The 114537-nt window shown below is 57.4% G+C and carries 101 protein-coding genes, 1 tRNA gene and 6 pseudogenes (2 of these 108 cut by a window edge); 65 read left to right on the top strand and 43 right to left on the bottom strand.

Annotated features, from left to right (window positions below; all coding sequences use genetic code 11):
- The 3 genes in view from tamA to LLF79_RS17600 are tightly spaced (at most 2 nt apart) and all read left to right on the top strand, a layout consistent with a single transcriptional unit that may run on beyond the window.
- Positions 1–941, top strand: the 3' portion of a protein-coding gene (gene tamA / locus LLF79_RS17610) for an autotransporter assembly complex protein TamA (RefSeq protein WP_008501426.1). It extends 793 nt beyond the left edge of the window; only the last 941 of its 1734 coding nucleotides appear in the window; its start codon lies beyond the left edge, outside the window; it ends in the stop codon at positions 939–941.
- Positions 938–4714 carry an autotransporter assembly complex protein TamB gene (tamB, locus tag LLF79_RS17605; protein ID WP_227880046.1) on the top strand — a complete coding sequence of 1259 codons (3777 nt, stop codon included), beginning with the start codon at positions 938–940 and terminating at the stop codon, positions 4712–4714. The genes tamA and tamB overlap by 4 nt, the downstream gene beginning before the upstream one ends.
- 2 nt (positions 4715–4716) lie before the next feature.
- A complete protein-coding gene (locus LLF79_RS17600) occupies positions 4717–5061 on the top strand; it encodes a gamma-glutamylcyclotransferase (protein WP_008501424.1) in 345 nt (114 codons plus the stop codon).
- 54 nt (positions 5062–5115) lie between these two features.
- Here LLF79_RS17600 and ppa read toward each other — a convergent pair whose 3' ends face one another.
- Entirely contained in the window at positions 5116–5646 is a 531-nt protein-coding gene (ppa, locus tag LLF79_RS17595; protein ID WP_008501423.1) for an inorganic diphosphatase, read from the bottom strand.
- A 309-nt stretch (positions 5647–5955) separates the two neighbouring features.
- On the opposite strand from ppa, the gene ytfQ reads away from it, so the two are divergent.
- From ytfQ to LLF79_RS17570, 5 genes are all read left to right on the top strand, one after another.
- A complete protein-coding gene (gene ytfQ, locus LLF79_RS17590; protein WP_227880040.1) occupies positions 5956–6912 on the top strand; it encodes a galactofuranose ABC transporter substrate-binding protein YtfQ in 957 nt (318 codons plus the stop codon).
- A 105-nt stretch (positions 6913–7017) separates the two neighbouring features.
- Complete coding sequence (ytfR, locus tag LLF79_RS17585; protein ID WP_008501421.1) at positions 7018–8520, top strand: galactofuranose ABC transporter, ATP-binding protein YtfR; 1503 nt, start codon at positions 7018–7020, stop codon at positions 8518–8520.
- A gap of 10 nt (positions 8521–8530) precedes the next feature.
- Positions 8531–9556, top strand: coding sequence for a galactofuranose ABC transporter, ATP-binding protein YtfT (gene ytfT / locus LLF79_RS17580; protein WP_227880036.1), 1026 nt, complete (start codon positions 8531–8533; stop codon positions 9554–9556).
- Positions 9543–10544 (top strand): galactofuranose ABC transporter, permease protein YjfF, encoded by a 1002-nt coding sequence (yjfF, locus tag LLF79_RS17575; protein ID WP_032675830.1) that lies wholly within the window; start codon positions 9543–9545, stop codon positions 10542–10544. The genes ytfT and yjfF overlap by 14 nt, the downstream gene beginning before the upstream one ends.
- Before the next feature lie 84 nt (positions 10545–10628).
- Positions 10629–12200 (top strand): methyl-accepting chemotaxis protein, encoded by a 1572-nt coding sequence (locus tag LLF79_RS17570; protein ID WP_021240693.1) that lies wholly within the window; start codon positions 10629–10631, stop codon positions 12198–12200.
- On the opposite strand, the gene LLF79_RS17565 is transcribed toward LLF79_RS17570, so the two are convergent.
- Together LLF79_RS17565 and fbp are read right to left on the bottom strand one after the other, a co-directional pair.
- The gene (locus tag LLF79_RS17565; protein ID WP_008501417.1) at positions 12172–12528 is read right to left on the bottom strand and encodes a LysR family transcriptional regulator; all 357 of its coding nucleotides are present in this window, start codon (positions 12526–12528) and stop codon (positions 12172–12174) included. The genes LLF79_RS17570 and LLF79_RS17565 overlap by 29 nt on opposite strands.
- 150 nt (positions 12529–12678) lie before the next feature.
- On the bottom strand, positions 12679–13677 hold the full coding sequence (fbp, locus tag LLF79_RS17560; protein ID WP_008501416.1) for a class 1 fructose-bisphosphatase: 999 nt from the start codon (positions 13675–13677) through the stop codon (positions 12679–12681).
- A gap of 197 nt (positions 13678–13874) precedes the next feature.
- On the opposite strand from fbp, the pseudogene mpl reads away from it, so the two are divergent.
- A pseudogene (gene mpl / locus LLF79_RS17555) lies at positions 13875–15254 on the top strand (UDP-N-acetylmuramate:L-alanyl-gamma-D-glutamyl-meso-diaminopimelate ligase).
- Positions 15255–15329: 75 nt separating this feature from the next.
- On the opposite strand, the gene yjgA reads toward mpl, so the two are convergent.
- On the bottom strand, positions 15330–15881 hold the full coding sequence (yjgA, locus tag LLF79_RS17550) for a ribosome biogenesis factor YjgA (RefSeq protein WP_008501414.1): 552 nt from the start codon (positions 15879–15881) through the stop codon (positions 15330–15332).
- A gap of 95 nt (positions 15882–15976) precedes the next feature.
- Here yjgA and pmbA point away from each other — a divergent pair, with 95 nt between their 5' ends.
- From pmbA to LLF79_RS17480, 14 genes and pseudogenes are all read left to right on the top strand, one after another.
- Positions 15977–17329 (top strand): metalloprotease PmbA, encoded by a 1353-nt coding sequence (pmbA, locus tag LLF79_RS17545; protein ID WP_008501413.1) that lies wholly within the window; start codon positions 15977–15979, stop codon positions 17327–17329.
- 38 nt (positions 17330–17367) lie between these two features.
- The gene (gene cybC / locus LLF79_RS17540; RefSeq protein ID WP_008501412.1) at positions 17368–17754 is read left to right on the top strand and encodes a cytochrome b562; all 387 of its coding nucleotides are present in this window, start codon (positions 17368–17370) and stop codon (positions 17752–17754) included.
- A gap of 317 nt (positions 17755–18071) precedes the next feature.
- Entirely contained in the window at positions 18072–18410 is a 339-nt protein-coding gene (locus tag LLF79_RS17535) for a glycine dehydrogenase (RefSeq protein ID WP_025911967.1), read from the top strand.
- A gap of 10 nt (positions 18411–18420) precedes the next feature.
- On the top strand, positions 18421–18783 hold the full coding sequence (locus tag LLF79_RS17530) for an SFCGS family glycine-rich protein (RefSeq protein ID WP_006810339.1): 363 nt from the start codon (positions 18421–18423) through the stop codon (positions 18781–18783).
- 2 nt (positions 18784–18785) lie between these two features.
- The gene (locus LLF79_RS17525) at positions 18786–19085 is read left to right on the top strand and encodes a DUF4312 family protein (RefSeq protein ID WP_006810338.1); all 300 of its coding nucleotides are present in this window, start codon (positions 18786–18788) and stop codon (positions 19083–19085) included.
- 22 nt (positions 19086–19107) lie between these two features.
- A complete protein-coding gene (locus tag LLF79_RS17520) occupies positions 19108–19884 on the top strand; it encodes a DUF4311 domain-containing protein (protein WP_008501408.1) in 777 nt (258 codons plus the stop codon).
- A 13-nt stretch (positions 19885–19897) separates the two neighbouring features.
- A complete protein-coding gene (locus LLF79_RS17515; RefSeq protein ID WP_008501407.1) occupies positions 19898–20539 on the top strand; it encodes a DUF4310 family protein in 642 nt (213 codons plus the stop codon).
- 42 nt (positions 20540–20581) lie between these two features.
- Positions 20582–21715: an amidohydrolase/deacetylase family metallohydrolase gene (locus tag LLF79_RS17510; RefSeq protein WP_227880028.1), complete on the top strand. Its 1134-nt coding sequence runs from the start codon at positions 20582–20584 to the stop codon at positions 21713–21715.
- The gene (locus LLF79_RS17505) at positions 21699–22817 is read left to right on the top strand and encodes a DgaE family pyridoxal phosphate-dependent ammonia lyase (protein ID WP_023345315.1); all 1119 of its coding nucleotides are present in this window, start codon (positions 21699–21701) and stop codon (positions 22815–22817) included. The genes LLF79_RS17510 and LLF79_RS17505 overlap by 17 nt, the downstream gene beginning before the upstream one ends.
- A complete protein-coding gene (locus LLF79_RS17500; RefSeq protein ID WP_059360766.1) occupies positions 22814–23554 on the top strand; it encodes a KDGP aldolase family protein in 741 nt (246 codons plus the stop codon). The genes LLF79_RS17505 and LLF79_RS17500 overlap by 4 nt, the downstream gene beginning before the upstream one ends.
- Before the next feature lie 25 nt (positions 23555–23579).
- A complete protein-coding gene (locus tag LLF79_RS17495; RefSeq protein WP_227880026.1) occupies positions 23580–24716 on the top strand; it encodes a lactonase family protein in 1137 nt (378 codons plus the stop codon).
- Positions 24717–24735: 19 nt separating this feature from the next.
- Positions 24736–26646, top strand: a complete 1911-nt coding sequence (locus tag LLF79_RS17490; RefSeq protein ID WP_008501401.1) for a transcription antiterminator — start codon at positions 24736–24738, stop codon at positions 26644–26646.
- A 77-nt stretch (positions 26647–26723) separates the two neighbouring features.
- Entirely contained in the window at positions 26724–26966 is a 243-nt protein-coding gene (locus LLF79_RS17485; RefSeq protein ID WP_008501400.1) for a type II toxin-antitoxin system RelB/DinJ family antitoxin, read from the top strand.
- Positions 26967–27006: 40 nt separating this feature from the next.
- Positions 27007–27237 (top strand): annotated as a pseudogene (locus LLF79_RS17480) (type II toxin-antitoxin system RelE/ParE family toxin); the annotation flags it as partial.
- A gap of 6 nt (positions 27238–27243) precedes the next feature.
- On the opposite strand, the gene nrdG reads toward LLF79_RS17480, so the two are convergent.
- From nrdG to treR, 5 genes are all read right to left on the bottom strand, one after another.
- Entirely contained in the window at positions 27244–27708 is a 465-nt protein-coding gene (gene nrdG, locus LLF79_RS17475; protein WP_045408172.1) for an anaerobic ribonucleoside-triphosphate reductase-activating protein, read from the bottom strand.
- A gap of 105 nt (positions 27709–27813) precedes the next feature.
- Positions 27814–29952, bottom strand: coding sequence for an anaerobic ribonucleoside-triphosphate reductase (gene nrdD / locus LLF79_RS17470; protein WP_008501397.1), 2139 nt, complete (start codon positions 29950–29952; stop codon positions 27814–27816).
- Positions 29953–30328: 376 nt separating this feature from the next.
- On the bottom strand, positions 30329–31972 hold the full coding sequence (treC, locus tag LLF79_RS17465) for an alpha,alpha-phosphotrehalase (RefSeq protein WP_123922985.1): 1644 nt from the start codon (positions 31970–31972) through the stop codon (positions 30329–30331).
- A gap of 51 nt (positions 31973–32023) precedes the next feature.
- Positions 32024–33442, bottom strand: a complete 1419-nt coding sequence (treB, locus tag LLF79_RS17460) for a PTS trehalose transporter subunit IIBC (protein WP_023293415.1) — start codon at positions 33440–33442, stop codon at positions 32024–32026.
- A 129-nt stretch (positions 33443–33571) separates the two neighbouring features.
- Complete coding sequence (gene treR, locus LLF79_RS17455; protein WP_021240675.1) at positions 33572–34519, bottom strand: trehalose operon repressor TreR; 948 nt, start codon at positions 34517–34519, stop codon at positions 33572–33574.
- A gap of 391 nt (positions 34520–34910) precedes the next feature.
- On the opposite strand from treR, the gene mgtA reads away from it, so the two are divergent.
- Both mgtA and LLF79_RS17445 read left to right on the top strand, forming a co-directional pair.
- A complete protein-coding gene (gene mgtA, locus LLF79_RS17450; protein WP_227880025.1) occupies positions 34911–37619 on the top strand; it encodes a magnesium-translocating P-type ATPase in 2709 nt (902 codons plus the stop codon).
- A gap of 199 nt (positions 37620–37818) precedes the next feature.
- Positions 37819–40203: a beta-N-acetylhexosaminidase gene (locus tag LLF79_RS17445; RefSeq protein ID WP_227880024.1), complete on the top strand. Its 2385-nt coding sequence runs from the start codon at positions 37819–37821 to the stop codon at positions 40201–40203.
- A 51-nt stretch (positions 40204–40254) separates the two neighbouring features.
- On the opposite strand, the gene ridA is transcribed toward LLF79_RS17445, so the two are convergent.
- From ridA to LLF79_RS17425, 4 genes are all read right to left on the bottom strand, one after another.
- Positions 40255–40641 (bottom strand): 2-iminobutanoate/2-iminopropanoate deaminase, encoded by a 387-nt coding sequence (ridA, locus tag LLF79_RS17440; protein WP_008501391.1) that lies wholly within the window; start codon positions 40639–40641, stop codon positions 40255–40257.
- A gap of 73 nt (positions 40642–40714) precedes the next feature.
- Positions 40715–41176: an aspartate carbamoyltransferase regulatory subunit gene (pyrI, locus tag LLF79_RS17435; protein ID WP_008501390.1), complete on the bottom strand. Its 462-nt coding sequence runs from the start codon at positions 41174–41176 to the stop codon at positions 40715–40717.
- 12 nt (positions 41177–41188) lie between these two features.
- Positions 41189–42121 carry an aspartate carbamoyltransferase gene (pyrB, locus tag LLF79_RS17430; protein ID WP_008501389.1) on the bottom strand — a complete coding sequence of 311 codons (933 nt, stop codon included), beginning with the start codon at positions 42119–42121 and terminating at the stop codon, positions 41189–41191.
- A gap of 34 nt (positions 42122–42155) precedes the next feature.
- Positions 42156–42260: a pyrBI operon leader peptide gene (locus LLF79_RS17425; protein WP_022646880.1), complete on the bottom strand. Its 105-nt coding sequence runs from the start codon at positions 42258–42260 to the stop codon at positions 42156–42158.
- On the opposite strand from LLF79_RS17425, the pseudogene LLF79_RS17420 reads away from it, so the two are divergent.
- Positions 42240–42357 (top strand): annotated as a pseudogene (locus LLF79_RS17420) (hypothetical protein). The gene LLF79_RS17425 and the pseudogene LLF79_RS17420 sit on opposite strands and share 21 nt — an antisense overlap.
- A 3-nt stretch (positions 42358–42360) precedes the next feature.
- Here LLF79_RS17420 and LLF79_RS17415 read toward each other — a convergent pair.
- The 5 genes from LLF79_RS17415 to arcA all read right to left on the bottom strand — a co-directional run bounded on the left by LLF79_RS17415 (position 42361) and on the right by arcA (position 47544).
- Positions 42361–42840, bottom strand: coding sequence for an arginine repressor (locus LLF79_RS17415; RefSeq protein WP_025912003.1), 480 nt, complete (start codon positions 42838–42840; stop codon positions 42361–42363).
- Positions 42841–42920: 80 nt separating this feature from the next.
- Positions 42921–44324: a YfcC family protein gene (locus LLF79_RS17410; RefSeq protein WP_008501387.1), complete on the bottom strand. Its 1404-nt coding sequence runs from the start codon at positions 44322–44324 to the stop codon at positions 42921–42923.
- Positions 44325–44371: 47 nt separating this feature from the next.
- Positions 44372–45376, bottom strand: a complete 1005-nt coding sequence (gene argF, locus LLF79_RS17405) for an ornithine carbamoyltransferase (protein ID WP_227880023.1) — start codon at positions 45374–45376, stop codon at positions 44372–44374.
- Between the two features lie 26 nt (positions 45377–45402).
- Positions 45403–46314, bottom strand: a complete 912-nt coding sequence (arcC, locus tag LLF79_RS17400) for a carbamate kinase (RefSeq protein WP_023293410.1) — start codon at positions 46312–46314, stop codon at positions 45403–45405.
- A 9-nt stretch (positions 46315–46323) separates the two neighbouring features.
- A complete protein-coding gene (gene arcA / locus LLF79_RS17395) occupies positions 46324–47544 on the bottom strand; it encodes an arginine deiminase (RefSeq protein WP_008501384.1) in 1221 nt (406 codons plus the stop codon).
- A 675-nt stretch (positions 47545–48219) separates the two neighbouring features.
- Here arcA and LLF79_RS17390 point away from each other — a divergent pair.
- The 5 genes and pseudogenes from LLF79_RS17390 (at position 48220) to LLF79_RS17370 (ending at position 55017) form a co-directional block, all read left to right on the top strand.
- Positions 48220–48672: a YhcH/YjgK/YiaL family protein gene (locus LLF79_RS17390; protein ID WP_227880022.1), complete on the top strand. Its 453-nt coding sequence runs from the start codon at positions 48220–48222 to the stop codon at positions 48670–48672.
- Positions 48673–48895: 223 nt separating this feature from the next.
- Entirely contained in the window at positions 48896–49804 is a 909-nt protein-coding gene (gene yagE / locus LLF79_RS17385) for a 2-keto-3-deoxygluconate aldolase (RefSeq protein ID WP_227880015.1), read from the top strand.
- 14 nt (positions 49805–49818) lie between these two features.
- The gene (gene yagF / locus LLF79_RS17380) at positions 49819–51786 is read left to right on the top strand and encodes a xylonate dehydratase YagF (RefSeq protein ID WP_227880013.1); all 1968 of its coding nucleotides are present in this window, start codon (positions 49819–49821) and stop codon (positions 51784–51786) included.
- Positions 51787–52012: 226 nt separating this feature from the next.
- A pseudogene (locus LLF79_RS17375) lies at positions 52013–53395 on the top strand (MFS transporter).
- 11 nt (positions 53396–53406) lie between these two features.
- The gene (locus LLF79_RS17370; RefSeq protein WP_227880011.1) at positions 53407–55017 is read left to right on the top strand and encodes a glycoside hydrolase family 43 protein; all 1611 of its coding nucleotides are present in this window, start codon (positions 53407–53409) and stop codon (positions 55015–55017) included.
- Between the two features lie 4 nt (positions 55018–55021).
- Here LLF79_RS17370 and xynR read toward each other — a convergent pair whose 3' ends face one another.
- From xynR to LLF79_RS17355, 3 genes are all read right to left on the bottom strand, one after another.
- The gene (gene xynR, locus LLF79_RS17365; protein WP_227880010.1) at positions 55022–55780 is read right to left on the bottom strand and encodes a DNA-binding transcriptional repressor XynR; all 759 of its coding nucleotides are present in this window, start codon (positions 55778–55780) and stop codon (positions 55022–55024) included.
- A gap of 191 nt (positions 55781–55971) precedes the next feature.
- Positions 55972–56976, bottom strand: a complete 1005-nt coding sequence (gene argF / locus LLF79_RS17360) for an ornithine carbamoyltransferase (RefSeq protein WP_203453141.1) — start codon at positions 56974–56976, stop codon at positions 55972–55974.
- Positions 56946–57041, bottom strand: coding sequence for a hypothetical protein (locus LLF79_RS17355; RefSeq protein WP_214516355.1), 96 nt, complete (start codon positions 57039–57041; stop codon positions 56946–56948). The genes argF (LLF79_RS17360) and LLF79_RS17355 overlap by 31 nt, the downstream gene beginning before the upstream one ends.
- A gap of 99 nt (positions 57042–57140) precedes the next feature.
- Between LLF79_RS17355 and rraB the strand changes: the two genes are divergently transcribed.
- From rraB to LLF79_RS17310, 9 genes are all read left to right on the top strand, one after another.
- On the top strand, positions 57141–57566 hold the full coding sequence (rraB, locus tag LLF79_RS17350) for a ribonuclease E inhibitor RraB (protein ID WP_008501374.1): 426 nt from the start codon (positions 57141–57143) through the stop codon (positions 57564–57566).
- A gap of 46 nt (positions 57567–57612) precedes the next feature.
- Positions 57613–58371 (top strand): tRNA isopentenyl-2-thiomethyl-A-37 hydroxylase MiaE, encoded by a 759-nt coding sequence (miaE, locus tag LLF79_RS17345; RefSeq protein ID WP_227880009.1) that lies wholly within the window; start codon positions 57613–57615, stop codon positions 58369–58371.
- A gap of 30 nt (positions 58372–58401) precedes the next feature.
- Positions 58402–59124 carry a topoisomerase II gene (locus LLF79_RS17340; RefSeq protein ID WP_227880008.1) on the top strand — a complete coding sequence of 241 codons (723 nt, stop codon included), beginning with the start codon at positions 58402–58404 and terminating at the stop codon, positions 59122–59124.
- A gap of 106 nt (positions 59125–59230) precedes the next feature.
- Positions 59231–59315: transfer RNA gene (locus LLF79_RS17335), tRNA-Leu, on the top strand.
- 1661 nt (positions 59316–60976) lie between these two features.
- Complete coding sequence (locus LLF79_RS17330; RefSeq protein WP_227880007.1) at positions 60977–62665, top strand: N-6 DNA methylase; 1689 nt, start codon at positions 60977–60979, stop codon at positions 62663–62665.
- Complete coding sequence (locus tag LLF79_RS17325; RefSeq protein WP_227880006.1) at positions 62658–64982, top strand: sensor histidine kinase; 2325 nt, start codon at positions 62658–62660, stop codon at positions 64980–64982. The genes LLF79_RS17330 and LLF79_RS17325 overlap by 8 nt, the downstream gene beginning before the upstream one ends.
- Positions 64972–66123, top strand: coding sequence for a hypothetical protein (locus LLF79_RS17320; protein WP_227880005.1), 1152 nt, complete (start codon positions 64972–64974; stop codon positions 66121–66123). The genes LLF79_RS17325 and LLF79_RS17320 overlap by 11 nt, the downstream gene beginning before the upstream one ends.
- The gene (locus LLF79_RS17315) at positions 66110–66826 is read left to right on the top strand and encodes a hypothetical protein (protein WP_157508496.1); all 717 of its coding nucleotides are present in this window, start codon (positions 66110–66112) and stop codon (positions 66824–66826) included. Before LLF79_RS17320 ends, LLF79_RS17315 begins: the two co-directional genes overlap by 14 nt.
- 379 nt (positions 66827–67205) lie before the next feature.
- Positions 67206–68138 (top strand): hypothetical protein, encoded by a 933-nt coding sequence (locus LLF79_RS17310; protein ID WP_227880003.1) that lies wholly within the window; start codon positions 67206–67208, stop codon positions 68136–68138.
- 311 nt (positions 68139–68449) lie between these two features.
- Here the strand turns inward: LLF79_RS17310 and LLF79_RS17305 are convergent, their stop codons facing one another.
- A complete protein-coding gene (locus LLF79_RS17305; protein ID WP_227880001.1) occupies positions 68450–69109 on the bottom strand; it encodes a winged helix-turn-helix domain-containing protein in 660 nt (219 codons plus the stop codon).
- A gap of 25 nt (positions 69110–69134) precedes the next feature.
- Entirely contained in the window at positions 69135–70007 is an 873-nt protein-coding gene (locus LLF79_RS17300; protein WP_227879999.1) for a phosphorothioated DNA-binding restriction endonuclease, read from the bottom strand.
- A 300-nt stretch (positions 70008–70307) separates the two neighbouring features.
- Here LLF79_RS17300 and LLF79_RS17295 point away from each other — a divergent pair, with 300 nt between their 5' ends.
- The gene (locus LLF79_RS17295) at positions 70308–70763 is read left to right on the top strand and encodes a SymE family type I addiction module toxin (protein ID WP_227879996.1); all 456 of its coding nucleotides are present in this window, start codon (positions 70308–70310) and stop codon (positions 70761–70763) included.
- Positions 70764–70806: 43 nt separating this feature from the next.
- Here LLF79_RS17295 and trpS read toward each other — a convergent pair whose 3' ends face one another.
- Positions 70807–71808 carry a tryptophan--tRNA ligase gene (gene trpS, locus LLF79_RS17290; RefSeq protein ID WP_227879992.1) on the bottom strand — a complete coding sequence of 334 codons (1002 nt, stop codon included), beginning with the start codon at positions 71806–71808 and terminating at the stop codon, positions 70807–70809.
- Between the two features lie 199 nt (positions 71809–72007).
- Here trpS and fosA point away from each other — a divergent pair, with 199 nt between their 5' ends.
- A complete protein-coding gene (fosA, locus tag LLF79_RS17285) occupies positions 72008–72433 on the top strand; it encodes a FosA/FosA2 family fosfomycin resistance glutathione transferase (RefSeq protein ID WP_227879984.1) in 426 nt (141 codons plus the stop codon).
- Here the strand turns inward: fosA and LLF79_RS17280 are convergent.
- Complete coding sequence (locus LLF79_RS17280; protein ID WP_227879983.1) at positions 72419–73426, bottom strand: LacI family DNA-binding transcriptional regulator; 1008 nt, start codon at positions 73424–73426, stop codon at positions 72419–72421. The two genes, fosA and LLF79_RS17280, sit on opposite strands and share 15 nt — an antisense overlap.
- Before the next feature lie 185 nt (positions 73427–73611).
- Here LLF79_RS17280 and LLF79_RS17275 point away from each other — a divergent pair, with 185 nt between their 5' ends.
- Both LLF79_RS17275 and LLF79_RS17270 read left to right on the top strand, forming a co-directional pair.
- A complete protein-coding gene (locus tag LLF79_RS17275; RefSeq protein WP_227879981.1) occupies positions 73612–74700 on the top strand; it encodes a cellulase family glycosylhydrolase in 1089 nt (362 codons plus the stop codon).
- 50 nt (positions 74701–74750) lie between these two features.
- Positions 74751–76145, top strand: coding sequence for an MFS transporter (locus LLF79_RS17270; protein WP_045409318.1), 1395 nt, complete (start codon positions 74751–74753; stop codon positions 76143–76145).
- A gap of 41 nt (positions 76146–76186) precedes the next feature.
- Here the strand turns inward: LLF79_RS17270 and LLF79_RS17265 are convergent, their stop codons facing one another.
- The 4 genes from LLF79_RS17265 to LLF79_RS17250 are packed head-to-tail and all read right to left on the bottom strand — an operon-like array spanning position 76187 to position 80933.
- On the bottom strand, positions 76187–77008 hold the full coding sequence (locus tag LLF79_RS17265) for an alpha/beta fold hydrolase (RefSeq protein ID WP_227879979.1): 822 nt from the start codon (positions 77006–77008) through the stop codon (positions 76187–76189).
- Between the two features lie 30 nt (positions 77009–77038).
- Positions 77039–78658 carry an MFS transporter gene (locus tag LLF79_RS17260; protein ID WP_227879977.1) on the bottom strand — a complete coding sequence of 540 codons (1620 nt, stop codon included), beginning with the start codon at positions 78656–78658 and terminating at the stop codon, positions 77039–77041.
- Positions 78655–79062 (bottom strand): DoxX family protein, encoded by a 408-nt coding sequence (locus LLF79_RS17255; RefSeq protein ID WP_045371527.1) that lies wholly within the window; start codon positions 79060–79062, stop codon positions 78655–78657. Before LLF79_RS17255 ends, LLF79_RS17260 begins: the two co-directional genes overlap by 4 nt.
- Positions 79062–80933, bottom strand: coding sequence for an amidohydrolase (locus tag LLF79_RS17250; RefSeq protein ID WP_045371529.1), 1872 nt, complete (start codon positions 80931–80933; stop codon positions 79062–79064). Before LLF79_RS17250 ends, LLF79_RS17255 begins: the two co-directional genes overlap by 1 nt.
- Positions 80934–81151: 218 nt before the next feature.
- Here LLF79_RS17250 and LLF79_RS17245 point away from each other — a divergent pair, with 218 nt between their 5' ends.
- The 5 genes from LLF79_RS17245 to LLF79_RS17225 all read left to right on the top strand — a co-directional run bounded on the left by LLF79_RS17245 (position 81152) and on the right by LLF79_RS17225 (position 88374).
- Positions 81152–81838 (top strand): hydrolase, encoded by a 687-nt coding sequence (locus tag LLF79_RS17245; protein WP_008501349.1) that lies wholly within the window; start codon positions 81152–81154, stop codon positions 81836–81838.
- 61 nt (positions 81839–81899) lie between these two features.
- Positions 81900–82121 carry a DUF1427 family protein gene (locus LLF79_RS17240; protein WP_045371532.1) on the top strand — a complete coding sequence of 74 codons (222 nt, stop codon included), beginning with the start codon at positions 81900–81902 and terminating at the stop codon, positions 82119–82121.
- A complete protein-coding gene (locus LLF79_RS17235; RefSeq protein ID WP_008501347.1) occupies positions 82118–82381 on the top strand; it encodes a XapX domain-containing protein in 264 nt (87 codons plus the stop codon). Before LLF79_RS17240 ends, LLF79_RS17235 begins: the two co-directional genes overlap by 4 nt.
- A gap of 20 nt (positions 82382–82401) precedes the next feature.
- Entirely contained in the window at positions 82402–82782 is a 381-nt protein-coding gene (locus LLF79_RS17230) for a response regulator (protein WP_227879974.1), read from the top strand.
- A gap of 9 nt (positions 82783–82791) precedes the next feature.
- Complete coding sequence (locus LLF79_RS17225) at positions 82792–88374, top strand: ATP-binding sensor histidine kinase (RefSeq protein WP_227879970.1); 5583 nt, start codon at positions 82792–82794, stop codon at positions 88372–88374.
- A 3-nt stretch (positions 88375–88377) separates the two neighbouring features.
- On the opposite strand, the gene LLF79_RS17220 is transcribed toward LLF79_RS17225, so the two are convergent.
- Both LLF79_RS17220 and LLF79_RS17215 read right to left on the bottom strand, forming a co-directional pair.
- On the bottom strand, positions 88378–88995 hold the full coding sequence (locus LLF79_RS17220; protein WP_021240632.1) for a response regulator transcription factor: 618 nt from the start codon (positions 88993–88995) through the stop codon (positions 88378–88380).
- A 179-nt stretch (positions 88996–89174) separates the two neighbouring features.
- A complete protein-coding gene (locus LLF79_RS17215) occupies positions 89175–89561 on the bottom strand; it encodes a VOC family protein (RefSeq protein ID WP_023293372.1) in 387 nt (128 codons plus the stop codon).
- An 82-nt stretch (positions 89562–89643) separates the two neighbouring features.
- Here LLF79_RS17215 and LLF79_RS17210 point away from each other — a divergent pair.
- Together LLF79_RS17210 and LLF79_RS17205 are read left to right on the top strand one after the other, a co-directional pair.
- Positions 89644–90252, top strand: a pseudogene (locus LLF79_RS17210) (ATP-dependent Clp protease proteolytic subunit); the annotation flags it as partial.
- Positions 90253–90388: 136 nt separating this feature from the next.
- Positions 90389–91510 carry a cupin domain-containing protein gene (locus LLF79_RS17205; RefSeq protein WP_227879969.1) on the top strand — a complete coding sequence of 374 codons (1122 nt, stop codon included), beginning with the start codon at positions 90389–90391 and terminating at the stop codon, positions 91508–91510.
- Between the two features lie 91 nt (positions 91511–91601).
- On the opposite strand, the gene LLF79_RS17200 is transcribed toward LLF79_RS17205, so the two are convergent.
- Positions 91602–93017: a PLP-dependent aminotransferase family protein gene (locus LLF79_RS17200; RefSeq protein ID WP_227879968.1), complete on the bottom strand. Its 1416-nt coding sequence runs from the start codon at positions 93015–93017 to the stop codon at positions 91602–91604.
- A 176-nt stretch (positions 93018–93193) separates the two neighbouring features.
- Between LLF79_RS17200 and LLF79_RS17195 the strand changes: the two genes are divergently transcribed.
- A complete protein-coding gene (locus LLF79_RS17195; protein WP_022650337.1) occupies positions 93194–93355 on the top strand; it encodes a DUF1127 domain-containing protein in 162 nt (53 codons plus the stop codon).
- A gap of 86 nt (positions 93356–93441) precedes the next feature.
- Here the strand turns inward: LLF79_RS17195 and LLF79_RS17190 are convergent, their stop codons facing one another.
- Positions 93442–94830, bottom strand: coding sequence for a PLP-dependent aminotransferase family protein (locus LLF79_RS17190; protein WP_227879966.1), 1389 nt, complete (start codon positions 94828–94830; stop codon positions 93442–93444).
- 101 nt (positions 94831–94931) lie between these two features.
- Here LLF79_RS17190 and LLF79_RS17185 point away from each other — a divergent pair, with 101 nt between their 5' ends.
- Positions 94932–95411: a carboxymuconolactone decarboxylase family protein gene (locus LLF79_RS17185; protein WP_008501331.1), complete on the top strand. Its 480-nt coding sequence runs from the start codon at positions 94932–94934 to the stop codon at positions 95409–95411.
- On the opposite strand, the gene LLF79_RS17180 is transcribed toward LLF79_RS17185, so the two are convergent.
- Positions 95398–96300, bottom strand: coding sequence for a LysR family transcriptional regulator (locus LLF79_RS17180; protein WP_227879963.1), 903 nt, complete (start codon positions 96298–96300; stop codon positions 95398–95400). The genes LLF79_RS17185 and LLF79_RS17180 overlap by 14 nt on opposite strands.
- Positions 96301–96400: 100 nt before the next feature.
- Here LLF79_RS17180 and LLF79_RS17175 point away from each other — a divergent pair, with 100 nt between their 5' ends.
- From LLF79_RS17175 to LLF79_RS17145, 7 genes and pseudogenes are all read left to right on the top strand, one after another.
- Complete coding sequence (locus LLF79_RS17175; RefSeq protein ID WP_227879962.1) at positions 96401–97816, top strand: aldehyde dehydrogenase family protein; 1416 nt, start codon at positions 96401–96403, stop codon at positions 97814–97816.
- A 151-nt stretch (positions 97817–97967) separates the two neighbouring features.
- Entirely contained in the window at positions 97968–98297 is a 330-nt protein-coding gene (locus LLF79_RS17170; protein ID WP_008501327.1) for an antibiotic biosynthesis monooxygenase, read from the top strand.
- Positions 98276–98392: pseudogene (locus LLF79_RS17165) on the top strand (amino acid-binding protein); the annotation flags it as partial. The gene LLF79_RS17170 and the pseudogene LLF79_RS17165, both read left to right, overlap by 22 nt.
- Complete coding sequence (locus LLF79_RS17160; protein WP_094943935.1) at positions 98385–99080, top strand: helix-turn-helix transcriptional regulator; 696 nt, start codon at positions 98385–98387, stop codon at positions 99078–99080. The pseudogene LLF79_RS17165 and the gene LLF79_RS17160, both read left to right, overlap by 8 nt.
- Positions 99081–99225: 145 nt before the next feature.
- The gene (locus LLF79_RS17155; RefSeq protein WP_008501325.1) at positions 99226–99696 is read left to right on the top strand and encodes a MarR family winged helix-turn-helix transcriptional regulator; all 471 of its coding nucleotides are present in this window, start codon (positions 99226–99228) and stop codon (positions 99694–99696) included.
- A complete protein-coding gene (locus LLF79_RS17150) occupies positions 99693–100760 on the top strand; it encodes an HlyD family secretion protein (protein ID WP_025912094.1) in 1068 nt (355 codons plus the stop codon). Before LLF79_RS17155 ends, LLF79_RS17150 begins: the two co-directional genes overlap by 4 nt.
- Entirely contained in the window at positions 100750–101826 is a 1077-nt protein-coding gene (locus LLF79_RS17145) for a DUF2955 domain-containing protein (RefSeq protein ID WP_032655052.1), read from the top strand. The genes LLF79_RS17150 and LLF79_RS17145 overlap by 11 nt, the downstream gene beginning before the upstream one ends.
- On the opposite strand, the gene LLF79_RS17140 is transcribed toward LLF79_RS17145, so the two are convergent.
- On the bottom strand, positions 101823–103094 hold the full coding sequence (locus LLF79_RS17140) for a DUF445 domain-containing protein (RefSeq protein WP_227879961.1): 1272 nt from the start codon (positions 103092–103094) through the stop codon (positions 101823–101825). The two genes, LLF79_RS17145 and LLF79_RS17140, sit on opposite strands and share 4 nt — an antisense overlap.
- Before the next feature lie 241 nt (positions 103095–103335).
- Here LLF79_RS17140 and LLF79_RS17135 point away from each other — a divergent pair, with 241 nt between their 5' ends.
- From LLF79_RS17135 to tssD, 3 genes are read left to right on the top strand one after another with little or no spacing between them, the layout of a single operon-like run.
- Positions 103336–103698, top strand: coding sequence for a tlde1 domain-containing protein (locus LLF79_RS17135; RefSeq protein WP_008501321.1), 363 nt, complete (start codon positions 103336–103338; stop codon positions 103696–103698).
- Entirely contained in the window at positions 103698–104210 is a 513-nt protein-coding gene (locus LLF79_RS17130) for a hypothetical protein (RefSeq protein ID WP_065102003.1), read from the top strand. Before LLF79_RS17135 ends, LLF79_RS17130 begins: the two co-directional genes overlap by 1 nt.
- Positions 104211–104702: a type VI secretion system tube protein TssD gene (gene tssD / locus LLF79_RS17125; protein WP_065102004.1), complete on the top strand. Its 492-nt coding sequence runs from the start codon at positions 104211–104213 to the stop codon at positions 104700–104702.
- 21 nt (positions 104703–104723) lie between these two features.
- On the opposite strand, the gene LLF79_RS17120 is transcribed toward tssD, so the two are convergent.
- Positions 104724–105350: a LysE family translocator gene (locus LLF79_RS17120; RefSeq protein ID WP_065102005.1), complete on the bottom strand. Its 627-nt coding sequence runs from the start codon at positions 105348–105350 to the stop codon at positions 104724–104726.
- Between the two features lie 47 nt (positions 105351–105397).
- Positions 105398–106141 (bottom strand): AraC family transcriptional regulator, encoded by a 744-nt coding sequence (locus LLF79_RS17115; protein WP_227879959.1) that lies wholly within the window; start codon positions 106139–106141, stop codon positions 105398–105400.
- 151 nt (positions 106142–106292) lie between these two features.
- Between LLF79_RS17115 and LLF79_RS17110 the strand changes: the two genes are divergently transcribed.
- Complete coding sequence (locus LLF79_RS17110; RefSeq protein WP_045371556.1) at positions 106293–107663, top strand: NAD-dependent succinate-semialdehyde dehydrogenase; 1371 nt, start codon at positions 106293–106295, stop codon at positions 107661–107663.
- Positions 107664–107708: 45 nt separating this feature from the next.
- On the opposite strand, the gene LLF79_RS17105 is transcribed toward LLF79_RS17110, so the two are convergent.
- Together LLF79_RS17105 and LLF79_RS17100 are read right to left on the bottom strand one after the other, a co-directional pair.
- On the bottom strand, positions 107709–108029 hold the full coding sequence (locus tag LLF79_RS17105; protein ID WP_008501314.1) for a hypothetical protein: 321 nt from the start codon (positions 108027–108029) through the stop codon (positions 107709–107711).
- Complete coding sequence (locus tag LLF79_RS17100; protein WP_008501313.1) at positions 108029–108574, bottom strand: YfaZ family outer membrane protein; 546 nt, start codon at positions 108572–108574, stop codon at positions 108029–108031. Before LLF79_RS17100 ends, LLF79_RS17105 begins: the two co-directional genes overlap by 1 nt.
- A gap of 411 nt (positions 108575–108985) precedes the next feature.
- Here LLF79_RS17100 and LLF79_RS17095 point away from each other — a divergent pair, with 411 nt between their 5' ends.
- Entirely contained in the window at positions 108986–110344 is a 1359-nt protein-coding gene (locus tag LLF79_RS17095) for an esterase-like activity of phytase family protein (RefSeq protein WP_227879957.1), read from the top strand.
- Between the two features lie 69 nt (positions 110345–110413).
- Here LLF79_RS17095 and yjiA read toward each other — a convergent pair whose 3' ends face one another.
- The 4 genes from yjiA to LLF79_RS17075 form a co-directional block, all read right to left on the bottom strand.
- The gene (yjiA, locus tag LLF79_RS17090) at positions 110414–111367 is read right to left on the bottom strand and encodes a GTPase (protein WP_227879955.1); all 954 of its coding nucleotides are present in this window, start codon (positions 111365–111367) and stop codon (positions 110414–110416) included.
- Positions 111368–111377: 10 nt separating this feature from the next.
- The gene (locus tag LLF79_RS17085; protein WP_003856610.1) at positions 111378–111581 is read right to left on the bottom strand and encodes a YbdD/YjiX family protein; all 204 of its coding nucleotides are present in this window, start codon (positions 111579–111581) and stop codon (positions 111378–111380) included.
- Between the two features lie 96 nt (positions 111582–111677).
- Positions 111678–113831 carry a carbon starvation CstA family protein gene (locus tag LLF79_RS17080; protein WP_008501310.1) on the bottom strand — a complete coding sequence of 718 codons (2154 nt, stop codon included), beginning with the start codon at positions 113829–113831 and terminating at the stop codon, positions 111678–111680.
- Positions 113832–114022: 191 nt separating this feature from the next.
- Positions 114023–114537: the 3' portion of a YafY family protein gene (locus LLF79_RS17075; protein ID WP_008501309.1), read on the bottom strand. 403 nt of this gene lie beyond the right edge of the window; 515 of the gene's 918 nt are visible here — the last part of the coding sequence; its start codon lies beyond the right edge, outside the window — the gene reads right to left on this strand; the stop codon is at positions 114023–114025.

The following is a 114537-nucleotide window of genomic DNA, read 5'->3' as shown; positions in this document are numbered from 1 at the left end:
AGAACACCATAGAAACCGGTGTGGGCTATTCGACGGACGTTGGCCCGCGCGTGAAGGCCACCTGGAAAAAGCCGTGGATGAACTCCTACGGCCATAGCCTGACCACCAGCGCCAGCATTTCCGCCCCGGAACAGCAGCTCGATTTCAGCTATAAAATGCCGCTGCTGAAAAATCCGCTTGAGCAATATTACCTGGTTCAGGGGGGCTTTAAGCGCACCGACCTGAACGATACCGAGTCCGATTCCACCACGCTTGCCGTGTCGCGTTACTGGGATCTCTCCAGCGGCTGGCAGCGCGCCATCAACCTGCGCTGGAGCCTGGATCACTTTACCCAGGCCAACGTCACCAACACCACCATGCTGCTCTATCCTGGGGTGATGATCAGCCGCACCCGCTCGCGCGGCGGCCTGATGCCGACCTGGGGCGATTCCCAGCGTTACTCTATCGATTACTCCAACACCATGTGGGGTTCCGACGTAGATTTCTCGGTGATTCAGGCGCAGAACGTCTGGATCCGCACGCTGTATGACAAGCACCGCTTTGTGGTGCGCGGCAACCTCGGCTGGATTGAAACCGGCGACTTCGACAAGGTCCCGCCGGACCTGCGCTTCTTCGCCGGGGGCGATCGCAGCATCCGCGGCTATAAATACAAATCCATCGCGCCTAAGGACGATGACGGCAAGCTGATCGGTGCCTCTAAGCTGGCTACCGGCTCGCTGGAGTACCAGTACAACGTCAGCGGAAAATGGTGGGGCGCCATGTTCGTCGACGGCGGCGAAGCGGTGAGCGATATCCGCCGCAGCGATTTTAAAACCGGCGCGGGCGTCGGCGTACGCTGGCAGTCACCCGTCGGGCCCATCAAGCTCGATTTCGCCGTGCCGGTGGGCGACAAAGAAGAACACGGATTACAGTTTTACATCGGTCTGGGGCCTGAATTATGAGTTTATGGAAGAAGATAAGCCTCGGGGTGCTGATTTTTATCGTGCTGCTGCTCGGTACGGTGGCGTTTCTGGTGGGAACGACGACCGGGCTGCATTTGCTGTTTAACGCCGCGAACCGCTGGGTGCCGGGGCTGGAGATTGGCCAGGTGACGGGCGGCTGGCGCGACCTGCGCCTGAAGAACATCCGCTATGAGCAGCCGGGCGTGGCGGTGAACGCCGGGGAGTTTCACCTGGCGGTGAAGCTGGGCTGTCTGCGTGACAGCAAGCTCTGCGTCAACGACTTGTCGCTAAAAGACGTCAACGTGGCGATAGATTCGAAGAAAATACCGAAGTCTGCGCCGGTAGAGGAAGAGGACAGCGGTCCGCTGAATCTCTCCACGCCGTATCCGATCGCGCTTTATCGGGTGGCGCTTGATAACGTCAATATCAAAATCGACGACACCACCGTGTCCGTGATGGATTTCAGCTCCGGCCTGCGCTGGCAGGAGAAAAGCCTCACCCTGACGCCAACCTCCCTGCAGGGCTTGCTGATCGCGCTGCCGAAAGTGGCCGACGTGGCGCAGGAAGAGATCGTCGAGCCGAAGATCCAGAACCCGCAGCCGGAAGAGAAGCCGCTGGGCGAAACGCTGAAAGACCTCTTCTCGAAGCCTGTCCTGCCGGAAATGACCGATGTGCATCTGCCGCTGAACCTCAATATTGAAGAGTTCAAAGGCGAGCAGCTGCGCCTGACAGGCGATACCGACCTGACGGTCTATAACATGCTGCTGAAAGTCAGCAGCATTGACGGCAACATGAAGCTCGACGCGCTGGATATCGACACCAATCAGGGTTCGGTGAACGCGTCAGGCAACGCCCTGCTGCGCGACAACTGGCCGGTGGATATCACGCTGAATAGCGCCCTGAACATTGACCCGCTCAAAGGCGAGAAGGTGAAGGTCAAAGTGGGCGGGGCGCTGCGCGAGAAGCTGGATGTCGGGGTCAATCTCTCCGGCCCGGTAGACATGGTCCTGCGTGCGCAAACCCAGCTGGCGGAAGCCGGGCTGCCGCTCAATCTTGAGGTGGTCAGCAAGCAGCTTTACTGGCCATTCACCGGCGAAAAACAGTACCAGGCCGATGACCTGAAGCTGAAGCTGAGCGGCAAGATGACCGACTATACGCTCTCGTTCCGCACCGCAGTGAAGGGGCAGGGCGTGCCGCCCGCGAACATCACCCTGGATGCGAAGGGCAACGAACAGCAGGTTAACCTCGACAAGCTGACCGTCGCGGCGCTGGAAGGCAAAACGGAGTTGACCGCGCTGCTCGACTGGCAGCAGGCGATCAGCTGGCGCGGTGAGCTGAAGCTGACGGGCATTAACACCGCCAAAGAGGTGCCGGACTGGCCGTCGAAGCTGGATGGCCTGATCAAAACCCGCGGCAGCCTGTACGGCGGCACGTGGCAGATGGACGTGCCGGAGATCAAGCTCACCGGGAACGTGAAGCAGAACAAGGTAAACGTTGAAGGCTCGGTGAAAGGCAACAGCTACCTGCAGTGGGTTATCCCGGGTCTGCACGTGGCGCTGGGCCGCAACACGGCGGATATCAAAGGCGAGCTGGGGGTGAAAGATCTCAATCTGGACGCCACCATCGACGCGCCGAATCTGGATAACGCCCTGCCGGGCCTGGGCGGTACGGCGAAGGGGCTCCTGAAGGTGCGCGGCACGGTAGACGCGCCGCAGCTGCTGGCGGACATTACCGCCAATAACCTGCGCTGGCAGGCGCTGAGCGTTGCCCGCGTTCGTGTGGAAGGGGATGTGAAATCCACTGACCAGATCGGCGGAAACCTGAACTTGCGCGTGGAGCGCATTTCTCAGCCGGACGTCAACATCAGCCTGGTCACCCTGGACGCGAAAGGGAACGAGAAGCAGCACGACCTGCAGCTGCGCGTGCAGGGCGAGCCGGTCTCCGGCCAGCTTCACCTGACCGGCAGCTTCGACCGCAAAGAGGAGCGCTGGAAAGGGACGCTGGATAACACCCGTTTCAACACGCCGGTCGGGCCGCTGGCGCTGTCGCGCGCCATCGCGCTGGACTACCGCAACGCCGAGCAGAAGATCAGCATTGGGCCGCACTGCTGGACCAACCCGAATGCGGAACTGTGCGTGCCGCAGACCATCGACGCGGGCGCGGAAGGACGCGCGCAGATCAACCTCAACCGCTTCGATCTGGCGATGCTGAAACCGTTTATGCCGGATACTACCCAGGCCAGCGGCGTCTTCAGCGGAAAAGCCGATGTCGCCTGGGACACCACCAAAGAGGGGCTGCCGCAGGGTAGCGTCACGCTGTCCGGGCGTAACGTGAAGGTGACGCAGGAGGTGAATGACGCGCCGCTGCCGGTGGCCTTCGACACCCTGAACCTGAGCGCGGACCTGCATAACAACCGTGCGGAGCTGGGCTGGCTGATTCGTCTCACCAATAACGGTCAGTTTGACGGCAAGGTTCAAATTACCGACCCACAGGGACGGCGAAATCTGGGCGGCAACGTCACTATCCGCAACTTCAACCTGGCGATGGTGAACCCGATTTTCGCGCGCGGGGAAAAAGCCGAGGGCATGGTGAACGCCAACCTGCGCCTGGCGGGCAATGCGCAAAGCCCACAGCTGTTCGGCCAGCTGCGCCTCAGCGGTGTGGATATTGACGGCAACTTTATGCCGTTTGACATGCAGCCGAGCCAGATCGCGATGAACTTCAACGGCATGAGCTCGACGCTGAGCGGATCGGTACTGACGCAGCAGGGGCAAATCAACCTGAGCGGCGACGCGGACTGGAGCCAGCTCGACAACTGGCGCGCCCGTATTGCCGCGAAGGGCAGTAAGGTGCGCATCACCGTACCGCCGATGGTGCGACTGGACGTCTCGCCTGATGTGGTCTTTGAAGCCACGCCAAGCCTCTTCACGCTTGATGGTCGCGTTGACGTGCCGTGGGCGCGCATCGTGGTTCACGACGTGCCGGAAAGTGCGGTCGGCGTCTCAAGTGATGAAGTTATGCTCAATGAAAATCTGAAACCGGTCGAACAGAAGAGCGCGGGCATACCGATTAATAGTAACCTTATCGTGCACGTGGGGAATAACGTGCGGTTGGATGCGTTTGGGCTGAAGGCGAGGCTTACGGGCGACCTGAAGGTGGCGCAGGATAAACAAGGGCTTGGCCTGAACGGGCAGATCAATATCCCTGAAGGGCGATTCCACGCCTATGGTCAGGATCTGATTGTCCGCAAAGGCGAGCTGCTGTTCTCCGGTCCACCCGATCAACCGCTGCTGAACATCGAAGCGATTCGTAACCCGGAAGCGACGGAAAACGACGTCATTGCCGGGGTACGCGTCACCGGTTCCGCCGACGAACCGAAGGCGGAGATCTTCTCTGACCCGGCGATGTCCCAGCAGGAAGCCCTCTCTTACCTGCTGCGTGGTCAAGGTCTCGACAGCGGTCAGAGCGACAGCGCGGCGATGACCTCGATGTTAGTGGGGCTGGGGGTTGCACAAAGTGGGCAGGTTGTGGGTAAAATCGGCGAGACGTTCGGCGTAAGCAATCTGGCGCTGGACACCCAGGGCGTGGGTGACTCCTCGCAGGTGGTGGTCAGCGGCTATGTACTGCCGGGTCTGCAGGTAAAATATGGTGTGGGGATCTTTGACTCACTGGCAACACTCACGTTACGCTATCGCCTGATGCCTAAGCTATATCTGGAAGCAGTGTCCGGCGTAGACCAGGCACTTGATCTGCTCTATCAGTTTGAGTTTTAGCAATGCGAATATTTGTCTACGGCAGTTTACGAACCAGGCAAGGCAACAGTCACTGGATGACCAATGCCCAGCTACTGGGGAATTACAATATCGAGAACTACCAGTTGTACAGCCTGGGCCACTATCCAGGCGCGGTTCCGGGCGAAGGAACAGTACAGGGTGAAGTTTATCGTATTGATAACGCGACGCTTGCCGAACTTGATGCCTTGCGCACCAGGGGCGGTGAATACGCACGCCAGTTGATCCAGACGCCGTACGGAAGCGCGTGGATGTATGTCTACCAGCGTCCAGTCGACGGGTTAACGCGGATCGTAAGCGGTAACTGGTTAGACAGAGACCAGTACTGAAAAACGACAACGCCACCGTAAGGTGGCGTTGTTTTTTGTGTCTGGCAGTAAGAATTACTTCTTAGCAGCGCGCTCGAAAGAGGCGATGATTTCCGCTTTCGCTGCTTCTGCGTTGTCCCAGCCGTCAACTTTAACCCACTTGCCTTTTTCGAGGTCTTTGTAGTGCTCGAAGAAGTGAGTGATCTGCGCTTTCAGCAGCTCTGGCAGGTCGTTCACATCTTTGATGTGATCGTACTCTTTGCTCAGCTTGGTGTGCGGTACCGCAACCAGCTTCGCATCTTCACCGGATTCGTCGGTCATTTTCAGCACGCCAACTGGACGGCAGCGAATCACTGCGCCTGGCTGCAGTGGGTATGGCGTTGGGACCAGCACGTCAACCGGGTCACCGTCCAGAGACAGGGTGTGGTTGATGTAACCGTAGTTGCACGGATAGAACATCGCGGTAGACATGAAGCGGTCTACGAACAGGGCGCCGCTCTCTTTGTCCACTTCGTATTTGATCGGATCTGCGTTAGCCGGGATTTCGATAACTACGTAGATGTCTTCTGGCAGTTCTTTACCCGCTGGGACGTTGAGTAAGCTCATGTCGGTGTCCTTTAAAATGGATGGTAAACAAGTGGCAGGTATTATAGCCAACTCGCGCTGAATGTCTCCGCCTGTTTTCGCCTTCTCTCCACGTTCTTCCCACTTTTCAGACCGATTCCATGACAGAAAAATCCATAAACTCAGCCGCATTTTTCATGGAGAAATGAAAGCGATTACAAACTTGTGATTAACGTTTTATTCACTTTTCTGAAGTGTGATGTAACGCAATTCGTTACATATTTCATGGGCTATAGTCATTCCGCAGAACATCTTTTAACCAACAATAACTCACCCTACGAGGACGTTCATATGTGGAAGCGCTTACTCCTTGTCACAGCAGTTTCGGCAGCCATGTCGTCTATGGCGATGGCCGCTCCCTTAACCGTAGGTTTTTCGCAGGTCGGCTCTGAATCTGGCTGGCGAGCGGCAGAAACCAACGTGGCGAAAAGCGAAGCTCAGAAACGCGGCATTACCCTGAAAATCGCCGATGGTCAGCAAAAACAAGAGAATCAGATCAAAGCCGTGCGCTCCTTTATCGCCCAGGGCGTGGATGCCATCTTTATTGCACCCGTCGTGGCGACCGGCTGGGAACCCGTCCTGAAGGAAGCGAAAGACGCTGAAATCCCGGTCTTCCTGCTCGATCGTTCCATCGACGTCAAAGACAAATCTCTCTATATGACCACCGTGACGGCCAACAACGTGCTGGAAGGGCAGTTAATTGGCGACTGGCTGATAAAACAGGTCGACGGCAAGCCGTGTAACGTTGTTGAACTGCAGGGCACCGTCGGGGCGAGCGTGGCCATCGACCGTAAAAAAGGCTTTGCTGAAGCCATCGCGAAAGCGCCAAACATCAAGATTATCCGCTCTCAGTCCGGCGACTTTACCCGCAGCAAAGGTAAAGAGGTGATGGAGAGCTTTATTAAGGCTGAAAACAACGGCAAGAACATCTGCATGATTTACGCCCACAACGATGACATGGCGATCGGTGCGATTCAGGCAATTAAAGAAGCGGGCCTGAAGCCGGGCAAAGATATCCTCACCGGCTCTATCGACGGCGTGCCTGATATCTACAAAGCGATGATCGACGGCGAAGCCAACGCCAGCGTGGAGCTGACGCCAAACATGGCCGGCCCGGCATTCGATGCGCTGGAGAAATTCAAGAAAGACGGCACGATGCCGGAGAAAGTGACGGTCACCAAATCCACGCTCTACCTGCCTGACACGGCGAAAGAAGAGTTAGAGAAGAAGAAAAATATGGGCTACTAAGCCTGTCTGAACATGCCGGGTGACGCTGCGCTTACCCGGCCTACGATACGCTCTTTTGTAGGCCGGATAAGCGTAGCGCCTTCCGGCTTGATGCAGGGGGAAACCATGACCACTGAACAACACCAGGAAATCCTCCGCACAGAGGGCTTGAGTAAATTCTTCCCCGGCGTAAAGGCGCTGGATAACGTTGATTTCAGCCTGCGGCGCGGGGAGATCATGGCGCTGCTGGGGGAAAACGGCGCGGGAAAATCGACGCTGATTAAATCTCTGACCGGCGTTTATCACGCCGACCGCGGCACCATCTGGCTGGAAGGCAACGCCATTTCGCCCAAAAACACCGCCCATGCCCAGCAGTTGGGGATCGGGACGGTATACCAGGAAGTGAACCTGCTGCCGAATATGTCGGTGGCGGATAACCTGTTTATTGGCCGTGAGCCACGACGCTTTGGCCTGCTGCGCCGTAAAGAGATGGAGGCGCGGGCGACAAAGCTGATGGAATCCTACGGCTTCTCTCTCGACGTTCGCGAGCCGCTGAACCGCTTTTCCGTGGCGATGCAGCAGATCGTCGCCATTTGCCGCGCGATCGATCTCTCGGCAAAGGTGCTGATCCTCGACGAACCCACCGCCAGCCTCGATACCCAGGAGGTGGAAATGCTCTTTACCCTGATGCGCCAGCTGCGCGATCAGGGCGTCAGCCTGATCTTCGTTACCCACTTCCTCGATCAGGTGTACGAGGTGAGCGACCGCATTACGGTGCTGCGCAACGGCAGCTTTGTCGGCTGCCGTGAAACCCGCGAGCTGCCGCAGATCGAGCTGGTCAAAATGATGCTGGGCCGCGAGCTGGAGACCAACGCCCTTCAGCGCGCGGGCCGCACGCTGCTGAGCGAGAAGCCGGTCGCCGCGTTCAGCGATTACGGCAAAAAAGGGGTCATCTCGCCATTTAACCTTGAGGTGCGGCCGGGCGAAATTGTCGGGCTGGCGGGCCTGCTGGGCTCGGGCCGAACCGAGACCGCCGAGGTGATCTTCGGGATCAAGCCCGCCGACAGCGGCAGCGCGCTGATCAAGGGCAAACCGCAAACCCTGCGATCGCCGCATCAGGCCTCCTGTCTGGGTGTGGGTTTCTGCCCGGAAGACAGGAAAACGGACGGCATTATTGCCGCCGCCTCGGTGCGGGAAAATATCATTCTGGCGCTTCAGGCGCAGCGCGGCTGGCTGCGGCCGATCCCACGCAAAGAGCAGAACGCCATTGCTGAGCGCTTTATCCGCCAGCTCGGCATCCGCACCCCGAGCGCGGAACAGCCCATCGAGTTCCTCTCCGGTGGTAACCAGCAGAAAGTGCTGCTCTCCCGCTGGTTGCTGACCAAACCCCAGTTCCTGATCCTCGACGAACCGACCCGCGGCATTGACGTAGGGGCGCACGCCGAAATTATCCGGCTTATCGAAACCCTGTGCGCAGACGGTCTGGCCCTGCTGGTCATTTCGTCCGAGCTGGAAGAGCTGGTGGGCTATGCCGATCGCGTCATCATCATGCGCGATCGTAAACAGGTGGCAGAGATCCCGCTGGATAAGCTGTCCGTTCCGGCGATCATGAATGCCATCGCGGCATAAGGAGTGAATCGTGATGTCCCGTTCGCTTTCGCAAACCGGTGAGTCAAAGCGCCGCTTCAGCTGGCCGACCGGCACGCCGCAAATCGCGGCGCTGCTGGTGGTTTTACTGGTGGATAGCCTGGTCGCGCCGCATTTCTTCCAGATTATCGTGCAGGATGGCCGCCTGTTTGGCAGCCCGATAGATATTTTAAACCGCGCCGCGCCCGTGGCGCTGCTGGCCATCGGGATGACGCTGGTCATCGCCACCGGCGGGATTGATCTCTCCGTCGGCGCGGTGATGGCTATCGCCGGGGCCACGGCAGCCTCCATGACCGTGGCCGGGCATAGCCTGCCGGTGGTCCTGCTGGCGGCATTAGGCACTGGCGTGCTGGCCGGATTATGGAACGGCATTCTGGTGGCGGTGCTGCAAATCCAGCCCTTTGTCGCCACGCTCATTTTAATGGTGGCCGGGCGCGGCGTCGCGCAGCTAATTACCTCCGGACAGATTGTCACCTTTAACTCGCCGAGCCTGGCGTGGCTCGGCAGCGGCAACCTTCTGTTCTTCCCGACGCCGGTGATGATTGCCCTGGTGACGCTCGTGGTGTTCTGGCTTTTCACCCGCAAAACGGCGCTGGGCATGTTCATTGAGGCCGTCGGGATCAACATTCGCGCCGCGCGCAACGCCGGGGTTAACACGCGGCTGATGGTGATGCTGACCTACGTGCTGAGCGGTATTTGCGCTGCCATCGCCGGCGTGATCGTCGCGGCGGATATTCGCGGAGCCGATGCCAACAACGCCGGGCTCTGGCTGGAGCTGGATGCGATCCTGGCGGTGGTCATCGGCGGCGGGTCGCTGATGGGCGGGCGCTTTAACCTGCTGCTCTCGGCGATCGGCGCGCTGATCATTCAGGGCATGAACACCGGGATCCTGCTCTCGGGATTCCAGCCGGAACTCAACCAGGTGGTGAAAGCGGTGGTCGTGCTCTGCGTGCTGATCGTCCAGTCGCCGCGCTTTGTCAGCATCATTAAGGGGATCCGTGGCCATGATAAAACGTAATTTACCGCTAATGATCACGCTGGGCGTGTTTGTGCTGGGCTATCTCTACTGCCTGACCCAGTTCCCGGGGTTTGCCTCGACGCGCGTGATCTGCAATATCCTGACCGATAACGCCTTTTTAGGCATCATCGCCGTCGGCATGACCTTTGTGATCCTCTCCGGCGGGATCGACCTCTCCGTCGGCTCGGTGATCGCGTTTACGGGCGTGTTCCTCGCGAAAGCGATCGGCTTCTGGGGCATCTCACCGCTGCTGGCGTTCCCGCTGGTGCTGGCGATGGGCTGTGCGTTTGGCGCCTTTATGGGGCTGCTGATCGACGCGTTAAAAATTCCTGCGTTTATCATTACCCTCGCGGGGATGTTCTTCCTGCGCGGGGTGAGCTACCTGGTGTCGGAAGAGTCGATTCCCATTAACCATCCGGTGTACGACACGCTCTCCAGCCTGGCGTGGAAAATCCCCGGCGGCGGCCGCCTGAGCGCGATGGGGCTGCTGATGCTGGGCGTGGTAGTGATTGGCATCTTCCTCGCCCACCGCACCCGGTTTGGCAATCAGGTTTACGCTATTGGCGGCAACGCCACGTCGGCCAACCTGATGGGGATCTCGACCCGCAGCACCACCATCCGCATCTATATGCTCTCGACCGGCCTGGCGACGCTGGCGGGGATCGTCTTCTCGGTGTATACCCAGGCGGGCTATGCCCTTGCAGGCGTTGGCGTGGAACTGGATGCGATTGCTTCTGTGGTCATCGGCGGCACGCTGCTCAGCGGCGGCGTGGGGACGGTGCTGGGGACGCTGTTCGGCGTGGCGATTCAGGGGCTGATCCAGACCTATATCAACTTTGACGGCACGCTCAGCTCCTGGTGGACGAAGATCGCCATCGGCATTCTGCTGTTTATTTTTATTGCCCTGCAGCGCGGCCTGACGGTGCTCTGGGAGAACCGTCAAAGCTCGCCTGTTACCCGCGTGAACACATCGGTAACAGAGCGATAACATGCTGAAAGTCTAAACATTTTCCGGTAGCGGCCGATACTCTTTTTTTATGCCCAGAAATATCTCGCTACCGGAAATAATATCATGCTGAAAACGCTATCGATTCGTACCGGCTTGCTCTCTTTACTGGCCGTTATGACCCTTCTGCTGCTGATTGTCAGCGGCATTGGCATTTATGCCCTCACACAGAGTTCTTCTTCGCTGCAGCGTATTAATCACCTTCAGGGTGAGCAGATGGTGCAGCTTAATTCAGGCTATACGCTGATCCTGCGCGCGCGCAATGAAGCGGGACAGGCCGTTCGCATGATGGAAATCGGCATGCTGGACGATGCGGCCAGCGCGGTAAAAAACATCAATCAGGAAGTCGCCCTGGCCCAGAAAACGCTGAAGGGCGTGATCGACGGCGGCGTGGCTGACGAGCAGGGGCAGCAGCTGCTCGATAAAGTGGCAGCCAGCCTGGCGGCGTATAACCAGCAGGGGATCAACCCGATGCTGAAAACCCTCAATGACCAGAGCGCGGACGGGTATTACGACCTGCTGGAGAAGACGCTGATCCCGCTGGCGTCAGCGTTTGATAACGACATGCAGGCGTTTCAGAAATGGAGCGAAGCGCGAGGTCAGGCGGAAGTGAGTGCCGTGCAGGCGAGCAAAACCCGCGTCCTGATCCTGATTATCGTGGCGGCGCTGCTGACGGCGGGCATTATCGTGCTGGCCTGGCTGGCGCTGCGCCATATGCTGCTCAAGCCGCTCTCGGCGTCGATTGCTCAGCTGGAGAACGTGGCGGCGGGCGATTTAACCCATACGCTGGCCGCGCCCGCGAGCCAGGAGTTTAACCGCCTTAACGCGGTCATTGAGGAGATGCGTCAGTCGCTGATGAACTCGGTTCTGCGGGTACGCGATGCCAGCGCGCAGATTGACACCGGCAGCCGCGAGCTGACGCTGGGGAACCGGGATCTCGCCGAGCGAACGGAATCCACCGCCACGTCGCTGGAGCAGACGGCGGCCAGCATGGAACAGATCACCGCCACGGTGAAGCTCAACGCCGATAACGCCGAGCAGGCGCACCAGCTGGCGAAGTCGGTGTCCGACACGGCCGATCACGGCAGCGAAATGGTCTGCTACGTGATTGAAAAAATGCGCGATATCTCCGGCAGCTCGGCGCGCATCGCTGACATCCTGAGCGTGATCGACGGCATTGCCTTCCAGACCAATATCCTGGCGCTTAACGCCTCCGTAGAGGCGGCGCGCGCGGGCGAGCAGGGGCGCGGGTTTGCCGTCGTCGCGGGCGAGGTGCGAAACCTTGCCAGCCGCAGCGCCGACGCGGCGAAGGAGATTCGTTCTCTTATCAGTGATTCGCAAACCCACGTTAACGAGGGCAGCGAGCTGGCCCAGCAGGCGGGCGAAACGATGGATGAGATCGCAACAGAAGTGCTGCGCATGACCAAACTGATGCGTGAGATTGCGACCGCGTCTCAGGAGCAGAGCCGCGGCATTGAGCAGGTGAATATTGCGGTAAACCAGATGGACGAAACCGCGCAGCAGAATGCGGCGCTGGTGCAGCAATCCTCTGCCGCGACCCGCTCCCTTGAGGAGCAGTCGCGTCAGCTGATGGAAGCCATGTCATCATTCAAAGTGACGACTCAGAACGCGGCATAATATTACCCAGCCCCGGTACGTTCTGTGCCGGGGTTTTATTCCTTCCGGAATTAAGCGCCCCAATATTATCGTGAATTTCGCCCATTAATATTTCCAGCGAGCTGGTTAAGGCTAATGCTTTTTCAGTCGGCTCAAGATATAAGCCTTTGCGGAGAAATAACGGCTCATCAAAGAGTTGATTAAAACGCTTTAATGCCAGACTCACCGCAGGGCGTGACATCTCCAGACGCAAAGAGGCCTTTGCCATGCTGCCGCAGCGGACGATTTCAATAAATACAGGGATAAGATTTAAATCAATGCCGGTATTAGCACGGGAATAATTTTTCATTGCGTTTCTGCTCCACGAAATATCTGTCAAACTGTTATGGAAATAATGCAGGAGCAGTGGCGAATATTAAAGCGTGTTTTTTATAAACACTTATACGGTAAAATATATAAATGAACAGGGGAGCCGGATCGGCTCCCCTGAAGAGAGGGATTACGCGTCCGGGTACTCGCGGATAAAGCGTTCAACGTCTTCAACCATGTGGTTGTTGCCGACGAAGAACGAACGGCGCTGGTGAAGGCTTTCCGGCACGATCTCCAGAATACGCTCTTTACCGTCGCTCGCCTTACCGCCCGCCTGTTCGGCCAGGAACGCCATCGGGTTGCATTCGTACAGCAGACGCAGTTTCCCGTCCGGGTGGCTGGCGGTGCTTGGGTAGAGGTAGATGCCGCCTTTCAGCAGGTTACGGTGGAAATCCGCGACCAGAGAGCCAATATAGCGGGACGTGTACGGGCGCTGCGTCGCTTTATCTTCTTCCTGGCAGAATTTGATGTACTTCTTCACGCCGTTCGGGAAGCGGATGTAGTTACCTTCGTTAATGGAGTAGGTATTGCCCTTCTCCGGGAAGCGCATGCGTTCCTGGCTCAGACAGAAAACGCCCAGGGAAGGATCGTACGTAAAGGCGTGTACCCCGCAACCGGTGGTGTAGACCAGCATGGTGGAGGAGCCATAGACGACGTAACCGGCAGCAACCTGATTAATGCCCGGCTGCAGGAAATCTTCTTCGGTCACCGGCGTGCCAACAGGCGTGACGCGGCGGTAGATGGAGAAAATGGTACCGACAGAAACGTTAACATCAATGTTGGAGGAGCCGTCGAGCGGATCCATCAGAACAACGTATTTCGCGTGTTCACACCCTTCGAAAACAACAATTTCATCTTCTTCTTCGGAGGCGATACCCGCAACGATGTCGCGCGCGCGCAGTGCAGCTTTCAGTTTTTCATTTGCGAACAGATCGAGTTTCTGTTGAACCTCGCCCTGAACGTTCTCGGCACCGCTGGCACCCAGGATATCGACCAGACCGGCCTTGTTGATATCACGGTGGATGATCTTAGCGCCCAGCTTTATTGCCGACAGTAAAGCAGTGAGTTCACCGGTAGCATGAGAGAACTCGTGCTGCTTTTCGACAATAAATTCACCTAACGTTTTCATAACACTTTCCCTGCATCTTTGTGAGTAGAGCGATTGTATGTTCACTAAAACGACTAAAGCCCAACAATCTTAACAAATATTCAAATAGTAGCGCAGAGGTGAATCGCGCCAGCAACATACGGATTTACCTGAAATGCGTTTCACAGCCGCTAACATGTGAGTAAAATGTGCGCCACATTGAAGAAGGATAGTGACGTATGCGCATTCATATATTGGGGATTTGTGGCACTTTCATGGGCGGACTGGCAATGCTGGCGCGCTCGCTGGGCCATGAGGTGACAGGTTCGGACGCCAATGTGTATCCGCCAATGAGCACACTTCTGGAGAAACAGGGCATCTCTCTTATTCAGGGCTACGATGCCAGCCAGCTGGATCCCGAGCCGGACCTGGTGATTATTGGCAACGCCATGACCCGCGGCAATCCGTGCGTTGAGGCGGTACTGGAACGCAATATTCCGTTCATGTCCGGCCCGCAGTGGCTGCATGACTTCGTCCTGCGCGACCGCTGGGTGGTTGCCGTTGCCGGTACCCACGGCAAAACGACCACCGCGGGCATGGCGACCTGGATCCTCGAAGCCTGCGGCTACAAGCCGGGCTTCGTCATCGGCGGCGTACCGGGTAATTTCGACGTCTCTGCGCGTCTGGGAGACAGCCCGTTCTTTGTGATCGAAGCCGACGAGTATGACTGCGCGTTCTTCGACAAGCGCTCCAAGTTCGTGCACTACTGCCCGCGCACGCTGATCCTCAACAACCTTGAGTTTGACCACGCGGATATTTTTGACGATCTGAAAGCCATTCAGAAACAGTTCCACCACCTGGTGCGCATTGTTCCGGGCCAGGGCCGCATCATCCTGCCGGAAAACGACATCAACCTGAAGCAGACCCTGGCGATGGGCTGCTGGAGCGAGCAGGAGCTGGTGGGCGAGCAGGGCCACTGGCAGGCGAAGAAACTCAACGCCGATGCCTCCGAGTGGGAAGTGCTGCTCGACGGCGAAAAAGTGGGCGAGGTGAAGTGGGGCCTGGTGGGCGAACACAACATGCACAACGGCCTGATGGCGATTGCGGCAGCGCGTCACGTGGGCGTTCAGCCTGCGGATGCGGCCAATGCGCTGGGTTCGTTTATCAATGCCCGCCGCCGTCTGGAGCTGCGCGGTGAAGCCCACGGCGTCACCGTGTATGACGATTTCGCGCACCACCCAACGGCCATTCTGGCGACGCTTGCCGCCCTGCGTGGCAAAGTTGGCGGTACCGCGCGCATTCTGGCGGTGCTGGAACCGCGCTCGAACACCATGAAGATGGGCATCTGCAAAGACGATCTCGCGCCGTCGTTAGGACGTGCCGACGAAGTCTTCCTGCTGCAGCCGCAGCATATTCCGTGGCAGGTGGCGGAAGTGGCCGATGCCTGCATTCAGCCGGCACACTAGAGTGCAGATGTGGATACGCTCGCGGATATGGTGGTGAAAGCCGCTCAGCCCGGCGACCATATTCTGGTGATGAGCAACGGCGGTTTTGGTGGGATCCATCAGAAGCTGCTGGACGGGCTGGCGAAGAAAGCGGAAGCGGCCGCCGAGGCGTAAAAAAAGCCCGGTGGCGCTAGCGCTTACCGGGCCTACGTTCTTTTCCCCTCGCCCCTTCGGGGTGAGGGGAACGGATTACTCTTCGTTCTCAGACAGCTCGCGCAGATACTGGAAAATCAGGCGCGCAGACTTCGGCGGCTTATTCCCTTCTTTCTCTTTCTTCGCGTTGCGGATCAAGGAACGCAGCTGCTGGCGGTCGGCATCCGGCCACAGGTTCAGCACTTCCGGTACGGCGTCATCACCCTGTTCAATCAGACGATCGCGGATCTGCTCCAGCTTATGGAACAGCGCAACCTGCTGGTTGTGGCGGTTTTTCAGCTTGTCCAGCGCCTGGCGGATCGGATCGACGTCGCGCTGACGCAGCATTTTCCCGATAAGCTGAAGCTGGCGACGACGGCCTTCTTTTTTGATTTTCTGTGCCAGTTCAATGGCATCGCGCAGATCCTGGTCGAGCGGGATCTTATCCAGCGCGTTTTTACCCAGTTCTACCATTTCCGCGCCAAGCTGTTTTAACTCTTCGGCGTCACGTTTAATTTCACTTTTACTGACCCAGATGATCTCATCATCTTCGTCTTCGATGTCATCACCGGGAACGTCGTCGAGCCAGTCTTCGGGCTGCTTAGTCATGTCAGGCTCCTTAAAAAAAGAGGCTAATGTTACCAGTTAAGACGCGCACTGAAAAACGGTTCTCTGTTAGACTTCAGTTAACTCTCTCTTACAGTATGGCATTTGCGATGAAAGTAACCTCACAAGTTGAAGCGCAGCGTAAGATTCTGGAAGAAGCCGTCTCCACCGCGCTGATGCTTGCTTCAGAAAAATCAGATGGCGCCGAAGTGGCGGTCAGCAAAACCACCGGCATTAGCGTGAGCACCCGCTATGGCGAAGTGGAGAATGTTGAATTCAACAGCGACGGCGCGCTGGGTATCACGGTATACCACCAGAATCGCAAAGGCAGTGCGTCATCCACCGATCTCAGTCCGGATGCCATCGCCCGTACGGTGCAGGCCGCGCTGGATATCGCCCGTTATACCTCGCCGGATCCTTACGCCGGCGTGGCGGATAAAGATCTGCTGGCGTTTGACGCGCCGGATCTCGACCTGTTCCATCCGGCGGAAGTGACGCCGGACGAAGCGATTGAGCTGGCCGCCCGCGCCGAGCAGGCGTCCCTGCAGGCCGACAAGCGCATCACCAATACCGAAGGCGGCAGCTTTAACAGCCACTACGGCATCAAAGTCTTCGGCAACAGCCACGGCATGCTGCAGGGCTACTGTTCTACCCGCCACTCGCTCTCCAGCTGCGTCATCGCCGAAGAGAACGGTGACATGGAGCGTGACTACGCCTACACCATTGGCCGCGCGCTGGGGGATTTGCAGTCTCCTGAGTGGGTGGGTAAAGAGTGCGCCGAACGCACGCTGTCTCGCCTGTCGCCGCGCAAGCTCTCCACCATGAAAGCGCCGGTGATTTTTGCCAACGAAGTGGCGACCGGTCTGTTTGGCCATCTGGTGGGCGCTATCGCGGGCGGCTCCGTTTACCGTAAATCGACCTTCCTGCTCGACTCGCTGGGCAAGCAGATCCTGCCGGAATGGCTCACCATCGAAGAGCATCCGCACCTGCTGAAAGGCCTGGCCTCCACGCCGTTCGACAGCGAAGGCGTGCGCACCGAGCGTCGTGACATCGTGAAAGACGGCATTCTGACCCAGTGGCTTCTGACCAACTACTCCGCGCGCAAGCTGGGGCTGAAAAGCACCGGGCACGCGGGCGGCATTCACAACTGGCGCATTGCCGGGCAGGGCCTCAACTTTGAGCAGATGCTGAAAGAGATGGGCACCGGTCTGGTGGTGACCGAGCTGATGGGTCAGGGCGTCAGCGGCATCACCGGCGATTACTCTCGCGGCGCGGCGGGCTTCTGGGTTGAAAACGGCGAAATCCAGTATCCGGTGAGCGAAATCACCATCGCTGGCAACCTGAAGGACATGTGGCGCAATATCGTTACGGTCGGTAACGATATTGAAACACGCAGCAATATACAGTGTGGTTCTGTATTACTCCCGGAAATGAAAATCGCCGGACAATAGAGATAGCGTTTTGTTAATAATAAAAAAGGAAGTGAGCAATGCGTAAACATCTGTTAGCGATCGTCGCGGCTTCAACGCTGGTTCTTGGCTCTTCTGCGTTTGCTGCCGATCTTGAAGACGACATGGGCATCCTCGGGCAAAACCTGAAGGTGGTGCAGAAAACCGACAATGCGGCGGAAATGAAAGACGCGCTGACCAAAATGCGTGAAGCGGCGCTGGACGCACAAAAAGCGACGCCTCCTAAACTGGAAAGCAAAGCGGCAGACAGCGCAGAGATGAAAGACTACCGTCATGGCTTTGACGTGCTGGTCGGCCAGATCGACGGCGCGCTGAAGCTCGCTAACGAAGGCAAAGTGAAGGAAGCCCAGGCGGCGGCCGAGCAGTTTGTGACGACCCGTAATACGTATCACAAGAAATACCGTTAACCGATCGCGCATCTGACAAACAACCAGCGGGGGCCAGTGGCCCCCGTTTTTTTTTGCGCAGTAATAAGTAAACCCTATCGCCATCACATTTTTGCGTCACCACGCCTGAACGTTTTCGCTTCCCCGGCGCGCGTTTTGCCGCTGGAATACGTGATATTCATCACGCAAATGCCGTGATTAATCCAGGTTCACCGTATTTATGTGGCACAGATCACTGCTGCGGCTCCCCTTTCCACTTCGAAGTGGAAAACAACTCGCTACAAACAATTCCCCCCCAACGTTAGTTTTATTCCAGAGCCATTAACGGGGTAAGACCAGTGATTAACGGAGCGGTAATGAACGACGTTGGGGAACAGGCAGAGCAAACAGAACAGCTCGCGAACACCATGCTGCAGCAGGTTTATGCCCTGCTGGCCCGGAACAACATCATCCCCAATGCGGTACAGGAGCAGATGCTTACTTCCCACGTGCGCGCCATGGCGCACCGGTCCGTGACCGGCGAGCCGCTGCCGGAGGTTGAAGCAGAGCTGTTTGACGAAATTTCACCGGATTCAATGCGGCTTGCCCGTGAAGTGGTGGCGCAGTTTGGCAACCTTCCAGATGAAGAGGCCTGGCTGCTCTCCGTTCACTTTGAAGTCGCGAAAGACAACCTTTAAGGAGCAACACATGGAACAGATTACAGTCGTGATTGGCGATCGCCTGGGTAAAGGTCAGAAGGTGGCGGCCGGTGTGGAAAAAGCAGGTGGACGTGCGGTTGTCGTACCGGGCATGGCGGCAGACATGAAGCTCGGCGACGTAATGAAAGCGGAAAACGCCACCTTCGGCATCTCCTTCTGCGGCAGCGGCGGCGCGGGTGCCATCACCGCCCAGACCAAATATGGCTACAAGGCCAAATACGGCATGCGTTCCGTGGATGAAGGCGTCACCGCTATCAACGAAGGCTGCAACGTGCTGGGCTTTGGCTTTATGGATAAAGAAGAGCTGGGCGAGCGTCTGGTACAGGCGTGGCAGAAGAAATACGGCGCGTAAGCATGAAAGAACAGTTCACAACCACGGTGAGAGTGAAGGGGAAGGGCGACGCCAAAGCGCGCGCCTTTGCCGACGCGCTCAACCACGTTCAGGCCGCGGTGATGAAAGCCTCACCGCATATCTTACTGCGTATTGAGCCACAGGATGTGCAGGTCGTTCAGGCGCAAGAAGCGGTGCGAAAAGAAGCGTTTCTGTTCTTCTTTCTGCGCCGGGAAAGACGCACCTATAGCGTGGAGCTGGATGTGACCGTCAACGTGACCGCCATCAATCTCGACCAGGTGGATTTCGTCACGCAACGCTGATTATTCATAAAAGGGCAGACTGATGTTCTTAATTATATTAATAAAATCGCTCATCATCGGCGGCCTGGTAGGCGTCGGTGTCGGGGCCGGGGCTGCACGCATGTTTCATGCGCCTACCACTCAGGGTATGGGCGCGTTTCGTACGTTGGGGGAACTGAACTCCTGCGAAGGGGATCCGGCGTCCCACTTCTCCTTTGGGTTAGGCTTCTTCTTTAACGCCTGGGCCTCTTCCGTGGCCGCAGGGGCTTTCACACAGGACGTTGACCACCGCATCATCCCGAACTGGGGTGCGGCCGCGCTGATGATCAAAAACCGTAACGTCGGCGAAACGCTGCACGATCCGCGCAAAATGGCGATTGCCTGCGGCGTGATCGGCATGATCGTCGTGACCTTCCTTAACCTGACCGCCTCCTCCGTGCCCGCTGCGCTTCAGGTCACCGCCGTGAAGGTGCTTGTGCCTGCCGCGAACCTGCTGGTCAACACCGTGATGCCGGTGATCTTCTGGCTGGCGGCCATCGACGCGGGTAAAAAATCGGGCTTCTGGGCCACCATCTTTGGCGGCGCGGCGCAGCTGATTATGGGCAACGCCGTACCGGGCCTGGTGCTGGGGATCCTGATCGGTAAAGGCGTGGAAGAGAGCGGCTGGAACCACGTCACCAAAGTGATGATGGCGGCGATCGTTCTGCTGTTCGTGCTGAGCGGCTTCTTCCGCGGTTTCGACATGAAGATGATCGAATCCTTCCATCTGACCGTGCCGAACTGGCTCGACATGATCCACAACTCGCTCAGCGGTAAATAACAGGAGCCTCGACATGGAACAGAATAAAGGTTTTTGGTATGCCGACTGGTCGTTCCCGATCTTCGTTGGCCTGCTCTCCTCCGGCGTGTTTGCCGGGACGCACATGTACTACCTCTACGGCATCGGCGCGTTTAACGAAGTGGCCTTCGTGGCGATGCTGAAAGCGGGCATTGACACCGGCGTTTACGGCGCGGTGGCGGCGTTCGGCGCGAGCTTCCTGTTCGCCCGTATTATCGAAGGCTCGCTGGTCGGTATTCTCGACATCGGCGGGGCGATCCAGACCGGCGTGGGCCTCGGGGTTCCGGCGCTGCTGCTGGGCGCGGGGATCATGTTCCCGGTGACCAACTTCATTGCCGCGCTGATCACCGGCCTGGTGATTGGCCTTGCGATTGGCTACGTCATCATCCTGGCGCGTAAGTTCACCATCAACCAGAGCAACTCCACCTACGGCGCAGACGTGATGATGGGCGCGGGCAACGCTTCCGGCCGCTTCCTCGGACCGTTGATTATCCTCAGCGCCATGACCGCCTCCATTCCGATTGGCGTGGGTTCTCTGCTGGGTGCGCTGCTGTTCTACATCTGGCAGAAGCCCATTACCGGTGGCGCTATCCTCGGCGCAATGATTCTGGGCTGGCTGTTCCCGGTTGCCCTTTAATACCCGCGGGCGCTCCGGCGCCTGCCTTTTCAGGAGATCCTCATGTTTGATTTACTCCTGCGCCGTGCGCGCCTCGCCGACGATACCCTGACCGATATCGCCATTCAGGACGGGAAGATCGCCGCGACGGGCGACATAGACGCTCCCGCCCGCAAAACGGTGGAGCTAAACGGTGACGTATTCGTCAGCGCAGGCTGGATTGACTCCCACGTACACTGCTACCCGAACTCACCGATTTACCACGACGAGCCGGACAGCGTGGGCATTGCCACCGGCGTGACCACCGTGGTGGACGCGGGCAGCACCGGGGCCGACGACGTGGACGATTTCTACGCGATTACCCGCAAGGCCTCCACCGAGGTCTTTGCCCTGCTGAACATCTCCCGCGTGGGGCTGATTGCCCAGAACGAGCTGGCCAACATGGCCAATATTGACGCCGACGCGGTGAAAGAGGCGGTGAAACGCCATCCTGATTTTATCGTCGGCCTGAAGGCGCGCATGAGCAGCAGCGTGGTCGGTGAAAACGGCATCACGCCGCTGGCGCGCGCCAAAGCCATTCAGAAAGAGAACGGCGACCTGCCGCTGATGGTGCACATTGGCAACAACCCGCCGAACCTCGACGAAATTGCCGAGCTGCTGAGCTCTGGCGACATCATCACCCACTGCTACAACGGCAAGCCTAACCGCATTCTGACGCCCTCCGGCGAGCTGCGCGCCTCCATTACGTCTGCGCTGAAGCGCGGCGTGCGTCTGGACGTCGGCCACGGCACGGCAAGCTTCAGCTTTGAAGTGGCGAAACGCGCCATCGCGATGGGCATTCTGCCGCACACCATCAGCTCGGACATCTACTGCCGCAACCGCATCAACGGCCCGGTGGGCTCGCTGGCAAGCGTGATGTCGAAATTCCTCACCATCGGCATGTCATTGCCGCAGGTGATTGACTGCGTCACGGCGAACGCCGCCGACGGCCTGCGCCTGACGCGCAAAGGCCGCATTCAGCCGGGTCTTGATGCCGACCTGACGCTGTTCACCCTTAAACGTCAGCCGACGGTGCTGACGGATGCCGAAAACGACAGCCTACAGGCTGAACACATACTGGTGCCGCTTGCCGCGATCCGCGCGGGCAAGGGCTACATGACTGAACAAGGGAGCACGGAACATGCCTTCGATTTATGAGAAGTACCGCTTAAAGCAGGTTATCAACACCTCTGGCCGCATGACGGCGCTGGGCGTCTCCACGCCGCGTCCGGAGGTGGTACAGGCGGCGATGGACGGCATGAATCACTATTTCGAGATGAAGGATCTGGTCAATAAAACCGGAGAATACATCGCGAAGCTGCTGGACGTGGAAGGGGCGACGGTGGTCTCCTGCGCGTCGGCGGGCATTGCCCAGTCCGTGGCCGCGGTGCTGGTGAAAGACAGCGACTGGCTGCTGGAAAACCTGCACGTCACCCCGATTGAGAACAACGAGATCGTCCTGCCGAAAGGCCACAACGTGAATTTTGGCGCGCCGGTGGGCACCATGGTGGCGCTGGGCGGCGGCAGGCTGGTGGAAGCGGGCTACGCCAACGAATGTTCCGCCGATCAGCTGGCGGCGGCGATTACCCCACGCACGGCGGCGATCATGTACATCAAATCTCACCACTGCGTGCAGAAAAGCATGCTCAGCGTCGAGCAGGCGGCGGTTGTCGCACGTAAACACGACTTGCCGCTCATCGTCGATGCCGCGGCGGAAGAAGATCTGCACGCGTACTACCGCGCCGGCGCGGACCTGGTGATCTACAGCGGTGCAAAGGCGATCGAAGGCCCCACCAGCGGGCTGGTGATCGGCAAGACCCAGTACGTTGAGTGGGTGAAGCGCCAGACGGCGGGGATTGGCCGCGCCATGAAGGTGGGTAAAGAGGGCATTCTTGGCCTGACCTGCGCCATCGAACACTATCTGACGGCCACCAAAGAGAGCGGTGCCGAGATGGTGGCGAAAATGACGCCGTTTATCGAGGCGCTCAACACCCTGAACGGTGTGACCGCGCGCGTGGTCTGGGACAGCGCCGGACGCGACATCGCCCGCACCGAGATTAAGTTTGACGAAGCCACCACCGGCCTCGGCACGGGGGACCTGGTGGCGAAGCTCAAGCAGGGCGAGTACGCCATTTACTTCCGTGGCTACAAGGCCAACGAAGGGATTATCGAAGCGGACGTTCGCAGCGTAAACGCTGACCAGCTGAACATTGTGTACCGCCGCATTAGTGAAGTATTAGGACAGGAGAAAAACGCATGAAACTGACCCCCAACTTTTACCGTGACCGCGTCTGTCTGAACGTGCTGGCTGGCTCAAAGGCCAACGCCAGCGCCATCTACGAGGCGGCGGAAGGCCACGTGCTGGTGGGCGTGCTCTCCAAAAATTACCCGGACGTGGCGAGCGCCGTTGCCGATATGCGCGAATACGCGAAGCTGATTGATAACGCGCTCTCCGTTGGCCTGGGCGCGGGCGATCCGAACCAGTCGGCGATGGTGAGCGAGATCTCCCGCCAGGTGCAGCCGCAGCACGTTAACCAGGTCTTTACCGGCGTGGCCACCAGCCGCGCGCTGCTGGGACAGAACGACTCCGTGGTCAACGGTCTGGTCTCTCCGACCGGCACCGTCGGGATGGTGAAAATCTCCACCGGCCCGCTGAGCAGCGCGGCACCGGACGGCATCGTGCCGGTGGAAACGGCGATTGCTCTGCTGAAAGATTTCGGCGGCAGCTCTATCAAATACTTCCCGATGGGCGGCCTGAAGTGCCGTGACGAGTACAAAGCGGTAGCGGAAGCCTGCGCCCGTCACGACTTCTGGCTGGAGCCGACCGGAGGTATCGATCTGGAAAACTATGAGGAGATCCTGCAGATCGCCCTCGACGCGGGCGTGAGCAAAATCATCCCGCATATCTACAGCTCGATTATCGACAAAGCCAGCGGCGATACGCGTCCGGAAGATGTGCGTACCCTGCTGGAGATGACGAAGAAGCTGGTGAAGTAGAACTCACACCTATACAGGAGCCACCATGCACACCCGTACCTTGCTTGTCGCTTCACTCTCAATGTTCGCCACCGCCGCTGTCGCCCAGACGCAATACGCCTGGGTGGGTACCTATAATCCAAACGGTGAAGGGCTGTACCGTTTTACTGTTAACCCGCAAACCGGCGCGCTGAACGATAAAACACGGGTAAGCAAACTGCCGAATGCGGCGCAGTTGACCCTTTCACAGGACGGCAAAACGCTGTATCTGGCAAGCGAAGTGGAGCAGGGCGTGGTGCAGGCGCTGCGCGTCGGCGATAACGGTGAGCTGAGCGAGCTCAGTCAGGTGGCCTCCGGCGGTGCGGGGCCGGTTTACCTGTCGCTGACGCCGAACGGTCGCCATCTTCTGGTGGCGAACTACGTCAGCGGATCTATCGCGGTGCTGCCCGTTAACGCAGACGGCAGCCTGGGTGACGCCACGGACACACATCAGGATCAAGGCGAACCGGGCGCGGCGAAGCCGGCAGCTGCCGTCGAGGGCAGTTTCGCGATCAGCGATCATAACGGCCCCCATGCGCACATGATCGCCGCCGATCCGAGCGGGAAATACGTGTTTTCCACCGATCTGGGGCTGGATCGCATCTACCAATACCGCTTTGACGATCGGACAGGAAAGCTGACGCCGAACGATCCGCCGTTTATCAGCGCCTCCTCGAAAGGCGCCGGGCCGCGCCACTTTGTCTTTACGCCGAAGGGCGATGCCCTGTGGCTGATTAACGAAGAGGCGTCGACGCTCACCCGGTATACCGTGAATACCAACGGCACCCTGAAAGAGGGTAAAACGGTTTCTGCCCTGCCGGAAGGTTACAAAGGCACCAGCTTTGCTGCCGGGCTCGCATTAAGCGCCGACGGTAAGCAGCTGTATGTGGCTAACCGTTTGCATAACAGCATCGGGCACTTTACCGTAACGGCGGAGGGCTCGCTGACGCATCAGGACGATGTGTGGACGCGCGGTGACTACCCGCGCACCCTGACGCTCGATAAACAGGGGCGCTGGCTGTACGTCATGAACCAGCGCAGCGACAACATTACCCGCTTCCGCGTGGCGCAGGACGGGAAATTGAGCTTTGAGCCAGACTATACCCCGGTCGGCAGCCCATCCCAGATGGTCATTTCACCTTAAGCCGTAAGAGGACAACGACGTGCGATTTCCGAACCAACGTTTGGCGCAACTTTTCGACCTGTTGCAAAACGAGACGCTGCCGCAGGACGAGCTGGCGCAGCGGCTGTCGGTCTCCACGCGAACCGTCCGTGCGGACATCACCGCCCTGAACGCGCTGCTGGCCAGCCACGGCGCGCAGTTCATCCTGAGCCGGGGCAACGGCTACCAGCTCAAAATTGAGGATGCCGAGCGCTATCAGCAACTTCAGGCATCCCACCCGCGCGCGCTGCGTATCCCGCGGACCGGGCCGGAGCGCGTGCATTATCTGGTGGTGCGTTTTCTGACCTCTGCGTTTTCGCTTAAGCTGGAGGATCTGGCGGACGAATGGTTCGTCAGCCGCGCGACGCTGCAGAGCGATATGGCAGAGGTGCGCGAGTGGTTCCACCGTTACAACCTGACGCTGGAAACCCGTCCTCGCCACGGGATGAAGCTGTTTGGCAGCGAGATGTCGACCCGCGCCTGCCTGACCGATCTGCTCTGGGAGCTGGCGCAGCAGGACAGCCTGAACCCGCTGGTAACCGACGTGGCGCTCAATGCGGGCGTGGCGGAGCAGATGGTGCCGGTGCTGCACGACGCCTTGACCCGTCACCACATTCGCCTGACCGATGAAGGCGAGCTGTTCCTGCGCCTGTACTGCGCGGTGTCGGTACGTCGCATCAGCGAAGGTTACCCGCTGCCGGAATTCCATGCCGAAGACGTGGAAGAGAACGTGCGCGAGGCGGCGAAGGATATCGCGGTCACCATCCAGCAGCTGGCGGGCAAGGCGCTTTCGCCGTCGGAGGAGAGCTGGCTGTGCGTGCACATTGCGGCGCGGCAGATTCAGGAGATCGCGCCCAGCGCCATTAACGCTGACGACGACGAGGCGCTGGTCAACTATATCCTGCGCTATATCAACACTCACTATAACTACAACCTGCTCAGCGACGCGCAGCTGCACGCGGATCTGCTCACGCACATCAAAACCATGATCACCCGCGTGCGGTATCAAATCATGATCCCCAATCCGCTGCTGGATAACATCAAGCAGCACTACCCGATGGCGTGGGACATGACGCTGGCGGCGGTGTCGAGCTGGGGCAAATACACGCCGTATGTGATCAGCGAAAACGAGATTGGCTTCCTGGTGCTGCATATTGGCGTCGGGCTTGAGCGCCACTACAACATCGGCTACCAGCGTCAGCCGCGCGTGCTGCTAGTGTGCGACGCCGGTAATGCCATGGTGCGCATGATTGAGGCGGTACTGCAGCGTAAATACCCGCAGATTGAGGTGACGCGCACGCTCACCCTGCGCGAGTACGAGCTGGCGGAAACCATTAGCGAAGACTTTGTGATCGCGACCGCCCGCGTCAGCGAAAAGTCGAAACCGGTGGTGATGATCGCCCCGTTCCCGACCGACTACCAGTTAGAACAGATTGGCAAACTGGTGCTGGTGGACCGCACCCGTCCGTGGATGCTGGATAAATACTTCGACGCGGCCCATTTCCGCATTATCGACAAGCCGATCGATCAGCAGACGCTCTTCCGCGAGCTGTGTGAACAGCTTGAAGCAGAGGGCTTTGTCGGTGCGGAGTTTCTGGATTCGGTTGTTGAACGTGAAGCTATTGTCAGCACCATGCTCGGCGACGGCATCGCGCTGCCGCACTCCCTCGGCCTGCTGGCGCAGAAAACGGTGGTCTACACCGTGCTCGCCCCGCACGGCGTGCAGTGGGGCGACGAAACCGCGCACGTTATCTTCCTGCTCGCCATCAGCAAAAGCGAGTACGAAGAGGCGATGGCGATTTACGATATCTTCGTCACTTTTCTGCGCGAGCGGGCGATGTCACGGCTCTGTAGCTGCGAGGATTTCGCCGGGTTTAAGGCGGTGGCGATGGAGAGTTTGAGTCGTTTTTGAGAGGCGTTATCCAGAATTCGATGTAATGCGAATGTAATGCTAAACTGCATTACACATTCGATTTTTCTGGAGGCATAATGGCCACGCTAAACGTCCGTCTGGATGACAAACTCAAAAACGAGGCTTATGCCGTGCTGGAAAAACTCAATATTACCCCAACGGAAGCGGTGCGATTGCTGTTTCAGTACGTTGCTGAAACGGGGCGCATGCCGGTGAAAACGGTCACCATCAGCGACAGCGAAGATGCGCTGATACAGACAGTCCGGGAGCGACTGGCTAATCCGCAAAAGGGGATAAAGGTTAGTCTGGATGACTTATGAACTGGAATTTGACCCGAGGGCGTTAAAGGAGTGAAGCAAGCTGGGGGATACGGTCAAAAACCAGTTTAAGAAGAAACTTGTGGGGGTATTGGCAAAACCCCGGGTCGAATCGGCCCGCCTGCATAATCTGCCTGATTGCTACAAAATCAAACTCAAGGCGTCTGGCTATCGCCTGGTTTATCAGGTTCAGGACAGCGTTATAACGGTATTTGTTATCGCCGTTGGGAAAAGAGAGAAATCAGCCGCTTATCACGACGCAAATAAACGGCTTAAGCGTTCATCGCAAATGATGCACAACCTGGTTGCTGCTGCCTCGCCAGATGAGTGCCGGGTCTTTTAAATCCTGCATGAACTTGCCGTCGACCAGCACGTTAATCAGATCCACGACTTCCATTTGCTGCGCATTCAGTTCATCCAGCTTGTAGCCCGTCCAGACCCAGATATCTTTTCCCGGACACTCTGCGCGAATGCGCTTCACCAGCTTCAACATATCCGGCACGTTTTGCGGGTGCAGGGGATCGCCGCCGGAGAGCGAGATCCCCTGGCGTTTGATGCGCGTGTCGTTCAGGTCGTTGATGATTTTATCTTCCATCTCCGCGGTGAACGGCATGCCGGAATTGAGTCGCCAGGTGCTTTTGTTGTAGCAGCCGGGGCATTCGTGGACGCAGCCTGAAACAAACAGGGTGCAGCGGGTGCCGGGGCCGTTGACGATGTCGACAGGGTAGTACTGGTGATAGTTCATTGCGAATAACCACGCCGGGTGGCGCTGCGCTTACCCGGCCTACAAAAGAGAGCGTTCCGTAGGCCCGGTAAGCGCAGCGCCACCGGGCATTAATGTGGCAGCGGATTAACCGATCTGCCCATTTCCCAGATGCTTCACGCGGCGCTTCACTTCTTCCTGTTTGCCAGCGTTAAACGGACGGGCGTCCGGGCTGCCGAGATAGCCGCATACGCGACGGGTCACGGAGACGCGAGCCGCATCGTGGTTGCCGCATTTCGGGCAGGTGAAGCCTTTACTGGTACATTCAAACTCACCGGTGAAGCCGCACTCGTAACACTCATCAATTGGCGTGTTGGTCCCGTAATACGGCACGTGCTGGTAGCTATAGTCCCACACGTCCTCCAGCGCCTTCAGGTTGTGCTGAATGTTCGGGTACTCGCCGTAGCAGATGAAGCCGCCGCTGGCGATCGGCGGATAGGCCGCTTCGAAGTCGATCTTGTCGTACGGGTTCACCTTTTTCTCGACGTCGAGGTGGAAGCTGTTGGTGTAGTACCCTTTATCGGTCACGCCTTCCACAATCCCGAATTCGGCGGTGTCCAGACGGCAGAAGCGGTCGCACAGGTTCTCGCTCGGGGTGCTGTACAGGCTGAAACCGTAGCCGGTTTCCTCTTTCCACTGGTCTACCGCGTCACGCAGGCGCTGAACGATGGCGATGCCTTTCTCACGCAGGGCTTCGCTGTCGTACATGTGCGTGTCGCCAAACAGGGCGTTGATAGTCTCGTGGATGCCGATGTAGCCCAGCGAAATCGACGCGCGGCCGTTTTTGAAGATCTCGGACACGTCATCGTCCGCCTTCAGGCGCACGCCGCAGGCCCCTTCCATATAGAGGATCGGCGCCACGCGGGCTTTGACCCCTTCGAGGCGCGCAATGCGGGTCATCAGCGCCTTACGCGCCAGTTGCAGGCGCTCATCCAGCAGTTTCCAGAATTCAGCTTCATTACCTTTTGCCTCCAGCGCGATGCGCGGCAGGTTCAGGCTGATGACGCCCAGGTTGTTACGCCCGTCGTGGATCTGCTCGCCGTTTTCGTCTTCGTACACGCCGAGGAAGCTGCGGCAGCCCATTGGCGTTTTAAACGAACCGGTCACTTTGACGACCTGATCGTAGTTCAGGATGTCCGGGTACATGCGCTTGCTCGCGCACTCCAGCGCCAGCTGTTTGATGTCGTAGTTCGGGTCACCAAACTTGTGGTTCAGGCCGTCGCGAATCGCGAACACCAGTTTCGGGAACACGGCGGTTTTACGGTTTTTGCCGAGGCCGGAAATACGGTTGCGCAGGATCGACTGCTGGATCAGGCGTGATTCCCAGCTGGTGCCCAGCCCAAAGCCGAAGGTTACAAACGGCGTCTGGCCGTTGGCGGTGTGCAGCGTGTTCACCTCATATTCCAGCGACTGGAAGGCGTCGTAGCACTCTTTCTCGGTACGGGAATGCGCATAGCCGTCCGCGTCCGGAATCTGCCACTCTTCGGCGGTTTTACGGTGCTTGTTGAAGCTCGCCGTCACGAACGGGGCCAGCACTTCGTCAATGCGGTTAATGGTGGTGCCGCCGTAAATATGGCTGGCGACCTGAGCGATGATCTGCGCCGTGACCGCGGTAGCCGTGGAGATCGACTTAGGCGGTTCAATCTCCGCGTTACCCATTTTAAAGCCGTGGGTCAGCATGCCTTTGAGATCGATCAGCATGCAGTTGAACATCGGGAAGAACGGCGAATAGTCGAGATCGTGGTAGTGGATCTCGCCGCGCTCGTGCGCCGAGACCACGTCGCGCGGCAGCAGATGCTGACGGGCATAGTGTTTGGCGACGATACCGGCCAGCAGGTCGCGCTGGGTGGGGATCACTTTACTGTCTTTATTGGCGTTTTCATTGAGCAGCGCAGAGTTGGTCTGCTCCACCAGGCCACGGATCTCCTGGTTCAGGCGGCCGCGCTTCTCGCGCTGCACGTCTCGATCGTGGCGGTACTCAATGTAGGCGCGCGCCAGCTGCTTGTAGGGCCCTGCCATGAGCTGGTTCTCAACCGCGGTCTGGATCTCGTTGATATCAACCTGGCTGCGTTCATTCATCTGGCTGCTAACGACTTCTGCGACGGTGGCGCAGTAATCTGCGTCATCGACTCCCGCTGCTTTAGCTGCACGCAGAATGGCTTCCTGGATGCGCTCTGATTTAAACGGCACTTTACAGCCATCACGTTTCATCACATGCGGTGTCATGATCACTCCATTTTTAAAAACAGGTTATCCACAGAGGTGGAGAAGTATTCACCGGACGCATTTCCCGCCAGGCCAAAGACTTCCCGCGTTCCCAGCTCGTGTTATCCACAATTCCGGCCAGCGTAAGCGCCGTCTTGTTGTTGGAATAGTAGACGATAAATACAAGATGTTGGGTCGGCGTGCATTTTAAGTGCTACATATAGTGATTTGCATCAAACATGTTTGCGATTTATTTGATGCAGAACAAAGTAAAAAGACGAGAGTACAAACGACGGGCGCTTCAGCGATTGTAAAGGCGGGCGAGAAAAATCTGATTAATTATTCAACAAAAACAGTAAAGTAAGCCGGGTGCTGAGCCGCACCCGGCAGGGGAAAGTTACTGCTGCAACCACCAGACGGCTTCAAACGGACGGAGTGACGTCGTTTGCGGTGCCGGGTAGTTACTCATCAGCACCTGCGACTTATCGCTGAGAGCCTCTGTTTGCCATTCCTGAGGCGTATTACTCAGGTTCGCCACCACCATCAGCGTCTGCCCCTGCCACTGGCGGCGATAGCACCACAGGGAAGGGTGTTCCGGCAGGAGATCCTCATAATCCCCCCACGTCAGCACCGGCAGGGTTTTGCGCAGGCGAATCAGCGACTGGTAGGTGTAGAACACCGAATCCGCATCGTCCAGCGCCGCGCGGGCGTTCACGGTTTCGTAGTTATCGCAGACGCCAATCCACGGCTCGCCCTCGGTAAAGCCCGCGTTGTGCGACGCGTCCCACTGCATTGGGGTTCGCCCGTTGTCGCGGGACTTGCTCGCCAGAATCGCCAGTAATTCATCCGGCTCGCGGCCGCTGGCGCGCAGTTCGGCGAACATGTTCAGACTTTCCACGTCGCGGTAATCGGTGATGCGGCTGAAGTGCGGGTTGGTCATGCCAAGCTCTTCACCCTGATAGATATACGGCGTGCCCTGCATCCCGTGCAGCACCATGCCGAGCATTTTCGCGGCGTGAACCCGGTATTCTCCTTCGTCACCGAAGCGCGACACGATGCGCGGTTGATCGTGGTTACACCAGAACAGCGCATTCCAGGCTTTGTTGTGCATCCCCTGCTGCCAGTGGCGGAAGAGGGTTTTCAGCGCCACGAAGTCCGGCTTCGCCAGCGTCCACTTTTCGCCGCCGGGGTAATCCACCTTCAGATGATGGAAGTTAAAGGTCATCGACAGCTCGCGCCCGTCGAGAGACGCATACTGCTGGCAGTTCTCCAGCGAGGTCGAGGACATCTCGCCTACCGTCATCAGGTTGCGCGGGGTAAAGACGTCGCGGCTCATCTCCTGGAGATATTCATGAATGCGCGGCCCGTCGGTATAGAAGCGGCGACCGTCGCCGATGTTGTCGTCCGGGAAATCCTGATCTTTTGAAATCAGGTTAATGACGTCCAGACGCAGGCCGTCCACGCCGCGATCGGCCCAGAACTCGCACACCTTTTTCAGCTCGGCGCGCACCGCCGGGTTTTCCCAGTTGAGGTCCGCCTGCTCTGGGGCGAACAGGTGCAGGTAATACTGCTCGCTCTCGGCGTGCCAGCGCCAGGCGTTGCCGCCAAACTTGGAGCGCCAGTTGTTGGGAAGCTGCTCCGGCGTGCCGTCTCGCCAGATGTAGAACTGGCGGTACGGGCTCGCTTTGTTCAGCGACTCGCGGAACCAGGCGTGCTGCGTGGAGGTGTGGTTAAACACCATGTCCAGCACGATGCGAATGCCGCGCGCGTGCGCCTCAGCGACCAGCTCGTCGAAATCATCCAGCGTGCCGTAGGCCGGATCGATGGCGGTGTAGTTCGCCACGTCGTAGCCGTTGTCCACCTGCGGAGAGATATAAAACGGCGTCAGCCAGATGGCGTCAATGCCGAGGGTTTTAAGATAGTCCAGACGCTGCGTCACGCCGCGTAAATCGCCGGTGCCGCTGCCGGTGGTGTCCTGGAAACTCTTTGGGTAAATCTGGTAGATGACGCCGTTCTGCCACCAGTGAGGAAGGGTATTCATAATGCGTTCCTGCAAATGCGAAGGGGCGCAACTGCGCCCCGAAAGATGAAGTTAAACAATCTGCAGCGAGCCCTGACGGAACTTACGCTGGTAAACCACGGTGGTCAGCGCCATTGGGACGATAATGGCGATGGCCATTGCCAGGGCAAACACCTGCCAGTAAGCGGGCTGGATGGAGAGGATGCCCGGCAGGCCGCCGACGCCAATCCCGTTCGCCATCACGCCGTTCAGTCCACACACCAGGCCTGCCAGACCGGAACCGATCATCGCGCAGAGCATCGGGAAGCGGTATTTCAGGTTGATACCGTACATTGCCGGTTCGGTGACGCCGAGGTAGGCGGAGATGGCCGCCGGAACGGAGATCTCGCGTTCGTTGTGCTTGCGGCTGACGATAATGATGCCGGTCACCGCGGACGCCTGGGCAATGTTAGACAGGGCGATAATCGGCCAGACCGGCGTGCCGCCGAGGCTCTGGATCATCTGCATATCAATCGCCAGCGTGGTCTGGTGCACGCCGGTGATCACCAGCGGGGCGTACAGGAAGCCAAACAGCGCGGCGCCAATCGGGGCGAAGCTGCCGGTCATCAGGTGACGCACCGCGAAGGCCACGCCGTCGCCAATCATGCGGCCAAACGGACCGATAAAGGCATGCGCCAGGAAGACCGCCAGAATCAGCGAGCACACCGGCACCACCACCAGATAAAGGTAATCCGGCACGATGCGTTTCAGTCGGGTTTCAATAAAGCCCAGCGCCAGGCCCGCCAGCAGGGCCGGAATGACCTGCGCCTGATAGCCTACTTTGGCGATGGTAAACAGGCCAAAGTTCCACACCTCCGGCACCTGTTGACCAAGTAAGTAAGCGTTCATTAACTGCGGAGAGACCAGCGTGACGCCGAGTACAATACCGAGGATCGGCGTACCGCCCATCTTGCGCACCGCGGACCAGCAAATCCCGACCGGCAGATAGAAGAAGATCGCTTCGCCAATCAGCCACAGGAAGTCGTACACGGTTTTCAGCGCCGGGTACATCTGCGCCAGGGTTTTGCCGTCACTCATCGGCACGTCGCCGATGACGTTACGGAAGCCTAAAATCAGGCCTCCGCTGATCAGCGCCGGCAGCAGCGGGAAGAAGATCTCCGCGAAGTGGGAAATCAGCTGCTCGTGCCACTTCATATTCTGGCGCGCAGCCTTCTTGGCCTGCTCTTTATCCGCCGCGCTGTGCCCGGTGGTCGCAAGCAGAGCCTGATAGTAATCGCCCACTTCGGTACCGATAACCACCTGGAACTGTCCGGCGTTGGTAAAGCAGCCTTTCACCATCGAGAGCTCTTCAATGGCCTTCGGGTTGGCTTTAGCCGGGTCGTTCAGCACGAAGCGCAGGCGGGTAATGCAATGGCTAACGGTTGCGATGTTTTCGCGGCCGCCGACCAGGACGATCAGCTGATCAATATCTGCTTGTTTGACTTTACTCATCATGAAACCTCATGACAGATGGTGAGGGGGTGTAATGACCTGAGCGCAAGCCTACTCCTTCAGCGTGACGGCGAAAATGGGAACGTTCCCGAAATCGGGCGAAGATCACAATAAACCGATTGGTGGGGGTTATGAAAGGTGGGCAGGAATAACGATCTGACGCGGCTCTGCGCGCCCGTTGATCTGCTCGATCAGCTGCGCGGCGGCCTGTCTGCCGGACTCAGCGTAGCCCGGATCGACGGTGATGATCTCCGGGTGCAAAAACTTCATCAGCGGCGTGCTGCCGACGCTCGCGACCTGCAGACCGTCGATACGCTGCTCCTGCAGATATTTACTCGCGCCCAGCGCCAGCGTATCCGTGGCGCACACCAGCGCGGTGGTCTGCGGCGTCAGGACGCTGGCGACCTGCTCGTAGCCCTGCTTCATGCCCAGCCCCGGCAGGGAGGCCACGGCGGAGAGGTTGTGCTTTTTGCAAAACGCCAGATAGGCCTCATGGCGTCGCTTGCCGGTGGTAACGTCCGCGTGCGGTACGCCGAGGAAGCTGATGTGGCGATGGCCTTCGTCAAACAGGCGCTGCATCAGGGTGATAATCGCGCCCTCGTCGTCATAGCAGACGGAGGCAAAACCGTGGGCATCGCGCGCCAGCAGCACCAGCGACGGCTGCCAGGGTTTCAGCATCTCGTCTTTAATGCCGGTAAAGCCGAACAGCACCACGCCGTCAATGTTGCGCCGCTGGAGCATCCCCAGATGCTCTTCTACCAGCTGGGGCGAGAACTGGCTCTCCATCATGATCGGGTCATATCCCTGCTCGTAGAAGGCGGGCAGCATGGTCTGCACGGCAAGATTTTCAGACAGAGAATCCAGACGCGAGACAATGATGGCGACCACTTTGTCACTCTGCCCGCGCATGGCGCGCGCGGAGCGGGAAGGGGAAAAGCCGTGCTGATTCATGACCGCCTCAACGCGCTCGCGGGTGCGTTCGCTGACGCCGCTTTCGTTGTTCAGCACGCGTGAGACGGTCGATTTCCCCACGCCGCTTAAACGCGCGATGTCTTTAATCGTAAGGCGGTTCTGCATGCTGTATTCCCTGTAACAACGACAATGTAGTGAATTGAGCCTAATGCTATAGCGCGATTTCGCTATGGGCTAAATCTGGTTTACGTTCGGTTTATTTGCAGGGGGGTATAATACCGCCCGAATCATCAAAAAGGGTACGCTTAAATCCTTATACTGCGCGGCGACACCCTACTTTTTACTTACCGGAGGCTTCATGGATCCCGATCCCACACCTCTCCTGAACGGGAGAATGCGTTCTTTCCGGTAAGCCAGCCTGTTGCTGACTCACCGGTGATGTGAGGCAGCAGCGTTCCAAACGTTCCTGCTTGAAAAATTGAGTGCCTCTCAGGTACGGCTTTGCCACGCCTGAAGGAAATGCTGCGTCTGCCTTTGCGGATGCGGAGGAATGACGATGTTTAAAAATATCACCCGGCAGCTGCAGGCCCTGCTGAGCCGCCACCTGCCACACCGTCTTGTTCAGCGCGACCCGCTGCCAAACGCCAAAAACATAGCGGGGGCGGCGATCCCCGCGTCCTTGACCGAACGCTGCCTGAACGTGGCGGCGATGGATGAAAACGAAGTCTGGCGCGCCTTTGGCGGGCACCCGGAAGGGCTGAATGCGGCAGAAGTGGAAAAAATCCGCGCCGTGCATGGCGATAACCTCATTCCGGCGCAGAAGCCGTCTCCGTGGTGGGTGCATCTGTGGCTCTGCTACCGCAACCCGTTCAACCTGCTGCTGACCGTGCTCGGCCTCATCTCCTACGCGACGGAAGATCTGTTTGCCGCAGGGGTGATTGCCCTGATGGTGGGCATCTCCACGCTGCTGAACTTTATTCAGGAGGCCCGCTCCACCAAAGCGGCGGACGCCCTGAAGGCGATGGTCAGCAACACCGCGACCGTCTCGCGCGTGATCAACGATCTCGGCGAAAACGCCTGGGTGGAATTGCCTATCGACCAGCTGGTGCCGGGCGATCTGGTGAAGCTGGCCGCGGGGGACATGATCCCGGCGGATTTACGCATCATCCAGGCGCGCGATCTGTTTGTGGCGCAGGCTTCCCTGACCGGCGAATCCCTGCCCGTTGAGAAGGTGGCGCGCAGCCGCGACCCGCAGCAGATGAACCCGCTCGAGTGCGACACCCTGTGCTTTATGGGGACCACGGTCGTCAGCGGCACCGCGCAGGCGATTGTCACTGCCACCGGGGGCAACACCTGGTTTGGTCAGCTTGCCGGGCGCGTCAGCGAGCAGGAGAGCGAGCCGAATGCCTTCCAGAAAGGGATTGGCCGCGTCAGCATGCTGCTGATCCGCTTTATGATGGTGATGACGCCAATCGTGCTGCTGATCAACGGCTACACCAAAGGCGACTGGTGGGAAGCGGCGCTGTTTGCGCTCTCCGTGGCCGTCGGCTTAACGCCGGAAATGCTGCCGATGATTGTCACCTCTACGCTGGCGCGCGGGGCGGTGAAGCTCTCTAAACAGAAGGTGATCGTCAAACACCTCGACGCCATTCAAAACTTTGGCGCGATGGACATTCTCTGCACCGATAAAACCGGCACCCTGACGCAGGACAAAATCGTGCTGGAGAACCACACCGATATCTCCGGCAAAACCAGCGAGCGCGTGCTGCACAGCGCGTGGCTCAACAGCCATTACCAGACCGGGCTGAAAAACCTGCTCGACGTCGCCGTGCTGGAAGGCGTGGACGAGGAGGCCGCCCGCACGCTCTCCGGCCGCTGGCAGAAGGTGGATGAGATCCCGTTCGACTTCGAGCGCCGCCGTATGTCGGTGGTGGTGAGCGAGCAGCCGAACGTGCATCAGCTGATCTGCAAAGGGGCGCTGCAGGAGATCCTCAACGTGTCGACGCAGGTGCGCTATAACGGCGACATCGTGCCGCTGGACGACACCATGCTGCGCCGCATCAAGCGCGTCACCGACAACCTCAACCGTCAGGGGCTGCGCGTGGTGGCGGTGGCGAGCAAGTTCCTGCCCGCGCGGGAGGGGGATTACCAGCGTATTGACGAATCCGATCTGATCCTCGAGGGCTACATCGCCTTCCTCGATCCGCCGAAAGAGACCACCGCCCCGGCGCTGAAGGCGCTGAAGGCGAGCGGTATTACCGTGAAAATCCTCACCGGCGACAGCGAGCTGGTGGCGGCCAAAGTGTGCCACGAGGTTGGGCTGGACGCGGGCGACGTGGTGGTGGGGAGCGATATTGAACGTCTCTCTGATGACGAACTGGCGAAGCTGGCCCAGCGCACGACGCTGTTTGCTCGCCTGACGCCGATGCACAAAGAGCGTATCGTCACCCTGCTTAAGCGAGAAGGGCACGTGGTGGGCTTCATGGGCGACGGCATCAACGACGCGCCCGCCCTGCGTGCGGCGGATATCGGTATCTCCGTAGACGGGGCGGTGGATATTGCCCGCGAAGCGGCGGATATCATTCTGCTGGAAAAGAGCCTGATGGTGCTGGAGGAGGGCGTGATCGAAGGGCGCCGTACCTTTGCCAATATGCTCAAGTACATCAAGATGACCGCCAGCTCCAACTTCGGTAACGTCTTCAGCGTGCTGGTGGCGAGCGCGTTTCTGCCGTTCCTGCCGATGCTGCCGCTGCACCTGCTGATCCAGAACCTGATGTATGACGTGTCTCAGGTGGCGATCCCGTTTGATAACGTGGACGACGAGCAGATCCAGAAGCCGCAGCACTGGAACCCGGCAGATCTCGGGCGTTTCATGCTGTTCTTTGGCCCGATCAGCTCCATCTTCGACATCCTGACCTTCTGCCTGATGTGGTTTGTGTTCCACGCCAACACCCCGGAACACCAGACGCTGTTCCAGTCCGGCTGGTTCGTGGTCGGGCTGCTGTCGCAGACGCTGATTGTGCACATGATCCGCACCCGCCGCATTCCGTTCATCCAGAGCCGCGCCGCGTGGCCGCTGATTGTGATGACGGGCATTGTGATGGCGCTCGGCATCGCGCTGCCGTTCTCACCGCTGGCGAGCTACCTGCAGCTGCAGGCGCTGCCGCTGAGCTACTTCCCGTGGCTGGTGGCGATCCTCGCCGGTTATATGGTGCTGACCCAGATGGTGAAAGGGTTCTATGCGCGTCGGTATGGGTGGCAGTAACGGCAAGCCCGGTGGCGCTGCGCTTACCGGGCCTACGATCCGAACGTAGGCCGGGTAAGGCGAAGCCGCCACCCGGCAATAGCTTTCCTCCCAAATTCAACAACCTGTGATCTCCGTCGGCGCATTCGCTTGACGACAAATTGAGCGCATGTTAACAGAATGTTTTGCCTTTATTTGGCCCGTCAGATAAGGAACATTCATGTTACGGTACAGTCTCTTAACCGCCGGGCTGATGCTCGGCGCCTCTGCCTTTGCCGCCCCGGCAGGGGATCTCCCCTTAATGCCCTGGCCTGCGAAGGTCGAACGCCCGACGACCCAGGGCGCACTGGTGCTCAGCAACAACGTATCCATTAGCGTCAGCGGGGACGATCTCGGTGACGCCGTCAACCGTCTGCGCCAGCGCATCGCCCTGCAAACCGGCTGGACGCTGCAGCCTCAGGCTGAAAAGCCAGACAAACCGACCATCCGCATCGCGATTGCCAAAAAGGTGAAGCCGCAGCCGCTGCCGGACAGCGACGAAAACTATAAGCTCACGGTGGATGCCAACGGCGTGAACATCTCTGCCAACACCCGCTTCGGTGCCTTGCGCGCCATGGAAACCCTGCTCCAGCTGATGCAGAACGGAGCGGAAAACACCTCGATCCCGTGGGTGACCATTGAAGATTCACCGCGCTTCCCGTGGCGCGGGCTGCTGCTCGATTCGGCACGCCACTTTATCCCGCTGCCGGATATTAAACGCCAGATCGACGGCATGGCCGCGGCGAAGCTCAACGTGCTGCACTGGCATTTGACCGACGACCAGGGCTGGCGCTTCAGCTCGAAGCGTTATCCAAAATTAACCCAGCTTGCCAGCGACGGGCTGTTCTACACGCCTGAGCAGATGCGCGAGGTGGTGCGTTACGCCGCCGAGCGCGGCATTCGCGTGGTGCCGGAGATCGACATGCCGGGCCACGCCTCGGCGATTGCCGTGGCCTACCCGGAGCTGATGAGCGCCCCGGGGCCGTACGCCATGGAACGCCACTGGGGCGTGCTGAAGCCGGTGCTGGATCCCACAAAAGACGCAACTTACGCTTTTGCCGACGCGATGGTCAGCGAACTGGCGGCGATCTTCCCCGATCCGTATCTGCACATCGGCGGCGACGAAGTGGACGACAGCCAGTGGAAAGCGAACCCGGCTATCCAGCAGTTTATGCGCGACAACAGGCTGGCGGACAGCCACGCGCTGCAGGCGTACTTCAACCGCAAGCTGGAAACGATCCTCGAGAAGCATCGCCGCCAGATGGTCGGCTGGGATGAGATCTACCATCCCGATCTGCCGAAAAGCATTCTGATCCAGTCCTGGCAGGGCCAGGACGCGCTGGGGCAGGTGGCGCAGAACGGCTACAAGGGCATTCTGTCGACCGGCTTTTATCTCGACCAGCCTCAGTCCACCGCCTATCACTACCGCAACGAGATCGTCCCGCAGGGGTTAAACGGCCTGGACGTGATAGCGGACACCGACAGCGCCCAGAGCTGGGCCTTCTCCATGCCGCGCCTGAAGGGCAAGCCGGTGGAGGGGAGCTTCACGCTGGTGAAAGGGGATGCCGGCTGGCGCGGGTTTATTGATTTTGCCGGGAAATCCCGCCGCGCGGTGCAGGATATTGAATGGCGGAATGACAATCAGGTGACCTTCACCGTCGATACCTGGATGGGCGAAACGCGCCCGGTTGTCACCGTTGATAACGACAAACTCTCCGGTTATTTCCTCGTCGGGAATACGCGCTACCCGATTAGCGGCACGCGTCTGGACGATGTGCCGAAAGGCGTTCCGCCCGTCGTGCCGGACGTGGCGAACCAGTCCAACCTGCTCGGCGGCGAAGCGGCGCTGTGGGCGGAAAACGTGGTGGCGCCGGTGCTGGATATTCGCCTGTGGCCGCGTACGTTTGCGGTGGCGGAGCGGCTCTGGTCCGCGCAGGACGTCAATGACGTCGACAACATGTACACCCGCCTGCAGGCGATGGACAGCTGGTCGACGGTGTCGGTCGGGCTGCAGCAGCATACCCAGCAGCAGGTGCAGTTCACGCGCCTCGCCGGTAATGCCGACACGCTGCCGCTGCAGGTCCTCGCGCAGGCGATTGAACCGGCTCAGTATTACACCCGCCAGCACCTGAAGTTCCAGGCCGGAAACTACCATCAGTTCGAGCCCCTCAACCGCTTTGCGGATGCGCTGAACGCCGAAAGCACCACCGTGCGCCAGATGCACAAATGGGCGGACCGTCTGGTGAGCGATGCGGAAGACACGGAAAGCGCCGACGCCCTGCGCCACGTCTTTAACCGCTGGCAGAGCAACACCAGCGACGCGCTGGCCTTAAGCGAAAACAGCTATCAGCTGAAGGCGATGAAGCCGGTGATCCAGGAAGTGGATAAGCTGGCGTCGATTGGCCTGCGGCTCACCGACCTGGTGGCGCGTCAGGGCACGCTGGATGACAAAGAGATCGCCTCGATTCAGAGCGAGCTGGATAACGCGGCGAAGGTGCAGGACGAAGTGGTGATTGCGGCGGTGTACCCGCTGGAGACGCTGCTGCGCGCCACGCGGAATCAGTAGCAAGCAACAAAAAAGGCAGCCTGGGCTGCCTTTTTTCATCGCCAAAGCGATTTAGCGACGAACGGCAATCGCTTCGATTTCAATTTTCACGTCTTTTGGCAGACGCGCCACTTCCACGCAGGAGCGCGCCGGGAAGGTGGCGTTATGCTCGGTGAAGAACGCTTCGTAAGTGGCGTTAACGGTCGCGAAATCGTTCAGATCCTTCACGAACACGGTGGTTTTCACGATATCACCCACTTTCAGGCCGGCAGATTCAACGATAGCCTGCACGTTTTCCAGCGACTGACGCGCCTGCGCCGCGACATCTTCCGGCACCGCGCCGGTTTTTGGGTTTACGGGGATCTGACCTGAAGTGATGATCATGCTGCCCAGATCAACGCCCTGAACGTAAGGGCCGATAGCGGCTGGTGCATTTTCCGTCGCGAGTACTTTGCTCATGTTTTCTCCAGAATTACAGCGTTAAGAATGTTCCCGGCCATTATAACAGCCGGGATTTCATTACCAACCTCAATTAGTTGGCCAGCACCACATAATGAGAAAACTCTTTTTCGCAGTATTTGCATTTGAGTGCGATGTCATTCGCGCGCTTTTTCACTGCGAAACTGGAGGAAACCGGTTCTGCATGACTGATGCAGTTGCTGTTCGGGCAGACCAGCACGCTTTCGATACGTTCTGGCAGGCTCGGGCGTGATTTGCCGACCACTTCGTACTCGTCGATGCGGTTGACGGTGGCGTCCGGCGCGTACAGCGACAGCTGGTTAACCTGCTCGTCGGTCAGGAAGGTGTTCTCGATTTTGATCAGGTCTTTGCGGCCCATCTCGCCCGACGGCAGGTTCAGGCCGATGGTGATGCGCTGGTCAGTTTCGGTCAGTTTGAACAGCGTCAGCAGCTTAAAGCCCACCTGCGCAGGGATATGGTCAATCACGGTGCCACGCTTGATGGCTTCAACCTGGAGTTTGTTATCGTGTGTCATGGTCGTCTCCCCTTACAGAGCTAATTCGCGATTCAGAACCAGTGCCAGTAACGCCTGGCGAGCGAAGATGCCGTTCCCGGCCTGCTGGAAGTACCAGGCGTGCGGCGTTTTATCCACGTCTGTGGTGATCTCATCGATGCGCGGCAGCGGATGCAGCACCTTCATGTTGTCGCGCGCGCCTTCCAGGTCGCTGGCGCGCAGCACGAACTGTGCCTTCACGTTGGCGTATTCGGACGGGTCCAGACGCTCTTTCTGCACGCGGGTCATGTACAGAATATCCACGTGGCTCATCACCTCTTCGATGCTGGCATGCAGGCTCCACGCAATGCCTTTCTCGTCCAGCATGTCGAGAATGTACTGCGGCATCGCCAGCGCCTCCGGGGCAATGAAGTAGAAGCGGTTGCCGTTAAATTTCGCCAGCGCCTGGGTCAGGGAGTGGACGGTGCGGCCATACTTCAGGTCGCCAACCATGGCGATGTTCAGGTTCTCGAGCTTGCCCTGGGTCTCCTGAATAGTGAACAGATCCAGCAGCGTCTGCGTTGGGTGCTGGTTGGCACCGTCACCGGCGTTCAGCACCGGAATGCCGCCGGAAAACTCGGTTGCCAGGCGCGCCGCGCCCTCCTGCGGGTGACGCATCACAATCGCGTCGACGTAGGTGCTGATCACTGAAATGGTATCCGCCAGGGTCTCGCCTTTTTTACCCAGCGACGTGTTGCTGCTGTCAGAGAAGCCCACCACGCTCGCGCCCAGGCGGTGCATGGAGGTCTCAAAGGAGAGGCGGGTGCGGGTTGAGGCTTCAAAGAAGCAGCTCGCAATCACCTTGTGCTTCAGCAGCTCCGGTTGCGGATTGGCCTTCAGTTTTGCCGCGGTTTCCAGAACCAGTTCCAGCTCTTCGCGGCTGAGGTCGTTTATGGAAATGATGTGTTTTTGATAAAGCGGATTCATGTTTATCTCCTGACGCCGGGCAAAAAAAAGCCCCTCAAATGAGGGGCTCTGGGAATAGGTTTAGCAACGGGAAGAAAAACGGCAGGCCAGCGTCTGATTTCAGACGCGGTAAGACGTTATGTCGTACACGCTTGACCATGCTTCCTCCCGGCAAATTGTCGGGCATTATACGCAGCTCGCTTTTCGGATCAAGCGATTTAATGCACGCTTTACTCAATGCAAACGGTTCTTTGTGAATATTAATGCGTTCTGAGTAAATAATTAATTTGCTTATGCACCAGCGCGGTGCGCTTTACCACCCGGGGGGCGACCCAGACAATACTGCTGCCGGCCACCACGCCTAAAATTTCCGGAAGCTGGTGATAATCCAGAATACGCGCCACCGCGCGGCCATATCCGGCGACGGTATGGACAAGGATAAACTCGCTATTATGCTCAACGCTGACCACCATTTCCGAAACGGTACGCGCGGCGTCGGGGGCAGGGCGCAGCTGAGGATTCAACGAATAAATCTTTAGCCCTTTGGCATTTCGAATTTTTATGACTCCGAGCAACTTCAGCAATCGCGAAACGGTCGACTGGCTGATGCTGTCAAACCCTCTCTCCTGCAGGTCGCGGCGAATCTCTTCCTGCGAAAGGTAACTCTTTTCGGCGATCAAACGCTGGCACACCGTGAGCTGCAGCTGTTCTTTGGGAGAGTACTCTTCGTAATCCATCATGTTTCCCATATCAGTTCCCGAAATAACCGGTGACACCGCACCGATCCGTAGGCCGGATAAGCGCAGCGCCATCCGGCAAATTACAACAACGCCCCCAGACTTAACGCCACCATAATCACCACCGTCAGGATCGCCAGCAGCGGCGCCACCCATTTCAGGTAGCGCACGTAAGGTACCCGGGCGATAGCCAGCCCGCCCATAACCACCGCAGAGGTCGGCGTGACGAGGTTAACGATGCCGGAGGCCGACTGGTAAGCCGTAACCACCAGGTCGCGGTTGACGTTAGCGAAATCAGCAAGCGGCGCCATGATCGGCATCGTCAGAACGGCCAGGCCGGATGAAGAAGGCACAAGAAACGACAGCACGACTTCCAGCCAGTACATCACGTTGATAAACGCTACCGTGGACAACCCGCTGACCAGCCCTTCCGCGCTGTGCAAAATGGTGTGGGTAATCATGCCCTTATCCATGATGACTACGATACCGCGCGCGATGCCGATAATCAGCGCGACGCCCAGCAAATCTCGCGCGCCGTTGATAAACGTCGACGTCAACTCCTCTTCGCTCATGCGGGCAATCAGGCCGACGATGATCGCGCTGGCGAGAAACACCGCTGAAATCTCCGCCATCCACCAGCCCAGCACCGCCACGCCGTAAATCATCACCGCGAAGGCCAGAGCGAAAATCACCAGGATGATTTTGCGCACCGGGGTGAATTCCAGGGACTGTTCGCCCTTGTTGCCGAGGAAATGGGCGAGGTTCTCCTCCTGCTTGTCTGCAACGATGGACTGCGAGGGATCCTTGCGCACCTTGCGGGCGTAGCGCATCACCCACGCCACGCAGATGATCCAGCCGATGACCAGCAGCGCCACGCGCAGGGCGATGCCGTTGGTGAAGGGGATCCCGGCGGCGTTGGCGGCGATCACCGTGGCAAACGGGTTAATGGTGGAGCCGAGGGTGCCGATCCCCGCCCCGAGCAGCACGGTAGAGGCGGCGACAACCGGATCGAACCGCGCGGCCAGCATCACCGGCACCAGTAAGGTATAGAAGGGCAGTGACTCTTCGGCCATACCGTAAATCGTGCCGCCTGCGGCAAATAGCGCCATCAGGATCGGGATCATCCACTCCTCGCGTCCGCGCAGTCGGGTGGTCACACGCTCGATCCCGGCGTCAATCGCCCCGGTTTTGGTGACGATCCCGAGGAATCCCCCGATGATCAGAATAAACAGCGCCACGTCGATCGCCCCGGCCTGGCCGGATTCCGGATCGTACAGCCCGGCAATCGGCGCCATCAGCACCGAAACCAGCCCCTGCGGATGCGCCGCGACGTGCGCGTAGGTGCCTGCAACGGGGACGTCTTTGCCGAGCGCCTCGTTCATTGCCATATGGTACTGCCCGGCCGGGACAATCCACGTCAGCACGGCCACGACGGCAATCAGAAAAAAGAGAATGGTGTAAGCGGAGGGAAACTTGAACTTGCCCATGATGTTCTCCTTAAACCCGGCGCACCCCGCGGCGCGCCGGGCGGTGATTAGTCGCCGAGTGTCGCCACCATGACCGCTTTAATGGTGTGCATGCGGTTCTCTGCTTCGTCGAAGACGATGGAGTTCGGTGATTCGAAGACCTCTTCCGTCACCTCCAGCCCCTTCAGCCCGTACGCCATCTCGATTTCGCGGCCCACCTTCGTGTGCTCGTTGTGGAATGCCGGCAGGCAGTGCATGAACTTAACGTTCGGGTTGCCGGTGGCCTTCATCACCCGGGCGTTAATCTGATACGGCTTCATCAGGCTGACGCGCTCGGCCCAGGCTTCCTTCGGCTCGCCCATGGAGACCCACACGTCGGTGTAGAGGAAATCGGTCCCCTGCACGCCTTCTTCCACGTCGTCGATGAGGGTGATGCGCGCGCCCGTCTCTTTCGCAATGGCGCGGCACTGCTCAACCAGTCCCGCTTCCGGCCAGAAGGATTTCGGCGCAACGAGGCGGATATCCATCCCCATCTTGGCCGCACCGACCATCAGGGAGTTGCCCATGTTGTTGCGCGCGTCGCCGAGATAGGCAAAGCTCAGCTCAGGCAGGGTTTTGCCCGGGGAGTGCTCCAGCATGGTCATCAGGTCGGCGAGAATTTGGGTCGGGTGGAACTCGTCGGTCAGGCCGTTCCATACCGGCACGCCCGCGTACTCGCCCAGCTCTTCGACGATGGCCTGCCCGTAGCCGCGGTATTCGATGCCGTCGTACATGCGGCCCAGCACGCGGGCGGTGTCTTTCATCGACTCTTTATGGCCAATCTGCGAGCCGCTTGGGCCGAGATAGGTGACCTGCGCGCCCTGGTCGAACGCGCCCACTTCGAAGGCGCAGCGGGTGCGGGTGGAGGTTTTTTCAAAGATCAGGGCGATGTTTTTCCCGACCAGGGTTTGCTTCTCGCGCCCGGCTTTTTTGGCGGCCTTGAGCTCGATGGCGAGGTCGATCAGGTACTGGATCTCCGCCGGGGTATAGTCCAGCAGTTTGAGGAAGTTGCGGTTTTTCAGGTTGATGGTCATGGGTAAATCCTTTTTAAAATGAGTGTTCAGTTACGAATCAACGTGCCTTTCTCGCCCGCGAGGATCTCCGCGCCGTCGGCCAGCGCGCCGATCCCGGCTATCCCATTGCAGGCTTCAACGAACTCGCGGCAGGCGGCCACCTTCGGCCCCATCGATCCGGCGTCGAACTGCATGCCTCTGAGCAGCTCCGGCGTCACCTGCGCCAGCGGACGCTGGGTTGGTTTGCCCCAGTCGAGGTACACCGCGTCGGCATCGGTGAGGATCAGCAGGGCATCGGCCTCAATCTGCCTCGCCAGCAGGGCGGCGGAGAGGTCTTTATCGATTACCGCCTCGATCCCGCGATAGCCGTTGGCCTGTTCCACCACCGGCACCCCGCCGCCGCCGTTGCAGATCACCAGGTGATCGCGCTGGATCAGCGCCGTGATGGCGTCGCTCTCAACGATGCGCTTCGGCTGCGGCGACGGCACCACGCGGCGGACGTAGCTGCCGTCGGCCTTAAACACCCAGCCTTTCTCCGCGGCCAGCGTTTTTGCCTGGGCTTCGCTGTACACCGGGCCGATGTATTTGGTCGGGTTGCTGAAGGCCGGGTCGGCGGCGTCCACTTCTACCTGGGTGAGCAGGACGCTCACCTCCCGCTGCGGCAGGCTGTTTTTCAGCGCCTGCTGGAGCATGTAGCCGATCATTCCCTGGCTTTCGGCGCCAAGAACGTCCAGCGGGTAGGGCGTGACTTTGTCGTAGGCGCTGTTCTGCAGCGCCAGCAGCCCGACCTGCGGCCCGTTGCCGTGCACCAGCACCACGCGCCACTGCGCCGTCAGCCCGGCGATGGTGCGGGCGGCCTGCTCGATGTTCTGGCGCTGGATCTCCGCTTCCAGCGGCTCGCCGCGCTTGAGCAGCGCGTTGCCGCCCAGGGCCACAACCAGAGTGGGTTTTCGTTCCATGATGGCTCCTTAAATTCCGTCGCGTTCCAGCGGGCAGCTCATGCAGCGCGCGCCGCCGCGGCCGCGTCCGAGTTCGTCGCCCGGGATGGGCAGTACGGTGATACCCGCTTTGTCGTACTTCTCGTTGGTCCAGACGTTGCGCTCGTAGCCGATCACCACGCCGGGGCGGATGGTCAGCACGTTGTTGGCGTCGTTCCACTGCTCGCGTTCGGCCTCAAAGGCGTCGCCGCCGGTGGTGATCAGGCGTACCTGGTTAATGCCGAGCGCTTTCTCGATGGCGTGCAGCAGGTCGGTTTCCTGGGTGCGCAGCAGGCCGCCGCGGCCGTCCGGGGTGAGCGTCCAGCACTGGGCGTCTTTACGCACCACTTCCGGGTAGACGGAGAAAGTGTCCACGTCGATGTGGGTCATGACGGTGTCGAGGTGCATGCAGGAGCGGTGTTTTGGCAGCTCAACGGCGATGACGCGCTCGGCCTGACGGTGTTTGAACAGGCTGTTGGCGAGGAACTCCACGCCCTGCGGCGTCGTGCGCTCGGACATGCCGATCAATACCGCACCGCGGCCAATGACTAATACGTCGCCGCCTTCTAAAGTGGCGTGGTCGTAATTAATATTCTCGTCGCCGAAATACTTAATAAAATCGCCGTCGGCGAACGCCGGGTGCCAGCGATATATTGCCCGCAGGTTATTGGTTTCACGCTGACGCGCCGGTTTGGCCATTGGGTTAATAGAGACGCCGTTATAGATCCAGCAGGAGGTATCGCGGGTAAATAAATGGTTCGGCAGTGGCTTCATAATAAAATCATTCGCCGTGTGGGTATCCACCACCATATTTTTAATGGCTGCCGGAATTTCACCGTAGGTTAATCCGCCGCTTAATCTGCGCGCCAGTTCCCGGTGCGGCATATCCGCCAGCCAGCCGCGCACGTCGCCAGCAAAGGTTGGGCCGAGGCGGTAGTCAGAGATTTGCGTCTCCAGCAGCCAGGCTTTCGCCTCAGCGATATCAAGGGTTTGTGTCAGCAGGTCGGTCAGCAGCAGGACTTCCACCCCCTGCTCACGCAGCGTGTTGGCGAAGATGTCATGCTCCTCACCCGCCCGCTCAACCGAGAGCACGTCATCGAAAAGCAGCTCCTGACAGTTTGATGGCGTTAAGCGTTTCAGACTTAAATTTGGGCGGTGCAGCATAACGCTACGCAATTGACCAATTTCAGAACCGACGTAATGCTTTTCCATAATTATTCCTTTAACTGTTTTTCAGAATAAAAAGGGCATGCGCCATGTCATGTATTTAATTGCATGGCGGCTAAGCTCAATTGATTTCGTGGTTCATACTAGGCAGTTAAATAATCCGTATTGTGATATTGCTCACGCGAAAATGGATATTAAGCGGTTTGTTTTCATTTGCATGATTCGCATCAGATAATGATTAATTGGCTATTCTGGCGAGGTGAATAGCTAAGCACTATCCGTTGTCATTATTTGCAGTTGTTAGTGTTTTGTAGAATTTAATGCTTTGAAATATTTTGTTAAGCTATTGATTTTAATTGTTTTTATGGTTTGTGTGGAATGGCTATGCAATATTGCTAATTAACTATTTTTGGCTTAAGGAAAATCAATAAATATTTATTGAATTTAATAGCAAATTATCAAAGTGCTAAAATGTGAAGCGGTAGCGAGTTTTGTTGTTAAGGCATGACGATCAGTAAGTTAGCGCAAGGCCGTGATAACGAAGAACTGAAGATATGCATAATGACTGCATAAATGCCTGCGAAGGCTTAACAGCAAATTAACACCATTCCCGATAAACATGCGTTCGCGCAAAACCCGTCTAAAAAGCGCTGGTATGGCAGCCGGGATTTTCGTATAAAAGATAAAAATGAAACGTTGTTTTATATCGAGGGTATTCTGATGATTATCGGCAACATCCACCATCTGCACTCCTGGCTGCCTGACGAACTGCGACAGGCCATTGAGCACGTTAAAACTCACGTCACCGACGCCACGCCGCTCGGCAAGCACGACATCAACGGCAACAGCCTGTTTTATCTGGTCTCCGAAGATACAACCCAGCCGTTCGCCGAGCGTCGCGCCGAGTACCACGCGCGCTATCTGGATATTCAGATCGTGATGAAGGGACAGGAAGGGATGACATTCAGCATCCTGCCGCCCGGCACGCCGGACACCGACTGGCTGGCGGACAAAGACATCGCGTTCCTGCCGGAAGGCGAGCAGGAGAAAACCGTGGTGTTGAGCGAAGGGGATTTTGTGGTGTTCTGGCCGGGTGAGGTGCACAAGCCGCTGTGCGCGGTGGGTGCGCCTGCTAAGGTCAGGAAAGTGGTGGTGAAGATGCTTGTAGAGTAACCCCTCTCCCAAGGGGAGAGGGTGTAAAAGTTCCCTCTCCCTGTGGGAGAGGGTTAGGGTGAGGGCATCAGGCCGCACCTTCCAATATGTGATCCAGCTTAAATTTCCCGCACTCCCTCTCCATCTCTCATTTACCTGCGCTTTTCCTGCGTCATAGTATGATCGTTAATTTAATGAACGCTGTTCTATAATGTAGAACATCATGATTCAGCAAGGAGATCTCATGCCGCAGTCCGCGTTGTTTACGGGAATCATTCCCCCTGTCTCCACTATTTTTACTGCCGATGGCCAGCTCGATAAGCAGGGTACCGCCGCGCTGATCGACGATCTGATCGCGGCAGGCGTTGACGGCCTGTTCTTCCTGGGCAGCGGCGGCGAGTTTTCCCAGCTCGGCGCCGAAGAGCGTAAAACCATTGCCCAATTTGCTATCGATCATGTCGATCGTCGCGTACCGGTCCTGATCGGCACCGGCGGCACCAACGCCCGGGAAACCATTGCGCTCAGCCAGCACGCGCAGCAGGCGGGGGCGGACGGCATCGTGGTGATCAACCCTTACTACTGGAAAGTGTCGGAAGCGAACCTGATCCGCTATTTCGAGCAGGTGGCGGACAGCGTCACGCTGCCGGTGATGCTCTATAACTTCCCGGCGCTGACCGGGCAGGATCTGACCCCGGCGCTGGTGAAAACCCTGGCCGATTCGCGCAGCAACATCGTCGGCATTAAAGACACCATCGACTCCGTCGCCCACCTGCGCAGCATGATCCACACCGTTAAAGGCGCCCATCCGCACTTCACGGTGCTGTGCGGCTACGACGATCATCTGTTTAATACCCTGCTGCTCGGCGGCGACGGGGCGATTTCGGCGAGCGGCAACTTTGCCCCGCAGGTGTCGGTGAATCTGCTGAAAGCCTGGCGGGATAAAGACGTGGCGAAGGCGGCTGAGTATCATCAGACCCTGCTGCAAATTCCGCAGATGTATCAGCTGGATACGCCGTTTGTGAACGTGATTAAAGAGGCGATTGTGCTCTGCGGCCGCCCGATTTCTACCCACGTGCTGCCGCCCGCCTCTGCGCTGGACGAGCCGCGCAGGGCGCAGCTGAAAACCCTGCTGCAACAGCTCAAGCTCTGCTGAGCCGGACGATAACCATGACCATCGAGAAGATTTTCACCCCGCAGGACGAGGCGTTTTATGCCGTCATCACCCACGCGGCGGGGCCGCAGGGCGCGCTGCCGCTGACCCCGCAGATGCTGATGGAATCCCCCAGCGGCAACCTGTTCGGCATGACGCAGAACGCCGGGATGGGCTGGGATGCCAACAAGCTGACCGGCAAAGAGGTGCTAATTATCGGCACCCAGGGCGGCATCCGCGCCGGGGACGGACGCCCGGTCGCGCTGGGCTACCACACCGGGCACTGGGAGATCGGCATGCAGATGCAGGCGGCGGCGAAGGAGATCACCCGCAACGGCGGGATCCCGTTTGCGGCCTTCGTCAGCGATCCGTGCGACGGGCGCTCGCAGGGCACGCACGGCATGTTCGACTCCCTGCCGTACCGTAACGACGCGGCGATCGTGTTTCTCCGCCTGATCCGTTCCCTCCCGACGCGCCGGGCGGTGATTGGCGTCGCCACCTGTGATAAAGGGCTGCCCGCCACCATGATTGCCCTGGCTTCGATGCACGACCTGCCGACCATTCTGGTGCCGGGCGGGGCGACGCTGCCGCCGACCGTGGGGGAAGACGCGGGCAAGGTGCAGACCATCGGCGCGCGCTTCGCCAACCACGAACTCTCCCTGCAGGAGGCCGCCGAGCTGGGCTGTCGCGCCTGCGCCTCGCCGGGCGGCGGGTGTCAGTTCCTCGGCACGGCGGGTACCTCGCAGGTGGTTGCGGAAGCGCTGGGCCTTGCGCTGCCGCACTCCGCGCTGGCGCCGTCCGGGCAGGCGGTGTGGCTGGAAATTGCCCGCCAGTCGGCGCGGGCGGTGAGCGAACTGGATAACCGCGGCATCACCACGCGCGATATCCTCACCGACAAAGCCATCGAAAACGCGATGGTGATCCACGCGGCGTTCGGCGGCTCGACGAATTTACTGCTGCACATCCCGGCCATCGCCCACGCGGCGGGCTGCACTATTCCGGAGGTTGAACACTGGACGCGCGTCAACCGCAGGGTGCCGCGCCTGGTCAGCGTGCTGCCCAACGGCCCGGACTATCACCCGACCGTGCGCGCCTTCCTCGCGGGCGGCGTGCCGGAGGTGATGCTCCACCTGCGCGATCTCGGCCTTCTGCATCTGGACGCCATGACCGTGACCGGCCAGACGGTGGGCGAGAACCTCGACTGGTGGCAGGCGTCCGAGCGTCGTGAGCGCTTCCGCCAGTGCCTGCGCGAGCAGGACGGCGTGGATCCGGATGACGTGATCCTGCCGCCGGAGAAGGCAAAAGCGAAAGGGCTGACCTCAACGGTTTGCTTCCCGACGGGCAACATCGCGCCGGAAGGCTCGGTGATCAAGGCCACGGCGATCGACCCGTCGGTCGTCGGTGAAGATGGCGTTTACCGCCACACCGGCCGGGCGCGGGTGTTTGTCTCGGAAGCGCAGGCGATCAAGGCCATCAAGCGGGAAGAGATTAAGCAGGGCGATATCATGGTGGTGATCGGCGGCGGGCCGTCCGGCACCGGCATGGAAGAGACCTACCAGCTCACCTCCGCGCTGAAGCATATCTCGTGGGGCAAGACGGTGTCGTTAATCACCGATGCGCGCTTCTCGGGCGTGTCGACAGGCGCCTGCTTCGGCCACGTGTCGCCGGAGGCGCTGGCGGGCGGGCCGATTGGCAAGCTGCGCGATAACGACATCATTGAGATTGCCGTGGATCGCCTGACCCTGACGGGCAGCGTCAACTTTATCGGCACCGCGGATAACCCGCTGACGCCGGAGGAGGGGGCACGCGAGCTGGCAATGCGGCAGACGCACCCGGACCTGCACGCCCACGACTTTTTGCCGGACGACACCCGCCTGTGGGCAGCATTACAGTCGGTCAGCGGCGGCACCTGGAAAGGCTGTATTTATGACACCGATAAAATTATTGAGGTAATTAACGCCGGTAAAAAAGCGCTCGGACTTTAATTATTTTTCATGCGATTGTCGTCTACGGAATATATTTCGTGGACGGCTTTTGCTTGTCTTTATTTTATCAGTTTAAACAATAAGTTGTGATATATCGTTGGTGTCACAAAAGCAAAATAACGTAATTCAGAAATAAGATATGACCATTGCTGGTTAATTGAACAGCTCATTACACTCCATTAACACGATGTTGTAATTCAGCACACTACATAAGGGTGTAATTCTGATGACGCAATTAACCATGAAAGACAAAATTGGCTACGGGCTGGGTGACACCGCCTGTGGCTTCGTCTGGCAGGCTACCATGTTCCTGCTGGCCTATTTCTACACCGACGTCTTCGGCCTGTCGGCGGGCATTATGGGGACGCTGTTTTTAATCTCCCGCGTGCTCGACGCCGTGACCGACCCGCTGATGGGGCTGCTGGTCGACCGCACCCGCACGCGGCACGGCCAGTTCCGCCCGTTCCTGCTATGGGGCGCCATCCCGTTTGGCATCGTCTGCGTGCTGACCTTCTACACGCCGGACTTCTCCGCGCAGGGCAAAATCATCTACGCCTGCGTGACCTACATTCTTCTGACCCTGGTCTACACCTTCGTTAACGTGCCCTACTGCGCCATGCCCGGCGTCATCACCGCCGACCCGAAAGAGCGTCACGCCCTGCAGTCCTGGCGCTTCTTCCTGGCGGCGGCGGGCTCGCTCGCCATCAGCGGCATTGCCCTGCCGCTGGTGAGCATCATCGGCAAGGGGGACGAGCAGGTGGGCTATTTCGGCGCCATGTGCGTGCTGGGCCTGACCGGCGTGGTGCTGCTCTACGTCTGCTTCTTCACCACCAAAGAGCGCTACACCTTTGAGGTGCAGCCGGGCTCGTCGGTGGCGAAAGATCTCAAGCTTCTGCTCGGCAACGGCCAGTGGCGGATCATGTGCGCGTTCAAGATGATGGCGACCTGTTCCAACGTGGTGCGCGGCGGGGCGACGCTCTACTTCGTCAAATACGTGATGGATCACCCGGAGATGGCGACCCAGTTTTTACTCTACGGCAGCCTCGCCACCATGTTTGGCTCGCTCTGCTCCTCCCGCCTGCTGGGGCGCTTCGACCGCGTCACCGCCTTCAAGTAGATCATCGTCGCCTACTCGCTGATCAGCCTGCTGATTTTCGTCACCCCGGCCGAGCATATCGCGCTGATCTTCGCCCTCAACATCCTGTTCCTGTTCGTCTTTAACACCACCACGCCGCTGCAGTGGCTGATGGCCTCTGACGTGGTGGATTACGAGGAGAGTCGCAGCGGGCGCCGCCTCGACGGGCTGGTGTTCTCCACCTACCTGTTCAGCCTGAAGATTGGCCTGGCGATTGGCGGGGCGGTGGTAGGCTGGATCCTGGCGTACGTGAACTACTCCGCCAGCAGCAGCGTGCAGCCGGTAGAGGTGCTGACCACCATCAAAATCCTGTTCTGCGTGGTGCCGGTGGTGCTCTACGCGGGCATGTTCATCATGCTGTCGTTCTACAAGCTCACTGACGCCCGCGTGGAGGCCATCAGCCAGCAGCTGATCAAGCACCGCGCGGCGCAGGGCGAGGCCGTTCCCGACGCTGCGACAGCCGCATCCCATTAACCGGAGGCACTATGCAAATCACTAACCCTATTCTGACCGGCTTCAACCCGGATCCTTCCCTGTGCCGTCAGGGCGAGGACTACTACATCGCCACTTCGACCTTCGAGTGGTTCCCGGGCGTGCGCATCTACCACTCCCGCGACCTGAAAAACTGGTCGCTGGTCAGCACTCCGCTGGACCGCGTGTCGATGCTGGACATGAAGGGCAACCCGGACTCCGGCGGCATCTGGGCGCCGTGTCTGAGCTACGCCGACGGTAAATTCTGGCTGCTCTACACCGACGTGAAGATTGTCGACTCGCCGTGGAAAAATGGCCGCAACTTCCTCGTCACCGCGCCGTCCATTGAGGGGCCGTGGAGCGAGCCGATCCCGATGGGCAACGGCGGGTTCGATCCGTCCCTGTTCCACGACGACGATGGCCGCAAATACTATATCTACCGCCCGTGGGGGCCGCGCCACCACAGCAACCCGCACAACACCATCGTGATGCAGGCGTTTGACCCGCAGACCGGCACCCTCTCGCCCGAGCGCAAAACCCTGTTTACCGGCACGCCGCTCTGCTACACCGAGGGGGCGCACCTTTATCGGCACGCGGGATGGTACTACCTGATGGTGGCCGAAGGGGGCACCAGCTACGAGCACGCCGTCGTGGTGCTGCGTTCCAAAAATATCGACGGGCCGTACGAGCTGCACCCGGACGTGACGATGATGACCAGCTGGCACCTGCCGGAGAACCCGCTGCAGAAGAGCGGCCACGGCTCGCTGCTGCAGACCCACACCGGGGAGTGGTACATGGCCTATCTCACCAGCCGCCCGCTGCGCCTGCCCGGCGTGCCGCTGCTGGCCTCCGGCGGACGAGGCTACTGTCCGCTGGGGCGCGAGACCGGTATCGCCCGCATTGAATGGCGCGACGGCTGGCCGTACGTGGAAGGGGGCAAGCACGCGCAACTAACCGTGAAAGGCCCGCAGGTGGCGGAACAGCCTGCATCCGTTCAGGGCAACTGGCGGGAGGACTTTGACGGCAGCACGCTTGACCCGGAACTGCAGACCCTGCGCATCCCGTTCGACGACACTCTCGGCTCACTCACCGCACGCCCCGGCTATTTACGGCTCTACGGCAACGACTCGCTCAACTCCACCTTCACCCAGTCGACCGTGGCGCGCCGCTGGCAGCACTTCGCTTTCCGCTCAGAAACGCGGATGCAGTTCTCGCCGGTTCACTTCCAGCAAAGCGCGGGGCTGACCTGCTACTACAACAGTAAAAACTGGAGCTACTGCTTTGTGGACTACGAGGAGGGGCAGGGGAGAACCATCAAGGTGATCCAGCTCGACCACAACGTGCCGTCATGGCCGCTGCACGAGCAGCCCATTCCGGTGCCGGAACAGGCGGAGAGCGTCTGGCTGCGCGTGGACGTGGATACGCTGGTCTACCGCTACAGCTACTCGTTCGACGGCGAGACGTGGCACGCCGTGCCGGTCACCTATGAAGCGTGGAAGCTGTCGGATGACTACATCGGCGGGCGCGGCTTCTTTACCGGCGCGTTTGTGGGGCTGCACTGCGAGGACATCAGCGGCGACGGCTGCCACGCGGACTTCGACTACTTCACCTACGAGCCGGCCTAACGGCTCAGGCCGGGTAGCCCAGCGCGCGTGAGAGCTGGAGCCCGGCCTGCTGAAGCTGCTCGCGGAAATCAGCCAGCTCTGCGTCGTCCACGCGCGAGGTCAACGTCGACAGGCTCAGGGCGGCAATCACGCGGGATTCATGGTTCCACACCGGCACCGCCACGCAGCGCACGCCCTGCTCGTTCTCTTCGCTATCCAGGGCGTAGCCCTGCTCGCGGGTCTGCGCCAGAGCGACCATTAATGCTTCGCGAGAGGCGAGGGTGGAAGGGGTATAGGTGGTGTAGTGATAGCCCTCCAGCAGGGCGTTCAGCTCGGTCTCGCCCAGCCAGGCAATCAACACCTTGCCGATGGCGGTGGCGTGGACCGGCAGGCGGCGGCCGATGCGCGAATAGGCGATGGCGGCCAGCTTGCCTTCAATCTTCTCGATATAAACCCCTTCACGCCCGTCAAGGATCCCCAGATGGGTGGTCTGCCCGGTCCGCTGGGACAGCTCCGTCAGCCAGCCTTTCGCCTTCTGACGAATATCGATGGAGCCCACGACAAAATGGCCGCGCTCGACCAGCTTCATGCCGAGGCGATACTTACCGTTTTCCGGGTTCTGATCGATATAGCCGTGAAGCTGCAGGGTTTTCAGCAGCGAGTGGAGGGTACTCTTGCTCAGCCCCATCAGTTTGCTGATGTCGGTGATCTTAAGCTCGGTGGCCTGCTCGTTGAACAGGTCGAGGATCTGCAACGCACGTTCAACAGACTGAATAATCGGCATAATGCTGGTATGTCCACGCTGGAATTAAGGCGAAAACGTACCTTTTTCGGGGTGAAAAATCAATGAAATGGAGCTGGCCTGATCCGCCCGGCGGCGCTACGCTTGCACGGGCCTACGGGTTGTGTAGGCCGGGTAAGCGCAACGCCACCCGGCAAGAAGAGCGCACCGAATCAATAAAGTGGGAGAAAGGATCACCCCCCAAGCGTCGCCACCATCACCGCCTTAATCGTATGCATTCGGTTTTCCGCCTGGTCGAACACGATGCTCGCCGCCGACTCAAACACCTCGTCCGTCACTTCCATCCCGCCGTGCAGATCGAACTCCTTCGCCATCTGCTTGCCGAGCGTGGTCTGATCGTCATGGAACGCCGGCAGACAGTGCAGGAACTTCACGTCCGGATTGCCGGTCAGCGCCATCATCTGCGCGTTCACCTGATACCCGCGCAGCAGCGCAATCCGCTCCGCCCACTTCTCTTTGGCTTCGCCCATCGACACCCACACGTCGGTATAGATAAAGTCCGCGCCCTTCACGCCCGCCGCCACGTCTTCGGTCAGGGTGATCTTCCCGCCGTGCTTCTCCGCCAGCGCGCTGCACTCCGCCACCAGGCTCTCTTCCGGCCAGCAGGCCTTCGGGGCCACCAGGCGCAGATCCAGCCCGGTCAGCGCCGCCGCTTCCAGCATCGAGTTGCCCATGTTGTTGCGCGCGTCGCCCGCGTAGACCAGCGTCATCTCGTTGAACGCCTTGCCCGGCAGGTGCTCCTGCATGGTCAGCAGGTCCGCCAGCAGCTGCGTCGGGTGGAACTCGTTGGTCAGCCCGTTCCACACCGGTACGCCCGCGTACTGCGCCAGCGTCTCGACCACTTCCTGGCCGTGGCCGCGATACTGAATGCCGTCGTACATCCGCCCGAGCACGCGCGCGGTGTCCTTAATTGATTCTTTATGCCCAATCTGGCTGCCGCTCGGCCCTAAATAGGTAACGCGCGCGCCCTGGTCAAATGCGGCAACTTCGAAAGAGCAACGGGTACGGGTCGAGTCTTTTTCGAAGATGAGCGCGATGTTTTTACCGGTAAGCTTCTGTACTTCCTTGCCCTTTTTTTTATCGGCTTTGAGCTGTGCGGCAAGGGTCAGCAGAGAAGTGAACTGTGCAGGGGTAAAGTCGAGCAATTTCAGAAAGTGTTTCTTGTACAGATCAGACATTTTATCCTCACATGGCGAATGCCACTTATTGAATTAAAATTCACTTTATATGTGTAATTATTCATTTGCAACCCCGTTTCACAAATCTTTCCAACAAAGGTGGAGGCAAACCCGTCCGTGTGTGAAAATAGAAGTATCTGCCGCACTTTAAAGAGGATTGAGCCATGGCAAACCCGGAATTACTGGAAGAGCAACGCGAAGAGACGCGTCTGATTATTGAAGAGCTGCTGGAAGACGGTAGCGATCCGGACGCGCTGTACACCATCGAGCACCATTTCTCTGCGGATGATTTCGACGCGCTGGAAAAAATGGCCGTGGAAGCCTTCAAGCTGGGCTACGAAGTGACCGAGCCGGAAGAGCTGGAAGTGGAAGAGGGCGACACCGTCATCTGCTGCGACATCCTGAGCGAAGGCGCGCTGAAGGCGGAGCTGATCGACGCGCAGGTCGAACAGCTGATGAACCTGGCCGAGAAGTTTGACGTGGAATACGACGGCTGGGGAACCTACTTCGAAGATCCGAACGGTGAAGACGGCGAAGAAGGTGACGACGAAGATTACGTCGACGAAGACGACGACGGCGTGCGTCACTAAGTGATTCAGGCGGTGGCGCGCGCCACCGCTTTTTCAAGGCAGAACCATGGATTACCCGCAGATACTCGCCCCCGTACTTAACTTCCTCCAGTGCCCGACCCCGCAAGCATGGATTGATAAAGCCCGCGACCCGGCGAACCTGCCGCTGCTGCTCACCGACCACATGGTGTGCGAGCTCAAGGCCGCCCAGACCGCGCTGCTGTTGGTGCGAAAATACGTCGCCGACGAAAGCGGTGCCGACGCGCTGCTCGAGTGGCTCAAACCCTACGAACAGTTCACCTTCCGCGGCGGCCCGGAGCCGGACTTCATCACCCTGCACAAGCAGATTGGCAAAAGCGTGATGCCCAAAACCGACGACCCGTGGGGCCAGGCGCTTATCGACAGCATGGTGTTGCTGATTAAAGAGGAGCTGCACCACTTCTGGCAGGTGCGCGAGGCGATGCTGGCCCGCGACATTCCGTACGTCAAAATCACCGCCAGCCGCTACGCCAAAGGGATGCTGAAGGAAGTGCGCACCCACGAACCGCTTACGCTGATCGACAAGCTCATCTGCGGCGCCTACATCGAAGCCCGCTCCTGCGAACGCTTCGCCGCGCTGGCCCCGTTCCTCGACGACGACCTGCAGAAGTTCTATCTCTCGCTGCTGCGCTCGGAAGCGCGCCACTATCAGGACTACCTGACGCTGGCCCGGCAGGTGAGCGACGACGATATCTCACCGCGCATACAGCTTTTTGGCGAAATTGAAGCCACACTTATCTCGACACCGGACACCGAGTTTCGCTTCCACAGCGGCGTGCCGGTGTAAACCGGCATAGCGAAAGGATAAGGATGCGAGATGAATAAAACGTGGACCCGTATTGTGATTGTCGTCGTCGCGGCCGCCGCCGTGGCGTTCTGGGTATTCTTCGATAAGCAGCGTGCCCCCGAACACCAGATTGATACCACCCTCAACGCGATGCCCGCCTGGCAGGTGATTAAGGAGCAGGAGCCCGCGCTGCATCAGCGCATCCTCGACCAGATGGCTGCCCTGCAAAAAGCGGGCGAGCCGGAGCAGCAGATTATCGACACCATCCAGCCGCAGATCCTGCATCTGCAGATGTCGCGCCTGCAGAACGCCCCGGACGCCAACGTGGTGAACTACATGACCATCAACATGGAGCAGACCGCCGCCATCCAGAAGGTGAGCGACGACGCCTGCTTCCGCTTCCTCTACCCGATGGTGAAGGGCGGCGTGAACCCGATGCGCATGCTGGATAAAGACCTGATGACGCGGCGCATGCAGGCCGACGCCGACATGATGCGCGCGGCCTACGGCAAAAATCGCCACACCGTGACCCCGGCCGAACGCGAGGCGGCTGTCGAAGATGTGCGACCGATTATGAAGGCGCTTGCCGATAAGTACGGCGAGGACATCCAGCTGCTGCAGATACCCGAGAAGGCGGCGGGCAAAGAGAAGCTCTCCTGCGATATGGTGCAGGAGATGTGGGCGAAGGTGCTGGCGCTGCCGGAGCAGAAGGCGGCGGGGGTGATTCGTCTGGCGGTGTCTGAGCTGGAGTGACGAAGGGCGCTGGTTTTTTGGGCACTTAGCGCGGGTTTCGCGCGTCGTCGCTTGCATGGCGGCGCGCGACAGGTATAATCCACAACGTTTCCGCATCCCCTTCAGTGCCGAAGTGGCGAAATCGGTAGACGCAGTTGATTCAAAATCAACCGTAGAAATACGTGCCGGTTCGAGTCCGGCCTTCGGCACCATCAACGATAGTGATTATCGGAAAATCTAGAACAATCAGTGGGTTGCACAGTGAGGCTGGACGTAGACTGCAACTACAAAAGGGCCGTATATCCGGCTTTTTTAAAAAGCCTCGTGCCGGATATTTTCAATTACTTCCTGTTTTTCAATTTATATTCACGCATCTTCTGATAAAATCGACATGGTGTTCAATATAGCTTAACGTCACGCTTATATCACCGTGGCTGAGTAATTTCTGCATGTCGCACAGTTTTGCTCTTTTTTTGCATTAATTCTGGGGCTGCGGTATGCCACTTGTGCTAAAATGAAAAGTTGTTATGGTAGTCATTATTAAATTTCTTAAAGAAATAACTGACATTATTTCCCGTAATTGCTTTGCCCTGCCGCAGTATTCGTCCACTGAAGCAATTAATGTTAAATGCTGAGCATCAGCATGCAATCCCTTTGCTTTAGCTTCAACCAGTAAATGCTCCAGATAGAACTGCAGCCGAGAGGAGATGGGCACAACATGTCCATCATGGCTTTTGCTGCCATCAAACAGGATAAACAGAGCCCCATGGACCAGCTCGGCATCCTTTACATGCAGATGGAAAAGCTGATTCAGTAGGATTGCGGTGAATGGTATCCCGGCTAGGTATTTTCCAGTTCAATAAAATGGCCCAACACGTTGCATGAAGTGAGGTACTGCTCGTGGGTCAAGATTTCTTTTTCTATGAGATTCCCGTTGCGATGTTTTTATGAAACGGATTAATAAACTACTACAGTAGCTCTGTTCAACTACGACGGTATACAAGGTCCGCATATTAATCATAAAGTGGTTCAGCTAAGTATCTTGATGCATCGCACATTTAACATGTAGCTACGCCATTCTACGAGCATATATTGCGTGGCCTCGGTAGGCGGTACGTGACGCCAGCGGGTAAACTGGTTCACCGCCTTGCGGTAGCTGCCTTGAGTATTATGATGCAGCAGTTGAGCAAGAGAATTTTTTCCTAGAGTCGTTCAAAGGTCATTTGTATTATGATAAAAATGGTGAAATTTAATTAGAGGATGTCAATTAGGTAAGGGGCAATAGAAATTTAAGCTCTGTAACTTTTGAAAGTTGATTCGATTATTTATTAGCACAGCGAATTATAAAATATAAAAGTATAAAAGTATAAAAGTATAAAGCGTCTGATGCTATATGATTTATGGTTAGTTACTTAAAGACATTGTGAGGTGAATGTTATCTATAATTAAATACTGAGGATTGAATTAAAGAAGGATTAAGAAAGTGTTTGTGTTGAAGAAATCGGCAAAGATGAGAACAGAAGATTTTCTGCAGATATAACTAGGTAAGTATAATTAGCATTGATAAAAATTATCAGCGAAGAGGAAGTTGTTGAGTTGGTGAGCTAATTTGAAATGTCTGGCATTGTGCTTCCTGAGCCATTCGAGACGTAGCAGTTCCTGACTGGATTTCTGATGGCATGCCAGGGAGCCTGAATTCAGGCTTAAGTTGTATAAGTCAAGTTTTGCCACTACTAGGATATCCATTTGATTTTAAAGGATAAAAACAAAACCTCTATCGATGGAGTCACATCGTTTGTATGTGAAATGAAAAATTTACTGTACAATGCAGCATTATGTCCGTATGGAAAATGAAATTACGAGAAACTGCAACATGAATCCACATTCAACCCAAAAAAAGCGAGAGTTGGGTGCTTATTATACTCCCCCGGAACTGAGTAAGGTTCTAGCCGATTGGGGGATTACTTGCGCTTCACAGACTATTTTAGAGCCGAGTTTTGGTGGATGTGGTTTTCTTACTAGCTGCATTGAGCGCTTAGAATATTTAGGGAACACCAAACCACTCAATAACTTATACGGTGTGGATATAGATCAGCACGCTTTTGATACATTGTATACTAAATTCCCATTTTATAAAAAAAAGAAAAACAGTTTTATTTTAGCTGATTTTATCTCTGTGAAACCCAGTGACTTTAATATTAAAGAATTTGATGTAATAATTGGAAACCCTCCATATGTATCTATGCATAACATGACGGATTTGCAGCGTCAGTCATGTAGTGACATTCTGAATAATTCCTCTTTTTCGGGGAAGACTATTGGACGGAACGCCAGTTTATGGTCTTTTTTTCTGTTACATAGCCTCAGTTTCTTAAAAAATGGAGGCAGAGTTGCATGGGTTCTCCCTAGTAGCCTTCTGCATGCGGATTATGCTAGAAAACTCCTCGACATATTATGTGGTCATTTTAAACATATTTATATAATTAAATTAGCAGAACGTTTTTTTGTCGAAGAGGGCGCTCAGGAAACTTCTGTAATTTTAACTGCATCTGATTTTAATAAATGTGGTGAAATAAAAGGGGATTTGACCGTTTCTTCTGTAAATAATGTCTATGACTTAGAGAGAGAGTTAAATAAAAAGAATTCAAAAAATATTAAAAATATTGATGAGTTTAAGTTTGAATTAATATCCGAAGACATTAAGGACGCATATCTTTCAAATATTAAAAGCCCGTATTCTTTTAGGTTTGGTGATTTATGCTTGATAAAAATAGGGCTTGTAAGTGGAGCAAATAGTTTCTTTATTCTCAATAAAGATACAATTGATAAGTACTCCATCCCAAGCAAAGTGTTGTATCCTATTGTCGCAAGGTTCTCTTTTTTAAACGGAGTGCGGCATAATCAAGCAAAGCATAAGAAGATTTTTGAAAAGAACGATAGATCTTATCTTCTTTCGCCAAATGAAGAACAATTATCATCCTATGAGTCTGTTCAAAAATATATATCTTCTTTATCTTCTTATGAGATAAATAAAAATAAGACTTTTCAAAAAAGACCTAATTGGTTTGAACCAAACCATGGAATTGACTCAATTATCCCTGATGCTTTTTTAAGCTATATGATACACCGAGGGCCAAGATTGGTCATCAATCAGAGTAAAATAAATTGTACGAACTCTGTTCATAAAGTTTTCTTTCGGGATAAGAAAATGAGTCATAAAAATAAAATAGCTATATCTATCTCTTTACTATCAAGTTACTCACAATTTTCGGCTGAAATTGTTGGGCGGGCCTATAGTTCTGGTGTTTTGAAAATAGAACCAACGGCTGGGAAATCCATAAATGTGTTAATAGATGAAAAAATTATCGAGCCTCTGTACACACTAACTAATAAAATAGAAGAGCTGCTCGATAAAGAAGAGCATAAAGAGATAAGAAAATTAGTAGATAATGTACTTATAGCAAATGGTATGATGAAAGAATCAGATTGTGAAAAATTTTCCTTAGGAATTGACCAATTACGCTCTGAACGCTATAAAGGAGTAAAAAAATATCATGAGTGATGATAAGGAATTAAAAGATAAAATTTCTGAACTGTTCATGAATTCAGATGGACAGGTTGATTATAACAAGTTGCTAGAAGTTGCAACTAATCTTTCTTCAGAGGATTCGAGTAATATTAGATTTTCAGTAGACGCGAAAATAGTTGAAAGACTAGGAGAGCAACTTGTCGCCAAAAAAACGACAGCATTAAGCGAATTGATTAAAAATGCTTATGATGCTGATGCATCTTCAGTAAATGTTGACTTTATTGGGACCGAAGAACCTGGAGGGATGATAATTATTCGGGATGATGGTCATGGGATGGATCATAGTGATTTACTCCGTGGGTTCATGACAATTAGTACCTCGGATAAGATAACCAATCCAACTTCTTTCAAATATCAACGAGCAAAAGCTGGAAAGAAAGGTATTGGAAGATTCTCAGCTCAAAAATTGGGCTCAAAATTAGTAATGATTACAAAAAAAGCAGATCAAAAGCACCACATTTGTATGGAGGTTGACTGGGATAAATTTGTTTCTGGTGTCCCCTTATCTTTTATCAGTAACAAAATTGATTACATTGATGAAGGATATGATTTTGAACATGGAACCGTGCTAAAAATAACAGGTGTAAGGGAAGCTTGGACAGATAATAATATCAAAGTGGCATTTAACTATATTTCTAATATTATTAAAATTCCTGCGAAAGTAAAAAAAACTGATGATCCTGGTTTTGTGGTTAACTTTCATTATGTCAATAAAGAAAATAATATAAATTCTGTAATATCATTAGATAATAACACTGAGTTCTTAAATTATGCAGATTTAAAAGCCACGGGTTATATGAGTGATAACGCCGAGCTGGTAATTGAAATTGAAGGATTAACTGATAAAAGGTTTACGGATAGATTAATATTTGATGAGGGTTATAATAAACTTCTAAAAGAATTCGATTATAAGTTCGAAGGACTTTATTTTTCAATGGAAAAGGGATCACCTAAACCAAGATCATTACAAAGTTTTTTATACAACAATGGAGGGATAAAATTTTATCGAAATGGATTTAATGTTGCCCCTTTTGGTGAGAGATATAATGATTGGCTTGGATTAGATGAATCTTCTCGGAGAAGATTAATTTTACCCCCACATTCAAATACTAACTTCTTGGGAAATGTCTATGTTACTGATTCTTTTGGGGCCATATTTGAAGAGACTTCAGCTCGGGAAGGGGTAATTGAAAATGATGCTTTTAAAGATCTCGTTAATACAACAAAAAATATAGCAATGAAAATTGCTTCTCATGTTGCAACAATAAGAAATAAAAAAATAACGTCATCTCAACAAGGCTACGCGCCCATTCTGAAAACCAAAGAAGATACTATACAAGAAAAAATTAGCAAATTAAAAGAAAAACTCATTGTAAAAGAAGAGTATGAAAAAGAGTCCTTAGTTGAGATAAATGATGATGTTATTTCGGATATATTAGATAGTTCAGGCTTTATAAAAGAAGATTTAACATCACAACAATTAATAGCCGATCTCAATGATGTAACAACGACATTTATAGAATATGTTGACGAACGATTATTGTATAGAGTTCTATCTTCACTTGGCCTTGCCATTTCTGAATTTACTCACGAGATACAATTGTGTTTATTGAACTTACAATTAACAAGTCAAAATTTAGAGTTGCTATCTGAAGGAAATACTGAATTGCAAAAATCAGTAATTCAATTTTCAGAAAATCTTTCTATGATGGTTGCCTATACAGATTTCTTCGATGGGACTATGCGTAGTAACTCTAATCGTGAAAAAAATAACTACGATTTAAGAAAATTAATAAAGCGTTTTATTAAAGGAATGGAACCTACTACAAAGAGACGTGGTTATAAGTTCAATGCAACCTTTGATAAATGGGGAATTTGGACGAAAAAGATACATATCTCAGAAATAATGTCTGTTTTTATGAATTTGTTTACTAATGCTTGTAAGGCAATTGAGCGAAGTGGTCAAAAAGAAGGTATGATATCCATTAATGTGACTACAAATGAATCATTTATAACTATTTTGTTTGAAGACAATGGAGACGGAATACCTAAAGATAAATGGGCTAAAGTATTTGAGCCACTCTATACTACTGCGATGCCTGCGAACGCATATAGCTCTGACAATGAATATAGTCGAGGAATGGGGCTTGGATTGGCTATTACTGAAGAGATAATCTCTGAAATGCAAGGTGAAATATCCATAATCGAGCCTTCGCAAGACTATAAGACATGTATTAAAATTATTTTACCTTTAGCTGATGAATCGGAGTTACCAGAAGATGCCTATTAAATACCTTTATATAGATGATGAAAGAACGGAAGTACTGCAGCCTCTTATAAATCAAATCAGTGGGCATAATGTTAATGGGCTTGAGGTTCATCATAAACAAGTCTACTCCACATTTGCGGATGTAGTTAGCGAATTAAAAGATAGCCATTATAATGGATTGATTATTGACCAAAAGTTATCGGCGATAAGTGACCAAGGTGTTAAGGCTGATTATTATGGTACAACTTTAGCTCAACAGCTAAGAACAGAAATGGCCGTAGGTAATATCCAAGCTATACCTATGGTCTTGCTTTCTAATGAAAATGTAATTGTCGAAAGTTATATTCCTGATGACTCATCAAATGATCTCTTTGATTTTGTAATTAAGAAGCATGAAGTTGCGCAAGAGGAAAAAAGGTTAAGAGTGAGTAAAATGCTTCACTCTCTAATTCAAGCTTATGATAAAGCGCGAGCAGTAAAAAAGGATATTGGTATAGACTTAAATGAGGTAGAACTATGCCGCCTTTTTAATTGTAATGATAAACAAATTCACTATATGGATACAAGATTTTTAGATTTCATCAAGTCTAAGGGAGGTGATACCCATAGTTTAGTCGCTTCAATATATTCGTCCCTCATTCAGTCAGCCGGAATGCTGGTTACAGAGGAAATGCTGCAGACTAAGCTTGGAGTAGATAAAAACTCTTTAGACTGGGATAAAGTTAAGCAACACTTAGATGAGTATAAATATAATGGACCGTTTTGTGATCTAAAAGATAGATGGTGGTTTTCCGGCGTTGAAGATTGGTGGGATGAACTATACCCAGAAAATGTATTGCAGAACTTAACGGTTAAAGAACGTGTTGCAATATTAATCGAAAAGCTATCTTTACCCCACCTAAATTATGTTGAGCTTTCCTATTCAGAAGGTCAGCAAAGTGAATATTTATGGGTCAATTGTGTGTTGTCAGGGGTTGCTTTAGATCCTTATGACGCTTTGCGCGTGCGAGATCCTGAAGCAAAAGTATGGGAGCAACCAAAATATATAGACTTGCGAGCATTTTTAAATGATGATGAGCATCCTCACTATAAAATCCATATAGACGATAAAGACAAAGTTAAAAAACTTATAGCGAGGCTGAAACCAAATGTTAACGAATGATCAAATAATTGAAAACCTTGAGAGAGTAGGAAGTCTTCTGCTCCAAAAGAACATAATTACTGATGAAACACCCTTTAGAAATATTCGTAGGCAGTTTCAAAATGACGCTATGAAATATTCTATTCCTTGGATTGAATTCAAGAAAGTAAAAGGTGAGTTTGTCCGGAGCGATGTTTGGGATTCAGATCTTAGTGTGAAAGTTAATGCCGAGGTGCAAGTTCGCGAAGGATTTGAGTTCAATTCAGCTGTAAGAATGATTGTTAATATAGAATATACTTGTTTGAGTCAAGATGGTGAGAAAGAATGTAAAGGTTGTTGGCATATGGATTATCACGTTGACGAGGGTGAACCACAGTATATGCATCCAGATTACCATTTGCACCATGGTGGTAGGTATATTAATGGCCTTCAAGATTATGGCGAAGTCATTATTCTCGATAATCCAAGAGTGATGCATCATCCACTTGATGTCTTTCTCGCTATTGATTTTGTTATATCAAACTTTTACCCTAAAAAAGAGTGGAGTAAAATCAGGGCTGATACATTCTATAAAAAGATAATTAAAGATGCTCAGCGTGCTTGGTGGAAAGGTTACTACGAAAAGATATCTAATTATTGGGAGCATTGTGATCGTAATAATAAAGGTGATATATCCAACGCTGCTATTTTTGAGGCTCAAAAATTAAACCCTCACTTCATCTGAAATATAGAGGAGGCATGGATGCTCTCCTCATCACTTTAGTCCTTTATCTTTTATTACTCATAAATTATAGCTCTCTAAGCTGTACCACAATATCTACCTAGCCAGCGTTCCATTTACAGCCAGACAAACCTCACTCCAGCCCACATCATCACTTTCAGTCAGAATGTCTGCCGCGAAAACTATTAAAAACCGATCTAATTAATTATCACGCAGTGATGTTAACCCGACATTTCTTCTCTCACTAGGGATTGCTTCTTACGTCCTAAAGAGCGGAGGTTCTCGTTTTTTTTTTACAACATGATTATTTCTTCTGCGTTTTTTATTGTTTTCAAAGCGAGAATTATCTATTCTAAGTAGGGTTCAATAGTGGAGATTGATAATGTCTTTAGGTGAGATTGTTTCCCCGCTTAGTTCATTTTTACGGCTTATCCTGACGCTGGGGCAGAAAAAAAAGCGCCCAGAGCGTCAGTTGGAGGGGCGCATCATTGCGCGTGGTATCGTTGCAGAGTTGCCCAAAGAGATCCCCTTTTATATTACTGCAGAAGACGGGACTCGAGAAAAAGGCATTTATGTCATTGGATTGTTAATTTGGAATCGTGGCACATTGCCTGTGGTAGAAAATGATTTTCTCCCAACAGCACCTCTTATCGTTAAAGTAAGTGGTAAAACAAAATTCGTCGGCAGTCGCATTCTAGCGGTTGAAGAAGAAGTGCGTTGCTCCTGCCAGCAGCTTACCGATCAGCAGCTGCAAATACATTTCGATTGCCTCAATTCTGAGGATTATTTGGTGATTCCGCTCTTCGTCACTGGCAATCCCCACGTCAATGTTGAGCTAAGTGGACGGATTATCGGACAGAGCCATCCTATCGATCACACTGCCGCTGAGATGAAGGCTAATGTTCCGGAACGTCTGGCCTCGTTGATGATGTTAATCTTTATACTAAACATGTTACCGGGCTTCTTCATCGGTGGTGCCCTGATCATAAAAATGTATGGATTAGACGTCTTCGTAAACAATTTCGAGTCCGTATCACGCTGGTACTCGATGCCCTTTACCCTTGGAGCCATTGCGATAAGTATGTTTCTAGTTTCCCGTATTGTTTACTGGTTCGAACGCCGAACTTACCCTGAAGGCTATCCACTAGAATCGGATCTTGAGCCCCCATTACATAAATCAATAATTGGTTTATGCAAATGTATTTTTCGTGGGGATAAGATACGTTTGTCAGCGTCATTATTTAGTTGGGGTAAGCCCATCATAATGGCAAATAAACGAGTGCGTCGCCGTAGCATTAACGACTGGATAAGATAATCCTCTGAATCCTGTCCCAGACAATCCATAGGGTGATTGCAATTGGTAGGTTGATAATAATCAGCTGTAGAACAGTCGGAAGAACAATTTCTTGATCGTTAAGATAAATTATTACGGCCTTAACGTTCATTCGAGTCAGTAGCTATGCACCATCACAATGACAACTATAAGGGCTAACATCGGATTTCCTCCCCTGCCGAAACTGCCCTTATGATTATGTTTATGAGGCCTGCAATTGACTGGATAATTGTATTACAGCCATATTAAATGAGGGATTGAAAGACCCATAGTGATTGAGATTCTACTCTGATCTATTGCTGCACTTTGGTCATTATACACTTCAGTTCCTCAATAGTAAGTGAGGGTTTTTGCCTGTGGATCATTGCATGGCAATTGGGACAGACAGGGCGAAGATCATTTACAGGATCGAGTTTGTAGCGCTCTCCAATCTCAGAGAGAGGGGTGATATGGTGGACGTGAATATAGTCCTTGCCGGTTTCACCATATGTTTTCTCAAAGTCCATATTGCACACACTACATTGACAGCCGTAATGGTCTATACATTTGTCTCTTGCTGTTTTGCTACGTTCGTACATGTTAACTTTGATCTGTTTTACGGCCCCTTCATAAAAGGTTTCCGGGACATCATCTGGATAATCGATATCTAACTTGGTAGAAAGCGATTCTGCTTTTTTGATGCCCTCATGAGTGAGTTTCCAGATGCCAAGGCCTGATTCTTTGGCATTATGAAGATACTTGTAATCAACAAGCTTTTTTCGCGCCCATTGGACCATGTTGTTCCATTGGGGACGGTTGCTATCATCAGGAAGTAAGATGCTCATTTCTTCATCGGTAAGGCCGAACTCCCTACCCAATGGTTCATAACACGAGGAAGAACTAACTTCTCCCCCTCGGTTATAAATATTCAAAAGTAAGGGAATTTCAATCTCTTTATAACTTGGAAATGCCATGTTTATCACCATCAAAATGAATAAGTTACTTTTTGAAAATTTCGCGTATATGCCACTCTATATAACTAGCCTGCGGATAATTTTCTTTCTGTAGTGGAAGGTGAATTTGAGCTCCTGCGAAGTCCCAAAAGAATCTGGATACAACGCTATTGCCATTTACAGCGGAAGATATTTGAACGCGCATGTTTTCATCCACTCCAAGAGAGCCTTTATCAAAGGCTTTATGATGGATTGCACAGAGAGCTAAGCCATTCGCGATCTCACATGGCCCTCCAAATTGCTTCCATTTGACATGAGCGGCTTCAAGTGCGACAGAGGTATTATCATGTCGCATATTGAAACCGCAAACGGCGCACTGATAGTTATAGGCTCGCAATACCTGCTGTCGAAATAAAGGATCGCGCTGTTTGCGAATTTGCAGGAGATCGAATCCCAACTCGTCGGCAAGTTCTTCCTGAATGCTTTCGGCAAAGTGTGCTTCGAGGATTTGCTGAGCTATAGAGTTAATGAGGTTCTTACTGTTTATCAAACGAGAGTAATGCTGCTCGTCAAAACCACCTGCAACATGATGTTCAACCAGTTCCCCCGCAGGAGGCTGTTTGCTGGTACCTGATGTGGAACAGCGCTCTGCGTTTTGTAGTTCCCAAAAGCCATCACCTTGTAAACGCCAGAACGGCATATCAGGACGGTACTGTGCACGCTGTGGTCCAAAACGTTCCAGCAGGCTGTGCAGCTGATCGCGCACTTCCTTACCGTAATCAAACAGTCGCGCATGCCCCTGCTGATAGTTCGCCAGCACGTACAGAAGCAATAAAGGCTTATGCGGCGCACGCTGTTCGCCTTTGCGCCAGATGGTGATATCGGCAATTGCCTGTTCGAGAGTTTTGCTGGAAGCCATCGCGTTACGGAAGAAGGTAAATAATTGCGATGATGCTCGCAAAACCCAAACCAATCAACCCACAATCAACAAAAACATGAGCTTACCGCACACAACACTATTTCCTGAATCCCCCTCGCAAATTTCAAATTTACCCCGCACCAAACCGCTGTATTTATATTCAGCACGGTATAATGAGCACCAGAAATTACGCCGAACGGCAAAGGAAATAATGAAGAATATTTAATGAACAATTCGCGATATGAAGGTGCTGCAACACCCCCATACCGCTAACCACAACCAACTTGATAGGAGTTGTATATGGCTGCGACGAATTTTAAGCCAGAGTTTACTGTTTGCAAAACAGAATCAGACGCTTTCACCGACATGATTGAAAACCGCGAGCTGGTACACAAAAACAGCGCCCGCCGGCTTCACGGCAACCAGACCAATGCGGCCCCCATTCATCCCCGAGCGGAAACGCCGCAAGACAGTGCTGCCTGCTGCGAACTGTATGCACGCATCGACATGAAATACCTTCTGCTTGGCGGTGACTGGTTAACCCGTGCAGGCTTTATCAACGGCATGCCGGTAAAAATCCGCGCCATGAAAGACTGCATCGTGATTACGCCACAGCATACAAGAGAATTATGGGGATGCCTGGAAGGGATGAGCGTGGTGAATATAAATAAACAGAAAGTCGCCCAGTGGTTAAAAACGTTTCCAGGAGCGTTGAACGACACCGGCGATATTCCGGTGATTAAGCGCAACGCCTGATAATAATCCCGGCCCTGCGCCGGGATTATTATTTATATCGTTCTCAAAACACCGGCACCCCCAGCCCAACCTTCACCTCCCTCAACGTCGCCTGCGTCACCCCCTGCGCCCGTTCCGTCCCGCGCTTCAGCATCGCCATCAGCTCCCCCTTATCCTGCATGTACTTCGCCCTGCGCTCCCGCATCGGCGCAATCAACTCCTGCAGGCACGCTTCAAGCTCGTTCTTACATACCCGGTCCCCAAGCCCGCCTGCCTGATAGTGCGCCTTCATCGCCGCCACTTTCTCCTTGTCCGGATGAAACGCGTCGAGGTACGTAAACACCACGTTCCCCTCAATCTGCCCCGGGTCGCTCACCTTCAGGTGGTTCGGGTCGGTGTACATGGCGCTGACGGCACGATGAATCGTCTCTTCGCTGGCCGAAAGGTGCAGCGTATTACCCAGCGATTTCGACATCTTGGCGCTGCCGTCGATGCCGGGCAGGCGGCTGGTGTCGCTCAGCATCGCCTTGCAGTGGCGCAGCACCGGGGCGGGCAGCAGGCTGTTCATCTTGTGCACAATCTCGTTGGTCTGCTCAATCATCGGCAGCTGGTCGTCGCCGACGGGCACGCACTCGGCCTTAAACGCGGTGATGTCCGCCGCCTGGCTGATGGGGTAGGCCATAAACCCGACCGGCAGCGAGCGGGCGAAGCCCTTCTGCGCAATCTCGTTGTTCACCGTTGGGTTACGCTCCACGCGGGCGACGGTGACGATGTTCATATACAGCATCGTCAGCTCGGCGAGGGCGGGCAGAGCGGACTGCAGGCAGATCGTGGTCAGGTTCGGGTCGATGCCGGCGGCGAGGTAGTCGGCCAGCACTTCGGGGATGTTGTCGCGGATTTTCTGCGGGTTGCTGCCGTTGTCGGTCAGCCCCTGCAGGTCGGCAATCAGCACAAACTGGTTGTGCGTGTGCTGGAGCGCCACGCGCTGGCGCAGCGATCCGACGAAGTGGCCGAGGTGCAGCGGGCCGGTTGGACGATCGCCGGTGAGGATGGTGGGTGCGTTCATAAAGACTCCTTAATGTGCAGTGGCCGAAAGGGGTCTTAGAAAAGTGAAAGCCGCCTTTCGGCGGCTATCTGAAAATGGGGAAAACTACTCCGTGCCGCCTTTAAGAAGGCAGCCACCAGCGGTTTACGGTGAGCACGGCGTGGTTTATGTTCATGCTTTTACCGTACCACGTCCGGCGCGAAAAACAAAAGGGCACGTCATGCTGCAATCACTCAACCATCTGACCCTCGCGGTCAGCGACCTGCAAAAAAGCGTCACCTTCTGGCACGCGCTGCTGGGGCTGACCCTGCACGCCCGCTGGAATACCGGGGCCTATCTCACCTGCGGCGAACTGTGGGTCTGCCTGTCGTACGACGAGGCGCGCCGGTACGTGCCGCCGCAGGAGAGCGACTACACCCACTACGCGTTTACCGTGGCGGAAGAGGATTTTGAACCGTTCTCGCGCAAGCTGGAGCAGGCGGGCGTCACCGTCTGGAAGCAGAACAAAAGCGCGGGGGCGTCGTTCTATTTTCTCGACCCGGACGGGCACAAGCTGGAGCTGCACGTGGGCAGTCTCGCCGCGCGCCTGGCGGCGTGCCGCGAGAAGCCCTACGCGGGGATGGTGTTTACCTCAGACGGGGCTTGAGGCGCGTACCTTCAGCCTGCCCGCCAGCGTCACGTGCGTGGCGGCATCTTCCTGATTGCACAGGTACTCCACCGCCAGCCGTCCCAGCTCGCTGTAGGGCAGCTGAATACTGGTCAGTGGCGGGGTGAGCTGCTCGGAGATCTTCTGGTCGTCGTAGCCCGCCAGCAGCATGTCCTCTGGGATGCGTACACCGTTCACCGCCAGCGCCTGATAGCAGCCAATCGCCAGCCAGTCGCTGGCGCAGAAGATGGCGTCCGGGCGCTCGGCCAGTTCCAGCAGGGAAGCCGTCGCGGTAAAGGACTCGCTGAACTGCCAGTTGGTCTGGCGCACCAGGCCGTCGTCGCACGCCAGTCCGGCCTGCTGTAATGCCGCCTGGTAGCCCGCCAGGCGCTGGCGCGAGGCCTCCATCCAGCTCTCGCCGGTGATGTGGGCGATGCGCGTCGCCCCGCAGGCGATGAGGTGTTTAGTCACCTGAAAAGCGTTGGCGTAGTCGTCCGGGATAAACGACGGCAGCAGCGGCGAGCCAGGGTCGCGCTGGTTGAGCAGCACCAGCGGGATGCGGGTGCAGTCCTGGAAGGCCGTCATGTCCACCAGCGTGGTGACCGGTGAGGCGAGGACAATCCCGATGCAGTTGCGCTTCTCCAGCTGGCGGATGATGTTCAGCGCCAGCTCGATGTCGTCGCCGTAGTCGTAGACGGTGAGCAGGGTCTCGTTGCGCCACGCGGCTTCCCGCGCCTGGCTGATGGCGTCGATAAACGGGTCAAAGCTCTGCAGCGAGCTGACCAGCAGGGCGATCTCTTCCTGGTTGCGCGGGGCGTGAACGGCGGGGAGGCGGTCGTAGCCGAGCTCGGTGGCGACGCCAATGACCCGCTGGCGGGTGTCGTCGCTGAGCTTGATGTTGCGGGACTGGTTAAGCACCAGCGATACCGTCGCCTGCGACACCCCTGCCGCCCGCGCAATATCGTTCATCGTCACTTTTGTTTTTCGCTTCATCCGTCCTCTCCCTTTCGCGAATTCGCATCATACCCTAACCGCACGCTTTAGCGCCGTCGATCACGTTTCTCATTCATCGAAGCGCGAACTTTGTGAGGGACATCGCTTTTCTTCGTGCGAGAAATTGCGCATTTATCCCGCAACTAATATTTATTAGCTAAATATTATCAGTAAGAGGACGCGTAATGAAAGAGCAGTGGAGCAGGGAGCAGGCACAGGCGTGGTATCAGCAGAAGGGCTGGCTGTGCGGGTTTAACTATCTGCCGTCGACGGCGGTGAACTGGACCGATATCTGGCAGGCAGAGACCTTCGATGCCGCCACCATCGAGCGCGAGCTGGGCTGGGCGGCGGAGGCGGGCTACAACACCCTGCGCATCAACCTGCCGTTTATCGTCTGGGAGCACGACCGCGACGGGCTGATGGCGCGCATCGACCGCTTTTTGACGATTGCTGACGGCCACGGGTTCAGCACCATGCTGACCCTGATGGACGACTGCGGTTTCTCCGGCGACGAGCCGTACCTCGGCCCGCAAAAGCCGCCGGTGCCGGGCAAGCACAACAGCCAGGCGGCGGCGAGCCCGGGGCGCGACAAGGTGTGCGATCCCGACTGCTGGGCAGACATTGAGCGCTACATCCGCGACGTTGTGCGCCAGTTCCGCGACGACAGGCGCGTGCTGTTGTGGGATCTCTACAACGAGCCGGGCAACCGCGGTATTTTCGCGACGGGCACGCAGGAGGTGCAGTACGACGCGAAGCTGGAGACCTGCGCGCACGAGTTGATGAAGCTGGCGTTCCAGTGGGTGCGTGAAGAAGACCCGACCCAGCCGCTCACCGTCTGCGCGTGGCGTCTGCCGCCGGAAGAGGAGGGCGAGACGTTCTTCCGGCATCCGCTGGACCAGACCGCGCTGGCGCTCTCGGACGTGGTGAGCTTCCACGCCTACACCCACACCGGCCGGATGACGGCGATTATCCAGCAGCTGCAAAAGCTTGGTCGCCCGCTGTTCTGCACCGAATGGCTGGCGCGGCACGTGGGCAGCACCATCGAAGAGCAGCTTCCGCTGATGTACGCGGCGAAGGTCGCGCCGTACCAGTGGGGGCTGGTGCGCGGCAAAACCCAGACGTGGCTGCCGTGGCCGGTGGTGATGAAGGAGTCCACGGACTACTGCCGCCTCTGGTTCCACGACGTGTTCGAGGAGAACGGCATTCCGTTCTCGCGCCGTGAAATCGCCCTGATGCAGCAGCTGCGCAAGATCGCCCCGCAGGCGCAGGACTAATAATATCGACCCGGCGGCCGACCGCCGGGCAACCAGGCAGGCATATAACAATGGCAATGACAATGAAAATACCGTCTCGCGAGCTGTGGTCTTATTTTGGCTATGGTTTAGGTCAGTGTTTTAGCTTTGGTTTAGTGGGTTCGTTTATTAACTATTTTTACACCGACGTGCTGGGGATCTCGGCGCTGGCGGCCAGTACCATCTTCCTGATTGCCCGCGCGTGGGACGCGGTTCACGATCCGCTGTTTGCCAGCATTATGGACACCATTAACAGCCGGTTCGGCAAGTTTCGCCACTTTTTACTGATCGCGCCGCTGCTGATCACCGGCGTCACGCTGCTGTCGTTCTATAAAATCGAAGCGGACATGACCACCAAAATCCTCTACGCCGGGGTGACCTACATCCTGTGGGGGACGCTGTACGCCATCTCCGATATCCCGTTCTGGTCGATGTCGTCAGTGATGACCAACGACTCCGGGCAGCGCACCCGCGCGGTGACGGCGGCGATGCTCGGGGTGAACGCCGGGATTGCCTGCGCCAACATCTTCTTCCCGAAGCTGGCGGCGTTCTTCGCCCAGTACAGCAATGACAAAGGCTACTTTATGGCGGCGCTGGTGATGATGCTGGTGGGCCTGCCGCTGATGCTCAACGGCTTTATGCAGATCAAAGAGCGCGTGCCGCCGAGCCCGGAAAAGGTGACCATCCGCGACACCTTCCACAACCTGCGCCAGAACAAGCCGCTGTTTATCGTCCTGCTGTCGTTCTTCTTCTGCGTGTTCCACAACGTGGCGGGTGGGCTCTACATCTACTTCTTTATCAACAATCTGGGCGACGGCAGCCTGCAGATGGCGATTGGCGTGATGGGGATCGTGGCGGCGGTGCTGTGCCTGGTCGCGCCGATGCTGACGCGCCGAATGCAGAAGCGGAAGCTGTTTATGATCCTCTGCGGGCTGGACGTGGCGGTGCGCGTGGTGATGTGGTTTGTCGGGTATCAGCAGGTGACGATGCTGTTTATTCTGCTTGGCCTGAGCACGCTGTTCGTGATGATGACCAACATCCTCACCTCGTCGATGATTGCCGACACCATCGAGTACGCGGAGTACCACACCCACAAGCGCTGCGCGGCGATCACCTTCTCCGGGCAGACCTTCACCGGCAAGATGTCGGTGGCGGTGGGCGGTGGGTTAATCGGCGTGTTTCTGACGATGATCGGCTACGTGCCGCAGGCGCAAATCCAGAGCCAAGGCGTGCTGTCGGGGCTGTTCTTCGGGATTTGTCTGCTGCCGGCAATAGGGTCGCTGATCCGCATGGGCTTTATGTCGCGCTTTACCTTTACCGAGGAGAAGCACGCGGAGATTTGTCGGCTGCTGGCGGAGCGCAACGCGTCTGCGAAAGCGCCGGGTGGCGGCTGCGCCTTACCCGGCCTACAGGACCAGCCCTTGTAGGCCTGATAAGCGAAGCGCCATCAGGCTTCGCTTTTAAAGACTTACAGCGACTTCACAAACGCCAGCAGATCTTCGTTAAGCTGGTCCTGGTGGGTCAGCGCGAAGCCGTGCGGCGCGTTGTCGTACACCTTCAGCGTGGCGTTTTTGATCATCTCTGCCGCCAGCTTGCCGGTGCTTTCAAACGGCACGATCTGGTCGTTACTGCCGTGAATAACCAGCGTCGGCACGTCGATTTTCGCCATATCCGGGCGGAAGTCGGTTTCGCCGAACGCGGTCACGCAGTCGATGGTGCCCTTCAGGGACGCCAGCAGGGCGATGTTCAGCGTCTGGGTCAGGGCACCGGCGGAAACGGTCTGCCCGGCGTTGATGCCGTAGAACGGGGTGGCGAAGTCGCTGATGAACTGGGCGCGATCTTTGCGCAGCCCGTCGCGAATGCCGTCGAACACGCTCTGATCCACGCCCTGCGGGAAGGTATCGGATTTACCAAAGATCGGCGTGACCGCGCCCAGCAGCGCCAGACCGGCCACGCGCGCGCTGCCGTAGTTGTTGATGTAGCGGGTCACGTCGCCGCCGCCCATGGAGAAGCCCACCAGCGTCACGTCCTGGAGGTCCAGGGTGGTGATCAGGTCGTTGATGTCGGACGCAAAGGTGTCATAGTCGTAACCGTTCCACGGCTGATCCGAGCGGCCAAAGCCGCGGCGGTCAAAGGCGATGGCGCGGAAGCCGCGCTCGGCCAGGTAGTTCAGCTGGCTGTCCCACATGTCGCCGTCCAGCGGCCAGCCGTGGCTGAAGAGAACCGGTTTGCCCGCGCCGCCGTCCTTGTAGTAAATCTGCGTGCCGTCTTTTGCCTTAAACGTTGCCATAGTGTGTTCCTGTACAGGTGATGGTTAGGGTTATACCGGCGCGACCAGATAGCGAATAGCCGGTGATGTTGTGCCCTGATGAAAAGCCAGAACGCGGCTCTGCAGCAGGAGGTCATTCATGGTGTGGCGCTCCTGCTGGCGCAGATGCTCAATCCACGAGCCCATCAGGAAGGTCTCGATAAACAGGCCGGGGCGCTCAATATCCTCGTACACCGCCCAGCTCATCGCCCCGGCGCGGCGGCGCACCCGGCGCAGCTCGTGTACCGCCTCCAGGAAGGCTTTTGCGTTGTGCGGGTCGATGATGTACTCGTGCGAGACCAGCACCGGGCCGCGCTCGTTGGGCAGGTCGATCTCCACGCCGTCCAGCGGCTGGCCGCTCAGGTCGAGGTTCAGGTCCGGGTCTTTCTCCAGCTTCCAGCGGAACACGGTGGCGCTCGCCAGCACCATCCCCAGCGTGGCGACCACCAGCGCGGTCGGGGTGCCGAACTGCGACGCGATTTGCCCCCAGATGGCGCTGCCCGTGGTCATTGAGCCGAAGAACACCGTCAGGTAGACCGCCAGCGCGCGGGCCTTCACCCAGCGGGCGGCGCTGCGCTGGGCGCCGAGGTTCAGCGTCGAGAGCACCGCAATCCACGCGAAGCCGGTGAAGAACTCAAACAGGTTGAGCAGCCAGACGTGGCGCACAAACGCCAGCGCCAGCATGGTGAGGGCAAAGACCAGGCTCGCGGCCACCATCAGGCGGTCGGCGTTCAGCCGCTGGCGCAGGCGCGGCAGCAGAATGGCCCCCGCAATCGCCCCCAGGCCAATGCACGCCAGCATTACGCCGTAGCCTGCCGGGCCTAAGCCCAGCTCGCGGCGCGCCACCAGCGGCAGCAGGGCCCAGCCCGCGCTGCCGAAAACGAAGAACGCCACGGTACGCACCAGCACGTTGCGCAGCACCGGGGCGGCGTGCACGTAGCGGATGCCGGTGCGCACCGCAGAGAAGAAGTGCTCCGGCGGCAGACGCTGAATGGACGGGGCCGGACGCCAGCGCCACAGCACCCACGCCACGCCGACCACGGAGAGCGCGTTCAGGGCAAACACCATCCACGGCCCGGCGAGCGACAGCAGGAAACCACCCAGCGCGGGGCCAATCGCCCGGCTGATGTTCACCCCGAGCGAGTTCAGCGCCACGGCGGCGCCCAGCTCCGGCTTGCTCACCAGATCGGGCACCACGGCCTGGAACGGCGGCGAGCTCATCGCCGCCCCCACGCTCAGCAGAAACGTCGCCACCAGCAGCACGGTAGGGGTGACGTGTCCGGTGAAGGAGAGCACCGTCAGCCCGGCGGCGGCGATGAATACCCATAATTGAGAGAAGAGCAGGTATTTACGCCGGTCAACGATGTCCGCCATCACCCCGGACGGCAGGGCGAAGAGGAACATCGGCAGGCTGCTGGCCGCCTGCACCAGCGCGATATCCAGCGGATCGGCGCTCAGGGTCAGCATGCTCCAGTTGATGCCGACGTCGCTCATCCATGAGCCGACGTTAGAGACCACCGTGGCGATCCACAGCATGCGGAACACCGGCTGGCTCAGCGGCTGCCAGGGCGAAACCGCCCGCGCGGGCGTCGTCTCAACGTGTGCGTCGCGAACGTCGTTAACCTGGGTCATGCGAACCTCTCCGTTGCCTTACGCTGCAGCCGCCACTGGCCCGGCCCGGTGAGGGCGAGAGTGGTGAAGATAATCAGCAGCAGCCAGCCAAACTGCCCTTCGGCAATCGACCAGTTCGGGTGGACCGCGAGCATCGCCACCAGCAGCACGGCGATAATCGGCAGGCACGCCAGGCGGGTGTAGACGCCCGCAATGATCAACAGCGGGCAAACCACCTCGGCGACAATCGCCGGGATCAGGCTGGCGTAAGGCCCGAAGCCAAACGGATCTTCAATGCGCGTCAGCTCTTCGCTGAAGTGCAGCACCTTCGGCAGGCCGTGCACGTACAGCAGCAGCAGGCTGCCGGTCAGGCGCAGGAAGAACAGCCCCAGGTCGACCCGGGGCGGCATAGTGGTGTTTTTCATCAGAATGCAAAGCAGCTGCAGCCCAGCGCCCCCCAGAAAGCGTTATCGTCGGACACCGGCATCGCTGACGTGCGGGCGAAGTCATGCTGGTGGCTGTGAACCCCGCACGGGCCGCTGCAGTGGTGGACGGCGCTCATGCCCACGCGGGCGGCCTGCGGCGGCGCGCTGCGGTAGTGACCCGGCACCTTGACCACCGGGGACCACTCGGGCAGGACCGGAATGGCCGGCGGCGCGAGCGGGCCAAAGCTGCCCACGGCGTAGACGATATCGCCGTTGACCACCGTGAGAACGGACTCGATGCCCTTGATTTCCTCTTCCGGCACGCGGAAGTAGTCTTTGCTCAGCACGGCCAGATCGGCGAGCTGGCCGACCTTGATCTGCCCCTTCTGGTTCTGCTCGCTGGAGAACCACGCGCTGCCCTGGGTCCAGAGCATCAGGGCGGTATCGCGATCCAGTCGGGCGCTGTGATCGTACATCTGCATCCCGCCGACGGTGCGGCCGGAGACCAGCCAGTAGAGCGCGGTCCACGGGTTGTAGCTCGCCACGCGGGTGGCGTCCGTCCCTAAGCCCACCGGCACGCCGGTCTCGAGCATTTTCGCCACCGGCGGCGTGTGGCGGGTGGCTTCGATGCCGTAGCGTTCGGCGAAGTATTCGCCCTGGAAGGCCATGCGGTGCTGCACGGCAATGCCGCCGCCGAGCGCTTTGATGCGGTCGATGTTGGCCTGGGTGACGGTTTCCGCGTGGTCGAAGAACCAGTGCAGGCCGTTGAACGGAATGTCGCGGTTCACCTTCTCGAAGACGTCCAGCATGCGGCTGATGGATTCGTTATAGGTGGCGTGCAGGCGGAACGGCCAGCGGTGCTCCACCAGGTGGCGCACCACGCGCTCCAGCTCGTCCTCCATGCCCGGCGCGAGATCCGGGCGCGGCTCGAGGAAATCTTCAAAATCGGCGGCGGAGAAGACCAGCATCTCGCCCGCGCCGTTGTGGCGGAAGAAGTCACTGCCCTGGCCCGGCGTGAGCATGTCGGTCCATTTTTCAAAGTCTTCCAGCTCGTGGCCCGGACGCTGGGTAAACAGGTTGTAGGCGATGCGGATGGTCATCTGCTTCTTCTCGTGCAGCTCGGCAATCACCTCGTAGTCTTCCGGGTAGTTCTGGAAGCCGCCGCCCGCGTCGATGGCGCTGGTCAGCCCCAGGCGGTTCAGCTCGCGCATGAACTGGCGGGTGGAGTTAACCTGTTGCTCCAGCGGCAGCTTCGGCCCTTTGGCCAGCGTGGCGTAGAGGATCATGGCGTTCGGACGGGCAATCAGCATCCCGGTCGGGTTGCCGTTGGCGTCGCGTTGGATCTCGCCGCCCGGCGGGTTTGGCGTGTCTTTGGTGTAGCCGACCACCTTCAGCGCGGCGCGGTTGAGCAGGGCGCGGTCGTACAGGTGCAGGATGAAGACCGGGGTATCCGGCGCGGCGTCGTTAATTTCGTCCAGGGTTGGCATGCGGCGCTCGGCAAACTGGAACTCGGTCCAGCCGCCCACCACGCGCACCCACTGCGGCGACGGGGTGCGCAGCGCCTGCTCTTTCAGCATCCGCAGGGCGTCGGCCAGGGAGGGCACGCCTTCCCAGCGCAGCTCGAGGTTGTAGTTCAGCCCGCCGCGAATCAGGTGCAAGTGCGAGTCGTTGAGGCCGGGGATGGCGGTGTGGCCTTTCAGATCGACCACTTTGGTGCCGTCGCCGTGGTGCTGCATCACCTCGGCGACGGTACCCACTTCCAGAAATTTTCCGTCGCGCACGGCAACGGCTTCCGCGACGGGGTTTTCGCGATCGACGGTGTGAAACTGGCCGTTAACCAGAATGAGATCGGCTTTACCGAGGGTAACCATAACTGCTCCTGACTGAGAGGGGAATGGTCAGGATTATGGGAACCGGTTTCGGCAAAGATCCAGTTATACAATAGGATAGGTATACCAAAGTATAACTATACCTTAGGTTAACTATACGAAGAGATAATTACGCGCGGAGAGGGAAAACCGCAGGATGAAGGTGACTTTATCGTCGCGGCGCTCGCGGCGATTTCTACCCTTAACCACTGGAAAATGCTATGACCTCTTCAAAGCTCGAAGTGTTAACCCCTGCGAACTGTCAGATCATCTTTATCGATCACCAGCCACAGATGGCGTTTGGCGTGCAGTCGATTGACCGTCAGGTGCTGAAAAACAACACCGTGGCGCTGGCGAAAGCGGCTAAGGTATTCAACATCCCGACCATCATTACCACCGTAGAGACCGAAAGCTTCTCCGGCAACACCTATCCGGAGCTGCTGGACGTGTTCCCGGGCCAGGACATTCTGGAGCGTACCTCCATGAACTCCTGGGACGACCAGAAGGTGCGCGACGCGCTGAAGGCCAACGGCAAGAAGAAGGTCGTGGTGGCCGGCCTGTGGACCGAAGTGTGCAACAACAGCTTCGCCCTGTGCGCGATGCTGGAAGGCGACTACGAAATTTATATGGTGGCGGACGCGTCCGGCGGCACCTCCAAAGAAGCCCACGACTACGCGATGCAGCGCATGATCCAGGCGGGCGTGATCCCGGTGACCTGGCAGCAGGTGATGCTGGAGTGGCAGCGCGACTGGGCGCGTAAAGAGACCTACACCGCGGTGATGGACATCGTGCGCGAGCATTCCGGCGCGTACGGCATGGGCGTGGATTACGCCTACACCATGGTGCACAAAGCGCCGTCTCGCCAGAAGAGCGAGCACCGCACCTTAGCGCCGGTTCCGGCTCGCTAAGTCCCGTCGGCGGGCTGGTCCCTCATCCGGCTCGCCGCTGCCTCTTTCTCTGGAGTTCACGATGAGTACTGGGCTGATATCCCTTGCGGCAGGCGTGTTGATTGGCCTGATGTATGCCGTGCTGAAGGTGCGCTCCCCCGCGCCGCCCGCGCTGGCGCTGATTGGCCTGCTGGGGATGCTGGCGGGTGAACAGGCGACGCGCCATCTCTTATCCCGCGACGACGCGCCGCCGCCTCAGGCGATCGTTCCGCAGGCCAGTTCGCAGACGGGAGCGTCATCATGAAAGCATGGATAATTTCGCTGGTGTGCGGCGTGGGTGCTGGGGTAATTTACGCTCTGCTCGACGTCCATTCCCCGGCGCCGCCGGTTGTCGCCCTGCTTGGCCTGTTTGGCATGCTGGTGGGTGAACAGCTCATCCCGGTGGGACGGCGTTTACTGAGTCGCGAACCGCTTACCCTCGCCTGGTTTCGTCACGAATGCGTACCGAAAATCAGCGGCACGGCGCCCCCTGCGCCCGCGAAGGATACCCGCGACGTTAAATGACTGGTTAGAGGAATAACAGCATGACGCTGCCGTGGCGCATTGCCATCATTGATGACGAACGTTCCGTCCGCAGCGGGTTGAGTAATCTCCTGGAGTCGGAAGGCTATTCGACCGATACGTTTGATTCGGCAGAGGTATTTCTGAGCCATCCGCTCGCCCTGTCCGGCGCGGCGCTGGTGATCACCGATATCAAGCTGCGGGGCATGAGCGGCCTTGAGCTGTTTGACAAGCTGCGGCTGCTGGCCGTACCGCCGCCGCCCGTGCTCTTTATCTCCGGTCATGCTGATGAAAATATGCAGCGGTACGCTCTCGGTCTGGGCGCCGCTGCTTTTTTGCGTAAGCCCATTAACATCGATATTCTGCTGGATTATATCCAGCGGGAGCTGGCCCGCCGACAATAAGGATCGCGGATGAACGAACACGAGCAGCCTGCATTCTGGCCCGCCCAGGGGAATCTTCACCAGGGGCGGGTTTTTGTCCTTAAAGAGGATGTGATTTTTACCGTGCTGGCGCAGGAGGGCGGAATCGCCTGGATGCACGCGCGACATCCTCATTCCGGCGGCTCGTTCATTATCGCCACCGCGGTCAGCGACGAAGAGGAAGAGCGGGCCACCCGGCTGCTCAAAAACGAGTTTGCGCTGCGCGATATGCTGCAGGACAGCTGGGCCATTCGCGCCGTCGCCTCCACCCAGTACCGGGGACGCTTCGCGCTGGTGTACGCCCCGTTTTCCTTTGAGCTACTGGCGCGGCGCGCGGGCAGGGCGATCTCGGGGATCGCGCGCTTTATCGAGCTGGCGATCCAGATCTGCGTCCCTCTGCGCCAGATGCATCTGCAAAACCTGATCCACGGCGATATCAAGCCCGGCAGCATTTTTGTTCAGCACGATGCCACCTGCCGTCTGGGCAGCTTTGGCCTCTCCTGCACGCTCTCCGATGCTTTCTCCCAGACCCGGCTTGCCGTTTCGGGCGGTACGCCTGCGTGGATGTCGCCGGAACACACCTCCCGCACCCAGCGTCCCGTGGATAACCGCAGCGATCTCTACAGCCTCGGCATGGTGCTGTATGAACTCCTGACCGGCCGCCTGCCGTTTGAGCTGGGAAAGGACGACCAGACCAACTGGGCGCATTACCACATCGCCTCGGCGCCGCTGGCCCCGGATGCGATACGCCCGGACGTGCCGGGGATGCTGTCGACCATCATCCTGAAGCTGCTGGAAAAGCACCCCGATAACCGCTACCAGACGGTCGACGGGCTGATTGCCGACCTTCGCCGCTGCCAGGCGACGCTGACCTGCGAGGGCGAAATCGTCGCCTTTACTCCCGGCCAGCAGGACCGTACCCCGGCGATCCATCTGGCGGACTCCCTGTTCGCGACCCATCCGCAGGCGAACGACGTCATTGCCGCGTTTGAGCGGGTGGGGCAGAACCGCGTGCCGGAGCTGGTGACCATCGGCGGGCCGTCGGGGATCGGCAAATCCTCGATCATTGCGACGGCGCTTAAAACGCTGCAGCAGCGCGCGGTGCTGCTGGCGGTGGGCAAAGTCGATCAGTTTTCACCGTCGCTGCCCTACGGCGTATTAAGCTCCGCGTTCCGCACCCTGACGCTCCACCTGCTGGGGCTGCCGGCAGACGAGGTGGCGAAGTGGAAAATCCGCCTCTCGCGCGCCCTTGAAGGCTATGAAGAACTGGCCGTCAGCCTGGTGCCCGAGCTGGGCCTGCTGCTTGAGAGCAAGCCGCGCTTCTCGGCGGATACGTTTTCTATTGATGCCCGGGCGCGATTCAGCCATATGGTGCTGGCGCTGGTGAAAACCTTTGCCTCGCAGGGCTGCCCGCTGGTGCTGGTGCTGGACGATCTTCAGTGGAGCGATGCCGCCAGCCTGCAAACGCTCAACGCGCTGCTGGTGAACTGCGGCGCCATCCCGCTGCTGGTGGTTGTCGCTCACCGCGATATCGGCTCGTTGTCCGACCCCACGCTGCAACAGCAGCTGGCGAGCCTGCCGGAGGCGGCACAGCACGCGAGCGAGATTGTCCCGCAGGCCCTCTCGGTTAAAGCCGTGGCGCGCTGGCTGGCAACGGTGTTTCGCACCCGCAGCGCGGCGACGACCGACCTTGCCACCCTGATCCACGAGAAAACGGGCGGCAACCCGCTTTTTGTGCATGAATTTTTCCGCCGCATCGTCGACGACGGGCTGGTGGTGCATAACAAATACCAGGACAAGTGGCATTACGATCTGCAGGCGATCCGCGCCCGGCATTACACCGAAAACGTGGTCACCCTGGTGCTGGAGCAGCTCGAAGAGCTGCCCGACGAGACGCGCCGCCTGCTGGGCAGCATCGCCTGTCTCGGCGGCACGGGCGAGATGGAGATGATGTGCCGCGTGGTCGGCATGTCGATGGCGGAAATGCGCTATGCGCTGCACCCGGCGGTGATGGCGCAGCTTATCGTGCTGACGGAGAAAGCGTACTCCTTCACCCACGACCGGGTGCAGGAGGCCGCCTTTGCGCTGCTGGATCGGCATGAGAAAAGCCATCTTCACCTGACCACCGCCAGCCTGCTGGCCGACGCCGCGCGCCAGGCGGCGGGGAATGAGCTGCTGTTCCGCGCCGTACATCACGTCACGGCCGCGCTGGACAGCATCCAGCCCGCCCCGCAGCGCCAGCGGTTCCGCGAGCTGAGCCTGCTGGCCGCGCGACGCGCGAAGCGTTCGGGAGATTATCTTTCGGCGCTGAGCTATATCCAGACCGCCAGAGCGCTGGGCAACGCCGGGACGGTGTCGGACTTTATGCTCGATATCGAAGAGGCGGGCTGCGAGTTTGCGCTGGGGCACCTGGAGCGGACCCGCGAGCTGTGTGACGCCATCCTGGGCTGCCCCGGCGGGCTGACCGAAAAGGCGCTGGCGGCCAACCTGCTGGTGGAAGTCTACATTCGCCAGTCGGACAGCCGTCTGGCGCTGGAGGCGGCGCTCTGCTGGCTGGGGGTGTTTGGCATCCAGATTGGCCGCTATCCGGAAGATGCCGACTGCGACGAGGCCTGGGAACGCTTTTGCAACCGCGCAAATGACGCGCCGCAACATCTCTTTGCCCCGCTCTCGCGGATGGAGAACCCGGAAACGGAAGCAGTGATGAACCTGCTCTACAGCGCCAGCATTTGCGCCAGCTTCATCTGCCCGCGCCTGCATTTCTTACTGCTCTGCCGCATGATGCACCTGACCCTCGACCACGGCATCACCGGCGCCTCCACCACGGCGATGGCCTGGTTTGGCGTGCTGATGGGCCACCGCTACGCCGAGTATCGCCTCGGGTTTCAGTACGGCACGCTGGCCCGCGAGCTGGTGACCCGCCACGGCTACGATGCCTTTGAAGCCAAGACCCTGCTGCCGCTCGACCAGCTCAGCGTCTGGACCCAGCCTTTGTCGTTCACCATCGAGTGCGCGAAAGCCTGCTTCAGCGCGGCGGTCACCCACGGGGATATGACGATGGCCTGCTTTGCGGCCTGCCACCAGGTGATCAACTTCCTCTCGCGGGGCGATCACCTGGACGGGGTGCTGACCAGCATCGATCGCGGCCTGGCGTTCGTGCGTAAAACCCACTTCCAGGACGTGGAGACCATTTTGATGGTGCAGCGCGGCTACGTTGAGTTCCTGCGCACGCCGGTCATCGGCACCTGGACCGCGTCGCAGGTCTTGCCCGAGGCGCTGCTTCCCGCGTCGCCGGAGCAGGCCCCGGAGCAGACCTCCACCATGCTGTTCTGGTACTGGCTCTATCGCGGCATGGCGCACTTTACCTGTGGCGAGTACGCCGACGCGCAGGCGGATCTGGAGATGGCGGGGTGGTACGCGTGGTCCGCGCCGGGGCACATCCATCTGCTGGATTACCATCTCTACAGCGCGCTGGCGCTTTCGCGTCAGCTGACGCCGGAGACCTTCTCGGCGAACCACCGCCGCAGCATTCACGCCCACTACGACAAAATCGCCCTCTGGGCGCGCATTAATCCCGGCACGTTCGCGGATAAAGAGGCGCTGATCTACGCCGAAATCGTGCGTCTGGACGGGATGAACAGCATCGCGCTTGAGCAGTACGAGAAGGCGGTCCGGCTCTCCCGCGAGGGCGGGTTTAATCCGATTAACGCCCTGGCCCACGAGCTGGCGGGCCGCTTTGCGCTGGCCTGCGGCTATCCAACCGCCTCGGACGCACACTTCCGCGGGGCCATCTCCGCCTGGGGTCGGGCGGGCGCGCAGGCCAAGGTGCGCCAGCTGGAGCAGGATTTCCCGCACCTGCTGGCCTCCGGGCAGGCGAGCGCCTATGACACGGTAGCGTTCGCCCAGAACGAGACCATCCGCGATCTGCAGAGCGTCATCAAAGCCTCCCGCGCGCTGTCGGAAGAGATCAACCTTGAGCGCTTAATCGAAAACCTGATGACGATCCTCCTCGAACGCGCCGGGGCGCAGCGCGGCCTGCTGCTTCGCGTGAGCGATAGCCTGATTCCGGAGATCGAGGCCAGCGCCTGGACCAGCACCGACGGCGTGCGGGTGCGGATCCTGAAAGACGTGCCGACGGCGACCGACCTGCCGCTGTCGGTGCTCGCGGCGGTGATCCGCACCGGGCAGGAGATCCGTACCGGCAGGCCGGAGGAGTTTCACCCCTTCAGTCAGGACCCCTATCTGGTGACCTCGGGGGCGGCGGTGATGTGCGTCCCGATGTTCAAACAGGCGCGGCTGGTGGGCGTGCTGTACCTGGAAAACCGGCTGATGCCGGAAGTGTTTACCGCCGAGCACTCGCGCGTGGTCAGCCTGCTGGGCGCGCAGGCGGCGGTCTCCCTGGAGACGGCGCGGCTGTACGCCGAGCTGCTGGCGGAGAACATCCAGCGCCGCCGGGTGGAGAAAGAGCTGCGCGCCAGCCAGACCTCGCTGATGCTGGGCGAGCAGATCAGCCACACCGGCAGCTGGCGCTGGGAGCTGGAGCAGGATCTGATGTTTGTCTCGGACGAGTACGCCCGCATTCTCGGCCTGCCCGAGCAGCAAAAGACGATCTCCATGGCGGAGTTTTTGACCTTCGTCCATGAGGACGATTACGCCCGCATCAGCGCCATTGTTACCCAAAGCGTGCGCGACGGGCTCTCGATGCGCGCGGAGTTTCGCGTTAAGCGTCCCGACGGCTCAACGCGCTACATCCTCGGCATTGGCGATCCGGTGGGCGTGGGCAGCGAGGTGAACGAGTATTACGGCATCATCACCGATATCACCAGCCAGCGCGCCGCGGAGGATGCCATGCGGGTGGCGCAGGCGGATCTGGCGCGGGTGTCCCGGGCCACCACCGTCGGACAGCTGACCTCCTCCATCGCCCATGAGATCAACCAGCCGCTGATGTCGATCGTCTCGAACGCCGGAGCGAGCCTGCGCTGGCTCAGCCGCGAGCCCGCCCGGCTGGATAAAGTGCGGGAAGGGCTGGAGGAGATCGCCGCCGAAGGCGCGCGGGCGGGGGAGATCATTCGCAGCATTCAGTCCCTGACGCGCAAGCAGGATCCCACCTTCTCGCGCATCGACATGCACTCCCTGATCCACCATATCATCACGCTTTCGCGCAGCGAGCTGGAGCAGCGACACATAAGCGTTGATTATCTGTTGAACGCCAGCGACAGCTTTATCACCGGCGATAGTGTGCAGATCCAGCAGGTGCTGTTGAATCTGGTGATGAACGCGGTTGAGGCGATGGCCGAGGTGAAGGAGCGCGCCAGCACCATCACCCTCAGCACCAGCAACGCGGACGGGAAGGTGATCGTTGAGATCGCCGACACCGGCAGCGGCATTGAGCCCGAGCGGCTGGAGCAGATTTTTGACTCGTTCTATTCCACCAAGCCGCAGGGAATGGGGATGGGGCTGACCATCAGCGCCAGCATTATCGAGCGCCACTGCGGGAAGCTGAACGCGCGCCGCCGGGAGCCGCACGGCACGGTATTTGCCTTCGCGCTGCCGCTGGCCGCGCAGGAAGCGTAAACGTTACTCCGCGGGCTGGCTTTTGGTCAGGCGCTCAACGGCCCTGACCAGCTCGGCCACGGAGCGCACCTGCATTTTCTCCATCACGCGGCGGCGGTGCACCTTCACCGTGATCTCGCTGACGCCCAGCTCGGCGGCAATTTGCTTGTTCAGCATGCCGCTTATCGCCAGCGTCAGCACCTCGTGCTCGCGCGGCGTAAGGGACATGTGGCGCTGCTTCAGGGCGTAGTGCTCTTTATTGCGCTCGGCGTTGTTTTCCGCCAGCTGCAGTGCGGATTCGATGGCGTCGATCAGCGCGTTAGATTCGACGGGCTTGGTGAGGAATTCGTACGCGCCACCTTTGATGGCGCGCACCGACATCGGGATGGTGCCGTGGCCGGTGAGGAAAATAATCGGGATTTCGCGCCCGCTTTCCTTGAGGGCGTCTGCTACCTCAAAACCCGAAATGGCGGGCATTTGCATATCGAGGATCACGCACGACGGCAGATCCTCAAAGCGGTATTGCAGAAACGCTTCTGCCGATGAAAAGCCGATGGCGTTCAGGCCTGCCGAGTCCAGCAGCCCGATCACGGACTGCCTGACGGCGTCATCGTCATCTACCACATACACAATGTGTTCCATTCACCGCCCCGGTGCTGATTGACATGTCGAGGATGCAAACAGTCACTACGGCGACGTAAGAGACTGTTTATGCTGCCTTTCATCTTAACACATTAACTATCATTATCATTTAACAATATGATAACCGTATGAAGTATAGCGAGCCGGGGCGGGGGCGGTGAAGGAACGAAACGCTGTTTTTATGCACCGACAAGCTCAATGCGGTTGCCGTCCGGGTCCGCGATCACCGCCTCATAAAAGCCGTCTCCGGTCAGGCGCGGAGCGCTGAGCAGCGTGCCGTTGGCCTGGGCTCGCTCGGCCATGCTATCCACTTTTGCCTTGCTGCCGACGTTGATGGCGATATGCGCCCAGCCGATAAACTCCGGGTGCAGCGGGGCGTCGGGCAGCTCCGGCAGCGTCATGAGCTCGATGGTCGGACCGTCATCCAGCGTAATAAAGTGTGATTCAAACCCCGGACGATTTTTACTGACGTAGCGTTCGTTACTGCGGCCATTAAAAACCGTTTCCCAGAACTGAACCTGGGCGTTCAGGCTGCGGGTCCAGAGTGCAACATGGGCAATATGCATAAGTTCCCTCGTGATGTGTCGGTGAGGACTTTCACCGGTAAAACAGGCTACACTCTGGTTTTGAGCGCGACAAGCTGAGGAAAAGACAATGCACTACACACTGAAAGAAAGCGACAAGGATAAAGCGGAAGGGTCAAACGGCGCGGGCGCTCTGCAGCAAAAACTGCTGGAGTCCCGTTCGATTGTGATCTCCGGTGAGATCAACCAGGAGCTGGCGCAGAAAGTGATCACCCAGATGATCCTGCTGCAAAGCGTCAGCAACGATCCGATCAAGCTGTACATCAACAGCCAGGGCGGCCACGTGGAAGCGGGCGACACCATCCACGACTTCATCAAATTCATTCGCCCGGAAGTGCACGTGATCGGCACCGGCTGGGTGGCGAGCGCCGGGATCACTATCTTCCTGGCCGCGAAAAAAGAGCACCGCTACTCGCTGCCAAATACCCGCTTTATGATCCACCAGCCGCTGGGCGGCGTGCGCGGCCAGGCGACGGATATTGAGATCGAAGCGCGCGAGATCATCCGCATGCTGGATCGCGTGAACAAGCTGATCGCTGACGCCACCGGCCAGCCGCTGGAAAAAGTGAAAAAAGACACCGACCGCAACTTCTGGATGTCCCCGGCGGAAGCGCTGGACTACGGCATCGTGGGCAAGCTGATCACCCATTATGACGAGCTGAAGCTGGACTAAGTTTTTACCGCCGTGTACGTGTCGGGTGGCGGCTACGCCTTACCCGACCTACACGCCCTCGTTTGACCCATGACAAGTTCCCCCTCTGCTTTCTTACCTATAATCGCGCCTGTTTCCCCTCTCACTGGTGCTACCCATGGCGTATCAACTGAACCTGAACTGGCCGGAATTTCTTGAGAAATACTGGCAAAAACAACCCGTTGTGCTGAAAAATGCCTTCCCGAATTTTGTCGATCCGATTACCCCGGACGAGCTGGCAGGGCTGGCGATGGAGCCGGAGGTCGATAGCCGTCTGGTGAGCCATTTCAACGGTAAATGGCAGGCCAGCAATGGCCCGTTTGAGCACTTCGACGATCTGGGCGAAACCGGCTGGTCGCTGCTGGCGCAGGCGGTGAACCACTGGCATATGCCCGCCGCGGAGCTGGTGCGTCCGTTCCGCGTTCTGCCGGACTGGCGTCTGGACGATCTGATGATCTCCTTCTCCGTGCCGGGCGGCGGCGTGGGTCCGCATATCGATCAGTACGACGTGTTTATCATTCAGGGGATGGGCAGCCGCCGCTGGCGCGTGGGCGACAAGCTGCCGATGCGTCAGTTCTGCCCGCATCCGGCGCTGCTGCATGTGGATCCGTTCGAGCCGATTATTGACGAAGATCTGGCCCCGGGGGATATCCTCTACATCCCGCCTGGATTCCCGCACGACGGATTTACCCATGAAACGGCGCTTAACTACTCCGTCGGCTTCCGCGGGCCGAACGGTCGCGATCTGATCAGCAGCTTCGCCGACTACGCGCTGGAAAACGATCTGGGCGGCGAGCACTACAGCGATCCGGATCTGACCTGCCGCGAACACCCGGGCCGCGTGGAGCAGTACGAGCTCGATCGCATCCGTCAGATGATGATCGACATGATCGGCAAGCCGGATGATTTCACAAAATGGTTTGGCAGCTTTGTCTCCACGCCGCGCCACGAGCTGGATATCGCCGCCGCCGAGCCGCCGTACGCGCCGGATGAGGTGCTGGATGCGCTGCAGGGCGGCGAAACGCTGTCTCGCCTGAGCGGGCTGCGCGTGCTGAATATCAACGGCAGCTTCTTCATCAACAGCGAACAGCTGGAGACGCTAGACGCGAAGGCGGCGGATGCGCTGTGCCGCTACACCGAACTCGGCCAGGCCGAGCTGGGCGATGCGCTGAATAACCCGGCGTTTGTCGAGGAGCTCACCGGGCTGATTAATCAGGGGTACTGGTACTTCGACGAGTAGTGCAGCCTGTTGCCCGGTGGCGCTGCGCTTAACGGGCCTACAACGGCAAGAACGTAGGCCGGGTAAGGCGAAGCCGCCACCCGGCAAAACACTACTCCTCCATCGCAATCACAATCGCTTCACCCATCTTCTTCAACGCCTCGCGATGTTTCTCCGTCGGCGGCAGCGCCACGTTGATCCGCAGGCAGTTGCGGTACTTCCCGGAGGCGGAAAACAGCGACCCGGCCGCGGCCTGGATTTTCAGCCGGCACAGCTGCTTGCTGACGCACACCATATCGACCGTCTCCGGCAGCTCAACCCACAGCAGGAAGCTGCCCTGCGGGCGCGTGACGCAAATCTCTGCCGGAAAATACTGCCGCACCCAGCAGGTGTAGGTTTCCATATTCTGCTGATAAATCTGGCGCATACGGCGCACGTGGCGATGGTAATGGCCGTCGCGGATAAACGCCGCCACCGCCATCTGCGTGCCCGGCACGTTAAACCCGCCCGCGGCGTATTTCATGTGCATCACCCGGTCGTAGTAGCGCCCCGGCACAATCCAGCCGACGCGCAGGCCCGGCGCCACGGTTTTGGTAAACGAGCTGCAGAGGATCACGCGTCCGTCGATATCCATGGAATGAATGGTGCGCGGGCGCGGGTACTCCGCCGCCAGCTCGCCGTAAATATCATCCTCGACAATCACGATATCGTGCCGCTGGGCGAGGGCCAGCATCTGCTTTTTCCGCGCCTCCGGCATGATAAACCCGAGCGGGTTATTGCAGTTGGGCACCAGGATCACCGCCTTGATCGGCCACTGCTCCATTGCCAGCTCTAGCGCTTCGATGCTGATCCCGGTTTCAGAGTCGGTGGGAATTTCAATCGCCTTGATGTCAAACCCGCGCAGCATCTGCATGGTGCCGTGAAACGACGGTGATTCCACCGCCACGATATCCCCCGGTTTGCACACCGACAGCAGGGCGATCGACAGCGCGCCGTGGCAGCCGTTGGTGATCACAATGTCGCTTGCCGAGACGGTGGAGCCGCCGTCCAGCATCAGACGGGCGATCTGCTCGCGCAGCTCCAGGCGCCCGTCAAGCACGTCATAGCTCAGCATCTCGCCGGGGTTATGCTGCGCGATGCGGCTCATCTCGCGCCACAGGGGCTTCAGGCTCGGCTGGTTAATGTCCGGCGAACCGCCGCCAAAGGAGATCATCTCTTTGTCGGCGCGGGCGTCCAGCAGCATCATCACCTCATCCCACTGGGTAACGTCCACCGGGCGCTGCACCGGGCGCGTCATCGCCGGGACGGGCGGCTGGGCCTTGCGCGGCGAGACAAAATAGCCGGAGCGCGGCTGAGGCGTGATCAGCTGGAGGTTCTCGAGGATCTGATAGGCCTGCTGTATGGTGCTGATGCTCACGCCGTGCTCCTGGCTCAGCGCGCGCACCGACGGCAGACGTTCGCCGCTGCGATACAGCCCTTGTTCAATGCGTTCTGCCAGAAGGTTGGCGAGATGTTGATAGCGCGTCATGCTGTATCCTCTGTTTTCACCATACAGATTATAAAACCAGTACAGATTGCTGCGAAAATTGCCATGCAGTTACTGTTTTAGCGGATCTGTATGTTAAACAAAAGTTGTTTTTGCATCTGTATTGCACAGGCCAATTTCCGGGATGATAACCCCACTGACACAGTGAGGAGAGCATCATGGAATTCTACGAGAATCGTTCAAAACGTCCGTTTATTGTGTTTGTCTGGATCGCAAAAACGCTGCGTAACTGGTATCGCATCAACCGCACCCGCCGCATCCTGAGCCAGATGAGCGACGAGCAGCTCAAGGACGTCGGGTTGTCGCGATATGATGTGTGATCCACATCGTCGCCGGGTGGCGGCTGCGCCTTACCCGGCCTACTCGATCCCGTAGGCCCGGTAAGCGTAGCGCCACCGGGCGATGTTTAGCTCAACAGCGCAAGCGTCTGCCGCTTCGGCCTTTCCAGCAAATCCAGCGCCTCCTGATAAGAACGCACGTTGTTATAGCCCATCACCAGCCCGTAGCGTTTGCCCGACCCGCGATACCACTCCGAGAGCGCGTTGACCTGCAGCTGCTGTTCCTGCCAGCAGCGCGCGATTTCCCGGTCACGACTTCCTTTGGTCAGGAACGCCACGATATGCATCCCGCCGTCGTTTTGCTCGATGAAAAACAGATCGCCATACACCTCCTGCAGAGCGGCAATCATCCAGTCGCGGCGGGTCTGATACAGCGCGCGCATCTTTTTTAGATGACGGAAAAAATGCCCTTCGTTGAGAAACGCGGTGAGGATCTTTTGCGTCAGCACCGGCTGGCCGCTGGTGGTGATGTCCGCGCAGTCGGTAAAGGCCCCGACGGTGCTGGCGGGCATCACCACGTAGCCCATGCGCAGCGACGGCATAATGGTTTTACTGAAGGAGCCCATAAAAATCACCCGGTCGTGCTGGTCGAGGCTTTTCAGCGACGGCAGCACCTTGCGCGTATAGTGAAACTCTCCGTCGTAATCGTCTTCGATAATCCACGCCTCGTTCTGGCTGGCCCAGTCGAGCAGCTGCTGTTTACGCGGCAGCGAGAGCGTGACCGCCAGCGGACTCTGGTGCGACGGGGTGACGATGGCAAAACGGGCGTCGCGATGGTGGCGGAGCAGGTAGTCCGTGTCGATGCCGCAGCGATCGACCGGCACCGTGTGCAGGCGCGGCACGATCCGCTTCAGCAGCTGCTGGCCCATAAAATAACCCGGATCCTCAAACACCACCTTGTCGCTGCGGCTGGCGAGGGTATCGAGGATCAGCCGCAGGCTGCCGCTGTAGCCGCTGGTGATCAACACCTGTTCAGCGGTGCAGGAGAGCCCGCGCGAGATGTTGAGGTAGCTGGCGATGGCCTGGCGCAGCGGATACCAGCCCAGCACCGGCGGGTTGAGCATCTCCTCCTGACGCATGGCCCGCGTCGCCTGGCCCGCCAGCAGCAGCCACTTTTTATACGGGAAGCTGTCGAGGGCGGGGATGCCGGGGCGCAGAAACCCCGCCCGCTCGCGCTGGCTGATGAGCGAGGCCGGAAGCGTACCGGTGGGCTGCTCCGCCGGGGCATGCTTGTCCGGCAACAGTAAGTCCGGGTTAACCCGCGTGCCGCGCGCCCCCTGGCTCACCAGATACCCTTCACCCGTCAGAATGGCATACGCCGTTTCGACGGTTTTACGCGCCACCTTCAGCTCTTCCGCCAGCACGCGGATGGCAGGCACCTTATCGCCCGGCTTCAGCACGCCGCGCATAATATTGTCGCGATAGCGGGAATAAATCTCGTGATAGCCCGGCTTCATGTCCTACCTCGTTTCACGATTTTTGTATCTTTTTACTATGTCATGAACGGCGTAAATTTGCCTCATCGCATGACACATGCCGCACAAAAAGAGGAAAGACCATGAGCACTCGCGTTAACCACCATAAAGCTACACCTGCCCTCGCCAACGCGCTGTCTGCCCTGAGCATGGAGGTGGCAAAAACCTCCATCGATCCGGCGCTGAAGCACCTGATCGACATTCGCGTGTCGCAGCTGAACGGCTGTACGTTCTGTCTGGATATGCACTCAAAAGAGGCGAAAATCGCCGGCGAGCGCGAGCTGCGCCTGTATCATCTGGCGGCCTGGCGCGAGTCCCCGCTGTTCAGCGCCCGTGAAAAAGCGGCGCTGGCCTTCACCGAAGCGCTGACCCAGATTGGCGTTCACGGTGTCAGCGATGCGCTCTACCGCAGCGTGGCGGAACATTTCTCCGACGTGGAGATTTCAGAGCTGAACTTCGCCATCGTGGCGATCAATGCCTGGAACCGTCTGGGGATCACCTCCCGCATGGCGCCGGGCTCGCTGGACGCGGCGTACGGGCTGAATAAGGCTAACCTGGAATAATCCCGCGCTCGCGGATCATCGCCACCAGCGCCCGCAGTCCCGGCGGGACGTGGCGATGGCCTGGGTAGTACAGGCGCAGCCCGGCAAACGGCTGCGCCCAGTCGTTTAAGACGCTCACCAGCTCCCCGCTTTTCAGCTCGTCCTGAATATAGAGTTCCGGTAAAAATCCCACCCCTAACCCCGCTTTTACGGCGCGGATCGAGGCAAAAAGATCGGACGTCGCAAAGCGCGGCGGCACGGCAAGCGCGTACGTTTCACCCCGACGTGCCAGCTCCCAGCGGTAGATCCCGCCGTGGGCCATACGCATGCCGATCCCATGATGTGAAAGCAGATCGTCCGGCGTCTCGGGTATGCCGTGACGGGCGAAATAGTCCGGCGTGGCGGTGACGAGCTGGCGGATCTCACCGGTCAGCGGCACGGCGATCATGTCCTGCGGGACGGACTCTTCGAGACGGATCCCCGCGTCATAGCCTTCGGCGACGATGTCGATCATCCTCGCTTCGCTCACCGTTTCCACGCGCATTTTCGGGTAGCGGATCATGAAGTCGATCAGCAGCTGGTCCAGAAACAGCGTGCCGATATGGTTCGGCACGTTGAGGCGCAGCGTTCCGGCGGGTTCCCCGGTGTCGCTGTGGATCTCCTCGCTGGCGAGGCGGATCTCCTGCAGCGCCGGGCCGATACGCGCCACGTAGCGCTGCCCGGCGTCGGTGAGCGCCACGCTGCGGGTCGTGCGGTTGAAAAGTCGCGTCTCAAGGCGGCTCTCCAGCCCGGCGATGGCGTTGCTGACCGCCGTGGCGGACATCCCCAGCTCCTGCGCCGCGCCGCGAAAGCTGCCGCGCCGCACCACCGCCATCACCACTTCCAGCTCTGTCAGACCTGAACGATGCATAGATTATCCTGAAAATCGAAACAATCCTTGCAGCATAGCGTGGATTATCGCAACGGAGAAGCCGTGACAGACTGGGCTCACACAGCCTGAGGAGGTTTATATGCACACTATCGAACAGATCTTTATTAACGGCGAATTTGTTACCCCGCACGGTGCCGAGTGGTTTGATTTGTACAACCCGGCGACGGCGCAGGTCATCGGTCAGGTTCGTCTGGCGGATGAGGTTGACGCAGCGCGCGCCGTTGCGGCGGCGAAAGCGGCGTTTCCGGCGTGGTCCCGGACCACAAAGCAGGAACGCATCGCCGCGCTGAAGCGCATGCACGCCGCCGTGGCTGCCCGTCACGATGCGCTGCTGGATGCGATTGTTGAGGAGTACGGCGCGCCCGCCTCGCGCTCGGCGTGGATGGCAAGCTATCCGGCAGAGGTGATTGCTCAGGCCATCGAGGCGCTTGAGGCATTTGAGTTTGTCACTCCAGCAGGTGCCGCAACGGTGCAGATGACGCCGCTCGGCGTGGCCGGGCTGATTACGCCGTGGAACAGCGATGCGGGGTTTATCTGCGGCAAGCTGGCGGCCGCGCTGGCGGCGGGCTGCACGGCGGTGATCAAGCCGAGCGAAATGAGCGCCCTGCAAACGCAGATTGTCACCGAAGCGCTGCGCGACGCCGCGCTGCCGCCGGGCGTGTTTAACATCGTCACCGGACGCGGCGAGACGGTGGGCGAAACCCTCAGCCGCCATCCGGACGTCGCGAAAATCTCGTTCACCGGTTCCACGAATACCGGCAAGGCGATCCTGCGCAACGCGGCAGAGAGTTTTAAGCGCGTCACGCTGGAGTTGGGTGGTAAATCGCCGACGATCCTGCTGGATGATGTGGATCTCGCGCAGGCGATCCCGCTGGTGATCCAGGCCGGGTTTATGAACAGCGGACAGGCGTGCGTGGCCGGGACGCGCATTCTGGTGCCTTACTCGCGCAAGGCGGAGATCGAAACCGCGCTGGCGCAGGCCGTGGCGGCGGTGAAATCCGGCGACCCGCGCAGCAGCGCGACAGACGTCGGCCCGATGGTCAGCGAAAAGCAGTGGCTGAGGGTGCAGGGCTATATCCGCAAAGGAATCGAAGAAGGGGCGCGCCTGCTGGCGGGCGGCGAAGGGCGACCGGACGGCACGCGAGACGGCTGGTTTGTGCGTCCGACGCTGTTTGCCGACGTGAACAACCGGATGACGATTGCCCGTGACGAGATATTCGGCCCGGTGCTGTGCGTGATCCCCTATCGTGACGAGGCGGAGGCGATCGCCATTGCCAACGATACCGAGTACGGCCTGAGCGCGATGGTGCTGGGCTGCGATGTGGCCCGCGCGCGACGCGTGGCACAGCAGATTGTTTCCGGTCGCGTGCTGGTGAACACCCTGGCTCATGAACCGAAAGCGCCATTTGGTGGCTTCAAACACTCCGGCGTGGGGCGCGAGATGGGCGAGTGGGGAATTCGGGCGTTTATGGAGCCGAGGTCGATGGTGGGCTAAAACCCGCCCGGTGGCGCTGCGCTTACCGGGCCTACATGAGCCGTAGGCCGGATAAGCGCAGCGCCATCCGGCACAACGCTTCGCTCCTTGCCGAAGCATTGTGCTTTTCCCTCCTGCATTCTCTCCCCAACATCACAACGGAGAGAAAACCATGATCGCAGTCCTTTTCGAAGCCAAAGCCGCGCCTGCCCATCAGGCGCGCTATCTTCAGCTTGCCGCAGAGCTTAAGCCGCTGCTGGCGGACATCGACGGCTTTATTGATATCGAACGGTTCCAGAGCCTGACCACCGACGGCAAAATCCTGTCCCTTTCCTGGTGGCGGGATGAAGAGGCCGTCCGCCGCTGGAAGCAGAACGTCTTTCATCAGGCGGCGCAGGCCGAAGGGCGGGCGTCGATTTTTTCTTTCTACCGTATTCGGGTGGCGCAGCTGGTGCGGGAATACAGTTCCGAAACCGGAGGGCACGCGGCGTGTCTATCCTGACACAGTACAGCGACCATGCGAATCACCTTATTCTGCTGACGGATGATGATAAGCTGGCCGCAGAGATCACCGAACCCTGGGCGGCCCATGCTTAAGACGAGTTTACCCCCCGATAACAGCGCGATGCTGGAAAAGGCGATTGCCGCGGTGGCGGCTGCCATGGCCGATCCGTCGCGCGTGAAGATGCTCTGTGCGCTAATGGACGGGCGTGCGTGGACGGCCACTGAACTGAGCGCGGCGGCAGACGTTGCGCCGTCGACCGCCAGCGGGCATCTTGCCCGGCTGGTTGAAGGGCAGCTGATTACCTGCCTGTCGCAAGGGCGGCATCGTTATTATCGTCTTGCCGGGCACGACGTGGCGGCGCTGGTGGAACAGATGATGGGGCTTTCGTGGAGCCGCATTACCCCGCCGGAAACCAGCGCGCCGAAAGCCATGCGTGAAGCCCGGACCTGCTACGACCACCTCGCAGGCGTCGTGGCGGTGCAGATCTATGATTTCATGCAGGCGGAAGGCTGGCTGGAGGCTGACGGTTCAGCGATGACACTCTATGGCCGGGAGCAGTTCCTGGCGCTCGGTATTCCGTTAAGCGCGCATCCGCGCCGGAAGGCCTGCTGCGCCTGCCTGGACTGGAGCGAGCGACGGTTTCACCTGGGCGGAGAATCCGGTGCGTTGCTGCTCGACCATCTGGAAAGTAAAGGCTGGATCCAGCGGGTGGCGGGGTATCGGGAGGTGGTGGTGACGGCGTCGGGAAAGGCTGCTGTTAAGAGGCTTTTTAGCCGCTAAAAACCCCCGGTGGCGCTGCGCTTACCGGGCCTACGTGTACATCGCCTCCAGTAACACCTTTCGCAATTCCTGCGCTTTAACTTCTCGTTTCTTGATAGTTACCCTGATAACTATTATCTTGACCGCGTGTGACGAGAGGTTCCCCATGAGTGAAGAAGAACTGTTCTGCCGCAGGCCGATGGGCATGCGGATGGCGATGATTGTGCGCCAGTGGCGTGCCGTCATCGACGACGCCATTCTCGATACCGGGTTAACCCAGTCGAGCTGGACGGTGATGATGCAGCTTCATCAGCTCGGGGATAACGTCTCAATGAGTGAGCTTGCGGAGGTGCAGGGCATTGAACTGCCGCCGCTGATGCGCACCCTCACACAGCTGGAAAAACAGGGTTACCTGCTGCGCACCACATCGCCTTATGACAAGCGCATCCGGCTTCTGACGCTGACGCCTGAGGGAAAAGCCATATTAAAAAGGCTCACTCAGGTGATTGAGACGTATCAGGCGCGCGTATCGCAAAACATCGCGCCGGAACATCTCGACATTTTCAGCGCCACGTTGAATCAAATCGCCTGCAATTTGCGGACAATCCGCGAAGAAGATAACAAGACCGAAAAATAATGACCCCTGAACAAAAGTTTGCCCGCTGGGTAAGGGTGAGTATTGCCTCTTTCCTGCTGATGTTTGTCTACTTTATCGTCGCGGATATCTGGATCCCGCTGACGCCGGACTCCACCGTGATGCGCGTGGTGACGCCGGTGTCTCCGCGCGTCTCCGGCTACGTGGCGGCGGTACATGTCCATAACAACAGCCAGGTGAAGAAAGGCGATCTGCTGTTTGAACTCGACGACACGCCGTTTCGCAATAAAGTAGAAGCGGCGCAAATCGCGCTCGAGCAGGCACGCCTGTCCAACGAACAGCTGGATGCGCAGATCGCTGCCGCGCAGGCCAGCCTGAAAACCGCCGTGCTGACCGCGCGTAACGACAAAGTGACCTTTGATCGCTACCAGAAGCTGAGCACCCTGCAGAACGTCTCGCAGGCGGATCTGGATAAGGTTCGCACCACCTGGCAGAGCAGCGAGCAGTCCGTCAGCACGATTCAGGCCAACATCCGCAACCTGCGCATCCAGCGTGGTGAGCGCGAAGAACACCGCAACGTGACGCTGCAAAAATACCGCAACGCGCTGGATGACGCTGAGCTGAATCTCGGCTGGACGAAGGTCTACGCCCAGGCGGACGGCACGGTCAGTAACCTGCAGCTGAGCCCGGGCTTCTACGCTTCATCCGGTTCCGCCGCGCTGGCGCTGGTAAACAACCAGACCGATATCGTGGCCGATTTCCGTGAGAAGAGCCTGCGCCATACCCATCAGGGCACCGATGCGGCCGTGGTGTTTGACGCCTTCCCGGGACACGTTTTCCGCGCCCACGTCACCAGCAGCGACGCGGGGATCCTGGCAGGTCAGGAGGCCGTTAATGGCCAGCTCTCCGAGCCGGAGACCTCTAACCGCTGGGTGCGCGATGCCCAGCGCATGCGCATTCACGTCTCGCTGGACGAGCCGCTGCCGAAGCATCTGCCGACCGGCGCCCGCGCGACCGTGCAGCTCTATAACAGCGAAGGGCCGTTTGCGCGCTTCTTCTCCGGGATGCAAATCCACCTGGTGAGCCTGCTTCACTATGTCTATTAGCACCCTGGCGCGGGTCTTTACCCCGCACGGTAACATCGTCTATACGGCAAACGACTTTCGCCAGACCCTGCGCATCGTCTTTGCCGGGATGATTGCGCTGAGCATCTCGAGCTTCTACAACACCCGCTACGGCGTGTTTTTCGTGGTCTATCCGATCATGCTGCTGTCGCTGGTGCCGGTGTTTAACCGCCACGTGGCGAAGCAGTTTATCTTCAGCGCATCGCTTAACTGCGTCGAAATGGTAATTATCATCGGCTATCTGTCGCAATGGCCGGCGATCATGACGCTGGTGGTCTTCGCCCTCTACGTGATGCGTTTTCGCTTTATGAGTAAAGGGCCGCTGTTTTTGTTCGGGTCCATGGGCGTGGTGTGCCAGAGCGTGATGCTCAACTTTATGAGCTACCCCACCACCAACTGGCATACGCTTTTGTTCTCGAACATCGAAGCCAGCGTGATGGCGGTGTGCCTGAGCGCGCTGATGAACTATCTCCTGCCGGACGTGGAGCCCCGCAAGCCGCCGCCGCTGATCGAGAAAGACGACGCCCGCGTGCGCCACGAGTCGCTGCTCTCCGGCACCGTCGCGACGCTGATATTCGTCGTTTTTCAGATTAGCGACTTAAGCGATTCGCTTTCGGCGCTGATGGCAGGGATTTTGATCCTGTTCCCGATGCACTATCGCGGCGCGGTGATGAGCTCCATCTGGCGCGTGGTCGGCGTGGTGCTGGGCTGCCTCTATATTCTGGTGGTGCAGTTGATCCTCTACGATCACAGCAGCCATATGCTGTTGATGATGCCGCTGATCGGCCTTGGGCTGGCGTTTGGCGCGCGGCTGCACGTAATGGAGAAGGTCGGGGCGGGCGTAGGCTTCTCCAGCATCACCACCATCGGGATAATGTTCGGGCAGAACATGCACCCGGACACCGACCTGGTGTTCAGCGATCTGTACCGCATCACCTCCGTTACCTTTTCGCTGGTGGCGACGCTGACGATGGTCTTTCTGATGCACCTGATCCTCAACCGCTTCGAGGCGACGCGCTACGTCATCGCGCCGCCCAAAGTAGATTAATGTCCCAGCACGGCAGGCAGCTGCGAGAGTAAAAACAGGATCAGGCCAATCGTCCCGCCCACCAGCGTACCGTTGACGCGGATAAACTGCAGATCCTTGCCAATGTTCAGTTCAATCTGGCGGGACATGTCTTTAGCGTCCCAGCTTTTCACCGTGTCGCTGATGTGGCGCGTCAGGAACGCGGCAAAATCCGGCGCGAGGCGGTGCGCCGCCTGCTCCAGATGCTCGTTCAGAGATGCCCGCAGGCTGGCGTCGTTTGTCAGCGTTTCGCCAAACCACAGCCCGGCTTTGGCGATGCGCTGCTTCACGCGAGAGTCCTCACTCTGCATATCTGCCTTCAGCCACTGGCGCAGGTCGGCCCACATCTCCCCCAGATAGCGGTTAAACGCCTCGTCGTTTTTCAGGTAGTGCTTAATGTTGTCGGCTTTTGCCGCCATCTCCGGATCGTTTTTCAGGTTGTCGATAAGCTTCAGCGTGGCGCGGTCAAACGCCTGGCGGATCTGGTGCGTGCGGTCGTGGCTGATATCGTCCAGCAGCGTGTTGACCGCGTTCGATACCATCTCCGCGCTTTGATCGCCCAGCCACTCGGTGGGCAGCACCATCGCCTTGCGCGGGTGCTCGGTCTTAAGCCAGTGGACGATCTGGTCAGAGATAAACTCTCGCGTGCTTTCCCGCTGAATCAGGGTAATCAGGCGGTTGATGATGGCGTCCAGCAGCACCTGGTGTCGGTTGTTTTTGGTCATGCTCTCCAGCATCACGGCGCTGGTTTCGGTGAAGTCGACCTTGTCGATGGCCTTATGCACCGCGCGTTTGAGCAGGCGCTGAATGCGCCCGTCGTCGGTGAGTTCGAGAAAACCGCTCATCACCTGCATCAGATGCAGCCCGACGCGCTGGGCGTTGTCGGGCTTGCTGAACCAGGCGCCAATCATCTGTGCGGGCTCATAGCGGCGGATCAACGCCACCAGCGACTGGGTATCCAGAAACTTCTCCTGCACGAACTGGCCGAGATTGTCGCCGATCCGGTCCTTATTGCGCGGGATGATCGCCGTATGGCGGGAGATAAAGGGAATGGGCACCCGGCGGAAAAGCGCGACCACCGCAAACCAGTCCGCCAGCGCGCCAACCATCGCCGCCTCGGCAATGGCCTTGACGCCGCGCACCCAGAAGGTCTGCGGCAGGAACAGGGTGGTGATAAAGGCCGCGGCGGCAACCAGCAGCAGCGACAGCGCCAGCAGCTTGGCGCGTTTGAGTTCAGCTATTTTTTCCATGGGTTAAGGATAGAGGCAAGTGAACCAAAAGTGCAAAACTGGTGAAAGGGGGAGACGCAATCTCTGCCTGAACACACGGCTTTTATATAAAAATTATATACATCAAAATTATCTATTATTAATTTTTCTATATTTTTTGTGCTTATTTATTTTGGACGTCATGTTTTGTGACCATCGTTGTCATTTTAACGCTCTTATTAGCCATAAGATAAAGGACTATTTATGAAAGGAGACGGTATTGATGACATGGGAGTATAAAGTTTCGACGGGGGTATTGAGCCATAATGGTGAGTTTGTTGCTAACTGCTACAGCGGTGCGGGTGAATCGAAAGATAAGCCAGAGTGTGAAAGTCAACGAAACAGAGGCCCCATTCCCAGAGGTATTTATTTTATTGCCGGGTGGAATAATCATAAAAGTGCAGAGGCCATTATTCTTGAGCCTATAGCGGGGACCAATACCTTTGGTAGAGATCATTTTCAAATTCATGGTGATAAAAAAGGCCAGCCGCCAGGCTCTGCATCAGCAGGTTGCATCATTATGAACGGCCAGGACAAGCGTCATATGATTTATGATTCGGGTGATACAATACTGGTGGTGCGATAATGAAGTATATTAGTGCGCTATTCTTCTTGTGTTTACCGATGGGTTTATTTGCCAAAAACCACACTCCTGAACAGATCTTGCAGATGATAAACGGCAAAGGCGCCAGGCATGTTGTTGCACAATTATATGCTAATGATAGCGATGAGTCGGAATGGTGGAATCATGTTATCCCAGAGATTAGCAAAGGAAATCAGAAATGGTTAGCTGTCGCGAGTGCGCTTGAGCCGGGCGTGGACGCCAGTACGGCTGAAGATTTAAAGGCGGCGCTTTCTGAAGCTATCCCTCATAATCCTGCAGGCGTTTTAGCCATTTTAAAAGACGATAAGCCGTTACTCACTATTCAACAAATCTGTGCTTTTGCCAGTTATCCAGAAACGGAAGCAGAGGGTAATAAGCTCTTTGTGGATTCAATCAGGGAAATGTTTAAAATAACAACCCCGCAGGGTAAAAGATGTCTCGCTGTTATGATCGCGACTGTTGAACACTCTGTTCCATTCGATAAGGATATGTAAATGGCCATTCCGGGATACATGTCATTAACTGACGATGCGGGTAATAGCATAAAAGGCAGTGTGAAAGTTAATGGTCGTGAAAACCAGATTGAGGTTTTAGGGCTCTATCATAACGTAAGCTATAATTCTGACCTGCATAATGGCAGAGCATTGAGCAAACGCCAGCATCGTCCCTTTCTTATTGAGAAGGAAATTGATGCATCGAGCGTTTTTCTCTATAAAGCACTCAGCACGGGCGGTACGCTCAGCAAAGCGACTATCGACCTTTACAGAATCAATGATGCCGGTCAGGAGGAAATCTATTTCACGATAATGCTGGAAGCGGTGAAGGTCGTCACGGTGTTTTCATTAATGCATGACGTGAAAGAGACTTACCATGAAAAACAGGGGCATCTTGAGCTTGTTTTGCTTCGTTATGAAAAGATTACCTGGCATTACCGTGACGGTAACGTTATTCACACGGATGACTGGGATTATCGGTTAGGGGCATAGAAAACGGCTGATAAGATTCTTTCATATCACCCGCCACAGCACCCACCCGCCAAACCCTATCAGCACCACCCCCGCCGTGCGCTCTATCAGCCACAGCGCACGGCTGAGCTTCTGCTGGACCGCGGGCAAACCCATCAGCGACACCAGCGCCAGATCCCACGCCAGCACCACCGTCACCATCCAGACGCCGCACGTCGCCTGCTGAAGCAGCGTCACGTCCGGCCCCAGCAACGCCGTCATCAGCGCCAGATAGAACAGCGCGTTCTTCGGATTAAGCAGCGCCGAGCCGAGCCCCAGCAGGATCTGCTTGCGCAGCGAGGGGCAGCGCTGATGGGTTTCATGCAGCCTCATCGCCTGCGGTTGGCTTCGCACCAGATGCGAGCCGATCCACAGCAGGTACAGCGCCCCGCAAAGCTCTATCAGCGTAAACAGCCAGGCAAACTGGCGCAGCGCGCTCCAGCCGATAATCACCAGAACAATATAAAGCGCGTTACCCGCGGCGATGCCGACGCACAATCCGGCGCTGCCGCGCAGTCGGTAGCGCGCCGCGTAGCCCACCAGCAGGAAGAAGTCCGGCCCCGGGCTTAACAAGGCGACAAAATGCGCCAGCGCCAGGGCGAGAAAAGCGGAAGGGAAGAACAGTTCCATAGCAACCTCGGTTAACAATCTGAGGTCAGGCTACGGTGATGCCAACGTTATTTATTGTCAGATATTGATCGGCCCGTCGCGTACTGGCGCGGCGTGGCGGCGGTATAGCTGACGAAAGTCTTATGGAAATGGCTCTGGTCGGCAAAGCCGCTCTGGTAGCCGACGTCGGCGATGTCGTCCCCGGCACGTAGCCGCGCTTTGGCGAACTCCACGCGGGAGATGTTGAGGAAGCTGCCCGGCGTCAGGCCGGTATCCTGCCGGAAGGTGCGGATCAGCGTCTCCTTGCGCAGCGAGAATCGCTGGGCAAGTTCGTCAAGCGAAGGCGGTGTGGCCAGGTCGGCAAGAAACGCCTGCCGCACCTGCTGACTGGTTGAGCGAAGCGCATCTGCGTTTTCCACGCGGCGGGGCAGGGCTGAAAGCAGCCTGTCCACGGATACAGGCGACATCATCTCAACAATATCCAGGTAGCGCTTAAACAGCGCAGGGTCGCGAATCACCTGTAACGCCTGAGGAATATCGGTGTCGATATAGAGCATATGGTAGCTGCGCGGTTGCCCGGCGACGGGGTTGCAGCTGTGCGGCGCAGAGGCCGGGATCACAATGAGGTCCCCGGGGTTAAGGATGTATTCTCTGTCATGGCACACGCAGCAGGTCTGGCCTTCCATAATCGCGCCGATAGAGAGCTGAGGGTGACTGTGGCGCTTGTACGCCTGCGTGCTCTGCCACGTGCTGCGCAGCTCAAGGCCTGAGGCGCGGTGAAAAGTCTGCCGGATGTGTCGGGTATCGGTCATATGAACTCCTTCTGGACGTTTTTTATACCACGTCAGCGAAACGTCTGGCAGCGCTTCATTAAGAACCTTCCGGATATACCCAACTTTACGTCCACAGCCAGTCATGTTGACTACCCTTAATACCCTAAGCGGTAAAACAAGGAGATTCGACATGGCTTATCAGACAGTAAATCCTGCCACTAACCAGCTCATCAAAGAATACCCCTCACATACCGACGCGGATATCGACGCGGCGCTGAAGGCGGCCGATGCGCTTTACCATTCGGACTGGGCGAAAGGCGACATCAATCAGCGCCTGCCGGTGCTGCATAAGCTTGCCGATCTGATCGACGAGCGCACCGAGGAGCTGGCGAAAATTGCCAGTCAGGAGATGGGTAAGCTCATCGAACAGAGCCGTGGCGAAGTGAAGCTGTGCGCGCAGATCGCCCGCTACTACGCCGACAACGCGAAGCAGTTCCTGGCCCCGGTGAAGTATCAATCCGAACTCGGGGAAGCGTGGGTGGAACATCACCCCATCGGCGTGCTGATGGCCGTTGAGCCGTGGAACTTCCCGTATTACCAGCTGATGCGCGTTCTGGCGCCAAACCTGGCGGCAGGCAACCCGGTGATCGCCAAGCATGCCAGCATCGTGCCGCACTGCGCCGAGACCTTTGCCCACCTGGTGCGTGAGGCGGGGGCGCCGGAAGGGGCGTGGACCAACCTGTTTATTTCGTCCGAGCAGGTGGCGAACATCATTGCTGACGATCGCGTGCAGGGTGCAGCGCTGACCGGCTCCGAAAAAGCCGGTAGCGTGGTGGCCGCACAGGCGGCGAAGCACATCAAGAAATCCACCCTTGAACTGGGCGGTAACGACGTGTTCGTGGTGCTGGACGATGCGGACCTGGACAAAGCCGTCAGGATTGGCGTGAATGCGCGGCTCAACAACGCCGGGCAGGTCTGTACCGCGGCGAAGCGCTTTATCCTGCATGAAAAGATTGCCGACGCCTTCCTGAGCAAATTCACCGAGGCATTTAAGCAGGTGAAGATTGGCGATCCGCTCGACGAAAGCACCACGCTGGGGCCGCTGTCGTCGAAAGATGCGCTGGAAACGCTGACCAAACAGGTCAACGAGGCGGTGAAAAACGGCGCGACGCTGCACTATGGCGGCAAGCCGGTGCAGCGTGAGGGGAGCTTCTTCGAACCGACGATCCTGACGAATATCTCGCGCGACAACCCGGCGTACTTTGAAGAGTTCTTCGGCCCGGTGGCGCAGATGTACGTGGTAAAAAACGACGACGAGGCGGTCGCGCTGGCGAACGACTCACACTACGGCCTGGGTGGGGCGGTATTCAGCCAGAATATCGAGCGCGCGAAGAAGATGGCGTCGCGGATTGAGACCGGGATGGTGTATATCAACTGGCTCACCGATACCGCGCCAGAGCTGCCGTTCGGCGGCGTGAAGCGCTCCGGTTACGGACGCGAGCTGTCGGATCTGGGGATCAAAGAGTTTGTGAACCAGAAGCTGGTGGTGGTGCGTCAGTAAGAGGCCATAAAAAAAACCTGCCAGCCGGCAGGTTTTTTTATGGAGTTATTGCACTTCGATCTTGTCCCAGCCGCTTTTGAACATGCAGCTGTCAACCAGCGTATCCCGGCGATATTCATTCGCGTCTTCAACCGTGTAGCTCGTGGAAATATCCTTTTTCTTTTTCGATTTGTCCGTTTTTTCCGAGCTCGAACCGGTCACCACGTTATCCGGGGGAAGATCGATCAGCGCCTGCGCTTCGCATTCCGTGAGCTTTTTATTCATTTCCGCATCGCTGACGCCCGGTTTCACCCATTTGTACTGGACGCAGCCGGTGAGCATCAGCGTGAGGCTCAGAACGCAAAGCGCGGTCATGCGGTGTTTCATCAGAAGGTGACTCCACCGCCTACATATGCGCCGTCAATCAGCGTGTGGCCAGGGCGGCCGTCCTTGCCATCAACGCTCACGTGGCGGTAGCCCACTTTCAGGGTCACTGGCGTAATCGGCGTCCAGCTTACGCCACCGTTGGCTTCCACGTAGTTTTTCACGCTGTTGTTCAGCCCTTCTGGCGCCACGTAGCCTTCACCGTACACGTGGATGCTGTCGGTCAGGGCAACGTTCACACCGCCGCCGATCGGGAACGCCACGCCGTTATCGCCTTTCTTCGGGCCGATGTAAATGGCTTTGGCACCCGCATTCAGCATCACCGGGCCCACTTCCAGGTTGTAGCCTGCGCCCACGCCGCCGGTCTGGGTACCGTCATCGGTGTTTTTAAGCCAGTTGCTTTCGGCATACAGGCCGGATGAGGATTTCCCCATCTCGAGGTTGAGGTTGGTAAAGTTTTTACCCTGCTCAATGCTGCCGCCCATTGCCAGAGCGGAACCCGAGAGGGCGGTCAGAGCAGAAAGAAGAAGGATATTCAGTTTTTTCATGTTTTATGCCTCGTCATTAAATTCATCTGGGGGCACCTTAACAAGCGATGTTTATGACTGCAAATGTGATGAAGGTCGCTGTTTTATGCTGATATTGTTAACTTTTTTATTCGAAATGTTGCATCGATGTTTGATTGTCGAGGTGTCAACGCGTGATGTTCGGACGTTTAGGCACCGTTTAATTTTTTGACTAAACATAAACTGAACGAGGAAGGGATAGTGATTAGAGGTGAATTAATTGGGTTTCTAATAATTTCCAGAAGTATTTCAGATGTCACATAATACAACACAACCTTACATTTCAGGGCAATGAATATACGTTCACCCGCGCACGCCGGTTGCCTTTCTATGTCATTTTTCTGACACGTTTATTCTTTACGTTGTTGGCTTCACTCACTGGACACTAACAATATGAAAAGAAAAATTATTCCTGTGCTTATCGGTTGTGCGCTCTCTTTCTCTGGCCTGGCTGCGCAGCCTACCGCTGAGCGCTATATCGTCAGCTTCCCTGACGGCTCCCATGTGAAATACAGCGGCGCGTTTGCCGATGCGTTCCCGAACGGGCTCCCGGTGGGGATTGGCTCTGGCCTGCTGTTTACGGGCAAGCAGGGCGATGCCCTGACGTTTGCGACCGTGACCGATCGCGGTCCCAACGCCGATGCGCCAAAAATGGGTAAAAACGAAGCCAAAATCTTTGTTACGCCGGATTTCGCGCCGCTCCTGATGACCATCCGCGTCCAGAACGGCAAAGCGGAGGCGGTTGATGCCCGCCCGCTGCATGACGATAAAGGCGAGATTAACGGTCTGCCGCTGCAAAGCGGCGTGATTGGCTCCACCAATGAAGTGGCGTTCAGCGACACCCTCAAGGTCCTGAAAGGTGATAACCGCGGACTGGATACGGAAGGCATTACGCCGGACGGCAAAGGCGGCTACTGGCTGTGCGACGAGTACGGCCCGTTCCTGATTAACGTCGACAGCAAAGGGAAAATCCTCGCGATCCACGGGCCGCAGGCCGCGGAAGGGGAAAAATCTATCGCGGGCGGTCTGCCAAACATCATCAAATGGCGCCAGCCCAACCGGGGCTTTGAAGGCCTGACCCGGATGCCGGACGGACGCATTATCGCCGCCGTGCAAAGCACGCTAGACATCGACGGCAAGAGCAAAAAGCAGGCGCTGTTCACCCGTCTGGTGAGCTTCGACCCGGCGACCGGCAAAACCGCGATGTACGGTTACCCTATCGACAGCGCGGCCTACGACAAAAACAGCGACGCCAAAATCGGCGACATCGTGGCGCTCGATAATCAGCACATCCTGCTGATTGAGCAGGGAAGCGATAAAAACGACGGGATGCGCAACCTGATTTACAAGGTGGATCTCAGCAAGGCGAGCGATCTTTCCGCCTTCGACAAGCCGGGCGAGTACCCGGAGTTTGATGATGAGAAAACCCTGGCGCAGCGCGGCATTACCCTTGCGGCAAAAACGCAGGTGGTCGATCTTCGCGCGCTGGGCTGGCAGCAGGAGAAGGCTGAAGGACTGGCGCTGATCGACAGCAAAACGCTTGCGGTGGCGAACGATAACGATTTTGGCGTGAAGGTCGCGATGCAAAACCCGGTCGAGGGCAAGAAGCTTAAGGATTACCGGGTGAACGCGGAAGGCAAGCTGACGCTGGATGATAAACCGGTGGAAACCACGCTCAGCGTGAAGCCGCTGAAGAAGCCGGAGTCCGACAGCGAGCTGTGGATTGTGACGCTGCCGGAGGCGATGAAATAAGTTTACCGCTCACCCCTCTCCCCACAGGGGAGAGGGGGATTGTTCGGAGCGCATAGTTAAGCGGGGAGGCTATTTCTTCAGCCCCGCAAACGCCGCCCGAATCTCCTCTTCCGGCAGCTGGATACCAATAAACACCATCACGCTGTGCGGCGCTTCATCGCCCCACGGTCGGTCCCAGTCGGCGCTGTAAAGGCGCTGCACGCCCTGGAACAGCAGGCGGTTCGGCTCGCCGTCAATCCACAGCATGCCTTTGTAGCGCAGCAGCCTGTCGGCAAACGACAGCAGCAGGTTCTCCATCACGCGGGAGACCTCGCTGATGTCCACCGGGTAATCCAGCTCCACCACAATCGACGCCACGTCGTTTTGCTTGTCGGACATAAAGTGGAAGCGCGGTTTTGCGGTGACGTTCTCTTCCAGCATAAAGCCGTTGGTGTTGAACAACTGAGACAGGTCGATATCGCCGTGCGTCACCGTATAAATCGGCGCCCGGGAGTTGATGCGGGTCAGGCGCTCGAGAAGTTTTTCGCTTTCGCCCGCCACGTCGGTTTTGGTCAGCAGGATGCGGTCGGCGTAGCCCACCTGAGACTGGGCGATGGTGAACTGGTTCATCTGATCGTCGGCGTGGACCGCATCAACCAGGGCAATCACGCCGTCCAGCAGGTAGCGCTGGCAGAGGATCTCGTGCGAGAAAAAGGTCTGAATAATCGGGCCGGGGTCGGCCATGCCGGTGCACTCAATCACCAGACGGTCAAAGTCGATGTCGCCGCGGTCGCGGCTGTCGAGCAGGTCCAGCAGGGCATCTTCCAGCTCGTTAGAGCGGGTGCAGCAGATGCAGCCGTTGGTCAGGGTTTTGATCTGCGTGGCGCGATCGCCAATCAGCTGGTCGTCTACGGAGACTTCGCCAAATTCGTTTTCGATGACGGCGATTTTGAAGCCGTGCTGCTCGTTCAGGATGTGGCGCAGCAGGGTGGTTTTACCGGCGCCGAGGAAACCGGTCAGCAGGGTAACGGCAATCGGGGTCATGGTCTCTCCTTTAGCAGCAGCGAACGCCGCCTTCTCCACTTCCGCCGTAGCGCGCTTCCTGACGCTCGCGGAAGAATTCGGTGTAGGTCATGTACGGCTTATCCGGATGGTTGGTCTTCATGTGCTCAACGTAGTTGTCATAGTCCGGGATGCCAATCAGCATTTTCGCCGCCTGACCGAGGTATTTTTTTGCTTCGCCTAAGTTACCAAACATAACGTGTCCTGATAAGAAAAAGCCCGGTGGCGCGCAGCGATCCGGGCCTACAGCACCGTTGTAGGGCGGGTCAGCGCAGCGCCGCCCGCCATTGTTTTAGTGGTGTGAAGAGGTCTTCACGCCGCCTTCCGGTACCGGCACGTACGGGGTTTCTTTATCCGTGCGGCCATCGATGTTGCGCACTTTCATCCAGGTTTTGATGCCGTAGAAGATGATGCTGTACACCACCACCAGGAACAGAATGCTCAGACCCGCGTTGGTGTAGTTGTTCACCACAATATGGTTCATGTTGGCAATCTGCTGCGCGGTTAAATCCGCGCCGCCTGCGGCAATCTTCTCTTTGTACTGGTTAGCCATGAAGAAGAAGCCTTCCAGCTGCGGGTTGGTGCTGAACAGCTTCAGACCCAGCGCCCAGGTGGTGCAGAGCAGCAGCCACAGCGCAGGCACCACGGTAACCCAGATGTATTTGGTACGTTTCATCTTCACGAGGACCACGGTACCCAGCACCAGGGCCACGGCCGCCAGCATCTGGTTAGAGATACCGAACAGCGGCCACAGGCTCTTCACGCCGCCGAGTGGGTCAACCACGCCCTGATACAGCAGGTAACCCCACAGGCCTACGCAGCCCGCGGTGCCGAGTACGCCCGCCACCAGAGAGTCGGTTTTCTTCAGGAACGGCACGAAGTTACCCAGCAGATCCTGCAGCATGAAGCGGCCCGCACGGGTACCGGCATCCAGCGCGGTGAGGATGAACAGCGCTTCGAACAGAATACCGAAGTGGTACCAGAAGCCCATGTCCGCCCACGGCAGCACTTTGTGGAACACGTGTGCGATACCTACCGCCAGCGTCGGTGCACCACCTGCGCGGTTCAGCACGGACGGTTCGCCGATGTCTTTCGCGGTCTGCATGATCTGCTCAGGCGAAATCACAAAGCCCCAGGAGCTGACGGTCGCCGCCGCGTGTGCGCTGGCCTCTTTCAGCTGGGCCATGATCAGCGCGGTATTTTCGCCGCCCATCTCATGCAGGTTAGGCATGGTGATGCCCAGACCCGCTGGTGGCGTGTTCATCGCGAAGTACAGGCCAGGCTCGATAATCGACGCCGCAACCAGCGCCATGATCGCCACGAAGGACTCCATCAGCATTGCGCCGTAACCGATGAAGCGCGCGTCGGTTTCATTGGCCATCAGCTTCGGCGTGGTGCCGGAGGAGATCAGCGCGTGGAAGCCAGACACGGCACCGCAGGCGATAGTGATAAACAGGAACGGGAACAGGGCGCCTTTCCACAGCGGACCGGTACCGTCAATGTACTGGGTTACCGCCGGCATTTTCAGCTCAGGGTTGATGATCACAATCCCGATGGCCAGCCCGACGATCACGCCGATTTTCAGGAAGGTCGCCAGGTAGTCGCGCGGAGCCAGAATCAGCCACACCGGCAGCAGGGCAGAAACGAATGCGTAACCGATCAGCGCGAAGGTGATGGTGGTGTCTTTAAAGGTCAGCGCCGGGCCCCAGTACGGGTCGTGCGCAATCACGCCGCCGAAGTAGATGGAGGCGACCAGCAGCACGATACCGATCACCGAGACCTCGCCAACGCGGCCAGGGCGCAGGAAGCGCATGTAGATGCCCATGAATAGCGCAATCGGTACGGTAGAGCAGACGGTGAAGACGCCCCACGGACTTTCGGCCAGCGCTTTCACCACGATCAGCGCCAGCACCGCGAGGATGATGATCATGATCAGGAAGCAGCCAAAGAGGGCGATGGTGCCCGGCACGCGGCCCATCTCTTCTTTGATCATCTCACCCAGCGACGAACCGTTACGGCGCGAGGAGATAAACAGCACCATAAAGTCCTGCACCGCCCCCGCCAGCACCACGCCCGCCAGCAGCCAGAGCGTACCCGGCAGGTAGCCCATCTGCGCGGCCAGTACCGGGCCGACCAGCGGGCCAGCGCCTGCGATGGCGGCAAAGTGGTGACCAAACAACACGTAGCGGTTGGTAGGCACGTAGTTCAGGCCGTCATTGTTAATGACCGCCGGGGTGGCACGCGTCGGGTCGAGCTTCATGACCTTCTGCGCGATGTATAAGCTGTAGTAGCGATAAGCCACAAGGTAGACGGAAACCGACGCGACCACGATCCACAGGGCGCTGACGTGTTCGCCCCGGCGTAATGCGACAACCGCCAGACAGAAAGCACCGAGGATCCCGAGTAAGGCCCAGGGCACGTGCTTCAGTAGTTTTTTAGTATCCATAGTAAGACCTGGTTTTTTATGTAAAGAAAAAAGGGTCAGGGTTCGTTGTGAGGAGGTATTGATTAATGCTGGAGCGATCGTGCCAGATCCCCGCGCGCGTAAAGGACGGTAAATGAATGAGTGGTTGAAAGTGCCGGGTGAGCGGTCAAAGGCGGCGACGAGCGGTTTCGGCGCGCCGCCAGAGGGCGAAATTATGTGATTGAGATCACTTGATTATTCGGGTTGCGCTCCACGGCCAGATAGCTCTCCAGCGTCCTGATGAGTTTCTCCTTCAGCCAGCTCGGTTCCAGGATCTGAATATGGGGGAGCCAGTAGAATAGCAGCGGCAGGATCTGGTTCTCGTGGGCCGCCTGGCAGCGCAGCGTGACGCCGTCCTGCTGCTCCTCCAGCAGCTCCTGTTCCGGCAGAAGATCCCGGCGCAGGAAGTAATGTGAAATATTATCTTTGATGAATATTTTCACCGCGAAAGTATCTTCGGACACCCAGGGATCGAGGCTTTTCTCCAGCAGCTCAAGAACATTTTCTTCGGGAGTGAAGGTCGTTTTCTGAATATCAAACCAGCTAATCTGGCTCAATGAGAAGGATTTCAGCCGGCTATTTTCGGTGGCTTGTAAATACCATATATTTTTTTTGTTAATGAGTTTATAGGGATTAATCAGGCGGGTTTTACCCTTATAAACGATCTGGCAAACATTATGGTTTTTAA

It is taken from the genome of Enterobacter cloacae complex sp. 2021EL-01169, assembly GCF_020733125.1.
Taxonomy (GTDB): Bacteria; Pseudomonadota; Gammaproteobacteria; order Enterobacterales; family Enterobacteriaceae; genus Enterobacter; species Enterobacter roggenkampii.
This window is presented reverse-complemented; position numbering and strand designations above follow the sequence as displayed.

Excerpts from the sequence above, each read along its gene's own strand:
- LLF79_RS17120 (WP_065102005.1), bottom strand. The coding sequence starts at position 105,350 with ATGGAACTGTTCTTCCCTTCCGCTTTTCTCGCCCTGGCGCTGGCGCAT.
- LLF79_RS17110 (WP_045371556.1), top strand. The coding sequence starts at position 106,293 with ATGGCTTATCAGACAGTAAATCCTGCCACTAACCAGCTCATCAAAGAA.
- LLF79_RS17245 (WP_008501349.1), top strand. The coding sequence starts at position 81,152 with ATGACCTCTTCAAAGCTCGAAGTGTTAACCCCTGCGAACTGTCAGATC.
- LLF79_RS17185 (WP_008501331.1), top strand. The coding sequence starts at position 94,932 with ATGAGCACTCGCGTTAACCACCATAAAGCTACACCTGCCCTCGCCAAC.
- trpS (WP_227879992.1), bottom strand. The coding sequence starts at position 71,808 with ATGAACGCACCCACCATCCTCACCGGCGATCGTCCAACCGGCCCGCTG.
- LLF79_RS17115 (WP_227879959.1), bottom strand. The coding sequence starts at position 106,141 with ATGACCGATACCCGACACATCCGGCAGACTTTTCACCGCGCCTCAGGC.
- LLF79_RS17100 (WP_008501313.1), bottom strand. The coding sequence starts at position 108,574 with ATGAAAAAACTGAATATCCTTCTTCTTTCTGCTCTGACCGCCCTCTCG.
- treR (WP_021240675.1), bottom strand. The coding sequence starts at position 34,519 with ATGCAGAACCGCCTTACGATTAAAGACATCGCGCGTTTAAGCGGCGTG.
- LLF79_RS17260 (WP_227879977.1), bottom strand. The coding sequence starts at position 78,658 with ATGACCCAGGTTAACGACGTTCGCGACGCACACGTTGAGACGACGCCC.
- cybC (WP_008501412.1), top strand. The coding sequence starts at position 17,368 with ATGCGTAAACATCTGTTAGCGATCGTCGCGGCTTCAACGCTGGTTCTT.
- LLF79_RS17175 (WP_227879962.1), top strand. The coding sequence starts at position 96,401 with ATGCACACTATCGAACAGATCTTTATTAACGGCGAATTTGTTACCCCG.
- LLF79_RS17130 (WP_065102003.1), top strand. The coding sequence starts at position 103,698 with ATGAAGTATATTAGTGCGCTATTCTTCTTGTGTTTACCGATGGGTTTA.
- LLF79_RS17445 (WP_227880024.1), top strand. The coding sequence starts at position 37,819 with ATGTTACGGTACAGTCTCTTAACCGCCGGGCTGATGCTCGGCGCCTCT.
- LLF79_RS17135 (WP_008501321.1), top strand. The coding sequence starts at position 103,336 with ATGACATGGGAGTATAAAGTTTCGACGGGGGTATTGAGCCATAATGGT.
- yagE (WP_227880015.1), top strand. The coding sequence starts at position 48,896 with ATGCCGCAGTCCGCGTTGTTTACGGGAATCATTCCCCCTGTCTCCACT.
- miaE (WP_227880009.1), top strand. The coding sequence starts at position 57,613 with ATGGATTACCCGCAGATACTCGCCCCCGTACTTAACTTCCTCCAGTGC.
- LLF79_RS17300 (WP_227879999.1), bottom strand. The coding sequence starts at position 70,007 with ATGGCTTCCAGCAAAACTCTCGAACAGGCAATTGCCGATATCACCATC.
- fbp (WP_008501416.1), bottom strand. The coding sequence starts at position 13,677 with ATGAAAACGTTAGGTGAATTTATTGTCGAAAAGCAGCACGAGTTCTCT.
- LLF79_RS17275 (WP_227879981.1), top strand. The coding sequence starts at position 73,612 with ATGAAAGAGCAGTGGAGCAGGGAGCAGGCACAGGCGTGGTATCAGCAG.
- yjgA (WP_008501414.1), bottom strand. The coding sequence starts at position 15,881 with ATGACTAAGCAGCCCGAAGACTGGCTCGACGACGTTCCCGGTGATGAC.
- mgtA (WP_227880025.1), top strand. The coding sequence starts at position 34,911 with ATGTTTAAAAATATCACCCGGCAGCTGCAGGCCCTGCTGAGCCGCCAC.
- nrdD (WP_008501397.1), bottom strand. The coding sequence starts at position 29,952 with ATGACACCGCATGTGATGAAACGTGATGGCTGTAAAGTGCCGTTTAAA.
- ytfQ (WP_227880040.1), top strand. The coding sequence starts at position 5,956 with ATGTGGAAGCGCTTACTCCTTGTCACAGCAGTTTCGGCAGCCATGTCG.
- LLF79_RS17370 (WP_227880011.1), top strand. The coding sequence starts at position 53,407 with ATGCAAATCACTAACCCTATTCTGACCGGCTTCAACCCGGATCCTTCC.
- fosA (WP_227879984.1), top strand. The coding sequence starts at position 72,008 with ATGCTGCAATCACTCAACCATCTGACCCTCGCGGTCAGCGACCTGCAA.
- LLF79_RS17155 (WP_008501325.1), top strand. The coding sequence starts at position 99,226 with ATGAGTGAAGAAGAACTGTTCTGCCGCAGGCCGATGGGCATGCGGATG.
- LLF79_RS17505 (WP_023345315.1), top strand. The coding sequence starts at position 21,699 with ATGCCTTCGATTTATGAGAAGTACCGCTTAAAGCAGGTTATCAACACC.
- nrdG (WP_045408172.1), bottom strand. The coding sequence starts at position 27,708 with ATGAACTATCACCAGTACTACCCTGTCGACATCGTCAACGGCCCCGGC.
- treB (WP_023293415.1), bottom strand. The coding sequence starts at position 33,442 with ATGAGTAAAGTCAAACAAGCAGATATTGATCAGCTGATCGTCCTGGTC.
- LLF79_RS17140 (WP_227879961.1), bottom strand. The coding sequence starts at position 103,094 with ATGGAAAAAATAGCTGAACTCAAACGCGCCAAGCTGCTGGCGCTGTCG.
- LLF79_RS17570 (WP_021240693.1), top strand. The coding sequence starts at position 10,629 with ATGCTGAAAACGCTATCGATTCGTACCGGCTTGCTCTCTTTACTGGCC.
- yjiA (WP_227879955.1), bottom strand. The coding sequence starts at position 111,367 with ATGACCCCGATTGCCGTTACCCTGCTGACCGGTTTCCTCGGCGCCGGT.
- LLF79_RS17170 (WP_008501327.1), top strand. The coding sequence starts at position 97,968 with ATGATCGCAGTCCTTTTCGAAGCCAAAGCCGCGCCTGCCCATCAGGCG.
- LLF79_RS17310 (WP_227880003.1), top strand. The coding sequence starts at position 67,206 with ATGTCTTTAGGTGAGATTGTTTCCCCGCTTAGTTCATTTTTACGGCTT.
- LLF79_RS17425 (WP_022646880.1), bottom strand. The coding sequence starts at position 42,260 with ATGGTCAAGCGTGTACGACATAACGTCTTACCGCGTCTGAAATCAGAC.
- argF (WP_203453141.1), bottom strand. The coding sequence starts at position 56,976 with ATGTCTGATCTGTACAAGAAACACTTTCTGAAATTGCTCGACTTTACC.
- argF (WP_227880023.1), bottom strand. The coding sequence starts at position 45,376 with ATGACCATCAACCTGAAAAACCGCAACTTCCTCAAACTGCTGGACTAT.
- LLF79_RS17325 (WP_227880006.1), top strand. The coding sequence starts at position 62,658 with ATGAGTGATGATAAGGAATTAAAAGATAAAATTTCTGAACTGTTCATG.
- LLF79_RS17105 (WP_008501314.1), bottom strand. The coding sequence starts at position 108,029 with ATGAAACACCGCATGACCGCGCTTTGCGTTCTGAGCCTCACGCTGATG.
- LLF79_RS17095 (WP_227879957.1), top strand. The coding sequence starts at position 108,986 with ATGAAAAGAAAAATTATTCCTGTGCTTATCGGTTGTGCGCTCTCTTTC.
- LLF79_RS17215 (WP_023293372.1), bottom strand. The coding sequence starts at position 89,561 with ATGCATATTGCCCATGTTGCACTCTGGACCCGCAGCCTGAACGCCCAG.
- yjfF (WP_032675830.1), top strand. The coding sequence starts at position 9,543 with ATGATAAAACGTAATTTACCGCTAATGATCACGCTGGGCGTGTTTGTG.
- LLF79_RS17410 (WP_008501387.1), bottom strand. The coding sequence starts at position 44,324 with ATGGGCAAGTTCAAGTTTCCCTCCGCTTACACCATTCTCTTTTTTCTG.
- arcC (WP_023293410.1), bottom strand. The coding sequence starts at position 46,314 with ATGGAACGAAAACCCACTCTGGTTGTGGCCCTGGGCGGCAACGCGCTG.
- LLF79_RS17195 (WP_022650337.1), top strand. The coding sequence starts at position 93,194 with ATGGAATTCTACGAGAATCGTTCAAAACGTCCGTTTATTGTGTTTGTC.
- LLF79_RS17270 (WP_045409318.1), top strand. The coding sequence starts at position 74,751 with ATGGCAATGACAATGAAAATACCGTCTCGCGAGCTGTGGTCTTATTTT.
- LLF79_RS17220 (WP_021240632.1), bottom strand. The coding sequence starts at position 88,995 with ATGGAACACATTGTGTATGTGGTAGATGACGATGACGCCGTCAGGCAG.
- LLF79_RS17565 (WP_008501417.1), bottom strand. The coding sequence starts at position 12,528 with ATGAAAAATTATTCCCGTGCTAATACCGGCATTGATTTAAATCTTATC.
- LLF79_RS17495 (WP_227880026.1), top strand. The coding sequence starts at position 23,580 with ATGCACACCCGTACCTTGCTTGTCGCTTCACTCTCAATGTTCGCCACC.
- LLF79_RS17145 (WP_032655052.1), top strand. The coding sequence starts at position 100,750 with ATGTCTATTAGCACCCTGGCGCGGGTCTTTACCCCGCACGGTAACATC.
- rraB (WP_008501374.1), top strand. The coding sequence starts at position 57,141 with ATGGCAAACCCGGAATTACTGGAAGAGCAACGCGAAGAGACGCGTCTG.
- arcA (WP_008501384.1), bottom strand. The coding sequence starts at position 47,544 with ATGGAAAAGCATTACGTCGGTTCTGAAATTGGTCAATTGCGTAGCGTT.
- LLF79_RS17160 (WP_094943935.1), top strand. The coding sequence starts at position 98,385 with ATGCTTAAGACGAGTTTACCCCCCGATAACAGCGCGATGCTGGAAAAG.
- ytfR (WP_008501421.1), top strand. The coding sequence starts at position 7,018 with ATGACCACTGAACAACACCAGGAAATCCTCCGCACAGAGGGCTTGAGT.
- LLF79_RS17305 (WP_227880001.1), bottom strand. The coding sequence starts at position 69,109 with ATGGCATTTCCAAGTTATAAAGAGATTGAAATTCCCTTACTTTTGAAT.
- LLF79_RS17085 (WP_003856610.1), bottom strand. The coding sequence starts at position 111,581 with ATGTTTGGTAACTTAGGCGAAGCAAAAAAATACCTCGGTCAGGCGGCG.
- LLF79_RS17230 (WP_227879974.1), top strand. The coding sequence starts at position 82,402 with ATGACGCTGCCGTGGCGCATTGCCATCATTGATGACGAACGTTCCGTC.
- LLF79_RS17180 (WP_227879963.1), bottom strand. The coding sequence starts at position 96,300 with ATGCATCGTTCAGGTCTGACAGAGCTGGAAGTGGTGATGGCGGTGGTG.
- LLF79_RS17500 (WP_059360766.1), top strand. The coding sequence starts at position 22,814 with ATGAAACTGACCCCCAACTTTTACCGTGACCGCGTCTGTCTGAACGTG.
- LLF79_RS17265 (WP_227879979.1), bottom strand. The coding sequence starts at position 77,008 with ATGGCAACGTTTAAGGCAAAAGACGGCACGCAGATTTACTACAAGGAC.
- pyrI (WP_008501390.1), bottom strand. The coding sequence starts at position 41,176 with ATGACACACGATAACAAACTCCAGGTTGAAGCCATCAAGCGTGGCACC.
- LLF79_RS17205 (WP_227879969.1), top strand. The coding sequence starts at position 90,389 with ATGGCGTATCAACTGAACCTGAACTGGCCGGAATTTCTTGAGAAATAC.
- LLF79_RS17320 (WP_227880005.1), top strand. The coding sequence starts at position 64,972 with ATGCCTATTAAATACCTTTATATAGATGATGAAAGAACGGAAGTACTG.
- xynR (WP_227880010.1), bottom strand. The coding sequence starts at position 55,780 with ATGCCGATTATTCAGTCTGTTGAACGTGCGTTGCAGATCCTCGACCTG.
- ppa (WP_008501423.1), bottom strand. The coding sequence starts at position 5,646 with ATGAGCTTACTCAACGTCCCAGCGGGTAAAGAACTGCCAGAAGACATC.
- LLF79_RS17235 (WP_008501347.1), top strand. The coding sequence starts at position 82,118 with ATGAAAGCATGGATAATTTCGCTGGTGTGCGGCGTGGGTGCTGGGGTA.
- LLF79_RS17530 (WP_006810339.1), top strand. The coding sequence starts at position 18,421 with ATGGAACAGATTACAGTCGTGATTGGCGATCGCCTGGGTAAAGGTCAG.
- ridA (WP_008501391.1), bottom strand. The coding sequence starts at position 40,641 with ATGAGCAAAGTACTCGCGACGGAAAATGCACCAGCCGCTATCGGCCCT.
- LLF79_RS17340 (WP_227880008.1), top strand. The coding sequence starts at position 58,402 with ATGAATAAAACGTGGACCCGTATTGTGATTGTCGTCGTCGCGGCCGCC.
- LLF79_RS17295 (WP_227879996.1), top strand. The coding sequence starts at position 70,308 with ATGGCTGCGACGAATTTTAAGCCAGAGTTTACTGTTTGCAAAACAGAA.
- LLF79_RS17520 (WP_008501408.1), top strand. The coding sequence starts at position 19,108 with ATGTTCTTAATTATATTAATAAAATCGCTCATCATCGGCGGCCTGGTA.
- LLF79_RS17415 (WP_025912003.1), bottom strand. The coding sequence starts at position 42,840 with ATGATGGATTACGAAGAGTACTCTCCCAAAGAACAGCTGCAGCTCACG.
- LLF79_RS17485 (WP_008501400.1), top strand. The coding sequence starts at position 26,724 with ATGGCCACGCTAAACGTCCGTCTGGATGACAAACTCAAAAACGAGGCT.
- pmbA (WP_008501413.1), top strand. The coding sequence starts at position 15,977 with ATGGCATTTGCGATGAAAGTAACCTCACAAGTTGAAGCGCAGCGTAAG.
- pyrB (WP_008501389.1), bottom strand. The coding sequence starts at position 42,121 with ATGAATCCGCTTTATCAAAAACACATCATTTCCATAAACGACCTCAGC.
- LLF79_RS17525 (WP_006810338.1), top strand. The coding sequence starts at position 18,786 with ATGAAAGAACAGTTCACAACCACGGTGAGAGTGAAGGGGAAGGGCGAC.
- LLF79_RS17330 (WP_227880007.1), top strand. The coding sequence starts at position 60,977 with ATGAATCCACATTCAACCCAAAAAAAGCGAGAGTTGGGTGCTTATTAT.
- LLF79_RS17225 (WP_227879970.1), top strand. The coding sequence starts at position 82,792 with ATGAACGAACACGAGCAGCCTGCATTCTGGCCCGCCCAGGGGAATCTT.
- LLF79_RS17080 (WP_008501310.1), bottom strand. The coding sequence starts at position 113,831 with ATGGATACTAAAAAACTACTGAAGCACGTGCCCTGGGCCTTACTCGGG.
- LLF79_RS17190 (WP_227879966.1), bottom strand. The coding sequence starts at position 94,830 with ATGAAGCCGGGCTATCACGAGATTTATTCCCGCTATCGCGACAATATT.
- LLF79_RS17510 (WP_227880028.1), top strand. The coding sequence starts at position 20,582 with ATGTTTGATTTACTCCTGCGCCGTGCGCGCCTCGCCGACGATACCCTG.
- tssD (WP_065102004.1), top strand. The coding sequence starts at position 104,211 with ATGGCCATTCCGGGATACATGTCATTAACTGACGATGCGGGTAATAGC.
- LLF79_RS17250 (WP_045371529.1), bottom strand. The coding sequence starts at position 80,933 with ATGGTTACCCTCGGTAAAGCCGATCTCATTCTGGTTAACGGCCAGTTT.
- LLF79_RS17240 (WP_045371532.1), top strand. The coding sequence starts at position 81,900 with ATGAGTACTGGGCTGATATCCCTTGCGGCAGGCGTGTTGATTGGCCTG.
- LLF79_RS17390 (WP_227880022.1), top strand. The coding sequence starts at position 48,220 with ATGATTATCGGCAACATCCACCATCTGCACTCCTGGCTGCCTGACGAA.
- LLF79_RS17515 (WP_008501407.1), top strand. The coding sequence starts at position 19,898 with ATGGAACAGAATAAAGGTTTTTGGTATGCCGACTGGTCGTTCCCGATC.
- LLF79_RS17280 (WP_227879983.1), bottom strand. The coding sequence starts at position 73,426 with ATGAAGCGAAAAACAAAAGTGACGATGAACGATATTGCGCGGGCGGCA.
- LLF79_RS17355 (WP_214516355.1), bottom strand. The coding sequence starts at position 57,041 with ATGAATAATTACACATATAAAGTGAATTTTAATTCAATAAGTGGCATT.
- tamB (WP_227880046.1), top strand. The coding sequence starts at position 938 with ATGAGTTTATGGAAGAAGATAAGCCTCGGGGTGCTGATTTTTATCGTG.
- LLF79_RS17200 (WP_227879968.1), bottom strand. The coding sequence starts at position 93,017 with ATGACGCGCTATCAACATCTCGCCAACCTTCTGGCAGAACGCATTGAA.
- LLF79_RS17315 (WP_157508496.1), top strand. The coding sequence starts at position 66,110 with ATGTTAACGAATGATCAAATAATTGAAAACCTTGAGAGAGTAGGAAGT.
- LLF79_RS17600 (WP_008501424.1), top strand. The coding sequence starts at position 4,717 with ATGCGAATATTTGTCTACGGCAGTTTACGAACCAGGCAAGGCAACAGT.
- LLF79_RS17255 (WP_045371527.1), bottom strand. The coding sequence starts at position 79,062 with ATGAAAAACACCACTATGCCGCCCCGGGTCGACCTGGGGCTGTTCTTC.
- yagF (WP_227880013.1), top strand. The coding sequence starts at position 49,819 with ATGACCATCGAGAAGATTTTCACCCCGCAGGACGAGGCGTTTTATGCC.
- treC (WP_123922985.1), bottom strand. The coding sequence starts at position 31,972 with ATGAATACCCTTCCTCACTGGTGGCAGAACGGCGTCATCTACCAGATT.